This window comes from Leifsonia sp. YAF41 (genome assembly GCF_052113185.1).
Classification (GTDB): domain Bacteria; phylum Actinomycetota; class Actinomycetes; order Actinomycetales; family Microbacteriaceae; genus Cryobacterium.
Genome location: NZ_JBFRCS010000001.1, coordinates 1 through 113,834 on the forward strand (window position 1 = coordinate 1; position 113,834 = coordinate 113,834).

General features: G+C 64.3%; 110 protein-coding genes (1 of these 110 running past the window's edge). 27 read left to right on the top strand and 83 right to left on the bottom strand.

Annotated features, from left to right (window positions below; genetic code table 11):
* Positions 1-154, top strand: a 154-nt coding sequence (locus AB4Y63_RS00005; RefSeq protein WP_441789317.1) for an integrase core domain-containing protein, incomplete at its 5' end; no start/stop codon positions are given.
* A gap of 123 nt (positions 155-277) precedes the next feature.
* Here AB4Y63_RS00005 and AB4Y63_RS00010 read toward each other — a convergent pair.
* Positions 278-1,060 carry a lysophospholipid acyltransferase family protein gene (locus AB4Y63_RS00010; protein ID WP_441788976.1) on the bottom strand — a complete coding sequence of 261 codons (783 nt, stop codon included), beginning with the start codon at positions 1,058-1,060 and terminating at the stop codon, positions 278-280.
* Positions 1,061-1,177: 117 nt separating this feature from the next.
* Between AB4Y63_RS00010 and AB4Y63_RS00015 the strand changes: the two genes are divergently transcribed.
* Positions 1,178-1,672 (top strand): hypothetical protein, encoded by a 495-nt coding sequence (locus AB4Y63_RS00015; protein ID WP_441788977.1) that lies wholly within the window; start codon positions 1,178-1,180, stop codon positions 1,670-1,672.
* 53 nt (positions 1,673-1,725) lie between these two features.
* Here the strand turns inward: AB4Y63_RS00015 and dnaE are convergent, their stop codons facing one another.
* The 21 genes from dnaE to AB4Y63_RS00120 form a co-directional block, all read right to left on the bottom strand.
* Positions 1,726-5,250, bottom strand: a complete 3,525-nt coding sequence (gene dnaE / locus AB4Y63_RS00020; RefSeq protein ID WP_441788978.1) for a DNA polymerase III subunit alpha — start codon at positions 5,248-5,250, stop codon at positions 1,726-1,728.
* Between the two features lie 39 nt (positions 5,251-5,289).
* Positions 5,290-6,213: an RluA family pseudouridine synthase gene (locus tag AB4Y63_RS00025; protein WP_441788979.1), complete on the bottom strand. Its 924-nt coding sequence runs from the start codon at positions 6,211-6,213 to the stop codon at positions 5,290-5,292.
* Positions 6,214-6,221: 8 nt separating this feature from the next.
* Positions 6,222-6,872 carry a signal peptidase II gene (lspA, locus tag AB4Y63_RS00030; protein ID WP_441788980.1) on the bottom strand — a complete coding sequence of 217 codons (651 nt, stop codon included), beginning with the start codon at positions 6,870-6,872 and terminating at the stop codon, positions 6,222-6,224.
* Positions 6,862-7,503: a DivIVA domain-containing protein gene (locus tag AB4Y63_RS00035; protein WP_441788981.1), complete on the bottom strand. Its 642-nt coding sequence runs from the start codon at positions 7,501-7,503 to the stop codon at positions 6,862-6,864. Before AB4Y63_RS00035 ends, lspA begins: the two co-directional genes overlap by 11 nt.
* A 133-nt stretch (positions 7,504-7,636) precedes the next feature.
* Positions 7,637-7,942 carry a YggT family protein gene (locus tag AB4Y63_RS00040; protein ID WP_441788982.1) on the bottom strand — a complete coding sequence of 102 codons (306 nt, stop codon included), beginning with the start codon at positions 7,940-7,942 and terminating at the stop codon, positions 7,637-7,639.
* 9 nt (positions 7,943-7,951) lie between these two features.
* Complete coding sequence (locus AB4Y63_RS00045; RefSeq protein ID WP_441788983.1) at positions 7,952-8,455, bottom strand: cell division protein SepF; 504 nt, start codon at positions 8,453-8,455, stop codon at positions 7,952-7,954.
* A gap of 36 nt (positions 8,456-8,491) precedes the next feature.
* Positions 8,492-9,202 (bottom strand): YggS family pyridoxal phosphate-dependent enzyme, encoded by a 711-nt coding sequence (locus AB4Y63_RS00050; protein WP_441788984.1) that lies wholly within the window; start codon positions 9,200-9,202, stop codon positions 8,492-8,494.
* Between the two features lie 37 nt (positions 9,203-9,239).
* Positions 9,240-10,433 carry a cell division protein FtsZ gene (ftsZ, locus tag AB4Y63_RS00055; RefSeq protein WP_441788985.1) on the bottom strand — a complete coding sequence of 398 codons (1,194 nt, stop codon included), beginning with the start codon at positions 10,431-10,433 and terminating at the stop codon, positions 9,240-9,242.
* Between the two features lie 142 nt (positions 10,434-10,575).
* Positions 10,576-11,760, bottom strand: coding sequence for an FtsQ-type POTRA domain-containing protein (locus AB4Y63_RS00060; RefSeq protein WP_441788986.1), 1,185 nt, complete (start codon positions 11,758-11,760; stop codon positions 10,576-10,578).
* A 13-nt stretch (positions 11,761-11,773) separates the two neighbouring features.
* Entirely contained in the window at positions 11,774-13,171 is a 1,398-nt protein-coding gene (murC, locus tag AB4Y63_RS00065) for a UDP-N-acetylmuramate--L-alanine ligase (RefSeq protein WP_441788987.1), read from the bottom strand.
* Positions 13,172-13,294: 123 nt separating this feature from the next.
* The gene (locus AB4Y63_RS00070; protein ID WP_441788988.1) at positions 13,295-14,362 is read right to left on the bottom strand and encodes a UDP-N-acetylglucosamine--N-acetylmuramyl-(pentapeptide) pyrophosphoryl-undecaprenol N-acetylglucosamine transferase; all 1,068 of its coding nucleotides are present in this window, start codon (positions 14,360-14,362) and stop codon (positions 13,295-13,297) included.
* Complete coding sequence (gene ftsW / locus AB4Y63_RS00075) at positions 14,359-15,612, bottom strand: putative lipid II flippase FtsW (RefSeq protein WP_441788989.1); 1,254 nt, start codon at positions 15,610-15,612, stop codon at positions 14,359-14,361. Before ftsW ends, AB4Y63_RS00070 begins: the two co-directional genes overlap by 4 nt.
* On the bottom strand, positions 15,581-17,092 hold the full coding sequence (gene murD, locus AB4Y63_RS00080; protein ID WP_441788990.1) for a UDP-N-acetylmuramoyl-L-alanine--D-glutamate ligase: 1,512 nt from the start codon (positions 17,090-17,092) through the stop codon (positions 15,581-15,583). The genes ftsW and murD overlap by 32 nt, the downstream gene beginning before the upstream one ends.
* Positions 17,089-18,186, bottom strand: coding sequence for a phospho-N-acetylmuramoyl-pentapeptide-transferase (gene mraY, locus AB4Y63_RS00085; RefSeq protein ID WP_441788991.1), 1,098 nt, complete (start codon positions 18,184-18,186; stop codon positions 17,089-17,091). Before mraY ends, murD begins: the two co-directional genes overlap by 4 nt.
* Complete coding sequence (locus AB4Y63_RS00090) at positions 18,183-19,625, bottom strand: UDP-N-acetylmuramoyl-tripeptide--D-alanyl-D-alanine ligase (protein WP_441788992.1); 1,443 nt, start codon at positions 19,623-19,625, stop codon at positions 18,183-18,185. The genes mraY and AB4Y63_RS00090 overlap by 4 nt, the downstream gene beginning before the upstream one ends.
* Positions 19,626-21,170, bottom strand: coding sequence for a Mur ligase family protein (locus AB4Y63_RS00095; protein WP_441788993.1), 1,545 nt, complete (start codon positions 21,168-21,170; stop codon positions 19,626-19,628).
* Positions 21,171-21,182: 12 nt separating this feature from the next.
* Positions 21,183-22,991, bottom strand: coding sequence for a peptidoglycan D,D-transpeptidase FtsI family protein (locus AB4Y63_RS00100; RefSeq protein ID WP_441788994.1), 1,809 nt, complete (start codon positions 22,989-22,991; stop codon positions 21,183-21,185).
* 44 nt (positions 22,992-23,035) lie between these two features.
* Complete coding sequence (locus AB4Y63_RS00105; protein ID WP_441788995.1) at positions 23,036-23,608, bottom strand: hypothetical protein; 573 nt, start codon at positions 23,606-23,608, stop codon at positions 23,036-23,038.
* Positions 23,605-24,558 carry a 16S rRNA (cytosine(1402)-N(4))-methyltransferase RsmH gene (gene rsmH, locus AB4Y63_RS00110; protein ID WP_441789318.1) on the bottom strand — a complete coding sequence of 318 codons (954 nt, stop codon included), beginning with the start codon at positions 24,556-24,558 and terminating at the stop codon, positions 23,605-23,607. Before rsmH ends, AB4Y63_RS00105 begins: the two co-directional genes overlap by 4 nt.
* A gap of 101 nt (positions 24,559-24,659) precedes the next feature.
* On the bottom strand, positions 24,660-25,091 hold the full coding sequence (mraZ, locus tag AB4Y63_RS00115) for a division/cell wall cluster transcriptional repressor MraZ (RefSeq protein ID WP_441788996.1): 432 nt from the start codon (positions 25,089-25,091) through the stop codon (positions 24,660-24,662).
* Between the two features lie 333 nt (positions 25,092-25,424).
* Positions 25,425-25,814, bottom strand: coding sequence for a DUF3040 domain-containing protein (locus tag AB4Y63_RS00120; RefSeq protein ID WP_441788997.1), 390 nt, complete (start codon positions 25,812-25,814; stop codon positions 25,425-25,427).
* 76 nt (positions 25,815-25,890) lie between these two features.
* On the opposite strand from AB4Y63_RS00120, the gene AB4Y63_RS00125 reads away from it, so the two are divergent.
* Positions 25,891-26,976: a polyprenyl synthetase family protein gene (locus tag AB4Y63_RS00125; protein ID WP_441788998.1), complete on the top strand. Its 1,086-nt coding sequence runs from the start codon at positions 25,891-25,893 to the stop codon at positions 26,974-26,976.
* A gap of 216 nt (positions 26,977-27,192) precedes the next feature.
* Here AB4Y63_RS00125 and AB4Y63_RS00130 read toward each other — a convergent pair whose 3' ends face one another.
* On the bottom strand, positions 27,193-27,534 hold the full coding sequence (locus AB4Y63_RS00130; protein ID WP_441788999.1) for an Rv2175c family DNA-binding protein: 342 nt from the start codon (positions 27,532-27,534) through the stop codon (positions 27,193-27,195).
* A gap of 301 nt (positions 27,535-27,835) precedes the next feature.
* On the opposite strand from AB4Y63_RS00130, the gene AB4Y63_RS00135 reads away from it, so the two are divergent.
* Both AB4Y63_RS00135 and pknB read left to right on the top strand, forming a co-directional pair.
* Complete coding sequence (locus AB4Y63_RS00135; RefSeq protein ID WP_441789000.1) at positions 27,836-29,026, top strand: LysM peptidoglycan-binding domain-containing protein; 1,191 nt, start codon at positions 27,836-27,838, stop codon at positions 29,024-29,026.
* Between the two features lie 117 nt (positions 29,027-29,143).
* Positions 29,144-31,117: a Stk1 family PASTA domain-containing Ser/Thr kinase gene (pknB, locus tag AB4Y63_RS00140; protein ID WP_441789319.1), complete on the top strand. Its 1,974-nt coding sequence runs from the start codon at positions 29,144-29,146 to the stop codon at positions 31,115-31,117.
* A 230-nt stretch (positions 31,118-31,347) separates the two neighbouring features.
* Here the strand turns inward: pknB and AB4Y63_RS00145 are convergent, their stop codons facing one another.
* The 3 genes from AB4Y63_RS00145 to AB4Y63_RS00155 form a co-directional block, all read right to left on the bottom strand.
* Positions 31,348-32,718, bottom strand: a complete 1,371-nt coding sequence (locus AB4Y63_RS00145; protein ID WP_441789001.1) for a class II 3-deoxy-7-phosphoheptulonate synthase — start codon at positions 32,716-32,718, stop codon at positions 31,348-31,350.
* A gap of 94 nt (positions 32,719-32,812) precedes the next feature.
* On the bottom strand, positions 32,813-33,502 hold the full coding sequence (locus AB4Y63_RS00150) for a lysophospholipid acyltransferase family protein (RefSeq protein ID WP_441789002.1): 690 nt from the start codon (positions 33,500-33,502) through the stop codon (positions 32,813-32,815).
* A 28-nt stretch (positions 33,503-33,530) separates the two neighbouring features.
* Positions 33,531-34,478 carry an ROK family glucokinase gene (locus AB4Y63_RS00155; RefSeq protein ID WP_441789320.1) on the bottom strand — a complete coding sequence of 316 codons (948 nt, stop codon included), beginning with the start codon at positions 34,476-34,478 and terminating at the stop codon, positions 33,531-33,533.
* Positions 34,479-34,718: 240 nt separating this feature from the next.
* On the opposite strand from AB4Y63_RS00155, the gene AB4Y63_RS00160 reads away from it, so the two are divergent.
* Positions 34,719-36,554 carry an AMP-dependent synthetase/ligase gene (locus tag AB4Y63_RS00160; protein ID WP_441789003.1) on the top strand — a complete coding sequence of 612 codons (1,836 nt, stop codon included), beginning with the start codon at positions 34,719-34,721 and terminating at the stop codon, positions 36,552-36,554.
* 182 nt (positions 36,555-36,736) lie between these two features.
* On the opposite strand, the gene def is transcribed toward AB4Y63_RS00160, so the two are convergent.
* The 3 genes from def to AB4Y63_RS00175 all read right to left on the bottom strand — a co-directional run bounded on the left by def (position 36,737) and on the right by AB4Y63_RS00175 (position 42,139).
* Positions 36,737-37,228, bottom strand: coding sequence for a peptide deformylase (gene def / locus AB4Y63_RS00165; RefSeq protein ID WP_441789004.1), 492 nt, complete (start codon positions 37,226-37,228; stop codon positions 36,737-36,739).
* A gap of 73 nt (positions 37,229-37,301) precedes the next feature.
* Complete coding sequence (locus tag AB4Y63_RS00170; RefSeq protein WP_441789005.1) at positions 37,302-38,699, bottom strand: MinD/ParA family ATP-binding protein; 1,398 nt, start codon at positions 38,697-38,699, stop codon at positions 37,302-37,304.
* A gap of 35 nt (positions 38,700-38,734) precedes the next feature.
* Positions 38,735-42,139 carry a pyruvate carboxylase gene (locus tag AB4Y63_RS00175; protein WP_441789006.1) on the bottom strand — a complete coding sequence of 1,135 codons (3,405 nt, stop codon included), beginning with the start codon at positions 42,137-42,139 and terminating at the stop codon, positions 38,735-38,737.
* A gap of 77 nt (positions 42,140-42,216) precedes the next feature.
* On the opposite strand from AB4Y63_RS00175, the gene AB4Y63_RS00180 reads away from it, so the two are divergent.
* Positions 42,217-43,032, top strand: a complete 816-nt coding sequence (locus tag AB4Y63_RS00180; RefSeq protein ID WP_345061911.1) for a ParA family protein — start codon at positions 42,217-42,219, stop codon at positions 43,030-43,032.
* 171 nt (positions 43,033-43,203) lie between these two features.
* Here AB4Y63_RS00180 and AB4Y63_RS00185 read toward each other — a convergent pair whose 3' ends face one another.
* The 6 genes from AB4Y63_RS00185 to AB4Y63_RS00210 form a co-directional block, all read right to left on the bottom strand.
* The gene (locus AB4Y63_RS00185) at positions 43,204-43,755 is read right to left on the bottom strand and encodes a MerR family transcriptional regulator (RefSeq protein WP_441789007.1); all 552 of its coding nucleotides are present in this window, start codon (positions 43,753-43,755) and stop codon (positions 43,204-43,206) included.
* 160 nt (positions 43,756-43,915) lie between these two features.
* Positions 43,916-44,614, bottom strand: coding sequence for a transcriptional regulator FtsR (gene ftsR / locus AB4Y63_RS00190; RefSeq protein WP_441789008.1), 699 nt, complete (start codon positions 44,612-44,614; stop codon positions 43,916-43,918).
* Positions 44,614-45,066, bottom strand: a complete 453-nt coding sequence (locus tag AB4Y63_RS00195) for an FHA domain-containing protein (protein ID WP_441789321.1) — start codon at positions 45,064-45,066, stop codon at positions 44,614-44,616. The genes ftsR and AB4Y63_RS00195 overlap by 1 nt, the downstream gene beginning before the upstream one ends.
* A gap of 49 nt (positions 45,067-45,115) precedes the next feature.
* Positions 45,116-45,733, bottom strand: a complete 618-nt coding sequence (locus tag AB4Y63_RS00200; RefSeq protein ID WP_441789009.1) for a CDP-alcohol phosphatidyltransferase family protein — start codon at positions 45,731-45,733, stop codon at positions 45,116-45,118.
* A gap of 104 nt (positions 45,734-45,837) precedes the next feature.
* The gene (locus AB4Y63_RS00205; RefSeq protein ID WP_441789010.1) at positions 45,838-46,287 is read right to left on the bottom strand and encodes an NUDIX domain-containing protein; all 450 of its coding nucleotides are present in this window, start codon (positions 46,285-46,287) and stop codon (positions 45,838-45,840) included.
* A 36-nt stretch (positions 46,288-46,323) separates the two neighbouring features.
* Positions 46,324-46,887: an adenine phosphoribosyltransferase gene (locus AB4Y63_RS00210; RefSeq protein ID WP_441789011.1), complete on the bottom strand. Its 564-nt coding sequence runs from the start codon at positions 46,885-46,887 to the stop codon at positions 46,324-46,326.
* Between the two features lie 48 nt (positions 46,888-46,935).
* Between AB4Y63_RS00210 and AB4Y63_RS00215 the strand changes: the two genes are divergently transcribed.
* A complete protein-coding gene (locus AB4Y63_RS00215) occupies positions 46,936-47,307 on the top strand; it encodes an RNA-binding S4 domain-containing protein (protein WP_441789012.1) in 372 nt (123 codons plus the stop codon).
* A gap of 12 nt (positions 47,308-47,319) precedes the next feature.
* Here AB4Y63_RS00215 and AB4Y63_RS00220 read toward each other — a convergent pair whose 3' ends face one another.
* Together AB4Y63_RS00220 and AB4Y63_RS00225 are read right to left on the bottom strand one after the other, a co-directional pair.
* The gene (locus AB4Y63_RS00220) at positions 47,320-48,777 is read right to left on the bottom strand and encodes a lipase maturation factor family protein (RefSeq protein ID WP_441789013.1); all 1,458 of its coding nucleotides are present in this window, start codon (positions 48,775-48,777) and stop codon (positions 47,320-47,322) included.
* Positions 48,778-48,972: 195 nt separating this feature from the next.
* On the bottom strand, positions 48,973-50,433 hold the full coding sequence (locus AB4Y63_RS00225; protein WP_441789014.1) for a flotillin family protein: 1,461 nt from the start codon (positions 50,431-50,433) through the stop codon (positions 48,973-48,975).
* Positions 50,434-50,704: 271 nt separating this feature from the next.
* Between AB4Y63_RS00225 and clpS the strand changes: the two genes are divergently transcribed.
* Both clpS and AB4Y63_RS00235 read left to right on the top strand, forming a co-directional pair.
* Positions 50,705-51,013: an ATP-dependent Clp protease adapter ClpS gene (gene clpS / locus AB4Y63_RS00230; RefSeq protein WP_441789015.1), complete on the top strand. Its 309-nt coding sequence runs from the start codon at positions 50,705-50,707 to the stop codon at positions 51,011-51,013.
* Positions 51,014-51,044: 31 nt separating this feature from the next.
* Positions 51,045-51,590 (top strand): DUF2017 family protein, encoded by a 546-nt coding sequence (locus tag AB4Y63_RS00235; RefSeq protein WP_441789016.1) that lies wholly within the window; start codon positions 51,045-51,047, stop codon positions 51,588-51,590.
* A 26-nt stretch (positions 51,591-51,616) separates the two neighbouring features.
* Here AB4Y63_RS00235 and csrA read toward each other — a convergent pair whose 3' ends face one another.
* Positions 51,617-52,006: a carbon storage regulator CsrA gene (gene csrA, locus AB4Y63_RS00240; protein ID WP_441789017.1), complete on the bottom strand. Its 390-nt coding sequence runs from the start codon at positions 52,004-52,006 to the stop codon at positions 51,617-51,619.
* 46 nt (positions 52,007-52,052) lie between these two features.
* On the bottom strand, positions 52,053-52,880 hold the full coding sequence (locus AB4Y63_RS00245) for a sigma-70 family RNA polymerase sigma factor (RefSeq protein WP_441789018.1): 828 nt from the start codon (positions 52,878-52,880) through the stop codon (positions 52,053-52,055).
* A gap of 302 nt (positions 52,881-53,182) precedes the next feature.
* On the opposite strand from AB4Y63_RS00245, the gene AB4Y63_RS00250 reads away from it, so the two are divergent.
* The 4 genes from AB4Y63_RS00250 to AB4Y63_RS00265 are packed head-to-tail and all read left to right on the top strand — an operon-like array spanning position 53,183 to position 56,414.
* Positions 53,183-53,674 carry a flagellar protein FlgN gene (locus AB4Y63_RS00250; RefSeq protein ID WP_441789019.1) on the top strand — a complete coding sequence of 164 codons (492 nt, stop codon included), beginning with the start codon at positions 53,183-53,185 and terminating at the stop codon, positions 53,672-53,674.
* Positions 53,674-55,092 (top strand): flagellar hook-associated protein FlgK, encoded by a 1,419-nt coding sequence (gene flgK / locus AB4Y63_RS00255; RefSeq protein WP_441789020.1) that lies wholly within the window; start codon positions 53,674-53,676, stop codon positions 55,090-55,092. The genes AB4Y63_RS00250 and flgK overlap by 1 nt, the downstream gene beginning before the upstream one ends.
* Before the next feature lie 3 nt (positions 55,093-55,095).
* Positions 55,096-55,995, top strand: a complete 900-nt coding sequence (gene flgL / locus AB4Y63_RS00260; protein WP_441789021.1) for a flagellar hook-associated protein FlgL — start codon at positions 55,096-55,098, stop codon at positions 55,993-55,995.
* Positions 55,992-56,414, top strand: coding sequence for a flagellar assembly protein FliW (locus AB4Y63_RS00265; RefSeq protein ID WP_441789022.1), 423 nt, complete (start codon positions 55,992-55,994; stop codon positions 56,412-56,414). Before flgL ends, AB4Y63_RS00265 begins: the two co-directional genes overlap by 4 nt.
* 157 nt (positions 56,415-56,571) lie before the next feature.
* Here the strand turns inward: AB4Y63_RS00265 and AB4Y63_RS00270 are convergent, their stop codons facing one another.
* The 12 genes from AB4Y63_RS00270 to AB4Y63_RS00325 form a co-directional block, all read right to left on the bottom strand.
* Complete coding sequence (locus AB4Y63_RS00270) at positions 56,572-57,588, bottom strand: hypothetical protein (RefSeq protein WP_441789023.1); 1,017 nt, start codon at positions 57,586-57,588, stop codon at positions 56,572-56,574.
* On the bottom strand, positions 57,566-59,560 hold the full coding sequence (locus AB4Y63_RS00275; RefSeq protein WP_441789322.1) for a flagellar biosynthesis protein FlhA: 1,995 nt from the start codon (positions 59,558-59,560) through the stop codon (positions 57,566-57,568). The genes AB4Y63_RS00270 and AB4Y63_RS00275 overlap by 23 nt, the downstream gene beginning before the upstream one ends.
* Positions 59,561-59,616: 56 nt before the next feature.
* Positions 59,617-60,669 carry an EscU/YscU/HrcU family type III secretion system export apparatus switch protein gene (locus tag AB4Y63_RS00280; protein ID WP_441789024.1) on the bottom strand — a complete coding sequence of 351 codons (1,053 nt, stop codon included), beginning with the start codon at positions 60,667-60,669 and terminating at the stop codon, positions 59,617-59,619.
* A 44-nt stretch (positions 60,670-60,713) separates the two neighbouring features.
* On the bottom strand, positions 60,714-61,472 hold the full coding sequence (gene fliR / locus AB4Y63_RS00285) for a flagellar biosynthetic protein FliR (protein ID WP_441789025.1): 759 nt from the start codon (positions 61,470-61,472) through the stop codon (positions 60,714-60,716).
* 3 nt (positions 61,473-61,475) lie between these two features.
* Positions 61,476-61,748, bottom strand: a complete 273-nt coding sequence (gene fliQ, locus AB4Y63_RS00290; protein ID WP_441789026.1) for a flagellar biosynthesis protein FliQ — start codon at positions 61,746-61,748, stop codon at positions 61,476-61,478.
* Positions 61,748-62,530, bottom strand: coding sequence for a flagellar type III secretion system pore protein FliP (gene fliP / locus AB4Y63_RS00295; RefSeq protein WP_441789323.1), 783 nt, complete (start codon positions 62,528-62,530; stop codon positions 61,748-61,750). Before fliP ends, fliQ begins: the two co-directional genes overlap by 1 nt.
* Positions 62,531-62,637: 107 nt before the next feature.
* Positions 62,638-63,168 (bottom strand): flagellar biosynthetic protein FliO, encoded by a 531-nt coding sequence (gene fliO / locus AB4Y63_RS00300; RefSeq protein ID WP_441789027.1) that lies wholly within the window; start codon positions 63,166-63,168, stop codon positions 62,638-62,640.
* The gene (gene fliN / locus AB4Y63_RS00305) at positions 63,168-63,866 is read right to left on the bottom strand and encodes a flagellar motor switch protein FliN (RefSeq protein WP_441789028.1); all 699 of its coding nucleotides are present in this window, start codon (positions 63,864-63,866) and stop codon (positions 63,168-63,170) included. The genes fliO and fliN overlap by 1 nt, the downstream gene beginning before the upstream one ends.
* Positions 63,867-63,868: 2 nt before the next feature.
* Positions 63,869-64,741, bottom strand: coding sequence for a flagellar motor switch protein FliM (locus AB4Y63_RS00310; RefSeq protein ID WP_441789029.1), 873 nt, complete (start codon positions 64,739-64,741; stop codon positions 63,869-63,871).
* 115 nt (positions 64,742-64,856) lie between these two features.
* Positions 64,857-65,720: an OmpA/MotB family protein gene (locus AB4Y63_RS00315; RefSeq protein ID WP_441789030.1), complete on the bottom strand. Its 864-nt coding sequence runs from the start codon at positions 65,718-65,720 to the stop codon at positions 64,857-64,859.
* The gene (locus tag AB4Y63_RS00320) at positions 65,717-66,520 is read right to left on the bottom strand and encodes a motility protein A (protein ID WP_441789031.1); all 804 of its coding nucleotides are present in this window, start codon (positions 66,518-66,520) and stop codon (positions 65,717-65,719) included. Before AB4Y63_RS00320 ends, AB4Y63_RS00315 begins: the two co-directional genes overlap by 4 nt.
* Positions 66,520-66,792, bottom strand: coding sequence for a flagellar FlbD family protein (locus AB4Y63_RS00325; RefSeq protein ID WP_441789032.1), 273 nt, complete (start codon positions 66,790-66,792; stop codon positions 66,520-66,522). The genes AB4Y63_RS00320 and AB4Y63_RS00325 overlap by 1 nt, the downstream gene beginning before the upstream one ends.
* A 200-nt stretch (positions 66,793-66,992) precedes the next feature.
* Between AB4Y63_RS00325 and AB4Y63_RS00330 the strand changes: the two genes are divergently transcribed.
* The 4 genes from AB4Y63_RS00330 (at position 66,993) to AB4Y63_RS00345 (ending at position 71,762) form a co-directional block, all read left to right on the top strand.
* A complete protein-coding gene (locus AB4Y63_RS00330) occupies positions 66,993-68,297 on the top strand; it encodes an APC family permease (protein WP_441789033.1) in 1,305 nt (434 codons plus the stop codon).
* A 163-nt stretch (positions 68,298-68,460) separates the two neighbouring features.
* On the top strand, positions 68,461-69,945 hold the full coding sequence (locus AB4Y63_RS00335; protein ID WP_441789034.1) for an APC family permease: 1,485 nt from the start codon (positions 68,461-68,463) through the stop codon (positions 69,943-69,945).
* Entirely contained in the window at positions 69,942-70,388 is a 447-nt protein-coding gene (locus tag AB4Y63_RS00340; RefSeq protein ID WP_441789035.1) for a hypothetical protein, read from the top strand. The genes AB4Y63_RS00335 and AB4Y63_RS00340 overlap by 4 nt, the downstream gene beginning before the upstream one ends.
* Before the next feature lie 3 nt (positions 70,389-70,391).
* On the top strand, positions 70,392-71,762 hold the full coding sequence (locus AB4Y63_RS00345) for a dipeptidase (RefSeq protein WP_441789036.1): 1,371 nt from the start codon (positions 70,392-70,394) through the stop codon (positions 71,760-71,762).
* 69 nt (positions 71,763-71,831) lie between these two features.
* Here the strand turns inward: AB4Y63_RS00345 and flgF are convergent, their stop codons facing one another.
* The 17 genes from flgF to AB4Y63_RS00430 all read right to left on the bottom strand — a co-directional run bounded on the left by flgF (position 71,832) and on the right by AB4Y63_RS00430 (position 87,235).
* Positions 71,832-73,010, bottom strand: a complete 1,179-nt coding sequence (gene flgF, locus AB4Y63_RS00350; protein ID WP_441789037.1) for a flagellar basal-body rod protein FlgF — start codon at positions 73,008-73,010, stop codon at positions 71,832-71,834.
* 2 nt (positions 73,011-73,012) lie between these two features.
* On the bottom strand, positions 73,013-73,480 hold the full coding sequence (locus tag AB4Y63_RS00355; RefSeq protein ID WP_441789038.1) for a flagellar hook capping FlgD N-terminal domain-containing protein: 468 nt from the start codon (positions 73,478-73,480) through the stop codon (positions 73,013-73,015).
* Between the two features lie 45 nt (positions 73,481-73,525).
* A complete protein-coding gene (locus AB4Y63_RS00360; protein WP_441789039.1) occupies positions 73,526-74,884 on the bottom strand; it encodes a flagellar hook-length control protein FliK in 1,359 nt (452 codons plus the stop codon).
* Positions 74,881-75,627 carry a C40 family peptidase gene (locus AB4Y63_RS00365; protein WP_441789040.1) on the bottom strand — a complete coding sequence of 249 codons (747 nt, stop codon included), beginning with the start codon at positions 75,625-75,627 and terminating at the stop codon, positions 74,881-74,883. Before AB4Y63_RS00365 ends, AB4Y63_RS00360 begins: the two co-directional genes overlap by 4 nt.
* A complete protein-coding gene (locus AB4Y63_RS00370; protein ID WP_441789041.1) occupies positions 75,627-76,052 on the bottom strand; it encodes a flagellar FliJ family protein in 426 nt (141 codons plus the stop codon). The genes AB4Y63_RS00365 and AB4Y63_RS00370 overlap by 1 nt, the downstream gene beginning before the upstream one ends.
* On the bottom strand, positions 76,052-77,380 hold the full coding sequence (locus AB4Y63_RS00375; RefSeq protein ID WP_441789042.1) for a FliI/YscN family ATPase: 1,329 nt from the start codon (positions 77,378-77,380) through the stop codon (positions 76,052-76,054). The genes AB4Y63_RS00370 and AB4Y63_RS00375 overlap by 1 nt, the downstream gene beginning before the upstream one ends.
* Positions 77,377-78,003, bottom strand: coding sequence for a FliH/SctL family protein (locus AB4Y63_RS00380; RefSeq protein WP_441789324.1), 627 nt, complete (start codon positions 78,001-78,003; stop codon positions 77,377-77,379). The genes AB4Y63_RS00375 and AB4Y63_RS00380 overlap by 4 nt, the downstream gene beginning before the upstream one ends.
* A complete protein-coding gene (gene fliG, locus AB4Y63_RS00385) occupies positions 77,987-79,003 on the bottom strand; it encodes a flagellar motor switch protein FliG (RefSeq protein WP_441789043.1) in 1,017 nt (338 codons plus the stop codon). Before fliG ends, AB4Y63_RS00380 begins: the two co-directional genes overlap by 17 nt.
* Positions 79,000-80,583, bottom strand: coding sequence for a flagellar basal-body MS-ring/collar protein FliF (gene fliF / locus AB4Y63_RS00390; RefSeq protein ID WP_441789044.1), 1,584 nt, complete (start codon positions 80,581-80,583; stop codon positions 79,000-79,002). The genes fliG and fliF overlap by 4 nt, the downstream gene beginning before the upstream one ends.
* Positions 80,583-80,888 (bottom strand): flagellar hook-basal body complex protein FliE, encoded by a 306-nt coding sequence (gene fliE / locus AB4Y63_RS00395; protein WP_441789045.1) that lies wholly within the window; start codon positions 80,886-80,888, stop codon positions 80,583-80,585. The genes fliF and fliE overlap by 1 nt, the downstream gene beginning before the upstream one ends.
* Positions 80,888-81,280: a flagellar basal body rod protein FlgC gene (locus AB4Y63_RS00400; RefSeq protein WP_441789046.1), complete on the bottom strand. Its 393-nt coding sequence runs from the start codon at positions 81,278-81,280 to the stop codon at positions 80,888-80,890. The genes fliE and AB4Y63_RS00400 overlap by 1 nt, the downstream gene beginning before the upstream one ends.
* Entirely contained in the window at positions 81,280-81,621 is a 342-nt protein-coding gene (gene flgB, locus AB4Y63_RS00405; RefSeq protein ID WP_441789047.1) for a flagellar basal body rod protein FlgB, read from the bottom strand. The genes AB4Y63_RS00400 and flgB overlap by 1 nt, the downstream gene beginning before the upstream one ends.
* A 129-nt stretch (positions 81,622-81,750) precedes the next feature.
* Complete coding sequence (locus AB4Y63_RS00410; RefSeq protein ID WP_441789048.1) at positions 81,751-82,074, bottom strand: hypothetical protein; 324 nt, start codon at positions 82,072-82,074, stop codon at positions 81,751-81,753.
* A complete protein-coding gene (gene fliS, locus AB4Y63_RS00415) occupies positions 82,067-82,513 on the bottom strand; it encodes a flagellar export chaperone FliS (protein ID WP_441789049.1) in 447 nt (148 codons plus the stop codon). The genes AB4Y63_RS00410 and fliS overlap by 8 nt, the downstream gene beginning before the upstream one ends.
* Positions 82,514-82,521: 8 nt before the next feature.
* A complete protein-coding gene (gene fliD / locus AB4Y63_RS00420) occupies positions 82,522-83,853 on the bottom strand; it encodes a flagellar filament capping protein FliD (RefSeq protein WP_441789050.1) in 1,332 nt (443 codons plus the stop codon).
* A gap of 181 nt (positions 83,854-84,034) precedes the next feature.
* Positions 84,035-84,877, bottom strand: a complete 843-nt coding sequence (locus AB4Y63_RS00425) for a flagellin N-terminal helical domain-containing protein (RefSeq protein ID WP_441789051.1) — start codon at positions 84,875-84,877, stop codon at positions 84,035-84,037.
* Positions 84,878-85,033: 156 nt separating this feature from the next.
* The gene (locus AB4Y63_RS00430) at positions 85,034-87,235 is read right to left on the bottom strand and encodes a transglycosylase domain-containing protein (RefSeq protein ID WP_441789052.1); all 2,202 of its coding nucleotides are present in this window, start codon (positions 87,233-87,235) and stop codon (positions 85,034-85,036) included.
* A gap of 234 nt (positions 87,236-87,469) precedes the next feature.
* Between AB4Y63_RS00430 and AB4Y63_RS00435 the strand changes: the two genes are divergently transcribed.
* Entirely contained in the window at positions 87,470-88,957 is a 1,488-nt protein-coding gene (locus AB4Y63_RS00435; RefSeq protein ID WP_441789053.1) for an MDR family MFS transporter, read from the top strand.
* 23 nt (positions 88,958-88,980) lie between these two features.
* Positions 88,981-89,727 carry a DNA alkylation repair protein gene (locus tag AB4Y63_RS00440; protein ID WP_441789054.1) on the top strand — a complete coding sequence of 249 codons (747 nt, stop codon included), beginning with the start codon at positions 88,981-88,983 and terminating at the stop codon, positions 89,725-89,727.
* A gap of 58 nt (positions 89,728-89,785) precedes the next feature.
* On the opposite strand, the gene AB4Y63_RS00445 is transcribed toward AB4Y63_RS00440, so the two are convergent.
* The gene (locus AB4Y63_RS00445; protein ID WP_441789055.1) at positions 89,786-90,811 is read right to left on the bottom strand and encodes an NADP-dependent oxidoreductase; all 1,026 of its coding nucleotides are present in this window, start codon (positions 90,809-90,811) and stop codon (positions 89,786-89,788) included.
* A gap of 182 nt (positions 90,812-90,993) precedes the next feature.
* Between AB4Y63_RS00445 and AB4Y63_RS00450 the strand changes: the two genes are divergently transcribed.
* On the top strand, positions 90,994-91,605 hold the full coding sequence (locus tag AB4Y63_RS00450) for a TetR/AcrR family transcriptional regulator (protein ID WP_441789056.1): 612 nt from the start codon (positions 90,994-90,996) through the stop codon (positions 91,603-91,605).
* A gap of 30 nt (positions 91,606-91,635) precedes the next feature.
* On the opposite strand, the gene AB4Y63_RS00455 is transcribed toward AB4Y63_RS00450, so the two are convergent.
* Positions 91,636-92,109, bottom strand: coding sequence for a VOC family protein (locus AB4Y63_RS00455; RefSeq protein WP_441789057.1), 474 nt, complete (start codon positions 92,107-92,109; stop codon positions 91,636-91,638).
* 194 nt (positions 92,110-92,303) lie between these two features.
* Between AB4Y63_RS00455 and AB4Y63_RS00460 the strand changes: the two genes are divergently transcribed.
* A complete protein-coding gene (locus AB4Y63_RS00460) occupies positions 92,304-93,743 on the top strand; it encodes an MDR family MFS transporter (RefSeq protein ID WP_441789058.1) in 1,440 nt (479 codons plus the stop codon).
* A 4-nt stretch (positions 93,744-93,747) separates the two neighbouring features.
* Here AB4Y63_RS00460 and AB4Y63_RS00465 read toward each other — a convergent pair whose 3' ends face one another.
* The 5 genes from AB4Y63_RS00465 to AB4Y63_RS00485 form a co-directional block, all read right to left on the bottom strand.
* Positions 93,748-94,614 (bottom strand): ABC transporter permease, encoded by an 867-nt coding sequence (locus tag AB4Y63_RS00465; protein WP_441789325.1) that lies wholly within the window; start codon positions 94,612-94,614, stop codon positions 93,748-93,750.
* A gap of 25 nt (positions 94,615-94,639) precedes the next feature.
* A complete protein-coding gene (locus AB4Y63_RS00470; protein ID WP_441789326.1) occupies positions 94,640-95,686 on the bottom strand; it encodes an ATP-binding cassette domain-containing protein in 1,047 nt (348 codons plus the stop codon).
* A 44-nt stretch (positions 95,687-95,730) separates the two neighbouring features.
* Positions 95,731-96,819: a LolA family protein gene (locus tag AB4Y63_RS00475; RefSeq protein WP_441789059.1), complete on the bottom strand. Its 1,089-nt coding sequence runs from the start codon at positions 96,817-96,819 to the stop codon at positions 95,731-95,733.
* Positions 96,820-96,934: 115 nt separating this feature from the next.
* Positions 96,935-97,570 carry a hypothetical protein gene (locus tag AB4Y63_RS00480; protein WP_441789060.1) on the bottom strand — a complete coding sequence of 212 codons (636 nt, stop codon included), beginning with the start codon at positions 97,568-97,570 and terminating at the stop codon, positions 96,935-96,937.
* Positions 97,571-97,601: 31 nt separating this feature from the next.
* Positions 97,602-98,222 (bottom strand): NAD(P)H-dependent oxidoreductase, encoded by a 621-nt coding sequence (locus tag AB4Y63_RS00485; protein WP_441789061.1) that lies wholly within the window; start codon positions 98,220-98,222, stop codon positions 97,602-97,604.
* Positions 98,223-98,288: 66 nt separating this feature from the next.
* Between AB4Y63_RS00485 and AB4Y63_RS00490 the strand changes: the two genes are divergently transcribed.
* Positions 98,289-98,723, top strand: a complete 435-nt coding sequence (locus tag AB4Y63_RS00490; RefSeq protein WP_441789062.1) for a MarR family winged helix-turn-helix transcriptional regulator — start codon at positions 98,289-98,291, stop codon at positions 98,721-98,723.
* 11 nt (positions 98,724-98,734) lie between these two features.
* Here the strand turns inward: AB4Y63_RS00490 and AB4Y63_RS00495 are convergent, their stop codons facing one another.
* Complete coding sequence (locus tag AB4Y63_RS00495) at positions 98,735-99,610, bottom strand: GTP pyrophosphokinase (RefSeq protein ID WP_441789063.1); 876 nt, start codon at positions 99,608-99,610, stop codon at positions 98,735-98,737.
* Positions 99,611-99,685: 75 nt separating this feature from the next.
* On the opposite strand from AB4Y63_RS00495, the gene AB4Y63_RS00500 reads away from it, so the two are divergent.
* Genes AB4Y63_RS00500 through crcB form a run of 3 tightly spaced genes read left to right on the top strand, consistent with a single transcriptional unit; the run spans position 99,686 to position 101,024 of the window.
* On the top strand, positions 99,686-100,198 hold the full coding sequence (locus AB4Y63_RS00500; protein WP_441789064.1) for a universal stress protein: 513 nt from the start codon (positions 99,686-99,688) through the stop codon (positions 100,196-100,198).
* Complete coding sequence (locus AB4Y63_RS00505) at positions 100,195-100,650, top strand: fluoride efflux transporter FluC (protein WP_441789065.1); 456 nt, start codon at positions 100,195-100,197, stop codon at positions 100,648-100,650. Before AB4Y63_RS00500 ends, AB4Y63_RS00505 begins: the two co-directional genes overlap by 4 nt.
* Positions 100,647-101,024: a fluoride efflux transporter CrcB gene (crcB, locus tag AB4Y63_RS00510; protein ID WP_441789066.1), complete on the top strand. Its 378-nt coding sequence runs from the start codon at positions 100,647-100,649 to the stop codon at positions 101,022-101,024. Before AB4Y63_RS00505 ends, crcB begins: the two co-directional genes overlap by 4 nt.
* On the opposite strand, the gene AB4Y63_RS00515 is transcribed toward crcB, so the two are convergent.
* From AB4Y63_RS00515 to AB4Y63_RS00545, 7 genes are all read right to left on the bottom strand, one after another.
* Positions 101,013-102,098: a HoxN/HupN/NixA family nickel/cobalt transporter gene (locus tag AB4Y63_RS00515; RefSeq protein ID WP_441789067.1), complete on the bottom strand. Its 1,086-nt coding sequence runs from the start codon at positions 102,096-102,098 to the stop codon at positions 101,013-101,015. The two genes, crcB and AB4Y63_RS00515, sit on opposite strands and share 12 nt — an antisense overlap.
* A gap of 223 nt (positions 102,099-102,321) precedes the next feature.
* Positions 102,322-103,800 (bottom strand): DHA2 family efflux MFS transporter permease subunit, encoded by a 1,479-nt coding sequence (locus AB4Y63_RS00520; protein ID WP_441789068.1) that lies wholly within the window; start codon positions 103,798-103,800, stop codon positions 102,322-102,324.
* Entirely contained in the window at positions 103,793-104,314 is a 522-nt protein-coding gene (locus AB4Y63_RS00525) for a mycothiol transferase (protein ID WP_441789069.1), read from the bottom strand. The genes AB4Y63_RS00520 and AB4Y63_RS00525 overlap by 8 nt, the downstream gene beginning before the upstream one ends.
* A gap of 38 nt (positions 104,315-104,352) precedes the next feature.
* Entirely contained in the window at positions 104,353-105,543 is a 1,191-nt protein-coding gene (locus tag AB4Y63_RS00530; protein ID WP_441789070.1) for a cation:proton antiporter, read from the bottom strand.
* Positions 105,544-105,680: 137 nt separating this feature from the next.
* On the bottom strand, positions 105,681-107,804 hold the full coding sequence (locus AB4Y63_RS00535) for an ABC transporter ATP-binding protein (protein ID WP_441789071.1): 2,124 nt from the start codon (positions 107,802-107,804) through the stop codon (positions 105,681-105,683).
* A 2-nt stretch (positions 107,805-107,806) separates the two neighbouring features.
* Positions 107,807-109,540: an ABC transporter ATP-binding protein gene (locus tag AB4Y63_RS00540; protein WP_441789072.1), complete on the bottom strand. Its 1,734-nt coding sequence runs from the start codon at positions 109,538-109,540 to the stop codon at positions 107,807-107,809.
* Between the two features lie 451 nt (positions 109,541-109,991).
* On the bottom strand, positions 109,992-110,258 hold the full coding sequence (locus AB4Y63_RS00545; protein ID WP_441789073.1) for a GlsB/YeaQ/YmgE family stress response membrane protein: 267 nt from the start codon (positions 110,256-110,258) through the stop codon (positions 109,992-109,994).
* A 159-nt stretch (positions 110,259-110,417) separates the two neighbouring features.
* Between AB4Y63_RS00545 and AB4Y63_RS00550 the strand changes: the two genes are divergently transcribed.
* Positions 110,418-113,834, top strand: partial view of an SCO7613 C-terminal domain-containing membrane protein gene (locus AB4Y63_RS00550; RefSeq protein WP_441789074.1) — the 5' portion only. Its footprint extends 378 nt past the window's final position; 3,417 of the gene's 3,795 nt are visible here — the first part of the coding sequence; its start codon is at positions 110,418-110,420; its stop codon lies beyond the right edge, outside the window.

Sequence of the window (113,834 nt, forward strand, 5' to 3'; positions counted from 1 at the left end):
GTGGGCGTTCAAGCGCTTCTACGCCAGCGAATCAGCCCGCCGCAACGCACTGCCGGCCTGGCTCCACGAATACAATCACCACAGGCCCCACACCGCAATCGGAGGCCAACCACCCATCAGCCGGTTAACTAACCTTGCTGGGCAGTACATCTAGCCAGCGGGCTCCCCCTGCGTCTCCTTCGCCGAGCTTGACACGTGCGGTCGAGTTGCCCTGGTCTACCGCTCAAACTCGACCGGAACGGGCAAGCTCGGCGCGAGTGCGCGAGTGACGCGCGCGTCACTTCCGCGCGTTGGCCGCCTTCGCCTCGGCGCGACGGCGGCGGCGTTCGGCCTCGGCCACGGCGGCTTGCTCAGGTGTCGGCGCGGTTCCGCCGAGGTGTGCCGGCTGCCACCAGGCGCCGGTCCCGTCTTCGGGGTAGTCCCGCTGGAGCCCGTCGACCAAGTTCTGCAGCGTCGCATGCAGTTCTGCGGTGAGCTGGTGAGCGTCGGCGTCTGGCGCAACGCTGATCGGCTTTCCCACCGAAAAAGCGACGGGAACGGTGAAACGCTCGCTGAAGGCCGGCTTGTGATTCTTCGTCATCAGGCGGTGACCACCCCAGACGGCGATCGGAATGACCGGCACACCGGACTCGGCCGCCATCCGGATCGCGCCGCTCTTCAGTTCGCGCACCGTGAATGAGGCGTTCACTCCCCCCTCGGGAAACACGCCGAGCAGTTCGCCGGCACGCAGGGCCGCAACGGCCTGTACATAGGCCTCGGCACCATGCTCCATGTTGACCGAGATGTGTCCCATGCCGCGCAACAGCTTCCCGACGATGGGCTGCTTGAACGCTCCTTCCTTGGCCATGAAACGGATGCGCCGACGGTTGCGATGCCACACCATCCATTCGGTGAGCGCGAAGTCGAGGTAGCCGAAATGAGTGATCGCAAGAACTGCGCCGCCGGTGTCCGGGAGGTTCTGCAGACCGCGGGGCAGGGGTTTCACCCGCAGGAGCCCGAACAACGCGCGACCGACCCCGATCGCAAGGGTATAGACCGGCTCGCTCCGTCGCTTCGTCATGCTGCAAGGGTAGCCCCGGTCGCTGAAATTCGGCGGCGAGCCTCCGCACCCAGTTCTCGAGTCATGGTTCCCGCTCGCACCCTTCGCAACGGCACGTCGCAGCAGTAGCCTGGCCGCATGTCTGATGCGCTCACCGCCGGGTGGCACGAGTTCTACGTGGCGCTGGCCGGAGCCGCTGCGGCACTAGCCGGTCTGGTCATGGTGGCGATTTCGGTCAACATCAAAGAAATCATCGCCGGTCCAACGTTGCCGGCGCGCGCAGGAGCTGCCGTCGGGTCACTCGTTCTCATCGTCGTGATTGCCGCCGTCGGACTGATCCCGGGACAGACCTCGACGGCACTCGGCATCGAGATCCTGCTGGGCACACTCGTCGCTTCCGCCCTGCATCTGATGTCGTTGCGGCATGTGGTCAGGGTCGGCGCGAGCTCGCGAGCAAATCGGATCGCACGCATTCCGCTGACGCTCGCGCAACTGCTGCCGTTGCTGATTGGCTCCGCGCTGCTGATCGCCGGGGCTCCCGTCGGCCTCGGCTGGATCGCGGCCGGCATGCTGCTCACGATCATCGGATCGATGCTCGATGCCTGGGTGCTGATGGTCGAGATTCGGCGCTGACCACGTCGGTTCACCGCGTCGATAGCTCGCGTCGACAGCTCGGTTCGATCAGATCACGTCAGGCAGTACGGACCGAGCAAACTCTTCAGCTCACCGAACAGGTCAGGACTCACCTTCACCCGATACGGCAACTCGAACACACGAGCCACATCACCCTTCACCAGCTTCAACCGCAACTCAGCCGAGCCGGTGTGCCTCTGCAGCACCTCAGCCAATGCCCGCACCGTCACCTCGGTCGCCCGGTTTTCAAATAAGGTGATCGAGAGCTGCCCGGCCTCGTCGACCTGACCGAGTTCCGGCGCAAAAACGCTGTAAGCGTGCAGGTTCATTCCGTCATCGCGCATGCTCACCCGACCACGCACGACGACAATGGTGTCGCTGACCAGGTCAGGAGCGAACTCTTGATACGCCTTGCCCATGAACATCGCGGTGATCTCACCGCTGAAGTCTTCGACATCGATCATGCCGTACTGGTTGCCCGACTTCTTGGCCACCCGGTGCTGCACCCCGGTGATCAGTCCGGCAACGGTGACCGTGTCGCCGTCCTGCGTCGCCTCAGAAGCCATCAAATCGGCGATCGTCGTGCTGGCGTGCTTGGCGAGCGGAATCTCGAGTCCGGCCAGCGGATGGTCGGAGACATAGAGCCCGAGCATGTCACGTTCGAACGCGAGCTTTTCTTTCTTGCTCCACTCCGGACGGTCGGGCACCTTCTCGGTGGCCTGCGTCTCGTCGTCGAACAGGCTGTCAAAGTCGAACCCGACGTTGCCATGCGCTTCGTCACGTTTGATCTTGACGGCCGACTCGACGGCCGACTCGTGAATCTCGACCATCGCACGCCGCGTCGCCCCGAGCGAGTCGAACGCACCGGCCTTCACCAGCGATTCAATCGTTCGTTTGTTGGCAACCTGAATCGGAACCTTGGCCAGGAAGTCGTGGAACGACTCGAACCTGCCCTTTTCCTTACGCGCCTCGCGGATCGCATCCACCACGTTGAATCCGACGTTTCGCACGGCGCCGAGGCCGAAACGGATGTCGGTGCCGACGGCGGCGAAGTAGCCGATTGACTCGTTGACATCGGGCGCCATCACCTGGATGCCCATGCGACGACACTCATTGAGGTAGAGCGCGAGCTTGTCGCGGGAGTCGCCGACACTGGTCAGCAGCGCGGCCATGAACTCGGCCGGGTAGTGCGCCTTGAGGTACGCGGTCCAGTAGGAGAGCACCCCGTAGGCCGCCGAGTGCGCCTTGTTGAAGGCGTAGTCGGAGAAGGGCAGCAGGATGTCCCAAATGGTCTTGATCGCCTCGGGACCGTAGCCGTTGGAGACCATGCCGGCGGAGAAGCCCTCGAACTGCTTGTCCAGCTCTGACTTCTTCTTCTTGCCCATCGCGCGGCGCAACAGGTCGGCTTGACCGAGCGAGAAGCCGGCGAGCTTCTGCGCGATCGACATGACCTGCTCCTGATAGACGATCAGGCCGTAGGTACCGCCGATGATGTCTTTCAGCGGCTCTTCAAGCTCGGGATGGATCGGAATGATCTCCTGCAGCCCGGTCTTTCGCAGCGCATAGTTGGTGTGCGAGTTCGCGCCCATGGGGCCCGGACGATAGAGCGCAATGACGGCGGAGATGTCTTCGAAGTTGTCAGGCTTCATCGAGCGCAGCAATGCGCGCATCGGCCCGCCGTCGAGCTGGAAGACGCCGAGCGTGTCGCCGCGGGCGAGCAGCTCGTAGGCCAACGGGTCGTCGAGCAGGAGGTCTTCGAGAATCGGGCGGTGCCCGCGGTTCTCTTCGATGTTGTCGAGGGCGTCGTCGAGGATGGTGAGGTTGCGGAGCCCGAGGAAGTCCATCTTGATCAGCCCGAGCGACTCACAGGCCGGGTAGTCGAACTGGGTGACGATCTGGCCGTCGGCCTCGCGCTTCATGATCGGGATGATGTCGATCAACGGATCGCTCGACATGATCACGCCGGCGGCGTGCACACCCCATTGGCGCTTGAGGTTTTCGAGTCCGAGGGCCGTATCGAAGACGGTTCGGGCCTCGGGGTCCGATTCGATCACCCCGCGGAAGTCGACTGCCTCCTTGTAGCGCGGGTGGTCTTTGTCGAACATGCCGGTCAGCGGCACGTCTTTACCCATGATGGCGGGCGGCATCGCCTTGGTGAGCTTGTCACCCATTCCGAACGGGAAGCCGAGCACCCGCGAGGAGTCCTTGAGCGCCTGCTTGGCCTTGATCGTGCCGTAGGTGACGATCTGGGCCACTCGCTCATCGCCGTACTTCTCGGTGACGTAGCGGATGACCTCGCCGCGACGACGCTCGTCGAAGTCGATATCGAAGTCGGGCATGGAGACGCGGTCGGGGTTCAGGAACCGCTCGAAGATCAGTCCGTGAACCAGCGGATCGAGGCCGGTGATACCCATGGCGTATGCCGCCATGGAGCCGGCGCCAGAACCACGGCCGGGGCCGACCCGGATGCCCTGCTGATTCGACCAGGCAATGAAGTCGGCAACCACCAGGAAGTAGCCGGGGAAGCCCATCTGGGTGATGACCCCGACCTCATAGTCGGCTTGCTTTCGCACGTCGTCGGGAATGCCGTTCGGGTAGCGCTTCAGGAGGCCGACCTCGACCTCTTTGATGAACCAGCTCTCCTCGTTCTCCCCCTCAGGCGTCGGAAAGCGCGGCATGTAGTTGGCTTTGGTGTTGAACTCAACTTCACACCGCTCCGCGATGAGCAGGGTGTTGTCGCAGGCGTCCGGGTTGTCGCGGAAGATGTGCCGCATCTGCGCGGCGGTCTTCAGGTAGAACTCGTCGGAGTCGAACTTGAACCGGTTCGGGTCGTCGAGCGTCGACGCAGACTGCACGCAGAGCAGAGCGGCGTGGGCGGTGGCGTCGTGGGCGTGCGTGTAGTGCAGGTCGTTGGTGGCAACGAGCGGCAAGTTGAGCTCTTTGGCCAGACGCAGCAGATCGCTCATCGTGCGGCGTTCGACATCGATGCCGTGGTCCATGACTTCGCAGAAATAGTTCTCTGCACCGAAGATGTCGCGCAGCTCGCCGGCGGCCTTCTTCGCCTCGTCGTACTGCCCGAGACGCAGGCGGGTCTGCACCTCGCCACCGGCGCATCCGGTCGTGCCGATCAGACCCTTCGAGTACTGGCTGAGCAGCTCACGGTCCATGCGCGGTTTGAAGTAGTAGCCCTCGAGCGACGCCCGTGACGACAGCCGAAACAGGTTGTGCATGCCCTCTGTGGTTTCCGAGAGCAGGGTCATGTGCGTGTACGAGCCAGCGCCACCGACGTCGTCGCGGCCCTGAGCGTTCGAGCCCCACTTCACGCGGGTCTTGTCGCTGCGGTGCGTACCGGGCGTGATGTACGCCTCGGTACCGATGATCGGTTTGATGCCCGCCTCGGTGGCGGTACGCCAGAAGTCGAATGCTCCGAACATGTTGCCATGGTCAGTCACCGCGACAGCGGGCATCCCTTGCTCGACGGCCGCGCTGATCAGGGGCTTTACCCGGGCGGCACCGTCAAGCATCGAGTACTCGCTGTGCACGTGGAGGTGAACGAACGAATCACTCTGAGATGACAAGGACTGCTCCGAAATGCTGAGGATGGGTGATGAACTAGCTTAACCTTCATCGCGCAAGACGCGGAGGGCGTGGGCCAAATCCGAAGGGTAATCGGAGGTGAAGGTGACCCACTCCCCCGTCTCCGGGTGGTTGAACGCCAACTGCTTGGCGTGCAGCCACTGGCGGGTCAGGCCGAGTCTGGCCGAGATTGACGGGTCGGCGCCATACATGGCGTCACCGACACACGGATGCCGCTGAGCGGCCATGTGCACACGGATCTGGTGGGTGCGCCCGGTTTCCAGGTGCACTTCGAGAAGTGAAGCGAACGGAAATGCCTCGAGCGTCTCGTAGTGGGTGATGGCGTGCTTGCCGTCGGCGATGACTGCGAACTTCCAGTCGGACCGCGGATGACGGCCGACCGGTGCGTCGATGGTGCCCGAGAGAGGATCGGGGTGGCCTTGCACGACCGTGTGGTAGATCTTCTCCACCTCACGGTCGTGGAACGCACGCTTCAGCGCCGTGTAGGCCGCCTCCGATTTCGCCACGACCATCAGTCCGCTGGTTCCGGCGTCGAGTCGGTGCACGACACCGGCTCGCTCGGCGGCCCCCGAGGTGGAAATACGGTATCCAGCGGCGGCGAGGGCGCCGACCACAGTGGGTCCGGTCCAGCCGACGCTCGGGTGAGCCGCGACTCCGGCCGGCTTGTTCACCACGACCATGCTGTCGTCGTCGTAAACGATCGTGAGATCGGGAACCGCCATCGGAACGATGGAGATCTCTTCCTTCGGCTTCCAATTCACTTCGAGCCAACCGCCGGCACGCAGACGGTCAGACTTGCCGACGACGGTGCCGTCGAGCAGCACGCCGCCGGCTTCGGCGACATCTGCCGCGAAGTTTCGGGAGAACCCGAGGAGTTTCGCCATGCCGGCGTCAACCCGCACGCCTTCGAAACTGTCAGGAAGGAAGAGGGAACGAGATTCCATGCCGGCGATCAAGACTCAGTTCTGGGTTGGGGGTCTGCGGGGCTTTCGGTGCCGCCGTCCACAGACGCATCGGCATCCGCTTCACCGTCGGGAGCGGCGGAATCAGTCTCGACTGCAGCCGCCGAACCCGTGTCAGCGCCCGGCTTGGGCAGTCGTTCGCCGTCGAGCCCGATGCCACGAATCGTGAGGATCATGAAGATCGTCATGCTCGTGACGATGCACATGTCTGCCACGTTGTAGATGGCGGGAATCAGCCATGGGGTGGAGAGAAAATCGATCACATGGCCGACGCCGAAACCCGGGGGGCGCAGCAGCCGGTCGGTGAGATTGCCGAGCACACCGCCGAGCAGCAGGCCGAAGACCAGTGCCCAGGCGATCGAGCGGATGCGTCCCGCGAACCAGATGATGAAGACGACGACAGCGGCGGCGAGGATCGAGAAAATCCAGGTCATCCCACTGGCGAGAGAGAATGCCGCGCCGGGGTTCCGGACGAAGTGCAATTGAAGCACTCCGCCCAGAACCGGCACAACCGAACCCTCGGTCATGTTGGCGACAACAACGGCCTTGCTGATTTGATCCAGCGCATATGCGCCCAGCGCTACACCGACGAGAACGAAGAGAGCGCTGAAGCTGACCTTCGTGCGAGTGTTAGGCGCCAAAGCCCGAGAAGCTTGACTTCGGGGCGTTGGAGTCCGCGCCGGCGCCAACCGGTGATGCGGAGTCAAGCTCCTGGAGCTGACCCTCGATGTAGCTCTTCAGCTTCTGGCGGTACTCGCGCTCGAACGTGCGCAGTTCATCGATCTTGTTTTCGAGAACCGAACGCTCCTGGTCGAGAGCAGCAATCTGAGCACGCTGACGGGCTTCTGCCTCGGCTACGACGCGAGCCGCAGTGGCGTGACCCTCGGCGATCAAGGCGTCGCGCTTCTCAGCGCCTTCCTTGACGTGCTCTTCGTGCAGGCGACGTGCCAGCTGAAGCAGGTTGGTGGTACCGGCGGTCTCGTCGGCAGCTTCGGCGACGACAGGGGCCTTGACGGGCTCCGGAACAGCGACGGGCTCGGGGGCGGCAACGACCACGGGAGCGGCAACGGTGGCTGCGGCACGAACCGGCTCGGCTACCTGGCCGCCGCCTGCGGCGACCTGAGCCTTCAGCTCTTCGTTTTCCGCGGTCAGGCGGCGCAGTTCGACAACGACCTCGTCGAGGAAGTCATCAACCTCGTCCTGGTCGTATCCCTCACGGAACTTTGTGGACTGGAACCGCTTGTTGACTACATCTTCCGGAGTTAGCGCCATGGCTTTCCACCCTTAGAACTTGAGTTGCGAACAAAAGAGAACAATTACCGGTCAAGAATACATGGATAGACCATGTGACTTGGCTGAGCCGGCCCCGGTGAGTCGGCAGACCGTCAACTCCGTGTGATTCAGATCAGGCCAGTCGCGTGAGCAACGGCACGACGTACATGGCGACGATGCAGCAGAGCATGGTGAGACTCCAGCCGAAGTCGAACGAGATTTGACCGACCGACAACGCCGGCATGATCCGGCGAAAAAACTTGATCGGCGGGTCAGTGACGGCGTAGACCACTTCAATAACCACGAGTCCGAAGCCGTGCGGGCGCCAGGAGTGGTTGATTCCGCGCACCAGGTCGACGATGAATCGACCCCAGAGCACGAAGAAATAGATCAGGAGGAGGAAATAGAGAAGATTTCCTAGAAGAACGACGAAGAACACGAACTAATGCTACGACTGCGCGAAGAACGACGCCTCGGCGTCTGCGTCTTCATCGGAGTTTTCGCCCGAAACGACCACGTGCGACGGCGACAGCAGGAACACCTTCGAGGTCACGCGCTCGATCTTGCCGTAGAGGCCCTGCGAGAGGCCACTGGCGAAGTCGATGAGGCGACGAGCATCCGCATCGCTCATCTGCGAGAGGTTGATGATGACGGGGATGCCGTCGCGGAAGGACTCGGCGATGGCCTGGGCGTCGCGGTACTGGCGCGGGTGCACAGTCAGGATCTCGTTCATCTCTGACGCGGCAACGCTGCGCGGCGCTGCAGTCTTGTGCAACGGCGTGACGGGGGCGCGACCCGGAGTCGCTGCGGCGCTCGGCGCCTGCACGGCGACAGGGGCGTGACCGACAGGAGTGCCCGCTGCGGCGACCTGAGAGTTGGCCGGCGCCTCATACTCCAGCTCTTCGTCTGCAAGACCCAGGTAGACCATGGTTTTCTTGAGCGGGTTGGACATCAAAACCTCCGTGTTGGTAATGCTTGTGGTTCGAGATTAACGCTCGCTCGGGCGATTGCCCGTGATTGCCGATCCAATTCTCAGGTGTGTCGCACCTTCGGCGATGGCATCGGCGTAGTCCGCCGACATCCCCATCGACAACTTCGTGGCGTCGGGTGCCAGCTGCTGCACCCTCTCGCCGAGCTGCCGCACCTGAGCAAACGCTGCACGTGGCGCGGCGTCGAGCGGAGCAACGGCCATCAGGCCGAGCAAACGCAACCCGGGAGTCTCGAGAACCCGCTCGACCAGGGGCAGCAACGCGTCGGGCGACACGCCGCCACGGGCCGGGTCGTCGGTGAGGTTGACCTGCACGAAGGCATCGACGACCGATTCGGTGGAGGCCAAGGCCGTCACCAACGACTCCCGGTCGACCGCATGAATGACGTCGGCATAGGCGCGCACCTGGCGCGCCTTCTTGCCTTGCACCTGGCCGATGAAATGCCAGCGCAGATCGAGCGCCGCGAGCTCCTGGGCTTTCGCCTGTGCCTCTTGGTGCCGGTTCTCACCGATGTCGTGAATGCCGAGTTCGGCCAGCGCCCGAATGAGGCCGACCGGATGAAACTTGGTCACGACGATCGTGGTGACCTCGCCGGGCGAGCGCCCGGCCTGGCGAACGGCATCCGCCACGCTGTCCTGCACCACAGCGAGTCGCTCTGCCAGCCCGGGAAAGGATGACAGAGCCGATTCGCCCTGAGGTGTTGTCGTCACGTGATGTACCTGATGTCTTCGACGAAGAGAGCCGGCTCTACTTGAGGAAGTCGGGGATGTCGATGTCGTCTGACTCTTCTTCGAAGGCAGGGTCGGCAACGGGAGCGCCGGCCTGCGAGTCGGTGGACATCCAGGCGGGAGACACGGTGTCGAACTGGCTGGAGTCGGTGGCGCTGGCCGGGGCGGCCAGCGCATCAGCGACAGCGGCACCGGTTGCGGCCGACGACGAGACACCGGCGGCGACGAGGTCGGCGCGGCGCACCTCGACAGCCTTGGCGCCGGGCTCTCCGCCGTCGAATCCGGCGGCGATGACCGTGACGCGCACCTCGTCGCCGAGGGTGTCGTCAATGACCGCACCGAAGATGATGTTCGCCTCGGGGTGGACTGCTTCCTGCACGAGGCGAGCAGCGTCGTTGATCTCGAAGATTCCGAGGTTCGAGCCGCCCTGGATCGAGAGGAGCACGCCGTGCGCGCCGTCGATCGAGGCTTCAAGCAGCGGGGAGGCGACGGCGAGTTCCGCAGCCTTGATGGCGCGGTCGGCACCGCGCGAGGAACCGATGCCCATCAGGGCCGAACCGGCGCCCTGCATGACCGACTTGACGTCTGCGAAGTCGAGGTTGATCAGACCGGGGGTCGTGATCAGGTCGGTGATGCCCTGCACACCGGCGAGCAAAACCTGGTCGGCGGTGGAGAACGCCTCGAGCATGCTGATTCCGCGGTCGCTGATCTCGAGCAGGCGGTCGTTGGGCACGACGATGAGGGTGTCGACCTCGTTCTTGAGGGTGGCGACACCGGTCTCGGCCTGAGCCTGGCGACGCTTGCCCTCGAAGCCGAACGGCTTGGTGACGACACCGATGGTGAGCGCGCCGATCGATTTGGCGATGCGGGCGACAACCGGTGCTCCACCGGTTCCCGTTCCGCCACCTTCGCCGGCGGTCACGAAGACCATGTCGGCTCCGGCGAGAGCTTCTTCGATCTCTTCCGCGTGGTCTTCTGCAGCGCGGCGACCGACCTCGGGGTCAGCGCCGGCACCGAGACCGCGGGTGAGATCGCGACCGACGTCAAGCTTGACGTCGGCGTCGCTCATCAGCAGCGCCTGGGCATCCGTATTAATTGCAATGAACTCGACACCGCGAAGACCGAGCTCGATCATGCGGTTGACGGCGTTGACGCCGCCGCCGCCGATTCCGACAACCTTGATGACAGCGAGGTAGTTCTGGTTTGTTGACACGTGTCCGGTCCTCCGGTGAAACCTTAAACCTTTACTCGAAGTTTAAAGTTATGCTGAGTATGCAATTGCTGATTTCGAAGCTATTCGGGTGAGTGCCCACAATGGGGAGGCGCGCCCGCGTGTCGCGAAGTGTGGTCGAAACTCAACGCAGCACTGCGCTATCGGGTGAGGTGACGTCGTATTCTCCGACCGATCCGGGCGGATACGACACCATCAACGACGCGAGCACTGCCGCTTTGTCTTCAGAACGCTCCGCGCTCCCCCAGACGACGCGAGCACCACCGGCCAGGGTGAGCGTCACATCGTCGGTCGTCGCAGCGGTGACGGAATCGAGTTGGGTGCGGATGCCCTCCGGCAGCACGCGAATGACCGCGGCCGCGGCCGTGAAACCGGGGTGGCCGACACCGTTTGTCGCGGTGATCACCGGGTACCCCGGAACCCGCTCGGCGCCGGACTGCAGCACGACGCCCGCCGCATCGACCAGGTCAAATCCGGTCGGGGTGGCCAGGAGGCCGACGGGCACGCGTTCGACGACACGCACCACCAGGGTGTTCGGCGGCCGGCTCTCGGTGGAATAGCTCTGGATCAGGGTGAACGTCGACAGCTCGCGCTTGATCTGATCACCATCGACAATGGGCAGCGGCACCCCCACCTGGGAGGAAAGCGCGGCCTGGATGTCTGCGGCCGGAATGCGGTTGGTTCCGACGACCTCGATGGTCTTCAGCGCCATCAACGGGGAGTACGTGCCGACGACGACGAACGCCGCGAGGGCCAGAACGACTCCCCCGACGACCAGCCAAGTTCGGCGGCGTCGCCGGGACCGCCAGGTGAACCGGCGAACCTCGCCACGCTCGTAATGCTTGCGTGCCTTCGTCGCCGCCCGGAGCTGCTTGCGAGCGGCCGCCGGGGTGAGTGCAGCCGCATCGTCGGTCTGGGGCTCTGACCCGGTGTGTGTGACGTCGCCTGTCGTGCCCGCTGTGCCCGCTGTGGCGCGCGAACGCTTGGTCTTCGGCCAGGACAGCGTCGGCTTCTGCTTCGGCTTCTGATTTGGCTTCTCGTCGGGGAGCTGCACGGTGACGACCGGTGCCACAACCGGTGCCACGGTGACGACGGCCGGGGTTGCCGCCGACGGAAGCACCGGCAACGTGATGGGTTCGGTTGTCGCGGTGCTGAGGTCGCTCGCCGTCGGCGTCGGGGCCGCCGGGACTACAGACGCCGCAGCATCCGTCGTCTTCCGCGTTCGACGTGGCTTCGGCACCGATGTGGCGACGCGCGGGGCCTCCGGTTCCGGAGTTGCCGGCCGCTCCAGGCTCGGTGGCCGCTTCATACGGCTCGGCGCATCATCCGCGCGTCCGGGTCAGGGATTCGAGAAGCTGGGGAACGATGCGGTTGACGTCGCCGCAGCCGAGGGTCACGACGAAGTCGCCATCCTGGGCGATGCTGGCGAGGTAATCGGCGGCATCCTGCCAGTCAGAGACGAAGGCGACCTTGGAGGGGTCGGCGAACTTCTCCGAGACGAGGGCTCCGGTCACGCCGGGTTCCGGGTCCTCGCGGGCGCCGTAGACGTCAAGCACGATGGTGTGGTCGGCGTTCTGCTCGAGCACGTCGGCGAACTCTTTCGCAAACAGGCGGGTGCGGCTGTAGAGGTGCGGCTGGTGCACGGCGATGATGCGGCCGGTGCCGACGACGGTGCGGGCCGCGGACAGAGCGGCGGCCACCTCGGTCGGGTGGTGCGCGTAGTCGTCGTAGACGCTGACGCCGCCGACGGTACCGTGCAGTTCGAACCGACGGCCGGTGCCTCCGAAGGCGGAGATCGCTGCCAATGAGGCGGCGGGCTCGAAGCCGAGTCCGACGAGCACAGCGAAGGCTCCTGCCGCATTGATGGCATTGTGGCGACCCGGAACACGCAGGGTGGCCGAATAGTCGGCGCCGTTCCAGGCGACGCTGAACTGCACCGGGCCCTCGGTCACGATGCTGTGCACGCGCACATCGGCTGCGGCATCCTCGCCGAAGGTGATCACGCGCTTGTCGACGAGCTTCTTCGTGACGGCCACGGCGCCGGAGTCGTCAGACGACACGACGACGAACTCGGAGGCCGACTGAGCGAACGAGACGAACGCGGCTTCGAACGCTTCCACCGAGCCGTAGTGATCGAGGTGGTCGGGGTCGACGTTGGTGATCAGTGCGACAGCCGTGTTGTAGAGCAAGAAGGAACCGTCTGATTCGTCGGCCTCGACGACGAAGAGGTCGTCGCTGCCGCTCGCCGAACTGACGCCGAGAGTCTCGATCACGCCACCGTTGACGAAGCTCGGGTCTTGGCCGAGGCCGAGCAGGCCCGTCACGATCATCCCCGTCGACGTCGTCTTGCCGTGCGCTCCGGCCACGGACACGAGGCGCTGCTGCTTGACCAGCCAGGCCAGCGCCTGCGCGCGGTGCAGCACCGGAATGCCACGCTCCAGCGCGAGAACATACTCGGGGTTGTCCTGCCAGAGGGCACCGGTCACCACGAGGGTGTCGGCGTCACCGACGTTCTTCGCGTCATGTCCGATGGCGATCGAGGCACCGAGAGCGCGAAGCGCCTCCACGTTCTCTGAGTCCTTCTGGTCGGAGCCGGTGACGGTGTGACCGGCGGCGAGGAACAAGCGGGCGATGCCACTCATGCCGGCTCCGCCAATGCCGACGAAGTGCACAGCGCCCAGGTTCTCGGGAATCGTGAGGGTGAGGTCTGGCTTAATCACGGGTGCGGTGCTCTTCTCTGCTTTTCGAAAACTGGCAATTCACAGTCGGGTGGATCTGAAAACGTGCAGCTCAATCCTGCCGCAATCCACGTTACGCGCCGACGGCTGGGAAGTCGGGATTGGTTACAGCGCGCGGTGAATCAGGGCGAGCATACGTTCCGCCCCATCACGCACTCCCACGGATGCCGCCGCAGCGGCCATCGCGCTGATCTTCTGACGATCGGCCAGCAGCGGCACGAGTTCTGCGCGAACCCAGTCCGGCACGAAGGCTGCGTCGTCGACCAGAATTCCACCGCCGGCTTCGACGACGTCTGCCGCGTTGAACCGCTGCTCGCCGTTGCCGACCGGGTACGGAATGTACACGGCGGGAATGCCGAGCGCGGCAAGCTCGCAGACCGTCCCGGCGCCGGCGCGCGACACGGCCGCATCCGCGGCCGAGAGCGCGAGGTCCATCCGATCGCAATACGCGATCATCCGGTAGTGCGCCAGCTCGGGGTCGGACACCTCTGACTTCTCACCGGTGATGTGCAGCACCTGCCAGCCGGCGGCGATGATCGCTTCGGCCGACGACACGAGTGTCTGATTCAGCCGACGGGCGCCGAGCGAACCGCCGGTCACCACGAGGGTCGGTCGATCGGCGGCAAGTCCGAAGAACGCGAGCGCCTCCGGGCGAGCTGCGGCCCGGTCGAGATTCTCGATCTCGGGCCGCAACGGCATGCCGACGAACTCCGCGTGCCGCAGGGGGGTGCCATGAAATGCAACGCCCACGTGGGTGCTGTACCGCGCGCCCAACTTGTTGGCCATTCCTGGTTTGGCGTTCGCCTCGTGAATCACGATCGGCACACCGGCCCGGCGCGCCCCGAGATAGGCAGGCGTCGAAACGTACCCGCCGAAGCCGACGACGACATCCACCGATCTGGTGCGGATCACGTCGGCGACCTGCTTGATGGCGCTGTTGAACCGTGCGGGAAACCGAAGCGCCGCGCGATTCGGCCGGCGCGGAAACGGCACTTTCGGGATGACGATCAGTTCATAGCCGCGAGCAGGCACCAGTCGGGCCTCGAGGCCTTCGGCTGTGCCCAGCACGAGCACCGTCGAGGTGGGTTCTGCGGCGAGGATGGCGTCGGCCACGGCGAGCAAGGGATTCACGTGACCCGCAGTCCCCCCGCCGGCGAGAAGATACGTGGTCATGGGTGGAGCTCCTTCAGCGAAGTGTCGGTGCGGGCGAACGACAGCGCGATGCCGATCGCGAGCAGAGTCGTGAGCAGGGCTGTGCCGCCCGAGGAGATCAGCGGCAACGGAACGCCGAGAACTGGGAGGAGGCCGAGCACGACCGCAATGTTCACCATTGCCTGGCCGATGATCCAGACCAGGACGGTGGCAACGGTGATCCGCCCCTGAGCCGAGGTGCTTGCACGCATGATCCGAATCAGCGAGATCGCCAGGAGCACGAACATGAGTAGTACGACGATCGCACCGATCAGCCCGAGCTCTTCGCCGATGATGGCGAAAATGTAGTCGTTGTCTGCGGCCGGCAGCCACGACCATTTCGCCTTTGAATTGCCGAGGCCGACACCGGTCACTCCCCCGTTGGCCAACGCCCAGGTGCCGTGGAGCGGCTGCCAGCAGGCATCGGAGATCGAGCCGTTCACTTCGTCGCAGCCCTTGCCGATGAAGCTCATAATGCGGGTGAACCGGTTGGAACTGGAGAACGCGACGATCAACGCGAGGATGATCCCGGCGACGAGCGGGATAGCCAGCAATTTCAGTCTGACGCCGGCAAAGAAGAGTGCGCCGAACAGCAGGCCGGCCATGATGATGACGGTTCCGAGGTCTCCACCGATCAGCACGAGACCGACGGCGGCGCCACCGACTCCGAAGACCGGGATGAAGACATGGCGCCAGTCGTCGAGTTTGTCCTGTTTCTGCGCGAGGATCATGCCCAGCCAGATGACCAGGGCCACCTTGATGCCTTCAGAGGGCTGGAACTGCACGCTGCCGATGGTCAGCCAGTTGGTGTTGCCGGCGACGGTGTGACCGAGCGGGGTGAACACCACCAGTGCTTGGAGGAAACAGGCGACCAGAAGGGTCGGCCAGGCGATGCGCGCCCAGAACTTCGCCGGCATCCGACTGGCGATGAGCATGATCGGAATACCGAGAAGGGCGAAACCTCCCTGACGCAAGAGCCCGCCGAAAAACCCGGTGTCATCGAGGTAGGACAGCACCGAGGACGACGACCACACCATGATCAGCCCGAAGGCGACGAGGAACAGCGTGGTGCCGAGAAGCAGAAAATAGTTGGCCGACTCAGCCCGAAAAACGCGGCCGAGTGAGATCCGGGCCGACGAGGCGGATGCCCGCACGGCGGCCTCGGCGTTCTCCAGCCCGGCGTCCCCTGCGTCCCCCGGCCTAGTCGCGCGCGTCCGAGGCGGATTCTTCACCCGCCTCACCTCCGAGATACTCGTGAACGGCCTCGGCGAAACGGGTGCCACGTTCGCTGTAGGAGGCGAACTGGTCCATCGAGGCGGCGGCGGGTGCCAGCAGCACGACGTCGCCGGCGCGGGCGAGAGATCCGGCGGCGTCGACGGCGGCCGGCATGACCTCGTCGAACACCTCGGTGTCGATTTCGATGACGGGCAGCAGCGGAGCATGCCGGGCGAATGCCTCACGCAGGGCAACCCGGTCGACGCCGATGATGATCGCTGCGCGCAACCGGGAGACATGGCTGGCGACGAGGTCGTCGATGTCAACGCCCTTGAGCAGCCCGCCGACCAGCCAGACCACCGAGTCGAAGGCACGAAGCGAGGCATCCGCCGCGTGCGGGTTGGTCGCCTTCGAATCGTCGACCCAGCGGATGTCGCGAACGACGCTCACCACCTCGATGCGATGCGCATCGAGCCGGAAGGTTTCAAGAGCAAGGCGAATCTGTGCCGGGGTGACACCGAACGATCGGGCCAGCGCACTTGCGGCGAGGATGTTCGACACGATGTGGGCGGCCGACAGCCCGGCCGCGGCCAGGTCGTCGACCGTCGTCAACTCGAGTGCCTCGTTGAATCGTTCGGGGAGGAATGCACGGTCGCAGAGGATGCCGTCGACGATTCCGAAATCGCTGGGGCCGGGAGCGCCGAGGCCGAACCCGATCGCCCGGGCGCCTTCTTGCACGTCAGCTTCTTCGACCATCTCGCGGGTCGCCTCATCGGCCTTGTTGTAGACGCAGGCGGTGATCGTGTTCGCGTAGACGGTCGCCTTCGCCGCCCGGTAGGCGGCGGCGGAGCCATGCCAGTCGATGTGGTCGTCGGCGATGTTGAGGCACACGCTCGCCCACGGCACGAGGGCACCGGGACCGCTCGTCGGCAGATAGTGAAGCTGGTAGCTCGAGAGCTCGACGACGAGCACATCCCAACCCTGGGGGTCGCGAATCGCGTCGAGCACGGGAATGCCGATGTTGCCGCAGGGTGCGACACGGTGCCCGGCGGCGGCCAGCATGGTGGCCGCCATCTGCACGGTCGTCGTCTTGCCGTTGGTTCCAGTGACCAGAATCCATTCGGCTGGCGTCCCGACCTTGTCGCGCAGACGCCAGGCGAGTTCGATGTCGCCCCAGACCGGAACCGCGTTCGCCTGTGCCCATTCGAGCAGGGTGTGATCGGGGTGGTAGCCGGGCGAGACGACGATGACATCCGGACGGAGATCAATCAGCTCGGTCGGGATCTCATCGGAGTCGGCTTGCACCAGGCGCGCACCGATCACCGGGATCAGCTGTGCGCGTTCGGTGCTGGTGTCGGAGGCCACGACGAGAACATCGGCGCCGAGTTCGGCCAGGGTGTCGGCCGCGGCGAAGCCCGTCACACCGAGCCCGAGCACTGCGACCTTCAGATCGGTCCAGTCTGAGTGCCAGCTGGTCAGAGTATCGAGACGGGTCATGGGGTGCGCGACAGCCATTCGAGATAGAAGGTTCCGACTCCGGCGGCGACGAGCAGACCACCGATGATCCAGAATCTCACGACGACGGTGACTTCCGCCCAGCCCTTGAGCTCGAAGTGATGGTGGATCGGGCTCATCAAGAAGATCCGCTTGCCATGGGTGACCTTGAAGTATGCACGTTGCACGATGACCGAGCCGGTCTCGATGACGAAGAGACCACCGATCAGGATGAGCAACAGCTCGGTGCGGCTGAGAATCGCGAGAGCGGCCAAGGCGCCACCGATGGCGAGCGAACCGGTGTCACCGAGAAAGATCTTTGCGGGCGAGGTGTTCCACCAGAGAAACCCGATCAGACCGCCGACGATGGCCGCCGAGACAATGGCCAGGTCGAGCGGGTCGCGCACGTCGTAGGCACGGTAGAGGTCGCTGATGTCCGCTCCCCCGAACCGTGCCTGATTCGACTGCCAGAATCCGATGATGATGAACGAGCCGATCGAGAGGATCGACGCGCCGGTTGCGAGACCGTCGAGACCGTCGGTCACATTAACGGCGTTCGAGGTGCCGGCGGTGATCAGGCAGACCCAGATGACGAACAGGATGGTGCCGGCGATCGCGCCGAGCGCCATGAAGTCGATCGGCAGGTCGCGCAGAAACGAGATATGTGTGGAGGCCGGAGTTACCCCGTGCTTGTTCGGGAATTGCAACGACAACCAGGCGAAGGTTCCGGCGACAATGACCTGGCCGATGATCTTCTGCCAGCCGCCCAGCCCGAGGCTGCGCTGCTTTCTGGTCTTCAAGAAATCGTCGACGAACCCGACGAGGCCGAGGCCGACCATCATGAACAGCACGAGGAGGGGGGAGGCGGGGATGTGCGATCCGGTCACCCACATCGCCGTGAAATAGCTGATGACGGCGCCCAGGATGATGATGATTCCACCCATGGTCGCGGTTCCCCGCTTGGCGTGATGGCTCTGCGGGCCATCGTCGCGAATGAACTGTCCCCAGCCGATCTTGTGGAACAGCCGGATGAACAGCGGGGTCAGGAAGAGCGTGAAGGCGAGCGACAGGGCTCCGGCAATCAGTAGGGCTCTCACGAGAACAATTCTCCCAGTCGGTCGCCCAGGAAGCGTAAGCCTGCGGAGTTCGATGATTTAACCAACACCAGATCCCCCGGCTTTACTGTGTTGCGCAGTAATTCGAAGGCACTCTCCGGCGTGTCGGCGAAGAGTGATTCGCCATCCCAGGAGCCTTGGTTGATGGTGCTGATGTGCATGCGGCGGGCTGCGGAGCCCACGACGATGATCTGCGAAATGTTCAACCGCACGGCGAGCAGACCGATCAGGTCGTGCTCCTCCCCGGCCAATTCGCCCAGTTCACTCATCTCGCCGAGAACAGCGATCGTGCGCTGCCCGGGAGCCTTGATCTGCGCCAGGGTCTTCAGCGCTGCGGCCATCGAGTCGGGGCTGGCGTTGTAGGCGTCGTTGATGATCGTCACGCCGTCTTTACCGCCCATGACCTCCATGCGCCAGCGCTCTGCGGTCTGCACCGACTCGAGCGCCGACACGATGTCATCGATCGGCACACCGAGCAGCTCGGTCGCCGCGGCGGCGGCCAACGCGTTCATCACGTGGTGTTCACCGAGAACCTTGAAGGCGACCTGGCGCGATTCGCCGTTGGACAGATGCAGCGTGAAGCGGGTGCCCTGCGCCGACGCGTGAACGTCGGTTGCGCGCACGGCCGGGGCCGCATTCTCGTCTGATGCGGTGAGCAGCGGGCTGTCGAGACCGAACCAGGTGATCCGGGCGGCGGTGTGCTCAGCCATCGGTGCCACGCGGGGGTCGTCGGCGTTCAGCACCGCGACATCCGTCGGAAGCAGGTCGGTGACCATCTCCGTCTTGGCGCGCACGGTCGCTTCGATACCGCCGAATTCTCCGGCGTGCGCCAGTCCCACCTTCAGCACGATGCCGATGTCAGGCCGGGCCATGCGCACCAGGCGTGCGATTTCGCCGACGCCGCTGGCGCCCATCTCGGCGACGAGAAACTGGGTCTCTTCGGTCAGCTCGAGCATGGTCAGCGGTGCGCCGACCTCGTTGTTGAAGGATGCCCGCGCCGCGATGGTCGGGCCGACACGTTCGAGCACGGCCCGAATCAAGTTCTTGGTGGTGGTTTTACCGTTGGAACCGGTGACTCCCACGATCTTCAGGCGGCCGAGTGCGCGCACGCGGGTGACGACCTCGGTGGCCAGGTCGCCGAGAGCCGTGACGGCGTCGGGAACCACGAGCTGCGCAACGGGAAGGTCGAGCACGCGCTCGACGATGAGGAGCACGGCTCCCTTCTCGACCGCGATCGGGGCGAAGAGGTGTCCGTCGGTGACTTCGCCGGGCTTGGCCACAAAGATTGCCCCTGCAACGATTTCACGGGAGTCGGTGTGCACGGAGCCGTCGACGACGGTCTCAGATGTGGCGTCGCATCCATCGAGGTGCAGTGCGCCGTTCGTGGCCGCAGCAATCTCAGCAAGTGTCAGGGCGATCATTTACAACCACCCGGCTTCACGGAGTGCGGTTCGAGCGTCTTCACGGGCAGAATAAGGGATTTTCACTCCGGCAACTTCGTGGTAGTCCTCATGGCCGGGGCCGGCGTAGAGGATGGAATCTCCGTCTTTGGCCAGCGACAGCGCGGTGCGGAATGCCGCACGCGGGTCGGGCACTTCGTAGAATTCTCCGTCAGGCACAGCGGACCGGGCGCCTTCGAGAAGCGCGGCCCTGATCGCCGCGGGGTCTTCGAACCGGGGATGAAAGTCGGTGATGACCACCGCGTCGGCGCCGCGAGCGGCGATCGCACCCATCTCGGCGCGCTTGGTGGTGTCGCGGTCGCCGTCGGCGCCGAAGACCATGATCACGCGGCCGGGCGTGAACTTGCGAATGGCGTCAAGCGTGTTGAGGAAGGCGTCGGGGCTGTGGCCGTAGTCGATGTAGACGAGGGGGCCCTGCTCCCCCGACACGCGCTCGGCGCGGCCCGGGATATAGGCGTCGATGCCGCCGTCACGACCGAGCGTGTGCTCGATCGCCTCGAGGTCGAACCCTGATTCGACGAGCATGACGATGGCCAGGGCGGCATTGGCCGCCATGTACCAGCCGAGCAGCGGCACGCGGGTGGTGAGCGTGCGACCCTCTGGCCCTTCGAGCACGAACTCGGTGAACAAGGCGCTCTCGGCCGTGACCCGCATGCGCCAGTCGGCGTCGATGTCGGGGCGCGTCGTGAGAGTCGTCACGGGAATGCGGCATTCGTCGACCAGGCGACGGCCCCACTCGGAGTCGACGGTGACGACGCCGCGGCGTGAGCGGTCGGGCTGGAACAGCTCGAGCTTGGCCTGAAAATAGTCTTCCATCGCGTCGTAGTCGTCGAGGTGGTCGTGGCTGAGGTTGGTGAAGCCGGCGACGTCGAAGACGAGACCGTCGACGCGGTGGCGCGTGAGCGCCTGGGCGCTGACCTCGATGCCAACGGCGCGCACTTCGGCCTCGCGCATCCGGGCGAGCAGAGCGTGAAGTTCGCTCGCTTCCGGGGTGGTCAGTGAGCTGGTCACCGCGATGTCACCGATGCGGCGCTCGGCCGTCGAGGTGAGCCCCGAGACGATCCCGAGCTGGTTCAAGATGGCGGAGAGCAGGTAGACGACGCTGGTCTTGCCGTTCGTGCCGGTCACCGCGAAAAGCGTTGCCGGGTTCTCGTCGGTGCGGTAGATCCACGCGGCGACGGCGCCGAGTGCCGCACGGGCATCCGGGGTCACCAGAACCGGCAGGCCGCTGCCTGCAGCGAACCCGGCACCGACCTCGTCGGTCAGGATTGCGACAGCGCCGGCCTCGGCCGCTTGAGCGGCGTACTGGGCGCCGTGGCTGTTGCGGCCCGGAACACCGACGTAGAGGTCTCCGGGTTGGACGGTGTGTGAGCCGAGGCTCACACCGGTCACTTCGAGTCCATCGATGTCATCGCGGAGATCGAGGTTGAATTCTTCGACAAGTCCTGACAACGACCGGGGTACGGGATGCTGTGGACGAAGAGCCGAGGGCGCCGAGTTGGTCACAGGCTCGCTTTCTTACCAGGTGGCAGGGAGTGCAGGTGCAGGGGTACCTGAGGGAACTGCCCGATACTTCTTCAGCACCTGGCTCATGACCTCCTGAAAGATCGGAGCCGGTGCGGCAGACGTATTCATGTTAACAGGATCTGCCAGAGTCACCGAAACGACAAACTGCGGATCGTCGGCCGGGGCGAAGCCCTCCACCGACACGATGTACCCCTTGGAGTACCCGCCATTGCCGTCCGCCGCCTGGGCAGTTCCGGTCTTCGACGCGACTCGGTAGCCCGGAATGTTCCAGACATCTTTGAGCCACGCCTGCTGGTAAACCATCTCGAGCATCTCCGAGGTTTCCTTGGCCGCGGCTGCTGACACGACCTGTCGCCCCTCGGCCGCCGGCACCTCGGTGACGGTTCCGTCGGCCTGACGGCATCCTGCAACCAGTTGCACGGGCATCCGCACCCCGCCGTTGGCGAGGGTCTGGTAGATGCTGGCGTTCTGCACGGCCGTGGTGGTGAGCCCCTGCCCGAACATGGTGGCGTAGTCGGTCTGGTTGTCCCAGTCTTCCCACGGGTGCAAAATGCCCGAGTCCTCGGCGAGGAAGCCGGCCTCGGTCTCGGTGCCGACACCGAACTTCGTCATGTAGTCGTAGCGCTGCTCTGAGCTCATGCGTTCGCCGAACTTCGACATTCCGGTGTTCGATGATTCGATCAGAACGCCGGTCAAGGTCAAGTTCAGGTCGCCATGGATCGAACTGTCGTTGATGTCCGCGCCGTTGGCCGGGATGTACCGGTAGGGGGCGACGACCTTGTCGCCCGGCGTTGCAACGCCCGCGTCGATCGCTGAGGCTGCGGTGAGGGCCTTGAAGGTCGAGCCGGGCTCGAACGAGGCAGTGAAGGCGCGGGAACCGCGGTCATCGGGGTTGGGCGTGCCGTTGACGTTGTTCGGGTCGACGGACGGGTAATCGGCGACGGCGAGCAACTTGCCGGTCTTCGCTTCCTGCACGACGACATTGCCCCAGGCCGCTCCGGTCTTCTGCGCTTGTGCGGCCAGCGCCTGGGCGACGAACCACTGCAGATCAGAGTCGATGGTCGTGACGACGCTTCCGCCGTTCTTCGCTTTGCTCACCTCAACGGTGCTGCCAGGCAGCGGAACGCCTTTGCCGCTTTTCTCGTAGGTCTCAATGCCGTCCTGGCTGGCCAGGCAGGAGTCCTGGGCGAGCTCGAGACCGGCCTGTGCCTCGCCCTCCGACGAGACGAACCCGACGAGGTTTCCGGCGACGGCGCCGTTCGGGTAAACCCGTCCTGGGTGCTTCTTGAAGGTCAACCACGGGATGTCCAGCTTGTCCAACGCCTGAAAGGCATCCACGTCGACCTGCTTCGCCACCAGTGCGTAGTCGGACTTCGGGTTGTCCGCCAGGGCCGCAGAGATCATGGTGAGGATGGTGTCACCGCTTTGCCCGGTGAGCGCTCCGATCTCGGCCGCCGTCTGCGCGAGCGGGATCGTCGTGTCCTTGCCGTCGACCTCCCGATCGACCGGACCGGCATTCTTCGGCGACAGTGCGACGTCATAGCGCATGACGGTTCCGGCGAGCACGACCCCGTCGGCCGAGAGGATGTCTCCCCGCGAGCCGTAGACGACGTCTTCGACCGAGCGGTTGCCGAGCGAGTCGGAATTGAGCGTGTCGGCCCTCACGACTTGGATGTCGACGAGCTTGACGACGAAGACGGCAACGATCACGAACAGCAGGATGATCGTGCAGACGATGCGCCGTTTCGTCGATCGACTGGTGACGGTTCCGGTGTTCGTCGGTCCTGTACTGGTCGACACTGTTAATTCCTTACTGCCGTTGTGGTGCTACCGGTCTGCTGCGGTTAGTGCGTCATCGGGGTCGGGATCCCACCGTCGGCGGGAATGGTCACGGGTGCGCCGACCGGCGGGGCAATCTCTGCGCCGGCGACGGGGAGCTGAGTGACCAGGGGAATCCCCGTCAGCAGTGCATTCGGCACCAGCGCCGCCGCATTGACCGTGGTTCCGGCCGCGGGGCTGGGCACACCGCTCACCGCGTTGTTGGAAAGTCGCAGGAAAACCGGGTTCGAATTGCTCACCATGCCCAGGGCCTCGGCGTTCGCGGCGAGAGCCTGCGGTGCCGACACCCGCACGAGGTTCTCGCGCACGCTGTCGGCGGTGCGGCCGAGCTCAACCTGGCTTTTCTGCAGCGTCGAGATCTCGAATGCTCCTTGGGAGATACCGACGCTCACCAAGAGCTGGGCGAAGATGATGACCACGATGCCGGTCACTGCGGTGAACGCATAGATGATGCGCGGGCGGGCCTTGCGCTGGGTGCGCGTGGTGACGATCTGGAGCGGCCGGCGCGCCGGAGTCTGCTCGCGTTCGGGTTCCGGAAGCTGGCTCGGGCGCAGAACCCGTGCGAGGTTGTCGCTCATTCGGCTCTCCTGATGCGTTCGGCTGCACGCAGACGAACCGGCGTTGCACGCGGGTTCTCTGCTTTTTCTTCATCGGTGGCGAGTTCTGCGCCCCGCACGAGCAGGGTGAACAGGGGCTTGTGCTCCGGCAGTTCCACCGGCAGGCCGGCGGGAGCGCTGGAACTTGTCGCCTTGGCCAGAGCCCGCTTCACGATGCGGTCTTCCAGCGATTGGTACGACATGACGACGATGCGACCGCCCACGGCGACAGCTTCGAGAGCGGCAGGTATCGTGCGTTCGAGAACGGCAAGTTCCTGGTTGACCTCGATGCGCAGGGCCTGGAAGACCCGCTTGGCCGGGTGCCCTTGACGCTGCACCACGACGGGGGTCACCGCGGTGATCACCGAAACAAGTTGCGCTGAACGCACGAACGGCGTGTGTTCCCTGGCTTCGACGATGGCCTTGGCATACCGTGCAGCAAGCTTCTCCTCGCCGTACTCCTGGAAGATACGGCGCAGGTCCTGTTCGCTGTAGTCGGCGAGGATGCGTTCGGCGGTCAGCTCCGAGGTGTTGTCCATGCGCATGTCGAGCGGCGCATCCTTGGAATAGGAGAAACCACGGTCGACCTGGTCGAGCTGCAACGACGACACACCGAGGTCGAAGAGGATGCCGTCGACCTCGGGAATGCCGAGTGAGTCGAGGGCATCGCCGATGCCGTCGTACACGGTGTGAACCAGGTGAATGCGGTCGTGAAACGGCTTCAATCGTTCTTCGGCGATCGCAAGTGCCTCGAGGTCGCGATCGAGCCCGACCAGGGTCAGCTCGGGAAACCGGGTGAGGAAGGCCTCGGCGTGGCCGGCCATTCCGAGAGTGCCGTCAACGAGAACGGCTCCTGGCTTCTGAAGCGCGGGCGCGAGAAGCTCAATGCAGCGTTCGAGCAGTACCGGGGTGTGGATGTCGTTGATGGCCATAGATAGTGCCGGGAACGACCCTGATTCCGGATCCCCATCCATTCGACCTGGCACCGGGGAAGTGTGTCAGGGGTGAACGGCTGGGAGTCAGGCACCAGGGGCTAGAAGAGTCCCGGAATCACCTCCTCCGTAGTGTTGGCGAACGCGGTTTCTTGTTCGGTGAGGTAGCTGTCCCAAGCCGCGCTGTCCCAGATCTCGACGCGGCTGCCCGCGCCGATCACCGTGAGTTCACGGTCAAGGCCGGCGTAGCTGCGCAGATTGGCCGGGATCATGACCCGGTTCTGCTTGTCCGGGGTGTCGGCTGCGGCTCCAGAAAGAAAAACCCGCAAGTAATCGCGGGCTTGTTTGCTGGTGACGGGGGCTTGTTTGATCTTCTCGTGCAGCTGCTCGAACTCGTCGGTGCTGAACACGTAGATGCAGTTTTCCTGGCCCCGCGTCATGACCACGCCGGTGGCCAGCTCATCGCGGAACTTGGCCGGGAGAATGATGCGCCCTTTCTCATCGAGCTTCGGGGCATAGGTCCCAAGGAACATTCATCACCTCTTCTCTTCCGGCCAGGATCAGGAGTTGCTCCACTTTACTCCACAACCCACCACTTTCGAGGGAAATTGAGCGATATTCGACCAGAAGTCGCCCGCGGATGCCCGAAATCTCAGGGGACACCGTGGTGGAGGGAAAGGGAGAGGCCGATCAAGCACCGCGATTCCTGGCGCGTGTGAGCGCACAAAAAAGGGCCGATCAGAAGATCGGCCCGTGAATTGCGACTCTGCCTATTACTACTCAGCCTGGTGACGCGACCTCTCGGCGCGCGACGGCGAACGTCGTCAGTGCGACTGCGTCAGAGCAACTGCGTCAGTGCGACTGCGTCAGTGATTGCCGTCTTGGCGGCGATCCCAACGGTCGTTCATCTTGTCCATGAAGCCCTGGTCGGACTTCCGTGAGGGGGCGTGGCTTCGACCGTGCCCGGTGGACCCGCCGGGCGAGAAGCCGCGACTGGCGCGCCCGGGCGTGATGGCCAGAAGCACCCCGCCGAACATGACAATGAACCCGATGATCCCGAGCCACAGCAGATGCAGGGCGACGCCCGCAATCAGCAGTGCGATTCCGGCAACGACGAGGAGCACCCCCAGAGCTATCGAACGATAGCTAGGTCGAAGTCGCGTTGCTCCAACCGTCGCCACAAAATCAGCGTCGTTGTGATAGAGGCTGCGCTCCATCTCTTCGAGGAGTCGCTGCTCCTGTTCTGATAGCGGCATCTCATTCCCTCCAATTACGGGATCGAGCGGGTTTAGCTCTTAATTCTAGCGCCGCAGGGTTGGCTAGGCTAGACACGTGGTTGAAAGCACTCGTCTAGTCGGTTTAGTTCACTCTCGCATCGAGAATTTCGTGGCGAGCCGTGAGTCCATTGTGACCTCGATCAGCCCTGACCTTACCGCGCTCGTTGATTTCTCACGGCAATTTCTCAGCGGTGGCAAGCGATTCAGGGCCCTTTTCTGTTACTGGGGGTGGAGGAGCGTCTCTGCGCCAGATTCTCCGCTCTCCCCCATCGTCGGGGCGGCATCCGCACTTGAGATCTTTCACGCCGCCGCGCTGGTGCACGATGACATCATCGACAACTCAGATACCCGCCGCGGCGCCGCGTCTGCGCACAAGTTGTTCGATGGTCTGCACCGCGCGTCGGGGTGGGCCGGAGACGATGCCGAGTTCGGCCGGGCATCCGCGATTCTGCTCGGCGATCTCATACTCGGCTGGAGCGACGAACTTCTCGATGACGCCCTGCTTGAGGTGACCGACGCGGCCAGCGCCCGTCGGGCACGGATCGAGTTCAACCGGATGCGCACCGAGGTCACCGCCGGCCAGTACCTCGACATCCTCGAAGAGCGCGCTTGGGTCACCCAGCCCGATGCCGAGTTGCTTGACCGTGCTCACCGGGTGATCGTCTACAAGTCGGCCAAGTACAGCGTGCAGGCGCCGCTCGTGATCGGTGCGGCCCTCGCCGGCGCCAGCACGGAGCAACTGGGCGCGCTGCGGGAGTTCGGACTGCCGCTCGGAATCGCTTTTCAGCTGCGCGACGACCTGCTCGGCGTGTTCGGCGATTCCGCGGTCACCGGCAAACCGAGCGGTGACGACCTCCGGGAGGGCAAGCGCACCGTGCTGATCGCCCTCGCCCGCGACCACGGCACCCGCGAAACGCGCAGCCTGATCGACGAATTGCTCGGCAATCCGGAGCTTGACGAGTCACAGATCGTGGCATTGCAGAACGCGATTCATGACAGCGGAGCCGTCGACCGCGTCGAAGCGCTCATCGCCGAGAACGTCGCCGCGGCGCGCGAGGTGCTTGCCTCCGCTCCGTTGCGCGCCGACGCGATCCTCGAACTCGGCGCGCTCACCGACACGGTGACGCGCCGCACGTTCTAAGAGTTCGGCTCGAAACCACTTCGGTGATTAGAGGAGGAGCGAGCGCTAGCGACGGCCTCGACAGGGTCGAACACCGTCGACAAGGCGCGCGCGTTGAAAACCGCGGCGCTGGTTGAACTCAGCACGCGCAGCGGTTTTCAACCCGCGCAGCGACCTGTCGAGGATCGCCGGGCGCGGTCAAGCAACTCAGGCAGGAGCCTCAGCGAGAAGTGTGAGTTACGCGAGCGCCTGAGCGACGCGACGCACCTCGGCCTTGCGGCCGGCACGGAGCGCCTCGATTGGCGGAACGCCCAAGCTGTCGTCGACATTGAGCAGCCAGTCCATGGCCTGCTCGTCGGTGAAGCCGTCGTCGCCGAGCACGTAGATGGTGCCGCGCAATTCGCCGAGCGGCGCTCCTTCTTTCAAGAAGGCGGCGGGAACCTGAAGTTTGCCGTCACGGCGCACAGCAAGAAGGTATTTGTCTTCGATGAGCTGCCGCACGCGGCTCTGGCTCAATCCAAGCATTTCAACGAGGTCAGGAATGGTCAGCCACTGCTGATCAGAGTACGTGTCTGTCACAGTCCAACCTTCCCACGATTCAGGGCAGTTGGGAAACATCTCGCACCCCAGCATCCGAAATTGCGCCGAAATCGTCGATTCGACGCTATTCCTTCAACGAACTCTCGTCACACCGGCACGGCTGATTGACTCGCCTATGCATCTATGTCAGCGTGGAGAACGCACCACGAACCAAGGGGACACCATGCCGGCGCAGGAAGCTCATCACAATCCGGCGGATTCTGCACCGCAGAATCACGGCACAGCGAAACCCCGCGGCGCTCGGCGCTCGCGCAGAATTCTCGCCAGCATCCCCGTTGTCATGGTCAGCGCCATCGCGATGACATTGCACATGGTCTCTCCCGCGGATGCTGCGACTCACGCGAAGAAGCCACTCAAGTTCAAGACGACGCCGCCTACTCTCACGGCCGCGACTGTCGCCGCTTCGTCGGCTCCGGCGACGGTCACCGCAGCCCCGCAGGACTACGTGGTGCAGGCGGGCGATACCGTCAGTGGGATCGCCGGCAAGTTCGGTCTGTCCACGGCGTCAGTGCTCGCCCTGAACGGCCTGGGTTGGCAAGCCGTCATCTTCCCGGGTCAGAAACTGACCTTGAGCGTGCAGAACACCGGTACCCAGAGCATCCAGCAACCGGCGAGTCCGGCCAGTGAAATCTCCCGCTACACGATCAAGAGCGGCGACACCATCAGTGGCGTGGCTTCGGCTCACGGACTGACCACGACCGCTGTGCTTCGCGCCAATGGGCTCTCGACCAGCAGCGTGATCTTTCCCGGCCAGGTCATCGTGCTCCCCGAGAGCGGTGCCGGAGCCAGCTCCACGGTCGAGGCCGTCAGCTCGGTGCAGCCGGCAGCGTCAGGATCGGGATCGACCTACACGATCGTCAGCGGCGACACCATCAGTGGCGTGGCGTCAACCCTGGGCGTCTCGGTGCAGGCGATCCTCGATGCCAACGGCCTGAGCTGGGAGAGCATGATCTACCCGGGCCAGAACCTGGCGGTCCCGAGCGGACACGCCGTGGAATCGGCGGTGTGGGTGACTCCTCAGGAAACTCCCGCTGCGCCGTCCGCTCACGCCGACCCGAGCGTCGTCGCGCTGACTGATGAGATGCGCCGCAACGCCGACACGATCATCTCGATCGGCCGTTCGATGGGCGTCAGCGACTTCGGAATCGTGGTCGCTCTCGCCGCCGCCGCCCAGGAATCGGGACTGCGCAACATTGAGTTCGGCGATCGCGATTCGCTGGGGCTGTTCCAGCAGCGCCCGAGCGCCGGTTGGGGCACTCCGGAGCAGGTCACGGATCCTGAACGCGCCACCCGCGCTTTCTTCGGCGGTCCCGGCAACCCGAACGACGAAGTCCGTGGCCTTCTCGACATTTCAGGCTGGGAATCGATGTCGGTCACCGACGCTGCACAGGCCGTTCAAATTTCGGGTCACCCCGACCTTTACGCCAAGTGGGAGAGTTCAGCCCGAGCGTGGCTAGCCGAACTCGGTTGATCTGACACCCATTCGGTAACGACTTCGCGACCAAACGGATCGTTCACGGTGTTTTATCGGGGCTAACCCCGCGCCGTTCTCTAGAATCGACGAGTGAGCGATACCCCGAGTGACCCGATGCTCGGCCGTCTGATTGACGGCCGCTATCAGGTGCGCTCCCGAATCGCACGTGGCGGCATGGCCACCGTCTACCTCGCCACTGACCTGCGCCTCGAGCGCCGTGTGGCCATCAAGATCATGCACGGTCATCTGGCCGACGACAACACGTTCAAGAGCCGCTTCGTGCAGGAGGCTCGCTCTGCGGCCCGCCTGGCGCATCCGAATGTCGTGAACGTCTTCGACCAGGGTCAAGACGCCGACATGGCCTACCTGGTGATGGAGTATCTGCCGGGAATCACCCTGCGCGACCTGATCAAGGACTACGGTCGGCTCACCCCTGAGCAGACGATGGACATCCTGGTCGCTGTGCTCAGCGGCCTCGCTGCGGCGCACAAGGCCGGCATCGTTCACCGCGATGTCAAACCCGAAAACGTTCTGCTGGCCGACGACGGCCGCATCAAGCTCGGCGACTTCGGTCTTGCCCGGGCAGCAAGCAACAACACAGCGACCGGTCAGGCTCTACTCGGCACGATCGCCTACCTCTCCCCCGAGCTCGTCACCCGTGGTGTGGCGGATGCCCGCAGCGACATTTACGCGCTCGGCATTCTGACCTACGAGATGCTCACCGGTGAGCAGCCGTACCAGGGCGAAGCGCCGATGCGGATCGCCTACCAGCACGCCAACGACACCGTGCCGGTGCCGAGCAGCAAGGTTCCCGGCATTCCGGCGACCTTCGACGAAGTCGTCGCGTGGACGACGGCCCGCGACCCGGAAGACCGCCCGCGTGACGCGCGCGTTCTGCTCGACTATCTGCAGGCCGGTGGCGCAGTCGTCGGCCCGCCGGAAGCCGGCGCTCCGCTCGCCGCCGACCCCTCGATGGCGGCCACCACGGTATTGACCGGGACCGCGCTTGCCGCTGGAGCCGGCACCGTGGCGGCCCATGCCGCCTCGACCATGGTGATGCCCGGCCGTTTCGATGAGATCGCCGACGCCGACACTCAGATCTTCGGCTCGACCCCGCTGGTCGCCGAGGATGACACACCGGATGAGCCCGGTGCCGAGCTAGCCGAGAAGGCACACAAGCGCAAACGCCGCGGCTACTGGCTGTTCGCTGCGATCATTCTGCTTGCTGCGATCGCCGGGGGCACCGGGTGGTACTTCGGTGCGGGCCCCGGTTCACAGGTCGCCGTTCCGAAACTCATCTCATTGTCGCCCGACGACGCGACTGCCCAGTTGAAAGAGCTCGGGCTGACCGTCAAGCTCGGCACTGAGTACAGCGGAACCATCCCCGCAGGACTCGTCGCGAGCACCCTGCCGGGCACGGGCATCCGTGTGGACAAGGGCAGCGCTGTGACGCTCAACGTGTCGCAGGGCCCGCAGCCGATCACGATTCCCGTTCTTGCAGGGTTGAGCGAAGACGCGGCGAGGAAGGCCATCACGGATCTCAAAGCGAATGTCGGGTCGATCGACCCGCAGTTCAACGACTCCATTCCGGCCGGAATCGTGCTCGCCGCGGGCAGCGAGGGTGACGGCGCCGACCTCTCGCAGGGCGGGCCGTCGTTCGAAGGCAAGACCATCAACCTGGCCGTCTCTCTCGGTGCTGTGCCGGATGTCTCCGGCCAGTCGGTTGAGGATGCGACGGCGACTCTCGGCGACAAGAATTTGAAGGCCGAAGCCGGCGAGGAACAATACAGCGAATCGGTACAGAAGGGCCTCGTGATTTCGGCTGCCCCGACCACCGATGGCCCCGTTCGCGAGGGAACCACGTTCTCGCTGACCGTGTCGCGCGGCCCCGAGCCCGTCGAGGTGCCGGATGTCATCGGCAAGACCTGGGCCGACGCCAAGTCGATTCTCGAGAACGCCGGCCTGAAACTTGATTACAACGCGTTTGCCGACACGTTCCCCGCGCTGGTCACCGTGACCACTGTCACGCCCGGCGTCGGCGAATCAGTTCCGCGCGGTTCAACCGTCAAGGTGACATTCTCCCTCTAGCGCGGTCGGCCAGCGCATGCATCTGTCGCCTGCACGGGTCGCGTTGTCCTTTCGCCGAGCTTGACACTTTCGGTCGAGCTTGACCGGCGGAGCGGGGCAACTCGACCGGAACAGTCAAACTCGGCGCGGCACGGCGTCAAGCCCCGGTACCCCAGACACATGCCCCACTTGGCATACAAACAGCTCTGGCCCGCCGACGTGAGTCAACGGGCCAGAGTACGCACGTGCGGTTAGCGCTGAGCAAGTTCCTCAGCGACAAGGAACGCCAGTTCCAGCGACTGCATGTGGTTCAGACGCGGGTCGCAGAGCGACTCGTAGCGGGTGGCCAGCGCAGCCTCGTCGAGGTGCTCCGAACCGCCGAGGCACTCGGTGACGTCGTCGCCGGTGAGTTCGACATGGATGCCACCCGGGTGGGTTCCGACGGCGCGGTGCGCCTCGAAGAAGCCCTTGACCTCGTCGACGACGTCGTCGAACCGACGGGTCTTGTAGCCGAGCGGGGTCGTCATGCCGTTGCCGTGCATCGGGTCGGTGACCCAGAGCGGCTGGGCGTCGCTCGCCTTGATCGCTTCGAGAAGCGGGGGCAGGGCATCCCGGATCTTGCCGGCACCCATGCGCGTGATGAACGTGAGGCGTCCGGGTTCACGGTTCGGGTCGAGCAGGTCGACGAGGCGCATCATGTCATCGGCGGTCGTGGTCGGGCCGAGCTTCACACCGATCGGGTTGCGCACGCGCGACAGGAAGTCGACGTGTGCGCCGTCGAGTTCACGGGTGCGCTCTCCGATCCAGATGAAGTGCGCCGAGGTGTTGTACGGAGTGCCGGTGCGCGAATCGATCCGCGTCATCGGGCGCTCGTAGTCCATCAGCAGACCCTCGTGGCTGGTGTAGAACTCGGTGCGCTTGAGCGCCTCGAAGTCGGCACCGCACGCGATCATGAACTTGATGGCGCGGTCGATCTCCTTCGCCATCTTTTCGTAGCGCTGGTTGGCCGGGTTCTTGGCGAAACCCTGGTTCCAGCTGTGCACCTGGCGCAGGTCGGCGAAGCCACCCTGTGTGAACGCACGGATCAGGTTCAAGGTTGAGGCGGCCGTGTGGTAGCCCTTGATCAGGCGGGCCGGGTCGGCTTCACGCGATTCGGGGGTGAAGTCGTAGCCATTCACGATGTCGCCACGGTAGGCCGGCAGGGTCACGTCGCCGCGAGTTTCGAAGTCACTCGAGCGCGGCTTGGCGAACTGCCCGGCCATGCGGCCCATTTTGACGACCGGCATCGACGCGCCGTAGGTGAGCACGACGGCCATCTGAAGCACGGTCTTCACCCGGTTGCGGATCTGGTCGGCGTTCGCGCCGCTGAAGGTCTCGGCGCAGTCGCCGCCCTGCAAGAGGAAGGCTTCTCCGCGAGCAGCCTCGGCCAGGCGGTCGCGCAGAATGTCGACCTCACCGGCAAACACCAGCGGCGGCTGGGTGGCGAGTTCGGCGGATGCCGCAGCGACAGCGTCGGCGTTCGGCCACGACGGCTGCTGCTTGATCGGAAGGGTGCGCCAATAGTCGAGGCCCGCGATCACAGATTCGTCTGCCAATACGACTGGTTCGGTGGGGTCTACCACTGACTATCCCTATTTTCTCTTCGGTGGCACGCGTAAACACGCGGGCCGGGGTGATGGAAGGTACGCGTCGCCAGGCGAGCGCGCTGGTCGAAGCTTATCGCGAAAGGCTGGCACGCTTCTCTTTGACGCTGCTCGCATACACGTCGTCATACTCCTGCTTGCTGAGGTGCTGCAGCTCGTACATGAGCTCGTCGGTCACAGAGCGCAACACGAATCGGTCACCCTCCATTCCCTCGAACCGGCTGAAGTCGAGCGGCTTGCCGATGACGATGCCGATGCGGCGAATCTTCGGGATGCGGGTTCCGGTCGGCATCGCCTTCTCGGTGTCGATCATTGCCACGGGCACGATGGGAACGCCGGACTCGAGCACCATCCGGGCCACCCCGGTGCGCCCCCGGTACAGCTTCGCATCGGGGCTGCGGGTGCCTTCGGGATAGATGCCGAGCACGTCGCCGGAGCCGAGCACGCGGAGGCCGGTGTTGAGGGAATCCTCAGAGGCCTTGCCCCCGGACCGGTCGATCGGCAGCTGCCCGGACGCGGTCATGAACAGGCGGGTCGCCCAGCCCTTCAGACCCTTCCCGGTGAAGTATTCGCTCTTGGCGAGAAACGCGACACGACGCGGCACCACCAGCGGCAGAAACACCGAGTCGATGAACGAGAGATGGTTGCTGGCCAGGATGACGCCACCCTGTTTCGGGATGTTTTCCAGGCCGATCACCCACGGCCGAAACAGGCCGAGAAGGATCGGTCCGACGACAATGTTCTTCATGATCCAGTAGAACATCGTTGACTCTCCTCCGCCGCTCTTCAGCCTACTGCGACAGGGCGTGCAGGCGGGCGAGATCCGCCGCACCGACAACGCCGGCGTCGTTGACGAGTTCTGCCGTCTTGAACTCGGGTTCGGGGTGGTAGCCCCTGGCCGGCAGGTGGTCGAGGTACGAGGTGCGGATCGGCTCGAGCAGCAACTCGCCGGCTGCGGCGACTCCCCCGCCGAAGACGAAGACCTGCGGGTCAAGCACGGCCCCGAGGCTCGCGCAGGCTTGCCCGAGTGCGGCGCCGAGCTGGCGCAGGGCGGCCAGGGCGCCGCCATCGCCGTCGATGATCAGCCGGCCCACATCGTCACCGGTGAGCCCGCCGTTCTGCTCCCGCACCGAGGCGAGACCGAGGCCGACGCCGCCGGCATCCGCAAATTCGTTGGCGATGCGCAGCAGCGCCCGACCCGAGCCGTACTGTTCGATGCAGCCGTGGGCGCCGCAGCCGCAGGGAAGTCCATCGGGAATCAGGCGCAGGTGGCCGAGCTCGGCGCCGGCTCCGAAGCCACCGCGGAACAAGCGATCGTTGGCGACGATGGCGCCGCCGACGCCGGTGCCGATGGTGAGCGTGACCATGTCGCTGTACAGCCGGCCGGCACCGTAGCGAAACTCGGCCCATCCTGCGGCGTTGGCGTCGTTCTCGATGATGACCGGCAGGTCGAGTCGCGCTTCGAGCTTGTCGCGGAACGGTTCGTTGCGCCAGTTGATGTTGGGGGCGTAGTACACGGTTGACTGCGCGGCGTCGATGAATCCGGCAGCGGCGACACCGGCGCCGATGATCTTCTCCCCCTCCGACAGGCTCTCGATCATGGCAACGACGGCGTCTTCGATCTCGCGCGGGTCGCCGGCCGGGCTCGGCACCCGTCGGCTGCGAAGAATTGCGCCGTCCTCGTCGACGAGGGCGCCGGCAATCTTGGTTCCGCCGATATCAATGCCGATCGCGTGCACGTATTGCACCTTTCCTCGTGGGAGTCGTGGGGAGTCTGCTCACAGAGCAAGTGGGTGAACTGCGGTGTCGTGCGGGTGGGAGACAGGTGTTCTGGCGGGAGAACGCGCCAGCGAACTGTCAGAGCACCGGGAGCAGCACCCCCTAGAGTGTAGTAAACCAGCTAGCCGCAGGGCGAAAGAGACATCGACGCCGTGTGGCCACCCGGTATTCACCGCCCGCCCGGTACCAAAGGAGTTGCCGTGAAACAGATTGACATGCCAGCAGTGGTCCCCGCCGACCCCGATGCCAACTGCACTGATCTGCTGATCGGCCGGTTGGCTGCCACCCCAGACTCCGTGTTGTTCTCATTGCCGAGCAACAATGGCTGGCTGCCGGTGACGACCAGGGAGTTCCACGCCCAGGTCATCGCCCTGGCCAAGGGCTTCGTCGCCGCAGGTATTGAGCCCGGCGACAAGATCGGCCTGATCTGCAAGACCCGCTACGAGTGGACCTTGATCGACTTCGCCGTCTGGTTCGCCGGCGCCGTGCTCGTCCCGATCTACGAGACCAGCTCCCCCAGCCAAATCCAGTGGAGCATGAGCGATTCGGGCGCCACCTCGATCCTGATCGAGACCCCCGACCACTTCGCCAAGTTCGATGAGGTGCACGCCGACCTGCCGTTGATCGGCGCGGTCTGGCAGATCGACCTCGGCGACCTCGACAAGCTCGTCGCCGGCGGCGTGAACGTGACGGATGCCGAGATCGAGCGCCGTCGCAACCTCGCGGTGAGCTCAGATATCGCCACCCTCATTTACACTTCCGGCTCGACCGGCAAGCCCAAGGGCTGCGTGCTCACCCACGCAAACTTTGTCGAGACCAGCCGCAACGCGGGCGTCGCCCTGCACGAGGTGCTCTCAGACGAGAACGGTGCATCGACGCTGCTGTTCATCACCACCGCCCACGTCTTCGCCCGCTTCATCGCGGTGCTCTGCGTCGACAACGGCGTGCGGGTCGGACACCAAGCGGACACCAAGCAGCTTCTTTCGTCGCTCGGGAGCTTCAAGCCGACCTTCCTCCTTGCTGTCCCCCGGGTCTTCGAGAAGGTCTACAACTCGGCTGAGCAGAAGGCTGAAGCCGGCGGCAAGGGCAAGATCTTCCGCGCTGCGGCCGCGGTTGCCGTCGAGCACTCTGAGGCGTTGGAAGCCGGCCAGAGCATCCCGATGATGACCAAGATCAAGTTCGCCTTGTTCGACAAGCTGGTCTACAGCAAGTTGCGCGCGGCGATGGGTGGCAACGTCAAGTACGCCGTGTCGGGATCGGCACCGCTCGGTGCTCACCTCGGCCACTTCTTCCACAGCCTCGGCATTGTGATCCTCGAGGGCTACGGCCTGACCGAGAGCACCGCTCCGGCCACGGTGAACCTCGCCACGAAGTCGAAGATTGGCACGGTCGGCCCTCCGCTGCCCGGAGTGTCAGTGCGCCTCGACGACGACGGTGAAATCTCGCTCAAGGGCATCAACATCTTCAAGGAGTACTGGAACAACCCAGAGGCGACCGCCGAGGTGTTCAACGACGGATGGTTCAAGACCGGCGACATCGGCGCGATCGACGATGACGGTTTCCTCACGATCACCGGACGCAAGAAGGAGATCATTGTGACGGCCGGTGGCAAGAATGTCGCCCCCGCCGCGCTCGAAGACCCGATTCGCGCCAACCTGCTGGTCGGCCAGGTCGTTGTCGTCGGCGACAAGAAGCCCTTCATCAGCGCGTTGATCACCCTCGACCCGGAAATGCTCCCCGTCTGGCTCAACAACAACGGGGAAGACGCTGGGATGACCATCGCCGAGGCCTCCACCAACGCGATCGTGCTGGCCGAAGTGCAGCGCGCGGTCGACCATGCCAACGACCGAGTGTCGCGGGCTGAGTCGATTCGCAAGTTCGTGGTTCTGCCCGGCGAACTGACTGAAGCCGACGGCTACCTGACGCCGAAACTCAGCATCAAGCGCAACATCATCCTGCGCGACTTCGCCGAGACGATTGAGAGCCTGTACGCGGACTCAGTCGTGACCGAGAGTCAGCCGGTCATTCGCGAGTAGCTCGCATCAGACGCTGAGGCGGGTTCGATCACTTCGGTGGTCGGGCCCGCCTCTTCTCGTTGACCCGACCTCCACGTTGGGCGTCGACATCCGCTCGACGACGCGGCGCGGGTTGAACACCGCCACGCGCGCTGAATTCAACGCGCGCGGCGGCATTCGACCCGCGTCATGCCAAACGACGGCTAGAACCAGGTCGACTCGCGCACTTCCTTCATCGCGGCCTTGCGGCTCGGGCGATCGAGGCGGTCGAGGTAGAGCATCCCGTCGAGGTGATCGGTCTCGTGCTGCAGCGCCTGCGCCATCAGCCCGGTTCCGGAGAGTTCGATCGGCTTCGATTCGAGGTCGATGCCGGTGACCCGCGCGAACGGGTAGCGCATCGTCGGGTACCAGAGTCCCGGAACCGACAGGCAGCCCTCGTCGACGAGTTCCGGCTCCCCCGTCAACTCGACGATGACCGGGTTCAGGATGTACCCGATCTCACCATCGACGTTGTAGCTGAAGGCCCGCAGGTTCACGCCGATCTGCGCGGCGGCGACGCCGGCCCGGCCCGGAAGGCGCACACTGTCGATCAGATCGGCGACGAGACCGCGAACGCGCTCATCAATGACGGTGATCGGGTCGGAAACGGTCTTCAGTACCGGGTCTCCGAAGAGACGGATCGGGCGCTCGGCCACGGGTGGACTCCCTGTCGTGATGGGGGCGCGCACCGCGGGTGTCCGAGCCGCGCCGAAAGTGAAGTGGGCTGAGTTAGACGGCGCGCGTGGCCGGAAGTCCCTCGACCACGAGTGCGGCCAGCGTGCGTGACGCGAGCTTCGTGATCGGCTGCAGGTCTTTGTAGGACACCACACTTCCCGCAGCCAGCTGCGGGTCATAGGGAATGCGCACGATCTCGCGCACGCGCGAGCGGAAGTGGGACTCGATCTCCTCGAGCTTCACCAGGTTGGTGCCCTGGGTCGCCGTATTGAGCGCAACGATGGAGTTGCGCACCAACTCGCCGTAGCCGTTGGCTTCCAGCCAGGTCAACGTTTCAGAAGCCAGTCGGGCCTCGTCGACGCTGCCGCCGGAGACGATGACGATGGAATCGGCACGCTGCAGCGTGGCTCGCATCACCGAGTGAACGATGCCGGTGCCGCAGTCGGTGAGCACGATTGAGTAGAACCGTGCGGCGAGGTCGGCGACGACGTTGTAGTCGTTCTCATCGAAAGCCTCGGAGAGCAGCGGGTCGGTGTCTGACGCCAGAATGTCGAGACGGGTCTCGTCGCGGGAGACCAGAGCCGAGAAGTCGGTGAAGCCGCCGATCGAGGCGGCTTTCGTGACGACATCGCGCACCGTCGACCGGGTCTGCTTGCTGACCCGCTCCGACAGCGTGCCCCGGTCGGGGTTGGCGTCGATCGCAATGATGCGGTCTTCGCGGGCGTCGGCCAGGGCCATCCCGAGCAATGCGGTGACCGTGGTCTTACCGACACCGCCCTTGCGGGTGAGGATCGGCACGAAGCGTGCGCCACCCTCGAAGTGCTTGCGGATGCGGGCGTCGAGTTCATCGGCAGCGCGCACCTTGGCCGAGTCACCCAGGTTCACCAGGTGCAGCGTCACGTTGTAAACGAATCGGTTCCAGCCACCGCGCGGGGCCTTACGGGTGCGACGGTTGACCGTGAGCAGACGGTCGGAGGTGAGCATCGACGCAGATTCCGGGGCATCAATCGCGCCTGTGCCCGTACGTCGCGCCGGAGAAATCGCGGTTTCGGTGTGGGCACCGCTGTAGCCGTCGGAATATCCGGCGCCAAGCGACACCGAGCGGTCAGAGCGGTCGGCACGGGCGACCGCCGGGGTACTGATCTCAATCGTGTGAGTCGACGGCTGCGCGGATGCCGTGGCAGTGCTGCGGCTGGTCACCGACGAGCGCGGGCTGCTGTCGAACGCGCGGGACCGCGAACGCGAGTCGTCGAGCGCACGCGCCCTGGCAGACACCGGCTCGGTGGGCAGCGCGACGCTGAGGCTGTCGGGCAGGGCAGCCGCCATGTTCTTGATCGTGTGCGGGGGCAGCTCACTGTGATACTCGTCGCCAGGCTCAGTGATCAGGGTGACGTCGGGTTCCGTCGAAGCAAGTTCAACGGAACCCTCATCGTCGATGCGTTTTTCAGACAAAAGTCAATCTTTCCCTCGGTGGACCGAGGCCAAGCCTACCGTGGTCGAACGACGACCAGCAGATCTCCCGCATCGACCTGCTGTGTCTTCGGGATTGCCACCCGTTCGATGGTGCCGGCGATCGGCGAGGTGATCGCCGCTTCCATCTTCATTGCTTCGATGGATGCGACGGTCTGACCGGCCTCCACGCTGGCTCCGTCTTCGATCTGCAGGGTGACGACGCCCGAGAACGGGGCAGCCACCTGACCCGGCTGGTTGGCGTCGGCCTTCTCCGCAACCTTGGTCTCGACGGTGATGCTGCGGTCCCGCACGAAGACGGGGCGCATCTGGCCGTTGAGGATCGTCATGACGGTGCGCATGCCCTTATCGTCGGCTTCACCGATCGCTTCAAGGCCCGCGTAGAGACGCACGCCCTTCTCGATCTCGATGATGCTTTCGCGACCCTGGTTGAGGCCGTAGAGGTAGTCGACGGTGTCGACGGCCGACAGATCGCCGAACAGCTCACGGATCTGCTCGAACTGACGCGTCGGTGCCGGGAACAGCAACTGGTTGAGCATCTGACGGCGTGACGTGCTGTCGGCGTTCAACGCCGTGCGCTCGGACTCCGTGATCTCCGTGACGCCGATCTTGATGTTGCGTCCGGCGAGCACCTTCGTGCGGAAGGGCTCCGGCCAGCCGCCCGGCAGGTCGCCGAGCTCTCCGGCCATGAATCCGACAACCGAGTCAGGCACGTCGTAGTTGCCGGGGTTCTCGGCGAAGTCGGCCGGGTCGGCTTTGACGGCTGCGAGGTAGAGGGCGAGGTCGCCGACGACCTTCGACGAGGGGGTGACCTTGGGCACCCGGCCGAGGATCGCATCCGCGGCCGCGTACATGTCTTCGATCAGCTCGAAGTGGTCGGCCAGACCCAGCGCGACTGCCTGCGTGCGCAGGTTTGACAGCTGACCGCCCGGGATCTCGTGCTTGTAGACACGGCCGGTCGGGCCGGCGAGGCCGGATTCGAACGGTCGGTAGACCATGCGCACGGCTTCCCAGTACGGCTCCAGGTCGAGCACGTTCTGCAGCGGGATGCCGGTGTCGCGCTCGGTGTGAGCCAGGGCGGCGACGAGCGAGGAGGCCGACGGCTGGCTGGTGGTGCCGGCCATCGAAGCGGATGCGACGTCGACGGCGTCGGCACCGGCCGCGCTGGCGGCCAGTAGGGTCGCCAGCTGCCCACCCGGGGTGTCGTGCGTGTGCACGTGCACCGGCAGGTCGAAACGCTCACGGAAGGCCGTGACGAGCTTGGCCGCCGCGGCGGGACGCAGGAGCCCGGCCATGTCCTTGATGGCGAGGATGTGCGCGCCGGAGTCGACGATCTGCTCGGCCAGACGCAGGTAGTAGTCGAGCGTGTAGAGCTTCTCGTCTGGGTTCATCAGGTCGCCGGTGTAGCAGACGGCCACCTCGGCCACGCTGGTGCCGGTTGCCAGAACGGCGTCGATGGCCGGACGCATCTGCGAGACATCGTTCAGCGCATCGAAGATACGGAAGATGTCGACACCGGTGGCCGCGGCCTCCTTGACGAAGGCATCGGTCACCTCGGTTGGGTACGGCGTGTAACCAACGGTGTTGCGGCCGCGGAGCAGCATCTGGATGTTGATGTTCGGCAGCGCCTCGCGGAGCGCGGCGAGACGTTCCCACGGGTCTTCGCCGAGGAAGCGCAGCGCCACGTCATAGGTGGCACCGCCCCAGGCCTCGACAGAGAGCAGCTGCGGGGTGAGGCGAGCCACGTACGGTGCGGCGGCGACGAGGTCGCGGGTACGCACCCGGGTGGCCAGCAGCGACTGGTGAGCGTCACGGAACGTCGTGTCCGTCACCGCCAGTGCGGTCTGCGCCCGCAGCGCCTGAGCGAAGCCGCGCGGGCCGAGCTCCTGCAGCCGCTGACGCGAGCCGGCCGGGGCCGGAACCGAGAGGTCGAGCGTCGGAAGCTTCTCGGCCGGGTGCAGGGTGGTCGCCGGCACGCCGTTCGGGTGGTTGACCGTGACGTCGGCCAGCCAGTTCAGGATCTTGGTGCCGCGGTCCTTCGACGCACGTCCCTTCAGCAACTCGGGACGCTCGTCGATGAAGGAGGTGCTCAGGTTGCCAGCTGCGAAGTCGGCGTCGTCGAGCACAGCCTGCAGGAACGGGATGTTGGTGGAGACGCCACGGATGCGGAACTCGGCCAGCGCACGCTTCGAGCGCGTGACCGCGGCCGCGTAGTCGCGCCCACGGCAGGTGAGCTTGGCCAGCATCGAGTCGAAGTACGGGCTGATCTGAGCACCCGGGTTGATGGTTCCACCGTCGAGTCGGATGCCGGCGCCACCGGGCGAACGGTACGTAGTGATCTTGCCGGTATCGGGTCGGAACCCGGCCGTGGGGTCTTCCGTGGTGATGCGGCACTGCAGGGCGGCGCCGCGCAGCTTGATGTCCTTCTGCAGCAGGCCGAGATCGGCGAGCGACTCCCCTGCGGCGATGCGGATCTGCGAGACGACGAGGTCGACATCCGTGACTTCCTCGGTCACCGTGTGCTCAACCTGGATGCGCGGGTTCATCTCGATGAACACGTGCTGTCCGGCACGCTCCCCCTCGGTGTCGAGCAGGAACTCGACGGTGCCGGCGTTGACGTAGCCGATCGAGCGGGCAAACGCGATGGCGTCTTTGTACATGCTCTGGCGCACGTCTTCGTCAAGATTCGGGGCCGGAGCGATCTCGATGACCTTCTGGTGGCGGCGCTGAACCGAGCAGTCACGCTCGAACAGGTGGACCGTCTCGCCCGTGGCGTCGGCGAGGATCTGAACCTCGATGTGACGGGGGCGGAGCACGGCCTGCTCAAGGAACATCGTCGAGTCGCCGAATGCGCTCTTCGCCTCGCGCATCGCCTCTTCGAGGGAGCCACGCAGTTCGGCCTTCGTGTTCACGCGGCGCATGCCACGGCCACCGCCGCCGGCGACGGCCTTGGCGAAGATCGGGAAGCCGATCTCGTCGGCCTGGCTGATCAGGAGGTCGACGTCTTCAGACGGCGGGGTCGACTTGAGCACCGGAACGCCGGCGGCAATCGCGTGCTCCTTCGCGGTGACCTTGTTGCCGGCCATTTCGAGCACACTCTTGCCCGGGCCGATGAAGGTGATGCCCGCTGCGGCGGCAGCCTCGGCCAGTTCGGGGTTCTCAGAGAGAAAGCCGTAGCCGGGGTAAATGGCGTCGGCGCCGGACTCCTGAGCGACACGGATGATTTCACTCACCGTGAGGTAGGCGCGCACCGGGTGGCCCGGTTCACCGATCTCATACGCCTCATCGGCCTTCAGCCGGTGCAGCGAGTTTCGGTCTTCGTGTGGGAACACCGCAACGGTCTTCGCGCCGAGTTCATAGGCCGCTCGAAACGCTCGAATCGCGATTTCACCACGGTTGGCAACAAGAATCTTGGTAAACATTCAGACCTTTCGAGCGTGGTGCGGCACACAGCTAACGGTTAGGTTCTGTAAGCCTACTGAAGGTAACGTAGCTACTTGTGCACGTACTTAGCGTCAGCTCCCTCAAAGGAGGCGTAGGAAAGACCACGGTGACCCTTGGTCTTGCTTCTGCTGCCTTCGCCCGCGGTGTGCGCACCTTGGTCGTTGATCTCGACCCCCAATCGGATGTGTCCACCGGTATGGACATTCAGGTGGCCGGCCATCTGAACGTGGCCGATGTGCTCGCTTCTCCCAAGGAGAAGACAGTGCGCGCCGCTATCGCCCCGAGTGGCTGGACCAAGGGGCGTTCCGGAACGATCGATGTGCTGATCGGAAGCCCGTCGGCCATCAATTTCGACGGACCGCACCCCAGCATCCGCGACATTTGGAAACTTGAAGAAGCATTGTCGACGGTTGAGCACGAGTACGATCTCGTGCTCATCGACTGTGCGCCGTCGCTCAACGCGCTCACTCGCACCGCCTGGGCCGCCAGCGACCGCGTGGCCGTTGTCACCGAGCCCGGCCTGTTCTCGGTGGCCGCGGCCGACCGTGCGTTGCGCGCCATCGAAGAGATTCGCCGTGGGCTCAGCCCGCGTCTGCAGCCGCTCGGCATCATCGTCAACCGTGCCCGCACGGCGTCGCTGGAGCACCAGTTCCGCATCAAGGAACTGCGGGACATGTTCGGCCCGCTCGTGCTCAGCCCGCAGCTGCCCGAACGTACCTCGCTGCAGCAGGCGCAGGGTGCCGCAAAGCCGTTGCACATCTGGCCAGGCGACAGCGCGCAGGAAATGGCGCGCTACTTCGACCAGCTGCTCGACCGGGTTCTGCGCACCGCGCGAATCGGCGACTATGCGGAGAAGCCGCGCGACGCGTAGTCCGCTAGCAACCTCGGTGGTCGAGGGCGAGCGAGCGAAGCGAGCCCGTGTCTCGAGACCGCGTGAGCCGACCCTCAAACGCAACCAACGTCCAAGGATCCGCTCGCGAGATCTCGAGATGCGGCCGACTCCGTCGGCTGCTCCTCGATCAACGATCGGAAGAGCCGCTGACTAAGAGATTTTGCGCGACGTCCGACGCTGAGCGAGTTCGTCAGCCTGGTCGACAGCCTGCACGTCGAGCTCGACGAGGCTTGATTCCACCTCACGCAGCACCTTGCCGACGGCGATGCCGAAGACACCTTGGCCGCGGCTGACGAGGTCAATGACTTCGTCGTTCGACGTGCACAGGTAAACGCTGGCGCCATCGCTCATCAGGGTTGTCTGAGCGAGATCGCTCACGCCGGACTCACGCAGCTGATTGACGGCGGTTCGAATCTGCTGAAGCGAGATTCCGGTGTCGAGAAGACGCTTAACGAGCTTCAGAACGAGGATGTCGCGGAATCCGTAGAGGCGCTGCGAGCCGGATCCGGCTGCACCGCGAACGGTCGGCTGCACGAGTTCGGTGCGTGCCCAATAGTCGAGCTGGCGGTAGCTGATTCCCGCAGCGCGGGCTGCGACGGCTCCCCGGTAACCAGTGTGCTCGTCGAGCTCCGGAAGTCCGTCGGTGAACAGCAGGTCCAAACCGTAGCGGGAAGCTTCGCTCTGGGAATTGAGTTCACTCATACGCTTGCCTCTCGGGGTTTGTCTGCGACGCTGACGGCTCGCAGTAACCACGCTATCGAGGCAAAGGACGTTCGGCCTTCACATCCGTTAGACGGATTCGGCGTGTCGAGCCAACTATTTGTGGCCAAGCCGATCGGTGGCGCTTTTCCAGTGTACGTCTTTAGGTGACAAGTCGCCCGAGAGCAGACCGAATCAGGCTGCCGCGCACGACTTCGAGCTGCCCGGCGATCTCCACCGCCATCTCGCTGGCCTTCGCCCGACTCGACGCATCTTTGCGCCGGGACAGCGGCACAAGGGCGCTTTCGATCAATCCCAGCTCGCGTTCTGCCGCTCCGCGGAAGCCGCGCAAATGTCGTGGCTCGATGCCACTGCGCTGCAACTCGACCAGGGCTTTGAGCACGCTCAAGGCCTCTTCGCCGTAGTGATCGGCCGGCAAGATGATCGATGCGGAGATCGCGTCGTGAAGCAGCGTCGTTGACGCAGCGGCCTCGCGCAGCAATTCCTCACGGCTGAACCGCCGCGTGGTGGTCAACATTGTCGGTCCGAGAGTTGCCCCGCCCGGAAGCGTCGGCGACAGTCCCGCATCCAACTCTTCGAGGTAGGTGCGAATGACCTTGAGCGGAAGGTAGTGGTCGCGCTGCGTCGACAGAATCAACCGGAGGCGCTCGACGTCGCTCGCGCCGAACTTGCGGTAACCCGATTCGGTGCGCGCGGGGAAGACCAGCCGCTGCTCCTCGAGAAATCGCAGCTTCGACGGTGTCAGGTCAGGAAACTCGGGGGTCAACCGAGCGAGAACCTGCCCAATACTCAGCAATGGCGCGGCGTGTGAAGACTTTGCCGCGGCGGAGACAGGGCTCACTAGTCGCTCTTCGCACGCGCGCGGTCGTGCCTCGATGCGTAGAAGGTGAGTCGGAACTTTCCGACCTGCACCTCTGCGCCGTCAGTGAGCACGGCCGATTCGATGCGTTCGCCGTCGAAATAGGTGCCGTTCAAGGAACCCAGGTCCTTGACCTCAAACTTGGTTCCGTGTCGCAGGAACTCGGCGTGACGGCGAGACACCGTGACGTCGTCAAGAAAAATGTCAGCCTCGGGATGACGACCAACGGTCGTCACATCGGCGTCGAGGAGGAAACGCGCACCCGTGTTCGGGCCACGCCGCACGACAAGCAGCGCAGACCCCGAAGGGAGCGCAGCGATCGCTTCCTGCTCTTCGGCACTGACATCCGCGTCGATGCCGGCCATCGCGGCAGCGAACTCTTGGCTGAAGTTCAGAGTCGTATCAGTGCTCCCCGACGAGCTGTCGGGCGCCACCTGGCGCTCTGTGTCGTGCTTCTCGTCGGAATTTCCCACCGTAGACCTCCTAGTGTTCCAGCGTATCGGATTGAACGGGCGCCGTGCCGCGCGGCAGGCGAATCACCCGTACGGTTTCAATGGCGTAAATGATGCCGGCCCACCAATAGAGGAAGGCACCCCAGAGGCCGAAAGCCCAGCCGACGGGTTGTGACCACCACGCAACAGAGGGGAACGCCTCACCGAGCATGATCATCGGCAGGGCATAAAACAGGCAGAACGTGGCGACTTTGCCCAATTGATGTACCGGCAGTGGGCCAAAGCCATAGTTGGCCAAGACGACACCGAGACCGAGCAGAAAAACGTCGCGCCCGACGACGACGAGAACGATCCACCACGGCACGAGGTCTCGCCAGGCCAGACCGATCAGCGCGGCGAAAATGTACAACCGGTCGGCGGCCGGGTCGAGAAGCTGGCCGAGTCGGGTGATCTGGTTCATCCGGCGGGCCAGGTAGCCGTCGAGAAAGTCTGTCGCACTGGACACGATGAGCACCAGCAGCGCGGCGACGTCCTCGCCTTCGACGATCAGCCAGAGGAAGACCGGAACCAAGGCCAGCCGAACGAACGACAGAATGTTTGGAAGTGTCCACACTCGTGAGCCGGCGTCCTTGTCCCCTACAGCTCTCACACCACCTGATTCTAGCGAGAGAGGCCGACGCTGCCCGGGAGGCCACGGCACCAATCAGCAGACAAGGGACCATTCGATCTCGACGCGGCCGGTTTCGGTCGAGCTCAGCCGAGCCGAGTGCGGAGCGCCGACCAACTTGCCTCAAACCCAGGATGCAGCGGGAGCAGCTCGACCTCGCGCGGCAGAACCCAGCGCAGTTCGATGCTCTCCGGGTCACTGATCACCGGTTCGAAGCGGTCGGTGGCCACGGCCACAACCGTCGTGTACGACCAGTAGCCGAGGTCGAACACGGAGGTGAAACTCACCCGCACGAGTTCGGCGGGAACGCCGGCTTCCTCGTTGGCTTCACGGAGGGCGGCCTCGACCGCCGTCTCATGCTCGTGACGGGCTCCGCCCGGAAGCCCCCAGGTGTCACCGTGGTGGCTCCAGAGCGCGCGGTGCTGCAACAGCACACCGAGCTCCCGGTGATACACGAGCAATCCTGCCGCTCCGAAGCGACCCCAGTACTTGTGGCCGTCCGGTCCGTAGACCCATGCCTCATCGCTGCCGCTCATAGATCAAGCATGCCGCATCCGTTGCGTGGGAATGACTCAGACCGAAACGATGGTGTGAACGTCGGCAGCGCCGAGTCGGCTGCGCCCGTTGAGATCGGCCAGCTCGAGAACGACGCCGACGCCGGTCAGCGAGTAACCGGCGCGTTCGACCAGGCGGGCGGTGGCCGCGATGGTTCCACCGGTGGCGAGCACGTCGTCGACGATCAGCACGCGAGAGCCGGCCGGAAGCTGACCGACCTCAAGCTCCAAACGGGCCGAACCGTATTCGAGGTCGTACTCCTCGGTCAGCACTGTGCCCGGAAGCTTGCCGCCCTTGCGCACGGCCAGAACCGCGGCATCCGCCGCATAGCCGATCGCCGCTGCCAGCAGAAAGCCGCGTGCTTCGATACCGGCAACGGCATCGAACTGACCCTGGAATCGCGAGACGAGCGCATCGATGATCGACCGGAAAGCGGCAGCGTTGGCGAAGACCGGGTTGAGATCCTGGAACAGGATGCCGTCTTTGGGGAAGTCGGGGTAGCTGGCGAGGTGCGCGTTGACTTCGTCGGCGGCGGTGCGGGCGACAATGGAGGGAACAGTGGAGGTCTCGGGTGAATTCACTACTTAACTGTAGGCGCTCACAGATGAGAAGACCCGTAGAGTCGAAGCATGGACCCACTCTCGACCGTGCGCGTCGACAGCTGGACCTGGGCGGTCCGGCTGTTCAAGACGCGTTCACTGGCCACGGCCGCATGCCGGGCCGGACACGTGCGTGTCAACGGCGACCGGGCGAAGGCTGCACAGTCGGTGAAGGTCGGCGATGAAGTGCGGGTGCGCTCGGCGGGATTCGACACCATCGTGATTGTCACGCGCGTGGTGGCCAAACGGGTCGGCGCCGCGGTGGCGGTCGAGTGCTACACCGATCTGACCCCGCCGCCTCCCCCGCGCGAGGAAGTCGCGCTGCTGCCCATTCGCGATCGCGGAACCGGGCGTCCGACGAAGCGTGAGCGCCGGGAACTCGAGGAGTTGCGCGGGCACTGAGCGGATGCGCGGTCAGCCGGCCCGGCGTGCGATGTTCTCCAGAGAGACCGGCTCGACGAGTTCCCCGAACTCCACCCGACTCCACCAGATTCCCTCTGCCCGCCGCTCGGCACGGGTCGAGAATCGGTAGAGATACACGCGTGCCCGAATCCAGCGGGGCGGTTCGTCGGGGAACGGGTTGACCCGCAGCATCCGCAGCAGGGTGCGGTCCCCCGCCAGAAGCTGCATCACCAACATCTCGAACCAGCGAGTGTCGGGAGTGCCGAGGGCTAAGAACCACATCAGCCAGTCCAGACGCAGGTGATAGGGCGCGAACTGTCTGGGCATCCGTTTCGGGTCACCCGGCTTGCCCCGAAACTCGTACTCCCGCCATCCGTCGGGGCTCGGCCGTGCGTCGGCATTTCCCTCCACGACAACTTCGAACCGGTGCCGGGTCACCGTGCCGAACGCGCCGTAGGCGTTGACCAGGTGATAGCGATTGAAGCTTGCGTTCATCAGCTGACGGTGCGCGAACAGATTGCGCAGGGGGCGATAGCTGAGCACGACGAGCCACACCGTCACGGCGGAGACGAGAAGCACGAACCAGAGCGGCGAGACGGATGCCGCCGGCCCGGTGGACAGACCGGGAAGGATCGTCTGAAACGTGCGGTCATCGACGGCCGAGCACGCGAGCACGATGGTGATCCAGTTCAGCCAGGCGAAGTTGCCGGTGAACACGAGCCAGAGCTGGGTGAGGATCATGACGCCGGCCGCGACCGAGGCGACCGGTTGCGGCGCGAACAGAAAGAACGGCACGACCAGCTGGGCAAAGTGGTTGCCGAGCACCTCGCCGCGATGCATCCATTTCGGAAGATGATGCACGTACCAGCTGACCGGGTTGGGCATCGGCTGGGTCTCATGGTGAAAGTACAGCGCCGTCAGGTCGCGCCATTCCGGCCCGCCGCGCATCTTGATCATGCCCGCGCCGAACTCGAGCCGGAAGACCAGCCATCTGAGGAACAGGATCACGACCAGCGGCGGCGCCACCTCGTTCGAGCCGAGGAAGGCGACTACGAAGCCGGCCTCCAGCAGCAGACTTTCCCAACCAAAGGAGTAGAAGGTCTGGCCGACGTTGACGATCGACAGGTCGATCGCCCAGAGCAGCAGGAAGATCAGCAGCGGCAGCCACGGCGGCCCGAGCTGCGGAAGCCCGACGATGAGTGTCGCCGCACCGACTGCCCCCGCAACGGCCAATGTTCGCAGCATCCGGTCGGAATAGCGCCAGTGGAACAGACTCGGGAAATCGCGAAATCTGATGCGGCTGACAAACCGGGCGACGGGCAACAGACCGTGATCGCCGAGCAGCGCCGGAAACTGGTTGAAGGCGGAGATGAAGGCGATCAGAAAGCAGGCTGCTACGCCGCGCTGCAGAATCTCCCGCGCGATGAGGTAGTCCCCGGCATTCCACCAGGGGGTGTTCCACCAGTCCATGGTGTTGCCCAGGTTAGGCTCCGCGGGGTGCGGTCTCTACCGGGTCCGAACCTCTCGACACCGAAATACCGGTGGTCGAGCCTGTCGAGCGATGCACTGAGCTTGTCGAAGTGACCCCCGCCGGCCGACCTCTGCACGCGACCCGCGTTCAGAGGTCGACTCGCCGGATCTCGACAAGCTCGATCACCGAGCGTATTACTCGGTCAGCACCGGTTCTGCGGCATGCTCCGGCAGTTCGTGGCCGGGCAGCGCCTGACCGGCGCGCATCTCGCCCTGCATCGCTGCGGCCGCTGCAGAACCTGCCGCGTGACCGGACAGCGATCCGCCGACGAGCCCGCTGAGCAGATCCTTGATGCCCATGCCCATGGTCGAGGTGAGAACCGAGTCAACCTCGGTGAAGCCCGACGCGACGTTCTTGGTCAACTGGCTGGCGCCATCCGTGGAGATCACGGTCAGCTGATCGATGTTGCCCATCGGCGCGGCAAGTTCGTGCGCGATCTGCGGAAGCATCTCGACCATGCGCAACTGCAAGAACGCCTCTGACTGCTGCGCCAGTGCCTCGGCGCTCAACCGAGTGGCTTCGGCTTCAGCGGTTCCCTTGGCCAGAATGGCGTCTGCCTCTGCCTGACCTTCGGCACGGATGGCCTCCGCGGTGGCGACACGGCTGTCACGGTCGGCGTTGGCCGCGGTCACGGCTGCCTCTGCCGCGGCGGCAGCGGCAACCCTCACCCGGTAGGCATCGGCGTCGGCGACCGCGTTGACCTCGGAATCGAGCTCGGCCTTGCGCAGATTGGCCCGGCGCTGGGCGGTCAGTTCCTGCTCCTGCACGATGGCCTGCTGAGCCTTCGCCTCGGCGAGCGGCTTGGCCGCCGCAGCCTCGGCTGCTGCCTTGTCGGTGTCGAGCTGCAGGGCGGCCTTGCGAAGCGCCAGCGTGTTCTGCGCCTCGGCGACGGCCTGCTCCGCGCTGATCGCTGCTTCCTGGGCTTCACGGTTCGCCTGGTGCTCGGCGACCTCTGCCTGACGACGTACCTTGGCCTGTTCGGCACGACCGATGTCGCGGATGTAGTCGTTCTCGTCGGTGATGCCCTTGATCTCGAAGGAGTCGACATCGAGGCCCTGGTTGGCCAGAGACTCGCGAGCGGTCGCGAGTACCGAGGAACCCAACTCGTCACGCTTCTGGATGATCGTCATCACGTCGGTGGCGCCGATCGACGAACGGAGCGACCCCGACAACACTTCCTGGGCGAAGTTGTCGATGTTCTTGTCCTGCCCCAAGAAGCGCTGCGCCGCTGCCCGGATCGCCAACGGATCGTCGCCCACCTTGACGATCGCAACGGCTTCAACGGTCAGAGTGATTCCGTTCTTGTCCTGCGCAACGGCAGTGATCTCAATTGCCCGGCTTCGGAGGCTGATCTTGAAGGCCTTCTGGAAGAACGGGGTGATGAACACGCCCTGCCCGTGCACGACGCGCTGACCCGAGTGCTCGGTGGTCGTGCCGTCGACGACGGTCTTGCGGGACTTCTTGCCGGTGATGACCAGCGCCTCGTCGGGTCCGGCGTTCTTGTAAACGCTCTTCGCGTAGATCAGCGCAATCAGAAAGACAAAGAGGGACGCCCCGATAATGCCGGCGACTGGGCCAAACAGAAAGTCGAACATGTGTGGTCCTTTCGGTCCGCAGAGACACGGACTGTGGTGACACGCTGGGTCGATTCCGACCGCGTCGCACGATGAAAGCACCCCTGCCCCCACCCCGCTCCCCCAAACTACAGGGCCGGGCACGTGTCGTGACGGATGCTGCGGCATCCGCGTCAGGGTTGGACGCCCCGCCGTCGACCTGTCAGGCTGAGAAGATGACCGTGACGAGTGCGCATCCTGATGTGCGCGAAGACGGTTGGACGCCCCGCCGTCGACCTGTCAGGCTGAGAAGATGACGGTGACGAGTGCGCATCCTGATGTGCGCGAAGATCTGGGCGTCGACCTGCGTGAAGCGGTCGGCTTGCAGAGTCCCTGGGTGACGATCGTCTGGAATGATCCGGTCAACCTGATGTCGTACGTTTCGTATGTCTTTCGCAGCTACTTCGGCTTCACTCCTGCGGAATCCGAACGTCTCATGCTGCAGGTGCACAACGATGGCCGGGCCGTCGTCGCCACGGGCAACCGTGAGGAAATGGAACGCCATGTCGAGGCCCTGCACGGCTTCGGGCTGTGGGCAACACTGGCCAGGGCGGAACAGTAATGTCACAGAGCAGTGCCAGAGCGGAGCGATCATGAATGTCGAGCGGAGCACCGACGGTGGCCTCACCGCCTGGTTCGCGCCGGTCGAGGTGGAGCTGCTGCGCCTGGCAACAAGCCAGCTGGTCGAGCTTCTTTCGGGGGCCGACGACGACGGCGCACTGGACTCCGACCCGGCAATCCAGCGGATGCTGCCCGATGCGTACAGCGACGACCCTGAAGCGGCCGAGGAGTTTCGCCGCTTCACGGCAAGCGGGTTGCTCGATCAGAAAATCGAGAACGCCACCCTGGTGCGTGACACGCTCGCGAACGTGCAGGGGGTCGACGATCTGCTGCCCGACCACACCGAGTCGACCCGCACCGAGAACATCGAGTCACACGAGTTGGTCGTCATCGAGGGGCCGGCCGTGTTGAGCTGGCTGCGTGCCTTGACGGATCTGCGTCTCACGCTGGCCGAACGGCTGAAGATGTCACCCGATGGTGAGATCCACCTCGATGGTGAGGAGGCCGAGTTCTTGAACGATCTCTACGACTGGCTCGGCATGGTGCAGGAGTCGTTCATCTACGCGATCGACGTCTGAGCGTTCGACGTCTGAGCAGGCGGCACTTACGCGGTCGGCGCCTGAGCCACTGCCAACGACGGCACGGATGCCGAGGGACGAGGTCGCGGACGAACCGCGACCGGAACAGCGACCTCGACGGTCGCGTCATCCGCAGTCGCTTCGGTTGCGCTCGTCGGCGCGGAACCGGCCGGCGTTGCAGTGCCCAGAATGCCCCCCAGGCTTGCCTTAATGCGTTCTTCGGCGGAGTCGTCGGTGTGGCTCGCGGCAACGTTCGCCTCGGCGACGGCGCGCACAACCTCATCGCGCTGAATTCGCACTCCACGCGGAGCGTCGACCCCCAGCCGGATGCTGTCGCCGCGCACGTCGAGCACGGTGACGACGATGTCGTCACCGATGAGGATTTTCTCCCCCAGTTTGCGTGTCAAAACCAGCATGAGTTCAGCCTAACGCTCCGTCTCGAGCTCAATTGGAGCGGGCACCTCAGGACACGGCCTGACCGGGAGCGCTGAGGCTCGCCTGGGCGATGCGGTTGATTCCGTAGAGCGCGTGGTCGGCCAAGCGAGCGAGGTAGGCGCTGCGATTGGCTGGAGCGATCCGTGACTGCAGCACGTAGCTGTTCTCTTCCGCTTCAGAGTCTGCGTAGTGAGTGGCGAGGCCGTCACGAAGCAGTCGGATGGCCTCGGCGCGTTGCTGGGACACCGCCGAGTGCGTCGTGCCCAATTCGGCAGCGACATCCTTGACCGAGCGGTCACCGAAGTAGACCTGCTCGACAATGAAACGCATCTTTTCGGGAAGGGAATCGACCGCGGCACGGAGGTAGGCGAGGCGCTCGGCAGCAAGAAGTGTGTCTTCGGGCATCGCGGAATCAGCGACGAGAAACTCAGCGGTGACATCGTCAAGAGCCGACAGCGTGCGTGAGGCATCGGCCAAGCCGACGGCCGCGACGCTGCGGTCTACACCCAGTGCCGAAGCGATCTCGTCGACGTTCGGGGTGCGTCCGAGGTGGGCAGCGAGTGTTTCCTGAACGGCAAGGGTCTCTTTAATGCGGCGCCGTGCCGATCGCGTTGCCCAGTCTGCCGAGCGCATCTCGTCGGCGAACGCCCCAATGATTCGGCGCCGGGCGAATGCGCCGAACGGAATTCCGAGTTCGGGGTTGAATGCATCGGCCGAGGTGATCAGAGCGAGCGCGCCTGCCGAGGCGAGGTCATCCCTCGAGAGATGACGGGCTTTCGCCCAGACCTCAGAAACGAGGTAACCGACGAGCGGAAGGTTGTCCACGACCATCTTGTTGCGACGTTCCTGATTCAATTCCTTGACCCCTGTTTGCTCGCGGGCACGACCGTATGAACCGAGCCGATACGCTCGGTTTCTCCCTCATCGTGCACCTGAAAAAAAGCTGTGTACTGCCTTCCTCAAACCTACAAGCCAGGGTTTTTAAAACTTGAGATTTTGACCCCCATTACGGGGCAGACAGCGTCCTATCTTAGGGGGACACGATTATCCTGAATTTGCCGCTTACATCGACCATTCACCGGCCGATAGTGCCTGTTACGGGAAGCAAGTGACGTGGTACTGCCCCACCACCGAGGCCCCGATCAACCCCCGAGGAGGTGCCCTTGAGCATTCACGAACTCTCCGCAGTGCTGTGGAAAGAACGCGAGCTGTTGGAGCTCCTGGTCTTCAAGCTTGAGGTCGAACGACTTCTGCTCACCAGCGGAAAGACCCGCTGGATTCAACGTGCATCTGACGAAATCGAACAGGTCACCGGCCGCCTTCGCACCCTGGGTCTTGCCCGATCGGTCGAGGTCGCCGCCGTTGCTGTGGAGTGGGGCACCGCTGAAGATGCCACCCTGCGTGAACTGATTGCCGTTGCCCCCGACGGTGTCTGGTCCGAGATTCTCGAGTCACACCTTGACGGCCTGCTCGATCTCACCAACCAGATCCGTGATGTGCGCGACGCCAACGAACAGCTTCTGCGCGCGGCTTCACGCTCCACACAGGAGACACTCGCGGGCACCGTCATCTCGGCCAACACGTACGACGCCCGGGGGAACGCATCTTCTCGCCCCGAATCTTCCCGCCTCGTGGATAAGGACATCTAGTGAGCACTTTCAGCGGCCTCAACACGGCCTATTCCGGCCTTGTCGCATCCCGGACCGGAATCGAAGTCACCGGACAGAACATCGCCAACGCGAAGACAGCCGGCTACACCCGCCAGCGCGTCACCCAGGATGCGATGAATCCCCTCGCGGCGACCGGCCGCATCTCCACCCGGCTGGCCGCGGCCGGCCAGGGCGTCACCGTCACGGGTATCGATCGAATCGGGGATGTCTTCCTCGATGCGCGCGTGCGCACGACGTTTGGCTCCTCCGGCTACGCGAACGTTCGCGCCAACTCGCTGAGCAACCTCGAGAAGTCGCTCAATGAACCGGGCACGAACGGCATTTCCGCCCAGCTCGGTGACTTTTGGTCGTCCTGGCAGGACCTCGCAAACAATGCGAGCAAAGCGGCGGCCGGTGCCGTTGTGATCGAAGAAGCCAACGTGCTCGTCTCGCAGATCGCCGCCGGCTACAACGCGGTGGCCACCGAATGGAACGCGGTCCGCGGCAGTGCCGACGCCCAGACCAAAGAGCTCAACTTCGCTGCAAACCAGGTCGCAGAACTGAATGTGATCATTCGTGACACGCTCAGCCGCGGTGGTTCCGTGAATGAACTTCTCGATCAGCGCAGCCAGTACACCACCGCGATCGCTTCCCTGGCGGGCGGAACGGTCAACGAACGCCCGGACGGCACCGTCGACGTGGTGATCGGTGGCAACGTGCTCGTGTCAGGCGACACCGCCAACGCGGTCGTGTTCGGCGGCTCGTCGTCGATCGAGGGCACCGGAGTGACGCTTGAATGGGCGGATCACCCCGGGCGCCCGGTAGCGCTCAGCAGCGGCGAACTCGCCGGTTCGCTCTCGGTTCTCGCGCCCGCCGTTGCCGGCGGCAAGGGTGGACCGCTGGCCGAGGCGGCTGCGGAGTACAACAACCTGGCGACGAAACTGGCTGCACAGGTCAACAGCGTTCACAGCACCGGGTATAACGCCGCCGGCGTGACGGGGTTGAACTTCTTCACCTTCACGCCGGGAACGTCGGCTGCGCTCGGCCTGAAGGTTGTTCCCACACAAGGCGATGAGATCGCGCTGTCGGGTGTCAACGGGCCGTCAGTCGACGGGTCAAACGCCGACAAGATCGCTCAGCTCCGACTGGGTTCCGGCTCCCCCGACGCCATCTGGTCGACATTCGTCACCACCGTCGCCGTCTCAACGAAGAACTCTTTGCAGCAATCGAAGCTGGCAGACCTGGCAGCAAGCGCCGCGTCGTCTGCACAGCTCTCGAACGCGTCGGTGGATATTGACGAAGAGAACGTCAATCTGGTGATGAACCAGACCGCGTACCAGGCTTCGGCCCGAGTCTTCACAGCCGTCGATGAAATGCTCGATACCTTGATCAACCGCACTGGACTGGTAGGACGCTAACCGATGATCACTCGAGTCACGACGCAGACGATGATGAATTCGTCGCTGCGCAACCTGCAAACTTCGTCATCGGAACTTGCTCGTCTGCAAGATCAGGCCGGCAGCCGCAAAGCGATCACGCGCCCGTCTGACGATCCGTCGGCAACCGCAAACGCACTGGCCGTGCGGGCGGCAATCAATTCGAACAAGCAGTACGAGCGCAACATCAACGATGGCAACGGATGGCTGACCACGGCGGACTCTACGCTCGCGTCGGTCACCGAACTGATGAAGAAGGCGAAAGACTTGACCCTGCAAGGAGCCAACGACGGCGCCCTCTCACCGCTCGCCAAGGAAGCAATTGCCGTGCAGCTCGAATCGATCAGGGATGAACTGCTCGCCAAGGCGAATTCCACCTACCTCGGTCGGAGTGTTTTCGCCGGTACGTCGGATGCTGCCCAGGCCTTCGGGCCCGGGCCTGGCTACGCCTATACCGGCGGACAAGGCACCGTCGAGCGACGAATTTCCGACGGATCGACCGTTCGGGTCGATGTCGACGGAGCCCAGGTCTTCGGACCCGGAGCCGGAGCCGGAGCGGCTTCAATGTTCGGCGAAATTGATGCGATCGTCAGCGATCTGCGGAGTGGTGTCAACGTCGGCGCCCGCATCGCGACACTCGACACTCGTCTCGACACGGTTTTGACCGCTACGTCCACTGTCGGATCCCGCCAAGCAACGATTCTCGATGCGAAGTCCTCGAACCTGGACGGCAAAGTCGACCTCGAAGCGACACGCGCCGGCCTGGAGGATGTCGACATCAACAAGATCATCCTGGAGCTGAAAATGCAGGAAGTCAGCTACCAGTCGGCTTTGGCCGTGACCGCCCGCACCCTGCAGCCGACGTTGATGGACTTCCTCCGATGAGCACGGCTGAACTGAGCGCAGCTGATGCCGGTGCGACCACCGTTCTGAAGTTCGTCGCTCCGCCGTTCGGGCTTGAACCGCTTCGCGATTTCACCCTGGATGCGGTCGAAGGCAGCATCGGTCTCTACTCACTGCGTCCTGACGGCTTTCCGGACACACGACTCTTTCTGCTCGATGCAGCGGTTCATCTCACTGATTACCAGCCCCTGCTGTCTGATGAGCAATGCGCGTCAATCGACCTCACCGCCGTCGAAGACGTGGCTGTCTTTGTGGTGGTGAACCCGAGCGACGAAGAGTCAACGGTGAATCTGATGGCGCCGATCGTGGTGAACCAGAACACCGGTGTCGCCGCGCAGCTGATTCTTGACGATCCGACTTGGCCGCTCAAGGCTCCTCTGGCGTCGCTCGTCACCCGCTAGCGCACCGTCGCCGTCTCGGCGGTCGTGTCTGTCGAGCCCGCACGAAAGCAACTGGGCGTGCGCAATCCCGCTGGGCGTGCGCAAACTCCCACGCCAGGCGGGATTCCCCACGCCAGCTTCGTCCACCGACCGATCTCGCGGCCCGGGACTCGGTCGACTAACCGCCGAGCAGAAGCCCGTCTGCCCATCCCACCGGGACTCCCAGATCCTTCACCGACTCCGGCGTCAGAGTGGTTGCCAGTCCGAAGGCCGCGACGGCATGGATATGCACCATCGACGCGAGGTTCTGCACCCACAGACGGGTGTCCTCATGCTTTCGCCCTGCATCGACAACCACCCAGATCTGGTCGGCCCCAATACTGCGAACTGCGGCTGCCACGTCTGTGCCCGGTTCGACCCCGTAGGCGACGAAGACGCTGCATCCGTTCTGCACTCCGTCGGCACGCGCGTGTGCTGCCGACCTCGGGTCAGACACCGTCAAGGCGCTCTTCAGAGTGATCGTCCCGCCGACGCAGACGGCGGAGAGACCGAAACGGCCTGAGAGTGAGTGGGCGACGCGCAGCGCGTCGGTGCGCAGGCCGACGAGCAGCACGAGATCGCCTGCCGCCCGCGACGGGAGCGGAGGGGTCTGGGCCTGATCCGGTGCCGGAATCGGTGTGAATTGAAGGGCCGGCGGCGGAAACTGAACTGACGCCGGCGACGACGAAGTCTCGGGATGCAGAGCGGGCGACGGGAGCGCGGTCAGACTGAGCTGTTGCCCCGGCAGGTCCGGCTCATCGCCGGGGGCGACCCTCGCCGACAGCTCGTCGAAGAGTTGGTCGAATCGTGCGGAACTCGTCGAGAGCGTCATCGGCTCCGCCAGACGGTCTTCCGCCTCATCGGCGTCCGCCAAGAGAGCGGCGATCCCCGACCGACTCGGCAGCACCATTCCGTGAACAGTGTTGGGCGTCGCCGCACCCGAAGCGGCTTGGGCCGACTCCCCCGGTACTCGGATGACCTGTGGCGTCGGAACTTCGACGGTCACTTCGAAGTAGCGCTTGGCCAGAAACCCACCGATTCCGCCTTGGACCACGCTCTCGGCTTTGATGATGCGGGCCGCAGATCCGTGCTCGGCGATCACCTGGGCCCTCAAGGCCTCCAGGCTCTCGCCTTTAAGCAGTAAGTGCGTCGTCACGGCGCACCACCCCCACAGTTTCGATCTGGATATTGGACACTGTCGCCTCCTGATAGGAGAGAACCGGGATCCCGTTCACCTGGGCGGAGACGAGCCGGCGCAAGGCCGGGCGCAGCGTCGGGGCGCAGACCAGAACAGCCGAGAATCCTTGCGGCTCGATTGCGGCCAGTGCCGCCTTGAGTGAGCCGACCACCGTCTCGATCCGGTCCGCGTCGATCAGAATCTGGCTGCCGAACTCCGTGGGCCGAAGCCCTTCGACGAGCGACTGTTCAAGCACCGGGTCGATCATGATGACACGCAGCACACCGTCGTCGAGGTACTGCGCCGAAAGTGCCGGGCCGAGTGCCTGACGTGCGGCTTCGATCAGCCCCTCCGGGTCCACCGACACCTTGGCCCGCAACGACAGCGCTTCGTAGATGCGTGCCAGGTCGTTGATCGGCACCTTTTCGGTGAGCAAGCCCTGCAGCACCCGCTGCAGTTCGGACAGGCTGAGGGGCGACGGTGTCAGTTCGTCGACGGCCGACGGGTTCACCGCCTTGACGCTGTCGGTGAGCACCCGCACATCCTCACGCGAAAGCAACCGCGCAGCGTTGTCAGTGATGACCGCAGACAGGTGGGTGACGACGACCGACACCCGGTCAATGACGATCGCTCCGGTCATTTCGGCAGCGTGACGCATCTCACTCGGCACCCATTTGCCGGCCAGCCCGAAGACCGGCTCAACGGTCACCTCACCCGGGAGACCGTCGAGAAAGTCGCCGAGGGCGAGAATTTTGCCGGGCGGGGCGATTCCGCGACCGACCTCCACCCCCGCGATGCGCAGAGAGTAGGTCGAGAGCGGAAGCTCCAGATTGTCGCGGGTGCGCACCGGGGGCACCACGAAACCCATATCCATCGCGATCTTCTTGCGCAGCGCCTTCACCCGGGCCAGCAGGTCGTCACTCGCCCCCGACACAAGATCGACCAGGTCGGGCGCGAGAAGAATTTCGAGCGCGTGCACCCGCATCCCGTCGATGATGTCCTCGGTCGTCTCGGGCCGTGGCGCGCTCTCCAACCGGGCGGTGGCGTCGGCATCCCGGCCGGCCTTGGCTTCAGCAGACCTGATTCGCTGAGCCATGATGATCAGAAAGGTGCCGACCAGGATGAACGGGATGATCGGCATGCCAGGGATGAAGCCCATCACGATGGCCGCGCCGCCCGCGATCAGCAGCGCTGTGCGCGACTGGCCGAGCTGTTTCGACGCCGTCGAACCCATGTCTTCCTCGGCGTTCGACCGGGTGACGATCATGCCGGTCGAGACGGCCATCAGCAACGCGGGGATCTGGGTGACCAGGCCGTCGCCGATGGTCAGCAACGTGTAGGTGTTCACCGCATCGCCGATCTCCATGCCACGCTGCAGCATGCCGATGGCGATACCGCCGATCACGTTGATGATGATGATGATGATTCCGGCAATCGCGTCACCCTTGACGAACTTCGAGGCGCCGTCCATGGCACCGTAGAAGTCGGCCTCGGCCGAGACGTCGGCGCGACGCTTGCGCGCCTCGACGTCGGTGATCAGACCGGCGTTGAGGTCGGCGTCGATCGCCATCTGCTTGCCGGGCATCGCGTCGAGGGTGAAGCGCGCGCCGACCTCGGCCACTCGCTCGGCACCCTTGGTAACGACGACGAACTGGATCACAACGAGGATCAGGAAGACGACGGACCCGATGATGATCGAGCCGCCGACGGCGACATGACCGAATGCTTGAATCACCTGGCCGGCATAGCCGTCACCGAGCACGAGCCGGGTCGAGGCGACGTTCAGGCCCAGCCGGAAGAGTGTCGCGACGAGCAGCAGCGAAGGAAAGACCGAGAAGTCGAGCGGCTTCTTCACGAACATCGTCGTCAGCAGGATCACCAGCGCGAGCACGATGTTCACGATGATCAGCACGTCGAGAATCGGCGCCGGTGTCGGAACAATGAGCAGCATCAGAATGCCGACCACACCGATCGGAACGGCGATCTTTGACAGGTTGCGGTTGTTCACTATTTTCCTCCGGAACTGAGGGTGGGGACAGTCATGCTGTGCACGCCGGAAGCGGCGCCACGACGTTTCAGTGCTGCGACGAAAGTGAGAACTCGAGCGACAGCGTTGTAGAACTCGACGGGTATCTCGTGCCCGACCTCGCAGGCGGCGTGGAGCGCCCGGGCGAGCGGGATGTCGGAAACCATGGGCACGTTCTCGGCCGCCGCTTCTTCACGGATGCGGGTGGCATTGTGCCCTGAACCTTTGGCCACCAGGCGCGGCGCCGACTTGCCGGGCTCGTATTTGAGAGCCACGGCGACGTGGGTGGGGTTCACGATCACCACATCGGCGGTGGCGACGGATGCGATCATCCGGTTGCGGCTCATCTCGAGCTGACGCGAACGCCGCTGCGACTTCACCAAGGGGTCGCCGTCGGAGTTCTTGTTCTCGTCTTTGACCTCCTTCTTCGTCATCCGGGTCTGCTTGCGGTTGCGCTTCATCACGACGAAGACGTCGGCTGCGGCAAGCAGGAGCCCGGCGGCCACAGCCGAGATCATCAGGGAGGAGGCGCCCGCGGACGCTGCGGCGACGATGGCTTGAACGCTCAACCCACCCGACGTCATCAAGACGGGCATCAGCCCCTGGATGACGGCGTACAGAACGAGGCCGACCACGGCGGTCTTCAGCAGGGTTTTCAGTCCCTGCCACAGTGCCTGGGTGCCAAAAACCCGGGCGATGCCCTTCACCACATCGAACTGTTCGTACTTGCCCGTGAACTTCTTCACGTGCACGCCGCCCTGGGCGACGGATCCCACGAGAACCGCCACCACGACCGCGGCGAGCATCAGGGCAATGGTGGGCATGATCGACGACAGCCCGTCGTTCAAAGCGGTGAGCACACCGGCGATCTCCGGCTCCTTGGCCACGGCGCCGACGGTGAACATTTGGTGGGTGGCTGCTGTCGCTCCCGCGGCAATGGTGGCGGGCAGCATGATCACCGCGGCACCGACACCGAGCCATGCCGTCACGTCCTGAGACTTCTGAAGTTTGCCCTTCTCGCGGACTTCCTTCATCCGCTTCTCAGTGGCGTCCTCTGTTCTTTCCGAAGCGTCAGACACTATTTCACCCCCGACATCATGCGTAGGGCATCGTCGGTGAGCGAACCGACGACGTCGGGGAGGGCGGCAATAACGAGGCCGCCCAGGGAAAGGGTCAACAGCACCTTGAGCGGGAAGCCCATGGCGAAGGCGTTCAGGGCCGGAGCAACCCGGGTCAGCAATCCGAGACCCGCGTCGGCGAGAAACAGAACAACAATGAGCGGGCCGGCAATCTGCACCGCTGAGAGGAACATTTGAGAGAGGCCGGTCACCATCAGTTGAGCCGGGTCGGCGAGGTTCATGCCCCCACCGAGCGGAAGCGCGTCGTAGCTGCGCACAAGTCCACCGATGATGAGCTGGTAGCCGCCCGAGGTGAACAACAGGGCGAGGGCGATCATGTGAAAGAGACGGCTGAATTGAGCGCCGTTGATCTGGCTGCCCGGATCGAAACCCTGCGCCATTTGAAAGCCGCCGAACATGTCGATCAGGTTTCCGGCGGACTGCACGGCGCTGAAGACGAGAAAGACCAAGAAACCGAGTGTCGCCCCGACCAGAAGTTCGAGCACAAGCGCGCCGAAGAATCCGGCGGTGTCGAGCGACTGGTAGCCGGGGACCACCCGCGGCGCCACGGCAACGCCGAGGCCGAGGCCGAGCATCGCTTTGATGCGCGCGGGGATCGCCCGGTACGAGAACGGTGGCGCAATCACGATGAATGCGGTCATGCGCACACTAGCGAGCATGACGGCTTCGATCCACGACAGGTCGAGGGGGATGTTCATGCATCAGCCACCAAGCAAGGCGGGGATCTTGTCGAACATGGCGTGGGTGAACGACACGATTTCGGCGATCATCCAGTGCCCGGTGATGACCAGGGCAATGGAAACGGCGATCGCCTTCGGCACGAAGGAGAGCGTCACCTCCTGAATCTGGGTGATCGACTGGAAGAGCGAGATTGCGAAGCCCACCACGAGTGCGGTGATGAGCATCGGAGCGGCCAGCTTGCCGGCAACGATGAGTGCCTGCAAGCCGATGTCGAGAACGGCGCTGCTGTCCATTATTGATAGCTCTCAATCAACGACGTGAGGATGAGCGCCCAGCCGTCGACCAGGATGAACAGCAAGATCTTGAACGGCAATGAGATCATCACGGGCGGGAGCATCATCATGCCCATCGACATCAGCGCCGCGGAGACGACGAGGTCGATGACGAGGAACGGGATGAAGATCACGAACCCGATGATGAACGCGGCGCGGAGCTCCGAGATCATGAAGGCGGGCACCAAGGTGATCAGGTCGACATTCGCGACGCTGTCCGGGTTCTCCGCACCGGCTGCGCGCAACATCAGCGCCAGGTCTTCCTCACGGGTGAAGTGCAGCATCCACTCGCGGAGCGGTGCTGAACCGGCGGCGATGGCGTCGGCGAAATCCAAGGTGCCGGCGAGATACGGCTGAACCCCCAGGGTGTTCACCTCGGTCAGGACCGGCCACATGATGAACAGCGTGAGAAACATCGCCAGTCCGGCGAGAACCTGGTTCGGGGGGATCGACGGCAGGGCCAGGGCGTTTCGTGCCATCGCCAAGACCACGAAGACCTTGGTGAAGGATGTCATCATCAGCAGCAATGCCGGCGCGACGGAGAGCAGCGTGATCCCGATCAAGGTCACGATCGCCGACGATGGAGTGCCGTCCGGCCCGTTGATCTCGAGCGAAACGCCTCCGGCACCGCCGGGCGTGGTCGGACCGATCGGCTCGCCCGGATCGCCAGGGGCAGCAAAGCTCGGCCCCGCATTCAGCATGACGATCGCTGAGACGGCAATCAGCACAATCGCCGCATACATTGCCCAGCGCAGCACGCGGTCACTCCGCAGCGCACGGTCGGCAGGCAGCATGGTGTCTGTCCGAAGCACAGTGTTCGACCTGGGCGCCAGCGCCCTGGTGAATGGCACTATTTCAGTCCTTGCCTCAGGGCGGCGAAGGAGAGCTTCCATGTCTCTGCCGAAAGAATTGACCCGCGGAGCATTCCTTGCGTTGCGGGTGTACGAATAAGGTCGCGGCGACGGCCGGGTTGCCCGTCAGCACCGAGCAGGTCAGCGCCCGATGGAGGGGAATCCAGTGGTGCGGCGTCGAGCGGTGCTGCGCCCAGTGGTGCTGCGCCCAGTGGTTCTTTGTCGCTGGCCGAAGCCAGAGCCAGCGCGAAGTTCTCGGCAGGCTGCAGGGTGACCATCGGGTCGCTGTCACGTTCGTAGAGCACGTTGACGCTTTGCTCGGTGACGCCGAGCACGAACCGCTTGCCCTCAGCCTCGATGATCACGACTGAGCTTTTCGGCGACAGACCTTGCCGGGAGACGACTCTGATCGGGTTGGCCACCTGTGCGGCGCGCGACGATTTCGTCAACCGTTTGTGCGCGTACCAGATGACGCCGAGAACAGCGGCGAGCGAGACGATGACCCGCAGCGCCAGGAAGACGGTGTCCACTAACTGAGGCTGTCCGGTACGTCCATGATCTTCGTCACGCGCACGGCGTAGTCCTGGTCGACGACGACAACCTCGCCGTGGGCGATCAGTCGGCCGTTCAGCAGGATGTCTGCCGGTGCTCCCGCAGACCGGTCGAGTTCGACGACGGCACCGGGCTCGAGAGCGAGCACATCGCGTACCGACATCCGGGTGCGCCCGATTTCGACCGTCAAGGTCATCTCAACGTTGTTGATGCGTCCGAGCTTTCCCGAGATGGGCTCGGTCGACACGACCCGGCTGGCCGTCAGGTTCTCGCGCACGCGGATTGCGAACCAACCGACGGTTTCGTCGCCGTCCTGCAGGGTGAAGACGGTCGTGTCGGTGTCATTGAACAGGTCTGCGGCGTCGTCGACGCGGGCGGCACCGAGCACGCCGTGCCCGAGTGTCGCTGCAGCCGCCTCGAGTGACGGGCGCAGGATGTCGCTGATGGCGACACTTGTCGCCCCCTCGCTTGTCGCCAGGCCAAGCGGCTCAATGTCGACCAATGCCACGGCCAGGTCTGCCGACAGCGAGCCGACAACGGTCGCCTGCACGGCCCCGGAGACCTCGGAACCGAAGCGAATGTTCGTCTTCCGCGGCGCTGCACGCAACTCGGCGCCGTTCGGGATGAGTGCGGCCAGCGCGGCGGCGGCGTCGGCATGCAGGGTGGTGCTCGGCATAATTAGTTCTTCTCCTGGATATCAGTGATGACGCATGCGAGTCGGGTGCCCGTGGCTCCGACAGCGGCCCGCGCGAGTGAGTGTCCGTCGACGGCGATGTCGAGCGGCTTGTGGCTGGCATGACCGAGACTGATCAGATCGCCGACCGCGAGGGCCAGGATGTCTGCCGGGCGAATGCTCTTTTCCGGAAACTGCAGCGATACCTCGACGGGAACGTGAGAGACCTGGGCGAGCAGCAGTTCCGACGCATCGACGAGGGCAACGACCGGGTTCGCCGCGCCCAGCTGCCCCAGCAGAATATCGGCGGGAATGGCGAGCGTCGTCTTCGCCGCGCGTTCCCCGACCTGCACGGTAAAGCTGGCAACGATCATCAGTTCGGATGTCGCCGCAGCCTGAGCGAACTGGGAGTTGTGGTGGATGCTGTCAACGACGATGTCATTGGCGAGCAGCGGGCCGAATGAGTAGCGCAGATCGTCGATGGCGTCGGCCATGAGCTTCCGCAGCAGCGACTGCTCGATCTGGGTGAACTTACGTTCTGACTCGTCGTGCGCGCCGGTGCCGCCCAACATGTGACTGAACCAGGACAGCGCCGCCGTGGTGGGAAGCTGAAGCACTGCTTTCGACTCGTGGCCGTCAACGGCCAGCAGCACCATCGCGGTGGTCGCCGGAAGCGACGCGGCGTACTCGTCATAGGTGTGCATGAGCACGTACTCGAACGTGACCTGCGATCGCACGCGCACCTTGGCAGTGAGCTGGGTTCCCCACTGACGGGCAAAAGTCTCCAGCGCGAGTTCGAGAACCCGGGAGTGCTCTCTGGCGAGCGTGGTCGGACGCCGGAAGTCATAGACCTCCGCGGCCTTAGCCGTCGACGGCATTGGTGTCTTCACTTCGCTCCGGGTGGTCATCAGCGTTCACAATCGGCACGGATCGGAATTCGGTTAGAAAATCGCTGACCGATTGCCCAATCGTTTTTGGCTCGCTTCGCCGACGCTATTTCGTGGGCGCAGCAGCAGCAACTCCGGCGCCCGCCGCCGCTCCGATCGCCGCAGAGTCTTCCGCAGCGAGCAGACCAGGAATCAGTGCGCGCACGGCGTCGGGTTGTTTGGATAGCACGACCACATCGACGCGGCGATTGTGTGAGCTTTCTCCCTCGGCGCTCGGGCGAGCCGAGCCGAACCCGACGGCTGCTGCCCGACCCTGGGCGACCCCGCCCCGCTCGACGAAGTAGCGCACCACCTGAGTGGCACGTCCGCTGGAGAGTTCCCAGTCGGTGGGGTACACGCCGGAACTGCCGACCGGGTCGGCGTGGCCTTCGACCGAGACTTCGTTCGGGATTCCCGCCAGAACCGGGGCGATGGTGCCGAGAATCGCGAGCGCCTTGTCGGTCATCTCCACGCTGTTACCCGAGAAGAAGGTCTCAGCACCGATGAGTCCGACCGTCAATCCGCGCTCGGTGATCTGGAATTGCACGGCATCGGCCAGACCCTGGGCCTGCAAGCCGTTGTACATGCTGTCGCGAATCGCTTTGAGATCGGTGATCTCTTTCTTGGCCAGGTCGACATTGTTGTTTTGAATCGCCGCTTTGTACAGGTCGCCCTGTTTCCCGATGTCCTCGGGTTTCACGACAACGCCGGAAGCGGTGTCGACTGTCTCGCCGGCCTCCGTGCCGAATCCTGTTGCCAGCGAGGCCTGAAGCTTGTCGAACTTCTCAGAATCCACGGTGGAGATCGCATACAAGACGATGAACATGCACAGAAGTACGGTCACCATGTCCATGTAAGACGCCATCCAGCGCTCATCATTGTGAACTTCTTCGTGCCCGGTATCGCGGCGACGGCGACGGGAGGAACTCACGCTGCCTCGCTACGGGGCATGTCAACTTTCGCGGCCTTCTGCTTCGATTTGGAGGCCGGCTTCGGCACCATCGCGGCCAGACGTTCGCCGAGCAGTCGGGGCTGGCTGCCCGATTGAATTGCGAGCACGCCTTCCATGATCAATGTCATGCGTTCGGTCTCGAGCTCGGCGAGCCGTCCGAGCCGGTCCCCGATCGGGAGCCAGATGAAGTTGGCCGAGAGCAGACCCCACAGCGTCGCGACGAATGCCGCTGCGATCGACGGGCCGAGGGTGGCCGGCTTGTCGAGGTTTTCCAGAACGTGGGTCAGTGACACAACGGTACCGATGATGCCGACGGTGGGAGCGTATCCGCCGAGAGCCTTGAAGAACTTGGCCGACTGGCGATTCGACTTAGAAGTGGTGATCACTTCGTCTTCGAGCAGGAGCCGCAGCTCTTCGCCGTCGGTTCCGTCCGCGATGTTCTGAAGGGCATTCCGGAGGAACGGATCTTTGACGCCTGCCGCCTCTTGTTCCAGGGCAAGCAGACCGTTTTTGCGCGCGGTGTCGGCAAGGCCGACCATCTGGTCGATGACCTGCTTGGGCTTCTCCACTTTGCCTCGAAAGGCGTGCGGCAGCGCCTTCAACGCTGCCATGGTGTCCGCAAAGGTTGAACCGGCCAGACCGACGGCGATTGTGGCGCCGAAGACGAGCACCATCGGTGCGGGAAGAAGCAGCGACGAGACGTGCGCTCCCTCAATGGTGATCATGGCGTAGAGAGAGCCGAAGGCCACAAGGAGGCCGATAATTGTTGCGGGATCCATTAGCTTCTCCTCGGTTCCCTGGGCTCGTCGGCGGGAACCGCCTCGAGATGACGGATGCCCGTGTTCGACGGTTCAGGGGCCTGGCTGGCGAGGGCGATCACTCTGGCCCGGTAGCGGGCAATCTTGTCGATGACCTCTGACATAGATTCAGTCACGATGTAGGTCGACCCGTCGACGAGCACGAGCGTCGTATCGGGATTCTCGTGAATCCGCTCGATGAGGTCAGGATTGACCGCGAAGTGACTGTTGTTCAGCCGGGTGACTACGATCATTCTGTCCTCGAGTTAGCTAGCGATGTGATGACTTCGGATTCACTGTCGGCTGCTCGGCCCGATTCGTCAGGTGTGAGCGGCGAGAATGCCGACATCCGCTGGGTCGCCCCTCGTGAAGCCCCCATCGGCCCGTCGCTCGGCCGGTGATACTCTCACCGCAAGTCCGAGTGCGCGGGCGCACTGACCGTAGGGAGGTTGCAATGTCGACCGCGGTTCCGAAGCGGATGACTGTGCTTCAGTCAACGTTCATCGGCGTGGGCTCGATGGTCGGGGCGGGAATCTTTGCCTTGCTCGGAGCGGCCGGTGCCGTCGCCGGCTCGGCCGTCTGGCTGTCGTTCCTCATCGCCGGCGCCATCGCCGCCTTGCAGGGCTACTCATTCGCAAAGCTCGGTGCCACGTATCCCTCCGGCGGCGGCATGCTCGCGTATCTCGCCCGCGGGTTCGGTGAGGGGCACATCACGGGAATCGTCTCCTGGCTGTTCTACGTGACAGGGGCAATCGTTGCGGCGATGGTGGCATCGTCATTCGGCGGTTACGCCAGCGCCGTCGTCGCCGACGACAACCCGACTGTGGCCACTCTGTTCGCGGTCGCGCTCGTCGTCGTCATGACCGTGCTCAACGTGGTTGGTTCGACGGCGGTCGCCCGGGTACAGTCGGCGATTGTGAAGGTGGTTCTCGCCATCCTCGGCGTCTTCGCGATCGTCACCATCGCGAATTGGGACCCCACTCTCCTTGACCCGGCCGGCTACCCCGGCATCCGCGAGATCATCGCGAGCGTGGCGTTGACGTTCTTCGCCTTTCTCGGCTTCGGTGTCATCACTTTCACGGCGAAGGATCTCCCTGATCCGGCACGACAGTTGCCGCGCGCCATGTACCTGGCATTGTTGATCGCGACAACGGTGTACGTCGCGGTGTCGTTGGGCGTGTTCGGAACACTCACCGCCGACCAGGTCGTCGCCTATGGCGCCACGGCACTGGCCGAGGCGGCCAAGCCAACGCTGGGCCAGCTCGGCTATGTGCTGATGGTGATCACCGCATTGTTCTCCACGGCTGGCGCCGTCAACGCCAGCCTCTACCCGTCAACGGGGATGACCCAGCACCTCGCCCAGGTCGGTCAGTTCCCGCCGGTGTTCGGCACATCCGTCGGCCGGTGGAAGGCGCCGGTCGGCCTGCTGGTGATGGCCGGACTCACGGTGGTGATGGTGCTCGCGCTCGACCTGAACAGTATTGCGTCGCTCGGAAGCGCGGTCGCTCTGCTCATTTTCTCCGCCGTGACGACCGCGCATTTCAGAGTGCATCGAGAGACGGGGGCGAACCTTTTTGTGCTCATCATCGCCCTCGGGGCGACGCTCGGCACGTTCGTCGTGTTCTGCACCACCACGCTCGTGAACGAGCCCAAAACCACCGTCACCTTGCTCGTAATCCTTCTGCTGGCGCTGGGTGCCGACCTTTTCTGGAAGCGCACCCGAACCCATCGCGAGCGCGAGAGCCCGGCCTCCCGATGAGGTATCCGCGGCGACTGCTTCGATGCATAATCCTTGTATCAAGTGCAGTGATGCGGTTGGAGGCGGTCAACGTGATACACATCGTCGAGTCTCAGGCCAGGCAGTATCGCGTTCGAGATGCGATGATGTCGGCGCTCAACACACACTGCAAGGTGTGGCTGCCGTGAGCGGCATCGATCGGGCTCTGGCCAAGCCGAAAGCTCCCCCCGCCGTTCTGATCTCCTGGGTGGCCCTGGCCCTGATGACCACCAGCTCGGTGGCGAGCCTGCGGCCCGCCCCGACGATGGCTGTCTATGGACTGGCCGCGATCTTCCTCTATCTCGTTCCGGCGATCATCTTCCTCCTCCCGACCTCACTTGTCGCGGCAGAGTTGGCCTCCGGCTGGGAGGGTGGGGTGTACAAGTGGGTGGCGGCCGGCATCTCCAAGCCGATGGGCTTTCTGGCGGTGTGGTGCCAGTTCGCGATGACGATCTTCTACTACCCCACACTTCTGGGGTTCGTGGCGAGCACCCTGGCCTATGTCTTCAACCCGGCGCTGGCCAGCAGCGGCGTCTGGACCGCTCTCGTGATCGTGGTGTTCTACTGGTCCGGCGTCTACGTCTCGTCGCGGGGCACGAAGGGCGTGGCCGGCCTGGCCAGCGGCGGCCTCATCATCGGGACGCTGATCCCGGGCGCCTTGCTCGTCTTCCTCGGATCGGTGTTCCTGGCACAGGGAAACCCGTCGGCCGCGCCGATGACCGCCTCGAACCTGATCCCCCAGTGGGCGGGACTGGCGAGCCTCGTGCTGATCGTGAACAACTTCCTGTCCTACAGCGGCATGGAAATGAACGCGGTGCACGTGTCCTCGCTGAAGAACCCGGCAAAGGAATACCCCAAGTCGATGTTCCTGGCGATGGGGCTCGTGCTGCTCATCTTCATCCTTCCGGCACTGGCCATCTCGTGGATCGTCCCCGCCGAGGAGCTGTCCTTGACCGCCGGGGTCATGCAGGCGTTCGATGAGGTGCTCGCGCAATTCAACCTGCAGGCTCTGACGCCGATCATCGGGATCATGCTCGTCGCTGCCTCACTCGGCGGCATGCTGACCTGGCTGGCCGGCCCCTCTAAGGGTCTGCTCCTCATCTCGCGTGAGGAAGGCTACCTGCCCCCGTTCCTGCAGAAGCTCAACAAGAACGGGGTGCAACAGAACCTTCTCGTGATCCAGGGCCTTGTCACGACGGTGATTGCACTCGGATACGCCTTGATCCCGGATGTCTCGAGCGCGTATTGGATTTTCTCCGTGATCACCACACAGGTCTACCTGATCATGTACCTGCTGATGTTCGTGGCTGCGATCCGGTTGCGCCGAAACGACCCTGACCACCCGCGCGGCTACCGGGCACCGATGCTCATCGGTCTGGCCGGTGTGGGTTTCGCCGCTTCCCTGGCCGCCATCCTCGTCGGATTCATTCCGCCGTCGCAGTTCGGTGGCCAAAATCCCATCGTCTACTTCATCATCGTGGCGGGCGGGGCTCTCGGGCTCGGCCTCCTCGTGCCATTTATCTTCTACCGGCTTCGCAAGCCCTCCTGGAAGCAGCCAGAGCAACCCGAGCAGCCAGATCAGCCCGACCAGCCGGAGCAGCCCACCCAGCCGGAGGTGACCCAGCCATGAGCACCGTGCAGGAGTCGTCAACCAAACGGGGGCGATCGATCACCTACATCATCTCCGCGGTCCTGCTCATCGTTCTCGCGACGATCGGACTGTTCACCTTCCGTGCGGCGAATGAGACGGCACGGGCCGCAGAGAAGGCCGACCAGTTAATCGCAAACATCGAGGCGACCGGTGCAACGGCTCCGTCGCGAGACCAGATCATCCGGGTTTTCGGCGACGATGGCGGCGCGATGTGTGCCGACCCGAACAGCTCGTTGAGCCAGGCGTTGGCCCTCGGCCAGCTCACCAACGGGTCAGGGGGGCCAGGAACCCGCCCTGTGATCGCCGAGAGCCTCGCGGTGCAGGGGCAGCTGATGGTCATCGAGGTGTACTGCCCGGAGGAGCTCGCTGGTTTCCAGGAATTCGTCGATAGCCTGACGACCACCGATACCGGGGATCAGTAGCTCGTGGACTTGCGCTCCCGAATCGCCGAGTTGCTTCCGGCCGCGAAGGATGAACTCGCCGAGTTCGTTGCCATCAGGTCGGTTGCCGACCCGCGCCAGTTTCCGCCGGAAGAGTGCACACGAGCGGCGCAGTGGGTCATTGACAAGTTCACCGCTCTCGGTTTCGCCGACGCTCACCTCGAGCCGACACCGGACGGAAGCAGTGCCGTGGTCGCATCTCGGCCCGGCCCCGACCCGAAGGCCCCCACCGTTCTGCTCTATGCGCATTACGACGTGCAGCCGCCCCTCGACGACTCGGCGTGGCGCACGCCGCCCTTCACGCTGACCGAGGTGGACGGTCGCTGGTACGGACGGGGCGCAGCGGACTGCAAGGGAAACATCCTCGCGCACCTGCTCGCGCTGCGGGTGCTCGGTGACGAGGCTCTGCCGGTGAACCTCAAGCTCGTCGTCGAAGGGTCGGAGGAACAGGGCACCGGGGGGCTGGAGGCGTTCGTGGAGCAGCACTCCGAGCTGTTGCGGGCCGACACCATCCTGGTCTGCGACACCGGAAACGCCGCGGTCGGACATCCTGCCGCGACCGTCACGCTGCGCGGCCTGGTTAACGTGGTGGTGACCGTCGAAACGATGGCGTCCGAACTGCATTCCGGCATGTTCGGTGGCGCCGCACCAGATGCCCTCGCCGCGTTGGTTACCATGCTCGCGACCCTGCGCGACAGCCGGGGAAACACAACGATCGCAGGTTTGGACAACACCGAGACATGGACCGGCGAACCGTATCCGGCCGAGCAATTCCGGGCGGACGCGGGGGTCTTCGACGGGGTCGAGTTGCTCGGCGACGGCGCGGTTGCCGACATGCTCTGGGCCAGGCCGGCCATTACCATCCTCGGTATCGATTGCCCGTCGGTGGTGGGTTCGACGGCCGCGATCGTGCACCGTGCCGCCGCACGCCTGAACTTGAGGATCCCGCCCGGTATCGCCATCGCCGACGCCGAATCGGCGTTGACCGATCATCTGCATGCGGCGGCGCCGTGGGGCGCGCGCGTCACGGTCGAGACTGAGGGCACCGGCTCACCGTTCGAGGCGCCGACCGGAGGGCCGGCCTATCACGCACTGGCCGACGCGATGCGCGAGGCCTACGGACGACCGATGACGACTCTGGGTCAGGGCGGATCGATCCCGCTCTGCACGGTGTTCGCCGACACCTACCCCGACGCGGAGATCGTGCTGCTCGGGGTCGAGGAACCCCTCGCACTTATTCATGCGCCCAACGAGAGCGTTCATCCGAGCGAGATTCAGGCGCTGGCGCTCAGCCTCGCTTTGTTCCTCCAGCGTTACCCCGCCTCGGGCACCGACTCGGATTCGCCTGCCGCCTGAGAAACGTCGGGAACAGCTGTGGCCCCGGCGAATCGCCGGGGCCACAGCTGTTCGGAAGGACTCCCCCGCTTAGCGCTTGAGGTTCGTCAGCTCCTGCAGCACCTCGTCGGACGTGGTGATGATGCGGGCATTGGCCTGGAACCCACGCTGGGCGACGATCAGGTTCGTGAACTCCTGCGAGAGGTCGACGTTCGACATCTCGAGGTAGCCGCTGGCCAGCTTGCCGAAGCCGGGGCCGCCGGCGGCGCCGAGCACCGCATCGCCCGAGTTCGCGCTGGTGCGGTACGTCGAGCCGCCGGCTTTCTCCAGTCCGCCGGGGTTCGCGAAGGTGGCCATCGCGATCTGTGCGATGGAACGGGTTTCGCCGTTGCTGAACGTACCGAGCACGGTTCCGTCGCCGGAGATCGTGTATGCGGTCAGCGTGCCGGGCTTCTTGCCGTCTTGGCTATTGACCGCGATCGTGGTCAGTTTCGCAAAACCGGTGACCTTCGTGAGGTCCAATTGGACTCCGCCGAGGGTGATGAGACCGCCGACCGGCGCACTGAGGTTACCGGCGGCATCGAACGTGATCGGTGTCTTAGCGCCGGCGGCCGTGCCATCGCTGACATCCCAGCCAGCGGCGGTCTTGGTGAACGTCACATCCAGCTTCGTTTCGTTTCCGACGGCGTCGTAAACCGTGATCTCACGGCTCAAGACGGTTCCGGCGGCAACCTCGGCCGGAAGGTTTCCACCCAGTTCTGCCGTGGTCGTCGCCTTGCCGGGGATCGTGGTCTGCAACGGAAGGCTGATGTTACCGACGGCACCACCGACCGGGATCTTGCCATTGGCATCCGCCGTGCGACCCTGCACGAACGACCCATCGGCGGTGACGAGACGGCCCAGCTTGTCGAAATCGAAGGCGCCGTTGCGGGTATACAGCGTTTCGGTGCCCGATTGAACAAGGAAGAAGCCGTCGCCCGAGATCATCAGGTCGGTGCCCTTGCCGGTCGCCTGCGCAGAACCCTGCGCGAAGTTGGTCGAGATCGCGGCAACCTGCACACCGAGTCCGACCTGGGCGGGGTTGGTGCCACCGGCCTCAACCTGTGCGCCGGTGCCGTTCTTCACGACCTGCGAGAGGGTGTCCTGAAACTGCACGGCCGATGACTTGAAGCCGACAGTGTTGACGTTGGCGATGTTGTTGCCGGTGACGTCGAGCATGGTCTGGTGCGAGCGAAGTCCGGAAATGCCGGAGTAGAGCGAACGAAGCATGATTACCTTTCGGTTTCGACTTGCGTCGGTTGAGGGGTCGGAGGAGGCGTGGGGGTCGGAGTGGTGATGCCGGAAATCTTGTCGAGCGCCACGTCGACTCCACCGACTGTGACCTTCGGAACGCTGCCGAGGTAGGAGACCGCGGTGGCCGTGCCGGTGATCGTCTTGCCGTCGGCATCCGTGTAGCTCACCTCTTTGCCGATCAGATTCGCGGCGGCCGTGCGCATCTGCAACCCGAAATTCTCATCGGTGGTCTTGGTCATCAACGTCATCTGCTCCATCATCGCCAGCTGGGTGGTCTGGGCGATCATGGCGTTGGTGTCCATCGGCGAACTCGGGTCCTGGTTGCGCAGCTGGGTGACGAGCAGCTGCATGAAGACATCGCCATCGAGGGTCTGCTTCGGCGCGGCCGGCATGTTTCCGGCGTACATGCTCGAGCGTTGGGTGTTGTCGATTGCTTCTACAGGCATCTGGTTTCCTCTGCGTTGTGCACGCTCGTGCGCGGCGGGTATCGGTTAGGCGAGGACATCGAGCATCGATGTGGGGCCGCCGACCGGTCGGCGCGCGTGTTGCTCCGCCTCAAACTGTCGGCCGCGCGACGCTGGTTCGTTAGGCAACTGGCGCCCCGTCCCCCTATCACTGCCGGAGTCCGGCTGGTTCTTACCCGACAGGTCGAGCTGCGCGCCGAACCCGTTCGATGCCAGGTCCCGTCTCAGATCCGTGAGGATCTGTTTCAGCGCGTCGCGACTTTCGGCGCTCGGCGCGAACAGCTCGATTCGGATATGTTCGCCGGCAACATGCGCCCGCACCGTGACCGGCCCTAGATTGTCGGGCGTCACGGTGATCGTGAGCGTGTGCTCGCCGTCGGCGGCACCGACCAGGGCGAGCAACGGTTTGGCCACCTGTTCGGTCAGCGGAACCGGAGCGGCGTGAGCCGCGACAGGCACCGCGGAGACTGCGGGCGCCGAGGCGGTCGGAGCGCTTCCCGTCGGCGCCGCGATGGGCTGCACCGTCGAATCTGCAGATGTCGGTGGTGTCGATTCGACCCGGGGTGCGACGACCGCCCCGTCAGGGGTTCCCGCACCGGCGCCTGCACCGGAAGAGTCGGGGTTCGTCCCCGGCGCCGTCGTCGTGTCTGAGCCGCCCGCAGGAGCCTGACCGACCGGTGCTGTCGCAGACGGAGTGCCGACTGTACCGCCGACAGGGGCGGGCGACGCGATGGTGGTTGACCCGGTCAGATCGGCCGGCGCTTCGCCCGTACCGTCCGAGGATCCGATGGTCAGGAGTGAGTTCGCGGCAGAGGCGGAAGCAGAAGCTGCAGCCTGCGCTTTCGGTGCCGTCCGAACGCCGGCGGCACCGGCATCCGCGCTGACCGCCTGGGCCAGGCCTGCCTCAACTGCGCCCGCTGGGGTTGTCGCCAGGGCCGCGGTACCCGCCCCCACACCGGTTGGTCCGCCGGCAGCCACATCGGCGAGTGCCTGTGCGGCAGAACTCGTGGGCGCGGCGGCACCCGAAACTGCGGTGGAGGCCGGAGCGGGATCACCCGTCAACGACCCGCCCCCGAGAATGCCCTCGAGCAGCGCGGAAACGACCGAGCCGGAGACGGCCGACGCTCCCTGAAGCGGCAGGTCGCCACCCTGCGTTGTGTCGTCTGCCGTGCCGCCGCCCTGCGCACTGTCGTCGCCGTCGCGGGCTGTGGGATCCTGCGCCTGCGTGGGCTCCGGCGCACCACCGAGTGAATCGTTGATCGCGGTGTCGCGAAGCGCTGCAGCGAAGCCGTCGGCACCGGCGGCTGACCCCGACGACGCCGACGAGCTGGTGCGACCAGCCGGAGAGGGCGCAGGGGCAAGCGTCGTTGGAAGCGTCATTGTCATGCCTTGCTCCCCGCGAACATCGACATCTGTGCGGCTGCGATGAGGTCGGCGATGGAAGGCGAGGCGCTGGCCGTGCCGCCCATCGAGGTGATCAGGCTGTTCATCGTCTCCGGTGAGAGAGAAGACCGGGAGTCGCTCCCTGCGATCGACCGGCTGCCGGCCGAGGCTGTGCTCGGCGCAGCCGCGGGGGCGGCGGGAGCGGCCACTCGTCGAATCGTCTGAATGTCAGCGTCGGTCAGGTAGTTCTTCTGCAGTGACACCGTGCGGCCCTCGTAGGGGGCGTGAATAATCATTCCGTTGCCGGCATAGATCACGATGTGGTCGGCGTTGTGAGTGACGATCAGGTCACCGGGCTGCGCGTCGGCGAGCGAGCCGACCTCCGTGCCCATCGACTGCTGGGTGCTCACGACACGGGGGGCATCGATGCCGAGGTCGGCGAGCACGCGCTGCACGAGGCCGGAGCAATCCATTCCAGAGGCGTCCTCGCCTCCGAAGACATACGGAACACCGAGGTACTTCTTGGCCGCCTCGACGATCGCATCGCCGCTGACCCCCGTTCCGGTGCCCGTCGCGGTGGGGTTCGTGCCGGCACCGGTCGTTCGCTTCGTTCCGCCCGCGGCGCCCAACGCGGCATCGAAGGATGCGGCGTTGACGGCCCGGTCAGCCGATATCGATCGGCCGGTCAGCTCGAGCACACGATTCTCGATCTCCGCGATTCGAGATACAGCCTCAATCATCGCCATTAGGACGCTCCTTCTCTGCTTCGTGCCCTCGCGCCGGAGGCGATTTCATCGAGCGCGTTCTGTTCAGTGCGCAATTCGCCCACGGCAACGGCCAGGTTGTGCTTCTCTTCGAGACGTTCCAGGCCCTTCGATCTGGTGCGGGCAGCAGCGAAAGCCGCGCGCGCTTCGTCGGCTTCCTGACGCTGCACCCGGGCGACCGCTTCAAGCTCGGCCAGCATCGACCGGGACGACGCCCGCGCGGCGGCAACGGCGCGCAAGACCTCGACGCTTGCGGCTTCGTCATCGCCACCACCGAGCTTGCGGCGAATCTGAGCCTCACGCGCTGAGTTCTCTTCCAGACGCGAATTGGCCCGGGCAAGGGTCTGACCTGCCTCATCCTCTTCGAGGTGGCGCAGACGCAGAAGCCCGGCCAGTGAAAACGCCATCAGGAACCTCCCCAGTTCGACACAAGTCCGGCCAGACGACGCCAGGCTTCGTCGGCGGGTGTGAAATCGTTCATGGTTTGCCGAAGAAATGCCTCAATGGCGTCTTGGTGAGTCAGCGCCGCATCGACCAGTGGGTTGGTGCCCGGTCGGTACGCTCCGATATCGATCAGGTCCTGAGCGTTCTTTCGGGCGGCCATCACCGTGCGCAGCGCATTGGCGAGACTGGTCTGTTCCGATGCGATGACCTTGGATGCGACGCGCGACACCGAGCCCAGCGCGTCGACCGCCGGGTAGTGTCCGATCACCGCCAGCGCTCGGTCGAGAATGACGTGCCCGTCGAGGATCGAGCGTGCGGCATCCGCGATCGGCTCATTGTGATCGTCACCCTCGACCAGCACCGTGTAGATGCCGGTGATCGAGCCGTTTTCTGAGGTGCCGGCGCGTTCGAGAAGCTGGGCGAGTACCGAAAACGTCGACGGCGGATAGCCGCGCGTCGCTGGGGGCTCGCCGACCGAGAGTCCGATTTCTCGTTGTGCCATGGCCACGCGAGTAACCGAGTCCATCATCAACATGACGTCGGCGCCGTCGTCACGAAAGGATTCGGCGATGCGGGTTGCCACAAAGGCCGCTCGGAGGCGCATCAACGCGGGTTCGTCGGAGGTCGCGACAACCACGACGGACCGGGCAAGACCGTCCGGGCCGAGGTCGTCTTCGAGGAACTCCCGTACCTCGCGCCCACGCTCCCCCACCAAAGCGATCACTGACACTTCGGCGTCGGTGCCACGGGCAATCATCGAGAGCAGCGAGGACTTTCCGACCCCCGAGCCGGCGAAAAGCCCCATCCGCTGGCCGCGCCCGACCGTCGTGAGCGTGTCGAGCACACGCACGCCCAACTGCACCGGCGTGTCGATTCGACGCCGCAGCATAACCGACGGAGACTCGTTGCCGAGCGAGACGAAGCCGGCGACATCGAGGGGGCCGAGTCCATCGATCGGACGCCCGAGCCCGTCGAGCACCCGGCCGAAGAGCCCGGCTCCGGTAGGCACGAGGACCGGTTTTCCGGTCGATCGTACGGCGCAACCGGCGTAGATTCCATCGAGGCGTCCGAGCGGCATGCAGCGCACACCGTCCGCCGTCGTGGCGACGACCTCGGCGTCGACACGCGTCTCGTCACCGATCGTGACCAGATCACCGACGGCAGAGCGAAGACCCGCAACGTCCACACTCAATCCGAGCACGGCGGTGACGATTCCCACCCGCTCCGGTGCGGCGGCACGCACTGCATCACCGAACCGGACGGGATGCGGGCGGAATGCAGTCGTTGTCATCGGGCGCCCAGTTCCTGGCGGACCCGGGCGAGAGCGGTCGAGATGCGCGCATCGAGAAAGCCGACGGGGAGATCGACGATCGCATCGCCCTGAGCGAGGCTCGGGTCGGCACGGAATCGAGCGTCGCCGGCCAGGAGCCCGGCATCGTGGAGGAGGCCGGCGTCGTCGAGGAGCTCGTGGTCGCTCGGGTGAAGTCGAATGACGGTGGCTTCGGCGACGTCCGGGTGTTCGAGAGCGCGACGAAGCGCGGCTCGCGCCGAGGCCTCCCCCGACTGCAGTTCGGCGCCGAGGATAGCCTCGGCCAAGTCCAGTCCAGCCGCGGCGAGTGAATCCTCAACCGAGGTGATGACCGGTGCAAGTCGAGTGTTCAGTGCCTGGGTCGCCGCCGCCAGCACGCCCATCGCCTTCTGCAGACGCTCGGCCTGCTGCTCGCGTTCGGCCGCGACTCTGGCCTCGTGCTCCGCGACAGTCACGGCGAACGCGCGTTCCGCTGCGCGCAGGCCCTCCGCGTACCCGGCGGCGTGCCCCTGGTGGCGGGCCGCCGCTTGTTCTCGCTCCGCATCCGCATTGTGGATGGTCGGAAAGCGCACGGCGGTGAAGCCGGAACTACTCAACGAAGGCATCTTCGTCACTGCGGTGAATCGTAATCGTGCCGCTCTGCTCCAGCTCGCGGATGGAGCGCACGACATCGGCCCTGGCTTCCTCGATCTGGGAACGACGTGCCGGGCCCATGGCCTCGAGTTCATCGGCCAACAGCTCGCGGTTGCGCTCAGACAGGTTCTCCCTGATCTTCTGCTGCACCGCTTCGGCCGATCCCTTCATCGCGATGGCGAGCACGGCCATGTCGAAGCCGCGCAACACGTTCTGAACGTCGCGGGCCTCAAGCTTGACGATGTCGGCGAAGGTGAGCAGCCGCGAGCGAATCTCCTCGGCCAGCGCGGGATCGCGCGCGTCGAGGCCCTCGAGGAGGGCGCGTTCGGTGGCCACATCGGCGCGGTTGATGATGTCGACGAGCGGTTGGACACCGCCGACGACCTCCAGCGAGTTCTGGGGCGCAACGACTGCTGCTGCTCGCGACTTCAGGCTCGTGGCAACGATCGCCACGGCCTCTGGCGTTGCGCTGGTCATGGTGGCGATGCACTGCGCCACATCGGTGCGCAACTCGTCGGGCAAACCGGCCAGCACCGCAGACGCCTGCGCCGGGCGCAGGTGGGCGACCACGAGTGCAATGGTCTGCGCCATTTCACCGTCGAGCAGACTCCCGATCTGGCCGGGCTCCGCGCTGTCGAGAAATTCGAAAGCCTTGCCGGCCATGTTCGACGCTACCCGGCTCATCACGCCGGCGGCTCGCTCCGCACCGAACGAAAGCTCGAGCAGACCGGTGGCGAAATCGGTGCCTCCACGTGCGGCAAGGCGTCCATGGGACACGATGTCGTTGAACTCGGCGAGGGTGCTCTCGGCGACGTCGGGGTCGACCCGACGCAGGCGAACGATCTCGGCCGTGATGTCGGTTGCCTCAGCCTCGGTGAACTGGGCCATCACTGAGGCGGCAACGCTGCCTTCGAGGTTCATCAGGACGACGGCGACCTTCTGCGTGCCGGTCAGCACGGTGGACTCACTCATGCGCCGTGCCTCTCATCCATCAGACCGCGCAGGAGCGCAGCGGTCTTCTCAGGGTTCTGGCTGGCCATCTGCGAAATTGAGCGCCGGTTCAAGTCCATGCTGTTCGGCTCTGGCTCCGGCAACAGGATGGGAGGCGGCGTGGTCTCGATGGCGCGGTGTGGAATCTCGGGAAGAACTTCGGTCGCCGTGCCGAGACCGTCGAACTCGGCCAGCTCGATCGGCTTGCGCTGCTGCTTTGATCGGCGCATGAAGAGAATGAGCGCGATGATGACCGGGATGGCGATGGCCAGGGCAATGATTCCGGTGCGGATCAGCTCGGCGGTGCGATCGGCCGCGGCCGACTCTTCCGCCGCGACGAGGGCCTCCTTGGCCCCGGTCGCTGCTTCCGTGTTGAAGCCGACGGTCTGCACCGTGACGGCATCCCCCCGAGCCGGGTCGATTCCGGCCGCAGCAGTGACGAGGGCAATGACGTCGGCGTTGTTGACGCCCTTCGCCGCGGCTTCGTTGAGCGCCACTGACACGGTCTGGCGGGCGACGGCGCCGGCCGGAACCGTGCGCGTCTCCGACACCTTGTTCACCGCGTTGTCCCGCACAGTCTTCTCAGAGTTGTAGGTACCATCGCCGCCGGCACCACCGGGAACAGCAATGTTGTCGGGACCGAGCACGCCGGCAGTGGGGCCAGCACCGCCGGTGTACGTCTCGGTGTCGCGCTTCTCACTGAGCGGGGCGACATCCGGGGTCTGCGTGAACGTCTCGGTCAACACCTCAGCAGTTTCAGAACTGATCGTCGCCGACACGGCAACGGTTGAGTTCCCGGCCCCGACGATGCGATCGAGCATGGTCTGCACGGCCGATTGCACGCGACCCTCATACGCCGCGGTCTGCTTGTCTGACGACCCGGTTGCTCCGGTGCCGACGGCAGAAAGCACCGTGCCATTCGCGTCGATGACCGCGACATCGGTCGCTTTCATACCCTCGATCGACGCGCTCGTCAGGTGCACGATCGCAGTGACCTGATCGGTCGAGAGCGTCACCCCGTTCTGCGTCTCGACGAAAACGGATGCCGTCGGGTCTTGCTTGGTCGAGACAAAAACGGTTTCTTCGGGAATCGCCAGTTTGACCGAGGCGAGCTTCACGCCTTTCATCGCCCCGATCGTCGCGGCAAGCTCTCCTTCGAGCGCGCGCTTGTAGGTGACCGACTGCTGGAATTCGCTGGTGGTGACACCCATCTCATCGAGCAGCGCGTAGCCGCCCGTCGACGATGAGGGCATTCCGGCTGCCGCCGCAGTCAACCGTTGCGTGTAGACATCCGCTTCGGGAACCAGAATCGTCGAACCACCGTTGGTGAGTTCGAACTGCACCTTTTCGCTGCGCAACTGCTCGACGATGGTGTTGGCGTCAGCGGCGCTCAGCCCTGAAAAGAGTGGTGTGAGTTGCGGCTTCGTCGCCCAGGTTCCGAGCGCGATCGCGCCCAAGACCAAGACAGCGATTCCGATGATTGTCACGGTGCGCTGCGCTGCAGTGAACCCGCCGACGACCCCCTGTGCGCGCGAGAAAGCCGCGGAGAGTTTCTGTTGCACTAGGCCTGCATCCTCATGATCTCGTTGAAGGCGTCAACGCCCTTATTGCGCACGGCGGCGACCAGCTCAAGCGTCACCTGAGCCCGCGACGAGGCGAGGGTGGCGTTGTGAATGTCATCGAGGTTTCCGGTGACGGCCTGAATGGCCAACGTCTTCGACTCGGCCTGCAGCGCCTGTGCGCCGTCGATCGCGCCGGCGAGGGAGTTGGCAAAGCCGGAACCGTCGGTGGCACGCGGTTCGTTCACGAACGAGAGCGATCCGGTTCCGCTCACACCGCTCACGGCGGAGATGGCATCGATGGTCATTAGGAACGTCCGATCTGAAGTGCTGCTTCGTAGCTGGCTTTGGCCCGGTCGACCACTGCCGCATTGGCTTGGTAACCGCGCTGGGCAAGAATGAGCTGGCTCATCTGCGATCCCATGTCGATGTCGGGATAGCGCACGTACCCCTTGGCGTCGGCGAGGGGGTTCGTCGGCTCATACGCCAGACGCCCCTCCGGGTCGCCGTAGGCGGCGCCCTTCACGTAGACGCCGCTTGTTCCTTCGCCGGCCTGCACCGCGATGTAACGGGCCTGGAAGGCGGCGCCATCGGTTGAGGTTCCGGTGTTGATGTTGGCCAGATTGTCGGAAACCGCGTCGAGCCATTTGCGGTGCACGCTCAAGGCGCTTCCAGCGATCCCGATCGCATCAAAAGTCATCAGTTGCTCCGCATCGCCGTGCGCATTGACGTGAATTGCCCGTTGATCGCCTGTGAGGCGAACTGAAACCGCAGCACCGTGTCGACGTTGGAGAGCGTCTCGGTATCGAGGTTGACGTTGTTGCCGTTCAACTGCGTCGGTTCCAGCGACCGTGCGGTCGTGGCGGTGACGTGGCCGTCTCCCCGGCTCACCGACTGCGCGAGCGCATCTTCGAACTGCACTCGCTGAGCGTGGTAGTTCGGCGTATTGACGTTCGCGATGTTGTTGGCAATCGCGCGCTGACGCGCCGACAAACCGTCAAGAGCGCTGCCCAAAGCAACTGCGGTCACGGAATCGAACAATGTATACCCGTCTCAGGTAAGAAGTAACGCGGCCGATCCGTGGCCAAGAAGTGAGCGATCCGTGCTCACAGTTTGCTATCGGTTGATTTCGAGGATGCGTTAGGAAGACTTCCGAAAAGATCCAGCGAGTTACCCGGTGATGTCGAGGTAGACGGCCTGTGACTGGGGCGCGGGAACCTGGCGCAACGCGGCGAGCTGCTCTCCGACCGCTCGGCGTTCGCCCAGAAGTTCAGAGATCAGTTCACGCTGGCCGCCCAGGATGTCCCTGGCTCGGTCGACGAGGTCTCCCGGAATCGGACCGAGTCCCTGCGGCGGCGTCCACGCCGACGAAGTAGATTCAGCCGCCGCGCCTGACGCACCGAGTGCCGCTTCCCCCAAACTGGCTTCCAGCTCGTCGAGCAGGGCTACCCAGGCACCGTGGTCCGACTGCGAGTTCTGGGGGAATTCAGCCAACGCCGAGGTTTCCGGTGGCGAATTCTGGATGGGCCGAGACGGCAGGTGCAGTCGCCGGTGCCGGCAGCTGCATCGCGGCTTCATGCCAGGCAGTCCGCAGCGGCTCGAGTAGGGCGATGCTCTCGCGCGTCCGCTCGACATCGCGATCGACGTTGGCGCTGATCAGTGCGTTCGAGACGTAGTTGTAGACGGCCAGCAGCCCGTCGGCGCCATCCCAGGCGTCGACATCCAGCGACGAACTGAGTTCGGCGACGATGTCCTGAGCGTGAAGCAGGTTCTCGGTGGAGGCGGCCCAGTTCGACGCGAGTTGCGCGGCCTCGGCACGACCGAGGTCAAGCAGCAGCCGGTCATAGAGCATGGTGAGCAACCGCGCCGGTGAGGCCGTGAGAATCACGTCGCGGTTGTACTGGGAACGCTGCGCGTTGACCGTGTTGTTCATCCGCAGCATTAGTTGTTCAGGCTTGCGAGCTGCGACGAGATGTAGTTCTGCTGCGAGTTCAGCCGGCTCAGCTGTACCTCAAGCGAAGAATAGATTCGTTCCAGGCTTGACCGCCGCGAGGTCAGCCGCCGATCCCAGCTGTCGACCTGATTGCCCAGGATCTTGACCTCTGATTCCTGGCCGGTGATCTTGGTGCTCAGGGTGCCGTCGTACTTATCAGAGACGATCTTTCCCGCTGCGGCAACGCGCGCCGCAATTTCCTGCGCCGCGGCTTGAGTTGCCACGGGGTCCTTCAGCATCGCCGCTTTGAACTTGTCGGCGTCGAATTCGACGGTGCCCTTCTTCGTGATCACGATACCGAATTCCGAGGGCGACTTGCCGTTGACGGGCGCCGTGGCCGCCGAAATGATCTTCTGTTTCGCGTCACGCACCGTGCTGTCACCCGTGAACGGGCCCCCGGTGGTCGTTGTGCTTCCCGACGCATCGGTCTTCGTCGTGATCGCTGCCTTGGCGGCGATTTCAGCGAAGATTTCGCTCAGGGCTGCAACCAGCGCACCTGCGGCTTTGCTATTCGCCTCATCGTCACGGGTGATGCTGATTGTGACGGGATCGACGCTGACCCCAGACACGGTGACCGAGACGCCGGGCAGCACATCGGCGAACGTGTTCGTCTTCGACGTGATGATCTGGGCGGCGGGAGTTCCGGCCCAGATGGTGATCGACGCGTCGCTCGCCTTCTGAATCTCGGTCAGTGCCAGCTCGGGCGCCACGCTGGCTGTCGACACGCTGAACGCGCCGTCCTCGCCGACGGTCTTCGACGTGAACTGGATGCGGAAGCTTCCGCCACCCACCGAGACCTTCGTCGCGGTGACTCCGGAATCAGACTTGTTGACCGCCGAGACGACGTCATCGAGCGACGCTGAGTTGGCAGTGATCGTGTGCGCGACTCCGTCTTTGCCGGTGATCGTCAGAACGGGCGGCGTCTCCGGCCATTGCTGCATGATGCCGGTTACCGACTTCTGAGCCTGGGCGAGAGCGTTGACGGTGAGGTCGAGTTGGCCGGCGGCAACGCCGGGCGCCGCAGTCACTGACACCTTGGTCGAGCTGCTTGTCGCCGAGTTGAGGGAGAGCGAGTCAGGCTTCGCCATCTTCCCCGCAAGTTCGGAGAGCGACGCGACCTTGGCATTCAACGACTGCAACGCAGTGATGTAGGCCTGCGAGGTCGCAACCTTGTTCTTGAGGAGAGTCTGTGGAATCTGCTCGACCGCCATCAGCGAATTGATCAGCTCCGTGGTCTTCAGGCCGCTGATCAGTCCATCTACCGCAAGTGACGACGCCATCCGGGATTCTCCTCAGTTTCGTTCCGTGAGATCTGTCTTGTTCTGTGAACCATTGCCGCTCGAAGCACTCCGCGTCGATGCGAATGGCTGGTGGCGGTCGCGGCTGAAATCGAATTCATCCGCGGCCACCACCAGCCGTTGTCTTCCGCGCTCTCACACGGTCATGCGTGCTGCCTCAGATTTAGCGGAGGAGCTGCAGAACGCCCTGGTTGGACTGGTTCGCCTGCGCGAGCATGGCGGTACCGGCCTGTGACAGAACGTTCGCACGGGTGTACTTGACCATTTCTTCGGCCATGTCCGTGTCGCGGATGCGTGACTCAGCAGCCGACAGGTTCTCCTTGGAGACGTTGAGGCTCTTGATCGTCGACTCGAATCGGTTCTGGCTTGCACCAAGCTCCGAGCGAGCGGTCGAGACCGACTTGATCTGGGCGTCGAGCGTCTCGATTGTTCCACCGACACCGACGACAGCTGCCGCGCTCGCGAACCCGGTAGCCGTGAGGCCGGAAACCGTGGTGCCGATTGCAGCGACATCCGCCGTGGTTACGGCGACCTGGTCAGCAGTTGCGGAGGCGCCGGCGCCAACCTGGAACGTCAGCGTCTTCGCTGCGTCGAGCAGCTTGATGCCGTTGAAGTTCGTCGACTCGCTGATGCGGGTGAGTTCCTTGCCCAGGGCAGTGACCTCGGTTGCAATGGCGGCGCGCGAGTCAGCGTTGTTCGAGTCGCTACCGGCCTGAACAGCCAGGTCACGAACGCGCTGCAGGATGGAGTGAACCTCGGTCAGGGCGCCTTCAGCGGTCTGGATGACCGAGATGCCGTCCTGGGCGTTGCGAGCGGCGACCGTCAGGCCACCGACCTGCGAACGCAGACCTTCGGAGATTGCCAGACCTGCTGCGTCATCCGCTGCGCGGTTGATGCGGAAACCGCTGGACAGCTTCTCCAGCGACTTGCCCAGGTCGTTCTGCGTGTTTGACAGGTTGCGGTATGAGTTGTTCGCCGCAATGTTGGTGTTGATCTGCATGCCCATTGTAAATTCCTCCGTGAGTGGGTCAATGTGAAAACCGGCCCATCCATGGGCCTTCACATGCAACGATCGGCACCCCGGCGACATTCGTTAGTGGTGAGAGAAGAATTCTTTCGGTGAGCGACTTCCCCCCGATCTCGATCACTCGCGGAGGCGAATCTACCCGCCGTCCTTTTTCTCGGACGTGTCGGGGGCGCTCTGCGAGCTAACCGGAAAACTCTCGCCGCCATACTTTGCGTTTGCGACAGACATCACCATCGGCCACATACGGTGCCGGGCTGTCGCAGCTTGCCCGCTGTCGAAATAGGTTCGCCTTTGGTTCGCATCCCCTGACACACTGACAACGGCCGCGACCGTGGCGACCTTCGTGCTTGCGCCGCTCATCCAGGTGTCTTTGTTGCCGTCGGTCGTTCCGGTCTTGCCGATCAGCGGAACGCGCGGAGTGGTGTTCTGCCAGGACTGCTGGGCAGTACCGCTCGACATGACCGCCTGCAGTGCGTAGTCCATGTCGGCGACGACCGTCGGTGACACCGACTGGGTGCAGGTCGATTTCGGCACCGGTACATCTTCGCCGGTGGGTCCGACGATCTTGTCGATCGCGATCGGCGAGCAGGTGATGCCGTTGTTCGCGATGCCGGCGAACGCGACGGCGATGCTGAGTGGCGCGATCTCGTTGGTGCCGATCACCGCCGAGGCGTTCTGGTCGAGTGCTGCCCCGTCGGCTCGGTGCACATCGAACGACTCCGCCGTCTTGCGGATGCCGCAGAGGTCGAGCTTCTTCGCCATCCCGATGTACCCAGTGTTAATTGACTTGATCGTTGACTGCAGCGCCGTGTAGTTGGAGCCGGTCTCCGATGAGTCGTCGTTCTTCGGAGACCAGTGTTCGCTGTCATAGTTTTGCGGCCCCAGGCAACTGTCCTGGAACGTGCCCCAGTTGGCCTTCACGCGGGAGTCGACGCGTTCATTCAGCGAGTGACCCTCTTTCAGCCACTCCCCCAGGGTGAAGATTTTGTAGGTCGACCCCGGCTGGAATCCACTGGATCCGCCGTAGTCGAAGTCGGTGTTGTAGTTGATGCTGGTGTAGTCAGCCCCGGTCGAGAGCACCGCAGGGTCTTGGCTGTAGATCTTGTTCTGCGCCATGTCGAGCACACGCCCGGTTCCCACTTGAACGCTGGTCACGACGCCGCCGACGTCCCAACCCGGATAGGTCATCGGAACGTTGGCCCGCAGCGCGGCGACGGCCGCGCCCTGCAGGTCGAGGTCGAGAGTCGTGTAGACGTTGTAGCCGCCCCGCCGGAAATTCATCATGCGGGTGTCGGCGTCCTCGCCGAATGTCGGATCGTTCTGCAGAACATGTGCCACGTAGTCGCAGAAATACGCCTGGTCCCCGGCCGTCTGGCATCCGGTACTCGGCTCGTGAATTGACGGTTCGACCGGGGCGGCGACCGCCGCGGCGTACTCGGCGGGGGTGATCTTCGTGTACTTGAGCATCTGGCCGAGAATGTAGTTGCGTCGGGCGGCATTGGCGGCATAGCCGTTGGCTGCGCCATTGCTGGCGCTGTCGGGTTCGTCGAGTTGGAACTTGACCGGGTTGTTCACGATCGCGACCAGGCTTGCCGCTTGCGGCAACGTCAGGGCTGCGGCGCTCACACCGAAGTAGTAGTTGGCCGCTGCCTCAATGCCGTAGACAGTGCCGCCGAAGCCCGTGATGTTCAGATAGCCCTGCAAGATTTCGTCTTTGCTGAACTTCTTCTCCACCCCGATCGCCAGGCGCATCTCTTTGAGCTTGCGATCGGCGCTCGTCTCTGTGGCCGCGTTGTAGCAGTTGTCTCGCTGCTTCTCGTCGGACAGTGTCTCGCATTTCTGCACGAGCACATTCTTGACATACTGCTGAGTGATTGACGACCCGCCCTGGGTTTCGCCGCCGGACACGGTGCTCGCGATCGCCCGGAGCGTTCCCTGCATATCGATTCCGCCATGTTCGTAGAATCGGGGATCTTCTCCGGCAATTGCCGCATCCTTCGCGTACTGACTGATCTGAGCCGTCGTCACTTCAACCCTGTTCTGGTCGTAGAACGAGGCAAGGAGAACCGGAGTGCCGTCGTTCTGAGTGGCGTAGATGTTGCTCTTTTGTGAGAGCTGGCCGATCGCCAGGTAGTCGGGGAGGTTCTCAAAGTCATTGATGGTGTTTGCCGCCGCCACCCCGGTCAGCGCGAGCGGTGGTGCCACAGCGACAGCAACGAGAAGCGCGATGACCGCACTGAGCGCAAGCCCGCCCAGCAGCGCGCCGATGACCCCGAAAAAGCTGCGGCGCGGGGTGACCGCCGATGCGCGCGAGGGGCTGTCGACGATGGCGATCACCCCCAGGTTCAGGTTGAGCGGCGCGGCCGGCGGAGTCAGGGTTGCGGGCTCCGACCGCGTGGTTTCAATGCAACATCAGGTCGAACGAGATGTCCAGCGGATTGACGAGCGAATTCTCACAAAACCGACGCCACTTTCGGCGTCGTGGAATAGTGAACTCTTCCTGACCGTTAGCTTGGAATGTCGCCACCGCGGCCACTACTTTCAGTTTGACCGTTTTGACAGGACTCTTGCGTGACCGAAGCCACCCTGCCCGCCCCTCCCCGCCCCATCGCGGATCTCCCCGAAGACCCGCAGACGGCCCGCCGCAACAGCCGCGTGATTTCGCTGCTTCTCGTCTCAGCATTCGTGGTCATTCTCAATGAGACGATCATGGGCGTCGCGTTGCCCAAGTTGATGACCGATCTGCAGATCCCTGCCACCGCGGCGCAGTGGCTCACCACTGCATTCATGTTGACGATGGCGGTCGTGATTCCGATCACCGGTTACCTCCTGCAGCGTTTCAACACCCGCCCCATCTTCATCGCAGCCATGACGCTGTTCAGCCTCGGCACTCTGATCTCGGCGATGGCCCCTGGCTTCGAAGTTCTTCTGCTCGGACGCATCGTGCAGGCCGGCGGAACCGCGATCATGATGCCGCTGCTGATGACGACGGTGATGACACTGGTGCCGGCCGCCTCCCGCGGTCGCACCATGGGAAACATCGCTATCGTCATGTCGGTCGCGCCGGCGATCGGTCCGACCATCTCCGGATTGATCCTCAGCGTGTTGGACTGGCGCTGGATGTTCTGGCTCGTTCTTCCGATCGCAATCGGCGCCCTCATTCTCGGAGCCGCCCGCATTGAGAACGTGACGACCCCGCGCAAGGTGCCCGTCGACGTATTCTCCGTGATTCTCTCCGTGTTTGCCTTCGGTGGACTGATCTACGGCCTGAGCACCCTGGGTGCCCCGGCAGGAGACGGCGCCGTACCCGGCTGGATCCCTCTCGTTGTCGGCATCCTCGGATTGATCGCCTTCGTTTTACGTCAGCTTTCTCTGCAGAAAACCGACCGTGCCCTGCTCGACCTGCGCACGTTCACGTCGACCACGTTCACCGTGTCGATCGTGATGATGTTCGTGAGCATGATGGCGCTCTTCGGCATCCTGATCATGCTGCCGATCTACCTGCAGACCGTGTTGGGCCTCGAGCCTGTTGTCACGGGCTTGCTCATGCTGCCGGGTGGCCTGGTCATGGGTCTGCTCGGCCCGATCGTTGGCCGCCTGTATGACCGGGTGGGACCGCGGATGCTGTTGATTCCGGGTTCCATCATCGTCAGCGGAGTGATTTGGTCGATGACCCTGATGACTGAGCACACTCCCTTCGCTCTGGTTCTGGTCGCGCACATCACTCTGAGCATTGGTCTCGCTTTGATGTTCACCCCGTTGTTCACTGCGGGCCTCGGCTCGGTGCGTCCGTCACTGTATTCGCACGGCAGCGCGATCGTCGGCACAGTTCAGCAGCTTGCCGGCGCCGTCGGAACCGCACTGTTCGTGGCGGTCATGTCCACTCAGATGCTGGCATTGCAGGGCGAAGGTCTCTCCGTGACGAGCGCGACTGCCGGCGGCATTCAGTCGGCATTCCTGTGCGGGGCGATCATCTCGCTCTTTGCCGTCGTCGCATCGTTCTTCATCACCAAGCCGGTCGTCGACCCGGCACACGAGATGGTTCCTTCCGGGCACTAGCTTTCAGCGGCAGAATGCAGCACATGGGTGACGAACGCGTCGAACCCGGGCCGCATCTCACCGCTTCGGCCTTCGTCGCGGCGCTCTGGCGCGAGCAGTCCGACGCCGAACTCGTGAAGTACAGCAGGTACTTCACACTCGGCGTCGGAGAGGACGCAGAGGGCGACCGTTTCATCGGCGTGCGGATGGGCAGAGTGTTCGCCCTCGCCGTTGATTTTGCGGCGCTGCCCATCGATGAGATTGAGGCACTGCTCGAGGAGGACATCCACGAGGCACGGGCCGGCGCGCTCCGCATCATGGCGAACCGGGCCAGGAAGGCCGACGAAGAGACGCGGCGGAAGCTCTATGAGCTCTACCTGCAGCGACACGACCGCATCAACAACTGGGATCTCGTCGACCTCGGAGCGTGGGACGTTGTCGGCGGCTGGCTGCGCGATCACCCCCGCGCAGTGCTCTATCGTCTGGCCGAGTCGGAGTCGATCTGGCAGCGTCGAACGGCAATGCTCGCGACGCTTGCCTTCGTGCGCCGCGGCGAACTCGACGACGCCTACGCCATCGCCGAACGGCTCCTCGACGACCCCGAAGACTTGGTGCGGAAGCCCATCGGCGCGGTGCTGCGTTCGGCGGGCGATAAGGACCGTGACCGACTGCTCGCATTTCTCGACCGCAAGGCCCCGGCCATGACCCGTGTCTCGCTTCGCTTCGCGATCGAGCACCTCGACGAGCCGACCCGCAGACACTACCTCGCCCTGACTGCCGAGACCAACTGACACAGCCCCGATACGCGATCTGCGTATCGGGGCTGTCTCACTGTGCTGGAGGGCTGTATTAGGAAAGTGGCGCCATCTTGACGACCATCTTGCCGGTGTTCGCCCCGCGCATGAGCGCCAGGAAAGCGTCTACTGAGTTCTCGATCCCGTCGACGACCGTCTCGTCGTAGACGATCTCGCCTGCTCCGAGCCAGCCGGCCATGTCGGCTGCGAATGCCGGGAAGCGGTGGACGTATCCGCCGACGGTGAAGCCGGTCAGGGTGAGACCGCGCGCGATCATGTTCACCATGTTGCGGGGCCCGACCGCCGGTTCGGTGCTGTTGTACTGGGAGATGGCGCCGCACAGAGCGGCCCGTCCGCCATCATTGAATGTCGCGAGGGCGGCTTCCAAGTGCTCTCCCCCGACGTTGTCGAAGTAGACATCAATGCCGTCGGGTGCCGCGGCCTGGAGCTGCTCCAGCACGGGACCGTCGTTGTAGTTGAACGCCGCGTCATAGCCGTACTTCGAAGTGAGCAGCGCGACCTTCTCGGCCGAGCCGGCTGAACCGATGACGCGCTTCGCGCCGGCGAGACGGGCGATCTGGCCGACCATGGTTCCGACTGCGCCGGCCGCGCCGGAAACGAACACGGTGTCGCCCGCCTTGATCTGTGCCACGTCGTGCAGACCGACGTATGCGGTGAACCCGGTCAGTCCGAGCACACCGAGCGAGGCCGAAAGGGGAACTCCGGGGATTTCAGGAACGACGCGGAAACCGGCGGCGTCCTCCTGCACCAGGTCGCGCCATCCGTGATCGTGAACGACGACATCGCCGACCTTCACTGACGCGGAGGCACTGGCGACGACCCGGCCGACAGCACCACCCTTCATCGTGTCGCCGAGTGCGTACGGCGGCGTGTACGACTTGACGTCGTTCATCCGGCCACGCATGTAGGGGTCGACGGAGAGGAACTCATTGGCAACCCGCACCTGACCGTCTTCCAGGGGTGGCAGATCGATGCTCACGGTGCGGAAGTCGGTGTGTTCCGGCCATCCGACCGGGCGATTGACGAGCTGAATCTGAGTACTGAGGGAAGGAATCGACATGACGGGATGAACCTTTCGAGTGGGGTGAGATCACATGATGACTGCCTCACTCGACGGTGAATGACGGCGCTGAGATCGGTGCTCCATTCGGGTAGCCGTGCCAGGCGGCGCGGATGGAGTATTCTGAACCGATCGTTCCACTATAATAGTGAAACGATCAGTACACAAAACGAAGGAACACCATGGGTCGCAGCCAGGCATTCGACACAACGACCGTCGTTCAGGCCGCACGCGATCTGTTTTGGGACAAGGGCTACGACAGCGTCTCGCTCAGTGATCTCGAACGCGCCACCGGACTCAACCGGTCGAGCATGTACAACGCCTTCGAAAGTAAACGAGGGCTCTTCGATGCGGCGGTGCAGGACTACCTGGAGACGGTCATCCGCCCGCGCTTGCAGGTTCTCGATGCGGAACCAGATGGCCGCACCGCCCTCATCACCTATTTCTCGGGTCTCGGTGCCGCCGTGGTGGCGCTGAAGGACGGCGCGACACAACGCGGATGCCTCCTGGTGAACAGTGCGGCGGGGCTCGCCGGCCGCGATGACGCGCTCCGTGCCGTCGTCGAGCAGTACCGGTTGGAACTCAGCGCGGCGCTCGCACGCGCGCTCAGTCGCCCGTCCATTGCGCTCACACTCCCAGCGGTCGACATCCAGGCTCGCCTGCTCACCTCACTGTCAACCAGTGCATTGCTCCTGGCCCGCATCAACCCCACCGAGGCCGTCGCAATTCTCGACTCGGCGATCGAACAGATCGAGTCGCTGGGCACCGTCGAGCTCGCGGCTCAGTCGGCGTAGCGGCTCAGGCGGCGTAGCGGTTCAGGCGGGCTAGCCGGCGGCTGCAGCCTGCAACCCGGCAATGTCGAGCTTTCCCATGCCCAGCATCGCCTGCATCACCCGGCCGGCGATCTCGGGATTCGGGTCGCTCAGCAGCTGCGGCAACACCGGGGGCACAATCTGCCACGACAGACCGTACCTGTCTTTCAACCAGCCGCACTGGCTCGGCTCGCCGCCATCGGCGGTGAGCTTCTCCCACAATTCGTCGATCTCCGGCTGCGTCTCGGCGTTGACATAGAGCGAAATCGCCTCGTTGAACGTGAACATCGGCCCGCCGTTGAAGGCGTTGAGTTCCAGGCCGTCGAGCACGAAACTCACACCCATCGCGGTTCCGGCCGGAACCGGCGCACCCTCGCCGTAGCGCGACACGGTGACGATCTTCGAGTTCTTGAAGACCGACACGTAGAAGTTCGCCGCTTCTTCAGCCTGCGTGTCGAACCAGAGATAGGGGGTGATCGTTTGCATCAGGATCTCCTTTGAGTTGCGTCGCGCACCGGGCGGATGTCCAGCCCAGAGTAACCGCGCATGACCAGACAGAACAGACCTGGCCGCAGGGAGATTTCTCGTTCGGACCTGTCGTCGGGAATGATTCTGATGCGCCAGAGTTGAACTCAGAGTCGGTGCGCGCAGGATGGTGCGCGTGTCAGAAACGGGGATCGATGTCTGTCGCGACGGGAGTCGGGTTTCGGTCAGAGCGCGGACCCATTCTGATCTCGCTCATGGTCACGACCGGTCTCGTCGCGATCGATTCGACGATTCTGGCCACGGCCGTGCCGTCGATCGTGGCCGATCTGGGCGGATTCGCCGCATTCCCGTGGCTCTTCTCCGTCTATCTTCTCGCCCAGGCCGTCACCGTGCCGGTCTACGCCAAGCTGTCCGACGTCGTCGGCCGCAAACCGATCATTCTGATCGGAGTCGGACTCTTCCTTCTGGGCTCAATCCTCTGTGGATTCGCCTGGAGCATGCCGGCGCTCATCGCCTTTCGCGCCCTCCAGGGCCTCGGCGCCGGCGCGGTGCAACCGATGGCGATCACCATTGCCGGAGACATCTACACCGTCGCCGAGCGCGCCAAGGTCCAGGGCTACCTCGCCAGCGTCTGGGCGGTGTCGTCCGTGGTCGGACCGACACTCGGTGGCGTTTTCTCCGAGTTTCTCTCCTGGCGGTGGATCTTCTTCGTCAATGTTCCGCTCTGCCTGCTCGCCGGGTGGATGCTCACCCGCTTCTTCCACGAGACCATCGAGCGGCGGACGCACCGCGTCGACTACGCCGGGGCAGCGCTCCTCACTCTCGGCCTCACCGCGCTCATCCTGGCCGTGCTCGAAGGCGGGCAGGCGTGGGAGTGGGACTCGATTCAAAGCATCGTCGCCTTCTCACTCGGAGCAGTTCTGCTCACCGCTTTCATTGTCGTCGAGCGTCATGCCGCAGAGCCGATCCTGCCGCTCTGGGTCTTCTCCCGCCGACTCCTGTTGACCACGACGCTCGTCGGTCTCGGCGTCGGCGCCGTGCTGATCGGTCTCACCTCCTACGTGCCGACCTATCTGGAAGGCGCTCTCGGAGTGACTCCCCTGGTCTCCGGGCTGGCCCTCGCCGCTCTGACGATCGGCTGGCCGATCTCGGCCACGCTGTCAGGCCGCTTCTACCTCCGCATCGGTTTTCGCACCACCGCGCTCCTCGGAATGAGCATCACGATCGTCGGCGCCCTCACGCTCGCCGTGTTCGGCCGGCATCCGTCGCTTTTCATCGTCGCCGTGAGCTGTTTCGTGGTCGGGCTGGGTCTCGGCCTCGTCGCCACTCCCGCCTTGATCGCCGCTCAATCGAGCGTGAGGTGGAACGAGCGTGGCGTGGTCACCGGCACCAACATGTTCGCCAGATCGATCGGCAGCGCACTGGGTGTCGCCATTTTCGGTGCGATCGCCAACTCCATCTTCTCCGCGGTACCCGACGGGCATCACGATCCCGATGTCGTCACCCAGGCCGGCACCGCAGTCTTTCTCGCGGTGCTGATCTGCACTCTCTTCACACTCTTCGCCGTGCTCGCGATGCCGCGCGCCCGGGTCGAAGACATCGAGTTGAAAGCTCACGCGCCAAGCGTCGAGTAGCACGCTACGAGAGGATGTCCTTCGTCACGAACCGAGCGATCGCCGCCGTTCCAAAGACCGCCAGGTAGCCGAGCTGCAGCAATGCGTTGTCGCCGAAGGAAACCCAGCTGATCGGGTCGCGGAGCAGATCGGCGAACCCGAGCCAGTAGTGACTGAACAGCCAGGGGTGCAACCAGTCGAGTTGCGGCAATGCGTCAAGCACTTGGGACGTGACCGAGAGCACGATCGTCGCAGCCATCGCGCCCACCGGAACATCGGTCAGCGTCGAAATGAACAAGCCGATGGCGGAGAGCCCGAGCAACGACACAGTGACGAAACCGGCAATCAGTGCGAGCCGGAGCAGCGACTCCCCCACCCCGACCGTCGTGCCGGAGAGCAGCGTCACCGGTCCGACCGGAAACAGCACGGTTCCGATCAGCGTGCCCACCACGACAACGGTCAGAGTTGCGACGAGGCAAAAGGCCGCGGCGCCGAGATACTTCACGACGAGCAGCCGGATGCGCCCGGCCGGGCTGATCAGTAGGTAGCGCAGGGTCCCGAGGCTGGCCTCTCCGGCGATGGTGTCGCCCGCGACGACACCGATCGTCAACGGCAGAAAGAGCGGAATCGACACGATGAGCGCCGTCACCCCGACGAAAAGTCCGTTCTGGGTGATCTGGTCGAGAAAAGCGGGACCGCGACCGCTCGGTCGGGAGTCGGAGGTCGCCCTCACGGCGACAGCGATGAGAATGGGGATCGCCGCGAGTGCGGCGAGCATCGCCCAGGTGCGCCAACGACGAAATAAGACGCTGAGCTCCGAGGCGAGCAGGGCGCCTCCCCAGGTCGGGCGGCTGCGCCTGTCGCGGTCCCGGTCGACGGGTGAGCCGGGCAGAGTCGACGGGGGAAGGAGAGATTCGTCAGTTGACAATGTCGAATCCTTCCCCCGTGAGTTCAACGAAACGGTCTTCGAGGCTGGCGCCGTCGATGCTGAAACCGCGCACCCGCACCCCGCCGATCACGAGGGCGGCGACGATGGCCTCGGGAAGCAGCGCGTTGCCGTCATCCAGGATTGCGCTGACCATCGCACCGGTCGAGGCGCCGGCTGCGGTCGAATCGGGGACCGGCGCTGCAGACTTCATCGCAACACTGCCCGCAGAGCTGGCCGCTGGAGCGACCGGGTCGGTGGTGAGCCCGAGTCCGGCCAACACCCCCAGCGCCGCGGCGACATCCGGAGTGTTCACCCGCACCCGGCTCTGCCCACCCTGACGCAGTTGCGAGAGCGTGCCTTGTGCAACAAGACGACCGGCGCTCATCACGGCGGCGTGGGTGCAGATCTGCTCGATCTCGGCCAGGAGATGACTCGAAACGAAGACTGTTGTTCCGTCGGCGGCAAGGGAACGAATGAGGCTCCGCACCTCGCGCGTTCCCTGCGGGTCGAGCCCGTTTGTCGGCTCATCGAGCACGAGCAGGTCGCGCGGGCCGAGCAACGCATTGGCGATACCGAGGCGTTGCTTCATCCCGAGCGAGTAGGCCCGCACTTTCTTACCGGCGGCGTGGGTCAGTCCCACCCGCTCCAGGGCGTGCTCAACGCGCGCGGTTCTGCTGCGCGGGCGGGCGTGCCGGTCGGCTGAATCGAGACGGCGTAGGTTCGCCGCCCCGGAGAGAAACGGATAGAAGGCCGGTCCCTCGACGAGGGCGCCCACCCGTGGAAAAACCGCATGCACCGAGTCCGGCATGGTCTGCCCGAGTACGGAGATCTCCCCGCTCGTCGCGGCCGCCAATCCAAGCATCATGCGGATGGTCGTCGTCTTGCCCGACCCGTTGGGTCCGAGAAAACCGAACACCGCCCCTCGGGGGACGGCGAGATCGATCTGGTCGACTGCGGCGTGGGAGCCGAACCGTTTGGTGAGGGAGTGAGTCTCGATTGCCAGGTCGGTCGATGCCAGAGGCCCGATCGACTGCAGAGGCCCGATCGACGGTAGAGCCCCGGTCGACGACAGAGGCCCGCTCACTGAGCGGCGGCTGCGGCTTGCAGCTGGCTCAGCGGAACTGCGCCGACGAACAGCCGGCCGTCGTCGGTCAGCAGGGCGGTGACCAATGAGGTCGACACGCTGCGTCCGCCGGATACCGATTGAGTCGTCAGGCCAAAGAGCGGCGACGAGGTCACCGACGCCGGCAGTGCGCCAACGGGCATCTCAAGAATTGACTCCCAGCCGCTGCCGATGACGGTGTGTGCGGGACCGGCCTCCCCCTCTGACGAGGAATTCGTGGGGCGGGTGGGAAGTGTCACGTTCTTCACGGTCACTCCAGGTGGCGGGGTGAAGGTGAACAACTCGGCCGGTGGCGTCGCCAACGTCAACTCGGTGAAGGCGATCTCGAAGGCCGGCTGAGCCTGCCCGCGCGCCAGGACATCCACTTTCAGCGGCAACCCGGTGGCCGAATCGACGGCCACAGAGACCGAATCGACCAGGGTCGCCGAGCTGTGCGGGGTGAGCACCAGAGTATAGGCAGAGCGACCGGCGACCGAGACTGGTGCGCCGACCGTGACCGTCGTGCTGGGCTCGACGGCGTTGAGCAGCTTCTGGGCGACCTGGGCCGGAGTCAGAGCGTCACCCGGTGCCGGAGCGGCACTGGACTCCTGTTCGGTTGCTGACGCGGCCGGAAGTGCCAGATGTGTCGCGGTCTGCTGGGCCGAATCGTAGATCCAGACGTCACCGCCGTTGTGGATCGCATCGCGTTCGGCGAGTTCGTCGAGAACCTGAACTCGGGCCTTCGTCGGGCCGTCCAGGTACACCCGGGCGGTGTGTGAGCCGGTCAGCAGTTCGATCAGGGATGCCGCGCTCGCATCGCCTGCGTCCCCTGAGATCCCGGATGCCATCCCTTTCGGCAGTTCGGGAAGCCCCAGCTGTGAGCTCTGCTCGACCGTTCCGGAGAGCGCGGTCACCGAACTCTCGCCGACCATCTCCAGCACCTCGGCCGGGGTCTTGTCCGGAAGCGACACCGCCGCATTGGCCATCAGCGGTACGACGACGATCCCGGCGCCGATCACCGCCGGCACGACGAGTGCCGGTAACCAGCGCAGCCACTTCCGGGTCATGACACTTACCTCCGAAGCACGTGCGTGTCGGAGCACGTTTCCGCTTTCGACATTACGCTTGTCGGCCGGGATCGGCATCCATCAATTCGACGGCAGTGACGGTACGCGGGCGAGGCTACTCGACCTCGTCGGCCAGCTTCGTGATGGTGGTGGGAACCGGGTGCGGGTGGCTTCCGGCCGGTGCCACGATCTCGATCTGGCGCAGGCGGGACGCGGGCGCCTGGTTGATGCCGAGAATCCACTCCCCGACGAGGTACATGGTTCCCACCCGGGAGAACACGGCCACCCCGGTCACGGTGAAGTTTCCGTAGGCGGGGTCGTCAAATACCGCACGGACGAGGTCACCGTGGCCGAGTTCGGCGACGGCGCTCAAATCGCCGACCGGCAGTTCCGGATCGACGGCACCTGCATCATCGACGCCTGAATCACTGACGTCTGAATCATCGACGCCCGAATCATCGACGCCTGAATCGACGTCGCCGACATCGTCGGCTCCCGATGCCGACTGGACGATCGCCAGGGTCTGCAGTGCCTTGTCTGGTTTCAAGCTCTGCTCGATGGCCCGGCCGGCAATGGTGAAGGTGCCGATCGCGGGTGACAAGCGCGCCTCGCCGTTCAGGTTGAAAGCGCCGAATCGCTCGGTGAAAAACGTCGCGCTGATCTGATCGCCCGATTCGAGGGCAGCAATGCTGACGGTGAGGTCTTTGACGTTGCGCTTGCGCGGCACCGTCAGCTCAGTAAGTTCAGTCACGCTTCTCCTTGGTTACCAGTGTCGGTCCGGCTCAGCGCAGTGCGGCGAATTGCCGGGTGATGCGGGCCAGCGCCCGTTCACGACGCGCGGGCCCGCGCTGTGTGGAACGGTCGATCGCGATCCATCGTATCCGGCGGATCCCGATCAGACGGAATGTGCCCTGCGCCAGAATGCGCTCTGCCGGTCGTCCAAACCAGACGCCGTACAGGGTGGCGGGAGTCGTCATCGCCGTCATCACCGTCACTCCGCGCAGACGGTGCAAGGTGCGCACGAGGGCTCCGCCCGGTCGTGGCTCTTCGAAAGCGAATCCGCGCGTGAGCACGCGGTCGAGAAACCCTTTTGTCGCCGCCGGCATGGACATCCACCAGGTGGGAAAAACGAAGACGATGTGGTCGGCGGCAGCCAGGCGATCCTGGAGGCCGAGGACGTCGGCCCGGGCAGGAGAACCGGTTCGCCAGGCGCGGAGATCCTCCGCCGAAAGCACCGGGTCAAAGCCTTCGGCAGCAAGGTCAATCGTGTCGTGGGAATGACCGGCGGCGTCCAGGCCGGCCTGCGCAGCGGCCAGCATTGCGGCCGACAGACTCCGGCGATTCGGCACATTGTCGAACGCCGCGGCCCCGTACGGGTGGTCGAAGACCATGAGTACATGCATTGATCACTCCATTGGTTGCGTAAGCAACAGTTGCTTACGCAACTCATGTTAGTGGATACTTGACGCATGACGGACCCCCAGGATGCCAGCGCTCAGCTTCTCGAGTTGTGGCTCGCTGCGCGCACCACAGTCGCCACCCTCGAACGCGCCATCGGCGAGCGCATTCAAGCTGACTGCCAGGCCTCACTCGCCAGCTACACCCTGCTGTGCACACTGTCGTCCCCGAACGACCCGCTCAATCAACAAGCGATCGCGGCGGTACTCGGGCTCAACAAGAGCAGCGTCAGCCGTCAGGTCGAAGCGGCAGTGAAGGATGGCTACGCCACCGTTGAGGTCTCGCCCCTGTCACGCCGGGAGAAGACGGTGGTGGTCACCCCGCGCGGCAGTGCGGTGGTCGATGCCGGCAATCGCGTGCTTGCCGAGTTCGCCTCTGATCTCGATCCCGACGACGCGGAACAGGCGATCCGGCTTCTCACTGCGCTATCGGCCCGGAACAGCTGACTCGTTCACGATCAGTGCGCCGCCGGGCCCGAACCCGAAGACCCGAAGAGCGAACGCAGCGACTGAAGCTGCACCACCAGGGTGTCATCGAGCGGCCCATTGCCGCCGGGGACCGTGGTGGCCGCCCCTCGATCGAGGGCTATCTGGCCGTCGAGCGGATCAGAGTTCAACGCGAGAACCTCGTGATGCAGGCGTTCCATCCGCAGATCAAGGTCGGCCGCGATGTCGGCTGTCTCGGTCAGGCTCCCGAGAAGTGCCGCAGGAACCTGGCCGTCGTACTTGTAATAGATCTTGTGCTCGAGGCTCGCCCAAAAATCCATTGCAATGGTGCGAATCTGCAGTTCGACGGTGACCGGTACCACCCGGTCCGACATGAACACCGGAATCTCGATGATCGCGTGCAGGCTGCGGTAGCCATTCGGCTTGGGATTCTTGATGTAGTCCTTGACCTCAATCACCCGGATGTCGCTTTGCTGGGTCAGCAGGTCGAAGACTCTGTACGCATCGGTAATGAAACTACAGGTGATCCGCACGCCGGCGATATCGGTGATGGCCTCGCGGATTGAATCGAACGAGGGGTCGAGCCCCTTCCTCCCGATCTTCCCGATGATGCTTTCCGGAGACTTGAGCCGGGAGTTCACATGCTCGATCGGGTTGTGCTCGTGCAGGTGCAGAAACTCTTCCTGCAGAATCGTGATCTTCGTCAGCACTTCGTCGATGCCGAATTTGTATTGCATCAAGAAGCGGGAAAGCTCCTCGCGCAGCTTGGCGACTTCAGATAGAAGGGGAAGATTCGCGTCGTGTGCGACGGTACTGCTTTCAGACGATCTCGGAGCATTCACAGTGCTTGACCTTAGGGCTTCGAGTTGTGGTTCTGATGAGAGCATCACTTCACATCCCTCTCAGTCGCAGCACGCCGCACTCGCTTCCGCGGTCGACGCGAACGCCGATAGGCTCCAACCATGACAGCGAACGAGCACTCGGGTCACCCGGTCATCGTCGGAGTCTCCCCCGGTCAACCGCCACACGTCGTTCTGCACGCCGCCCAATTCGCCCGGCGGTTCGATGCTGAGCTCATTTGCGCGCATGTCAACCCGGGCCGCTATGCGGTGTCGGAGGCGGCCGACGGCGCCGTCAGCTCGGCCCCCATCGATCCCGATTTTGCCGATCTTCGCGAAGAGATCTTCGACGAGAAGTTAGCCTCCGGCCTCTCCGCCTTGCTCGCGGAGTCCGGCGTCACCTGGCGAACGCTTGTGCTCGCCGGTGACGTGTCCAGCGCCCTCGGTCATCTTGCTCACACCGTCGATGCGGCGATGATAGTGGTCGGTGCCCATCAGAGCTCGGTGAGCGGGACCATCCAGGAGTTCTTCAACCGGTCGATCGGTGTGCAGCTTGCGCATCACCAGGACCGCCCCGTGGTGGTCATTCCAGTCCGGACCCCCGGTATTGAGTCACCGATGCTGTGGAAGCAATGAGTGCTGCGACGCGCCCGAGCCACCTGCGGTGGGGTCCGCTCGGCCTGGTGGCGCTGGGCGGTGCAGTCGGGGCATCAGCCCGGGAAGTCGTCTCGCTGCTCGTCCCCGACCTCGGCGCTCTGCCGATCGCGATCCCGATCGTCAACATCGTCGGCGCGTTTCTGCTCGGCTACCTCTACGAGGCGGTGACCAGGCTCGGCCACGGCGACAGCAGGGCGAAGAACCTCAAGCTTCTGCTCGGCACCGGCTTTTGTGGCGGCTTCACCACCTACAGTTCGCTGGCCACGGACACCGCGGTACTGAACGCCAACGGCCATCTCGGTCTCGCGTTCGTCTACGCCCTCGGCACAGTCATTCTCGGCGCATTCGCCACCTGGGCCGGCATCGTTCTTGCAGCTCAGATGAATTCCCGCCGCACCGCCACTGACTCGGTTGGAACGGTGGCCCGATGACACCCCTGATTTTTCTCCTCCTGGCCATCGCGGGCGGCCTCGGCGCAGCGACACGGTTTCTCTTCGACGGATTGCTGCGCGCAAAAATGAAGACGGCGTATCCGTGGGCGACCACAATCATCAACGTGTCAGGTTCCCTCGTGCTCGGCTTCATCACCGGGCTGACGCTGACGCATCTGCTTCCGACCGACGTGAACGTGGTCATCGGCACCGGATTCCTCGGCGGTTACACGACGTTCAGCACGGCGAGTTACGAGACCGTGCAACTGATCAAGCAAGGCAGATACGGCTGGTCGCTGGCGAGTGGCGTCGGGATGCTGGTGCTCGCGGTCAGCGCAGCAGGTCTCGGGCTCTGGCTGGCCTCATTGATCTGACGCCGCAGTCGACTTCGCAGCGGTCGGATGACCGGCCCACCGTTCTTCAACCTTGCCCAGCTTCCAATACGCGGTCGAGGCCAGCCAGGCGACGATCAGAGCTCCCACGATGATGTAGCCCACGTTTTCGAGGTCGATGCTTGCAATCCATCCGGTCAGCGGGTCGCTGAGGCCCAGCTTCTCGTTGAGCAGGCCGATGAGCTCGATCCCCCCGATGAGCACCGCCACCATCACTGAAATGCCCGTCACGGTGAGGCTGTAGTAGACCTTGCGAATGGGGTTGAACGTGGCCCACGAGTAGGCCTTCACCATGACTGCCGAGTCGAGGGTGTCGAACAGGCTCATCCCGGCGGCGAAGATCAGCGGCAGGCAGAGCACCGCATACCAGGGCAGCCCGGTTGCCGCGCCGGTGCCGGCCAAGACCAACAGCGCGATCTCGCTGGCCGTGTCGAAGCCGAGGCCGAAGAGAAACCCGACAAGATACATCTTTCCCGGCCGGTCGACCGATTTGATCAGCGGACGGATGAGTCTGCTGACGAAGCCGCGCCCGTCGAGCTGGCGCTCCAGCTCTTTCTCGTTGAGCACCCCGTCTTTCGAGCGTCGCCAGACCCGCATGATCCCGACGAACGAGATCGCGTTGATCAGGCCGATGAGCAGCAGGAATACTCCGGACACCATGGTGCCGAAGATCCCGAGCATGTCGCGGATGCCGTTGCCATCGGACGCGAGGTCGACAGCCCAGCTGACGCTGAGCGCCAACAACGCCGCCATCAGGAATACCACGGTCGAGTGACCGAGGGAGAAGTACAGTCCGACACCGGCCGCCGGTTTCTTGAGGTCGACGAGTTTGCGGGTGGTGTTGTCGATCGCGGCGATGTGGTCGGCGTCGAAGGCGTGTTTGACGCCGAGGATGTAGGCCGTGATGGCGATCCCCACCCCGAACACCGACGAACCCAACTTCAAGTGCTGCGGCTCGATCAGCACAAAGAACACACCGAATCCGATGACATGCATCACAACGACCGGAACGAAGACCCGAATCAGTTGGGTGACGTACGACGGTTGGGATTTCATGGTGTCAGTTCTTCCTCGACGCGGGTGCGGGGTTTCCAGTGAGCAGCTCGCGCACGACGCCGACGGCGGCGCGCTTGCACCTGCAACGAGAATCGTGTGGTTTCACAGCATCCGCAACCGACAAAGGCGGGATTGCGTCCAAACGACTTTTCGAGGCAGGCCGGGCAGCCGCTCGCCGGCTCGGTCGCAGCTGCACTGCGCCTGTCTGTCCGCGCCCCCCCGGTTAGCGGCCCTGCTGAGTGACTCTCTTTGGCAAGGCGAAGACGAGCAGGAATGCCACGACGCTGAGCCCGGCGCTGACGGCCAGGGCCGATGCGGCACTTGAGGCAAAGGCGTCGGCGACCGCCGTCGGCGTCGTGCCGGTGAAGGTCAACGTTCCGAACAGCACGCTGCCGATGACGGCGATTCCGATGGCGCTGCCGACGCGCTGCATCACGCCGATCACCCCACTCGCGGCGCCCGCTTCTGAACGGTCGACAGTGGCCACAATGAACTGGGCATTGGGCGCGATGAAGCAGCCGTTGCCGAGCCCGCCCAGGAACAGGGGCACGAGGAACGCCCACGCGGTGAGGTCGCTCGCCGGGGTGAGCTGCAACACCAGCCACACCCAGATCAGGCCGATCGCGAGCAGGCCGGTTCCGATCACCAGCACTCGGCGACCGAGCAAGCGCGACAGCCTGTCGCTGAATGCCGCACCGATGATGCTGCCGATCGCGAATGGCACGGACACCAGACCCGATTCGAGAGCAGTATGACCGAGGCCGGCCTGCCACAGAATCGAAATGGTGAAGAAGATACTCGTAAAGGCGGCGAAATAGACCAGGGCCAGAATGACGCCGCCGGTGAACGCCGGATGAGTGAAGAGATGCGGGGGCACCAGTGGCACGCCGTCAGCTTTCGCCACGCGCAGCTCCCAGAAGGCGAACGCCACGATCAGCAGAGCACCGGCGACAAGTGTGATGTATGTCCAGGCCGGCCAGCCCGCATCCTGACCCTCGATCAGAGGAACGAGTAGCGCGATCAGCCCGGCAGACAGTAAGAGCAACCCGAACCAGTCGTTGCCCGTCTTGCTCAAGCCCTCCGAACCCGACGGCAACAGGATGGCCGCGGCGATCAGAGCGATAACGCCGATCGGGAGGTTGACCCAGAAGACGAGTCGCCAGCCGTTCTCGACGCCGAACGCCTCGATGATCAGACCACCGAGGATGGGGCCGATGGCGGTGGAGACGCCGATCACGGCGCCCATGATCGCGAATGCTTTGCCCCGCACCTTGAACGGGAACATCAGCTGAATCATGGCCGTCACTCCGGGCACGAAGATTCCGCCGGCGAGACCTTGGATGACACGCCACACCACGAGTTGCGTGTCGTTCTGGGCGAGACCGCAGAAGAAGCTCGCGGTGGTGAAGAGTGCGAGACCGGTGAAGAACACCCATTTGTGTCCGATTCGATCGCCAATGCGACCAGCCGGGATGAGTGCGAGACCGAAGGCGAGGGCATAACCGGAGATGATCCACGATAGCGTTGCTTCCGACGCATCCAGGCTCGTGCGAATAGTGGGAAGCGCGACGTTCACGATCGTGGTGTCGAGCAGCGCCATGAACATGCCGAGCATCAACACGATCAATGCGGTCCAGGCGCGACGTGGCGCTATGGATGCCGCCGCCGTCTTTCCGTCAGTTGGTCGAAACGATTCAGCCACGGCGACGACGCTCCAGCATTCCCGCGATGAACGCAGCCTGCCCGGCGTGCTGCAGATCGTCGGCGAGCACACTCACCAGCCGTACTCCAAGCGTGACGGCGGGAGTCCACCGCTTGTCGACGATGCGGTCCAGGTCGGAATCGGTCTGCCGATTCACGAATTCGATCGTGCGGGTGGAGACCGCGTCGTGGTATCCCCAGAGTAGGTCGGCCGAGACCCCCGTCACCCGGCCGACATCATCGGACGAGTGCGCATAACCCGTCGCCCGACGCGGGAAAGGCAAGCCGAATCGGACGTTCCAGCCTTCGGCCAGCCAAATCTGATCGGTGTCGGCCACGTCGGCCACATGGTCGTCCTGCACACGGGTGAGATGCCAGACGAGCCAGGCGATCGAGTTGGCGTCTGGATCGACTCGCTCGGCAAGATCTTCCGGGCTGAGCGAGGTGACCACGCCCTGCACCACATCACGGATGCGGCCGAATCCGTCGACCAGGATGTCTGCCGATGAGGTCATTGTTTCTCCTTCAGACGATTGACCTCATTCTGCGCCATTCACTCCGGGAGCGCAGCGGCAAAATGCGCGTGCTTGCTTGAGCCGACCAGCGCAAGCAGCGGGAACAGGAGGACGGCGAGCATTCCCGCCCCGACCAATGCCGCAGCGGTTCCCGCCTCCATGGCGTGTTGGTCGAGCGCGATGTTCGTCACGGCGACGATGATCGGCAAGCCGGTCGCAGCGAACAGGGCGAGTGAGCGGCGCTCGGCAAACGGTGCGCCGGGCGGCGCGGCGAATGAGCCGGGAATGCCCCGCACGACCAGCAGAAGCACCAGGAAGATCGGGAGCAACACCACTGCCTGCGGGTCAGAGATCAGCGAGTCGAGGTCGAACGTGATCCCCGTCGTAATGAAGAAGATCGGCACCAGGAACCCGAACGAGATGGCTTCCAGCTTGCGTTCGATGGTTACCTTGTCGGCCTCACCGACATCCTTCAGCAAGGCCCGGGACAGGATACCGGCGGCGAAAGCGCCCAGCAGCATGTCGAGCCCGAGCGCGATGCTGAGTGCAACGAGGGCGATCACCACGAGCAGCACGAGACGTACCGCGAATTGCCCGCTGGTGTGCAGGGACGCTCTGACGAGCTCGCTCAGCCGCTGATGAGGCCGACGGAGTGCGAACCAGATCGCGAGGCCGGAGATCAGCACGAAGGCGAGCAGGATAAGTGTTGCGACGCCCGGCTGGCGCCCACTGAGAAAGATCGAGATGGCCAGCAGCGGGCCGAACTCCCCCACTGCGCCGACGGCGGTCACGGACCGGCCGAATGGCGTGGTGAGGTTTCCGGTGTCGCGCAGAATCGGCATGATCGTGCCGAGGGCCGTCGAGGTCAGTGCGATGCCGATGTACACCCCGTCGAGTGAACCGCCGGCGAGTGCGATCCCGATGACGACGCCGAGCACCAAGGAGATCAGCCAACCGAACGATGCTCTTTTCACCAGCTGCCCGCTGAACAGCGAGAAATTGATCTCGTTTCCGGCCATGAAGAACAGCATCACGAGTCCGAAGTTCGACAGCGCGGTCAAGAAGCCGTCGGGGTGCACCCAGCCCAGAATGCTCGGGCCCACCAACATCCCGAGCACGATCTCGAAGACGACGAGGGGAATCTTGATCACCCGGCCGATGAGCGCCGCGGCGATGGGGGCGAGCACTGCTATGAGGGCGACGATCGCGATGGACCCCACATCAGGCATATTCTCTCCCCTCGTCGGCGGTCAGCCGGGTGTGGTCAGCCTACGACGTTCAGCGCTCCGAACGACGAAACCCCACCGACCGAGCAACTCGAAAGGTGGGGTTTCGCGCTCGAGCTGGCTCGGCCAGCTCGTCGGAACTAGCTCGTCGGAACGGGCTCGCTCTCGAGGGTGGGATCTCCATCCATGGTGCTGTCAACCGCTGCGCTGTCGACTGCGGCCGCCTCAGCGACGTAGCCGGCGCCATCCGTTGACGTCGCCTGCTCCGGTTCGCCGCCCATGAACTGTGCCATGTAGAGCGAGTAGTACGCGCCGCGCTTCTTGAGAAGCTGCTCGTGGTTGCCCTGCTCGGCGATCCGGCCGTCTTCCATCACCAGGATGGTGTGCGCGTCGCGAATCGTCGACAGACGGTGCGCGATCACGAACGACGTGCGGTCGGTGCGCAGTGCCGCCATTGCCTGCTGCACGAGCACCTCGGTGCGCGTGTCGACCGATGAGGTCGCCTCGTCGAGAATCAGCAGCGACGGGTTGGCGATGAATGCCCGCGCGATCGTGATGAGCTGGCGCTCACCCGACGACACGCTTCCGCCGTCGCCGTCGAGCACTGTGTCATAGCCGTCGGGCAGCTGGCGCACGAAGCGGTCGACCATTGTCGCCTGGGCCGCCGCCACGACTTCTTCATCTGTCGCATCGAGTCGGCCGTAACGGATGTTCTCGCGAATGGTGCCCTCGAACAGCCAGGCGTCTTGCAACACCATGCCGACCTGCGAACGCAGTTCGGCCCGTGACAGGGAGGTCACGTCGACACCGTCGAGCAGAATGCGCCCGCCGGTCAGTTCGTAGAAACGCATCACCAGGTTCACCAGGGTGGTCTTGCCGGCACCGGTCGGGCCGACGATCGCCACGGTGTGCCCGGGCTCCGCCGAGAACGAGAGGCTGTCGATCAGCGGCTTCTCCGGGCTGTAGCTGAACGAGACGTTCTCGAACTCGACGTGACCGTCGGTGCGCTCGGGCAGGTGAGCGGTGACCTGTTCGGCCTCCTGCTCGTCGGCGTCGAGCAGTTCGAAGGTGCGCTCGGCCGATGCGACGCCCGACTGCAGCATGTTCGCCATGCCCGCCATCTGACCGATCGGCTGCGAGAACTCGCGCGAATACTGAATGAATGCGGTTGCATCACCCAGCGTCATCTGGCCAGAGGCCACCTTCAGGCCACCGGCCACGGCGATCATCACATAAGAGAGGTAGGAGACGAACGTCATCGCCGGCATGATCATGCCGGAGACGAACTGTGCACCGAACGAGGCATCGAACAGCTTGTCGTTGCGTTTGTCGAACTCCTCGAGCATCTCGCGGTCACGACCGAAGGCACGCACGATCTCCTGGCCAGAGAAGGTCTCTTCGATGTGGCCGTTCAACGCGCCGGTGTTCTTCCACTGGGCGGCGAACAGCTTCTGGGAACGCACACCGATCACGCCGGCGATGATGCCGGAGAGCGGCAGAGCGATCAAAGCGATCAAGGCGAGCTGCCACGACACGATGAACATCATGACGCCGATACCGATCACGGTCAGCAACGACTGCACCAACTGCGAGAACGCCTGCTGCAACGCCTGTTGGATGTTGTCGACGTCGTTCGTGACGCGGGACATCACGTCACCCCGCTGGCGCGTGTCGAAGTACGACAGTGGCAGGCGGTTGAGCTTTTCTTCGATGTTCTGGCGGAGTCGGTAGATCACTCGCATGACCAGGCCGTTGAGAATGTAACCCTGAGCCCACATGAGGAACGAGGCAACGACGTAGAGCGCTAGGACGATCGTGATCAGGCGCGCCAACTCATCGAACTGGATGCCCTGTCCGGGAACCACATTGGTGCCCTGCAGCATGTCGGCGAACTGGTCGTTGCCGGCGGCACGCAGACCCGCGATGGTCTCCTGCAGAGTCGAACCAGGCTTCAGTTGCGCGCCGATCACGCCGTTGAAGATGACGTCCATCGCCTGACCGAGAATCTTCGGTGCGACAACAGTCAGCACGACCGACACCGTCACCAAGGCGACAACGACAATCATCTTTGCGCGTTCCGGACGGAGCAGACCGATCAGACGCTTGGCCGACGGCCAAAAATGCTGAGCCTTCTTCGCCGGGGCTCCGCCGAACATGTCGCCGTCGGCCTCACTGGGCGTGTAATCGAAATCGGCCTCGAGCGCGTCGATCTCGGCGACGACTGCCGCGGCATCCTGTGACTTCTTGCTTGGGCGTTTCGCCATGGCTACGCCACCTCCTGGACGCTGAGCTGGGATTCGACGATCTGGCGATACGTCTCATTACTGTCGACGAGTTCGTCGTGAGTTCCGCGGGCCACGATCACTCCGTCGTCGACGACCAGAATCTGATCGGCGTCGGTGATCGAGGAAACGCGCTGGGCGACGATGATGACGGTGGCGTCACCGGTCACGTCACCGAGTGCGTCACGCAACCGGGCATCGGTCGACACGTCAAGCGCCGAGAACGAGTCGTCGAAGAGATAGACACGAGGCTTGGCGACGAGCGCTCGTGCGATGCACAAACGCTGACGCTGGCCGCCCGACACGTTGGTGCCGCCCTGCGAGATCGGGTCGTCGAGTCCCTTCGCCTTATCGCGCACGAAGTCTTCGCCCTGGGCGACTTTCAGCGCCTCCCAGAGGTCGTCGTCTGTCGCGCTGGACCGGCCGAAGCGGAGGTTGGAGGCGATCGTTCCGGAGAAGAGGTAGGGCTTCTGGGAGACGAGGCCGACGACGCTCGACACCTGGTCGCGGGTGAGCGATGAGACGGGAACGCCGTCGATCAGCACCTCACCCTGCTGCGGGTCGTAGAGACGCGGGATCAAGTTGATCAGGGATGTCTTTCCGGCACCCGTCGATCCGACGATCGCGGTGGTCTTGCCGGGTTCCGCAGTGAAACTGATGTTGTCAAGAACCGGACGCTCAGCGCCCGGGTAGCCGAACGTCACGTTGCGGAACTCGACCTTGCCCACGGTCGGGGTGTCCACCGACGCGTCGGGAATCAGCTGGCTTGACGTGGTGCCGAGCACCTCCTGGATGCGTTCGGCGCAGACCACGGCGCGCGGAATCATCATCACCATGAAGACGCCCATCATCACGGCCATCAGAATCTGCAAAAGGTACTGCAGGAACGCGGTGAGTGAACCGATCTGCATCTCACCGGCATCCACCCGGTGACCGCCGAACCAGAGCACGGCGGCGGTGGCGAGGTGCAACACCATCATGATGACGGGGAACATCAGCACAAAGATGTTTCCGACGCGCACCGACACGCGGGTGAGGTTTTCGTTGGCGGTGCGGTAGCGCTCCGACTCGAACGGTTCACGCACGAAGGCACGCACAACGCGGATGCCGACGATCTGCTCGCGCAACACGCTGTTAATGCCGTCGATGCGGTCTTGCATCAGGCGGAACAACGGCATGAGCAGGAAGACCAGGAAGCCGACGATCAGGAAGAGCAGAGGCACGGAGACCCAGACCAGCCACGACAGCCCGGCGTCTTCACGCAGTGCCATCACGATGCCGCCGATGCACATGATCGGGGTGGAGACCATGAAGTTCAGCGTCATCAGCACGAGCATCTGCACCTGCTGCACATCGTTGGTGCCGCGGGTGATCAGGGTGGCAGTGCCGAATCGGCCGAGTTCGAGCGCGCTCAGGGAGTCAACCTTGCGGTAGACATCGCGACGCAGATCACGGCCGATCGCCATGGCGGTGCGAGCACCGTAGTAGATGCCGCCGATGGCTGTGACAACCTGCACCAGGCAGACCACCAGCATGGTCATACCGGTCGACCAGATGAACTCGGTGTCGCCCGTCGAGATGCCCTGGTCGATGATCTGAGCGTTCAGGCTCGGAAGATAGAGGGCGGCGATCGTGGAGATGAGTTGCAGCACGAAGACTGCCGCAATCCAGGCCTTATAGGGCTTGGCGTGTTTGAGAACGAGTGAAACAAGAACCAAAAGGAATCCTCACGGTTTTGAAAAGGCTGTGAAACGGAAGGGACGCTGTCAGACACAACAACGCTAGGGGGTACCACCGACACGGGTGCGCAGCCCGGCAGCCTGAGGCAATCAGCCCCGTGATTGGCCGGTGAGACCGGGCACACCCCACGCCGGGCGTTCACCGCTCTGGCGCGGAGCTGTGGTGCAGGTTGTGGCCGACACGGAGGCTCCGGGTGAGAAGCATTCGGCTGGCCACGTCGAGGATCAGACAGAGTTCAACAACAGACGGTGTCGAGGAACAGACAAAGAGGAGCGCGCGTCAGATTCGCTGACAACGGGACTAGGAGACAAGCATGAGAAAACTATGCCACAGTCGCGGCGAATGCCGCAATAAACCGGGGTCAGACGTGAAATCGGCGAATGCGACAGTCACGTCGCCTGCCAGGCCGATCGAATGCTCCGGGTTCGATCAGGCCGAATTCTTGCGCCCGAAGAGCAGGCCCCACAGCAACAGAACAACAATCGAGCCGCCGATTGCGAGCAGCCACGACTGAATCGACCAGAACTCGTCAAGGTTGGCGTTGAACAGGATGCCGCCCAGCCAGCCGCCGAGCATCGCGCCGACGACTCCAAGAAGAAGGGTGATGAACCATCCGCCGCCTTGTTTACCGGGCAGGAGCAACTTGGCGATTGTTCCGGCGATCAACCCGAGGATCAGAAACGCGAAGAACCCCATGGTCTTGTTCCTTTCGTGAGGCGACCCGTCCAGTGAAGATGGGCGGGTGCCCAACTTGGCACGTCCGTTGCTCGCAGGCAAGGTTTCCGGTTTCATTCCCCGATGTCAGGTGTTCCTACAATCACCGGAAATCCGAATGCTCACACCTAGACTGCGCCCATGGGGAAAAGCTGGAACGACGACGCCGTCCGTTACCTGGTTGATTGGCTTGCCTGCCCGCGCTGCGACGGAGACCTCGACGCGGCTCAATGGTGCTCAACCTGCGGAGCCGACTTCAGCGGCCCGGTTGGCGCCGAATTGGTGGCGGCATCAACACGGGCAGCAGACGCCTTGCAGGCTCGGGGCAGCATCCTCGACCGTGTGCCGACGGTCTGGCCGAGTCCCGGAGCCGCCCCAGCGGTGAGCCACGCTGCTGTTCCTTCCGCGGCTGCAGATTCGGTCGGCGTCGGTTCGCCCCACCCTGCCTCGACGGCAAGGCCCATTTCTCTGAGTTCCGCCTCGGCCACGACGCGCACGGCGCAGACTGCGGGCCGGCAGATCAGCGTGCAATCAGTGCTGGCCGTGGCCGGCGCCGGCTTGCTCGCCGTTGCCGCACTCGTCTTCACCTTTCTGAACCCCGACCTCACCAGCTTCGCGATGCGTACCGCGATCATCTCGACGATGTCCGTGCTGTTTCTGGGCGGCGCCTGGCTCTTCGCGAAGAAGGGACTGCAGTTCTCCGCCGAGGCGGTGGGCGCGCTCGGAGCGGTGTTCGTGATTCTCGACATCTGGGCGTTCACGCAAACAGCACCAGCCGGGGTGAGCGAGTTCCTGTACGCCGGAATCGGCACTCTGATCGCTTCAGCGGTTCTGCTCTTTCTCGGCGTCCGCGCTCGCGTGCGCAGCTGGGTCTGGGTGTCGATCGTCGGAGCCGCGATCACCCCCGGATTCTGGGGCATCGCCGGCAACACCGCATGGTCGGCGCTCGTCGGAAGCCTCGCGGTCGCTGCATCGGTGCTCGCCCTGCAGGTCGTCATCCGTCGTCTCGCACCCCGATTCGGCACGATGCTCACCGGCGAGCGCACCACCGCGACCATTCTTCAGCTCGCGGCAGTCGCCATCGCTCTGATTCAGCTGATCGCACTGGGACTGCCGCTCGGCTCCTCGGGAGTGTTCGGTGCCGCCGGAATCCTCGCCTGCCTGAGCGTCGTGGCTGCGATCGGCAGCCGCAACGGGCTCCCCGCGCTCTGGAGCGCGGCGGCGGGGGTGTTCGGTGTCACGGCGATCGCGATCGTGCCGCTTGGCATCCTGATCTCCGACCAGGAGTGGTACACCGCCTTGGTGCCGATCGCTGCCGGCCTCGCCCTCGTCAGCGCTGGGACGATGCGTTCTACACTTCCCGCCCGGCGCACCGCGTTCTTGATCGGTTCCTGGACGATCGCCCTTGTCGCGGCGATCCCGGTGATCATGATGGCCGTGCAGCAAACGCTGTCGACGTTGTACCCCCTCGCCGCCCGGACCCTCGGCTACGACCTCTCCCGCTACGACGGGCTTTCGCGAGGCTTCACCCCGCCCGTTGCCCTCGTTCTGATCTTCGGCGTCGCCGGCGTCGCGGCGACTCAATGGTGGACGTCCCGCGCCGTTGAGACAACCATGTCCGCCCGACTGGCTCGCGGTCTCGCCCTCTGGCTGAGCGTGCTCACCGCCCTCACCGTCACCGTCTGGCCCGGCTTCGCTCCGTCGATGCAGGCCGTCATCGGCTTGGCTCTGGCGACCTCGCTCGCGCTCCTGCTCAGCCGGGTCGGCCACGCCTCCCTGACCGCGCCATCCCATCGCCGTCCCCTTCTCGTCGGCGCGCACCTTCTGCTGGCACTTGCTGCGGCCATCGGCTGGCTGCAGGATTCAACCATCGTCTGGGTCGGCGCCGCTGCGGTCATCGTGCTCGCCGTCGTCGCGCAGGCCATGCCAACGCGGTGGAGAGCACTCTACTTCGGCATCGGCTACGCCTACGCGCTCATCATCTTCGGCACGGCGCTCACCCAGGCAAACGTGGAAGCCATCGCGGTGCTCTGCCTGACCACGACCCTGGCCGCTCTCTTCGCGCTCGGTGTGACCCTCACAACCTGGCTCTCGCCGCGCAGCTGGTATGCCACCCTGATCGTGACGGCCGTGCCCTTTCTGATCGGCATCGTGGCCGTCTTGCTCGTGCGGAGCGGGTGGACTGCACTGTCGACCGGAGTCACCTTCGCCCTTGCCCTGACGTTGGTGACCACGCGGCGGGTGGGGATGACGCCGTTGCTGCGATCGGCGGCGGCGGCTCTCCTGGTTCCGGCACTTGCCGTGGTCGTGGTCTGCCTGGGCGCACAGCTCCTGCCGATGAGCGGCTCCCCCATTGTGCTACCCGTCATCGCAGCGATCGTCGCCTGCACCCTTCCCGCCGCCGCAGTGATCGCCGCGGCATTGAAGCGCCGCGGCATTCCTGCCGCCGAAGCGGATGCCGCCCGCCGCTGGATCGAGATCTCGGTACTGGTCACCGCCGTCTTGAGCGTTGTTCTCGCCCTGGTGCGCACGGCGGCCGGCTTGGACACCACGTTCCTGGTGCTGGTCATCCTAGGAGCAGGTGCCGCTGCCACCGCCTTCACCACGCGCCCGCGATATGCCTGGTGGGCGGCCGGGGCGAGCTGGACCGGGGCGCTCTGGTGCGTCTGGGCGATTCAGGGTGTCGACATCGTTGAGCCGTATCTGCTGCCCCCGGCCCTCGCCGCTCTGATCGTCGGCGCGACCTTCGTTGCCCGCGGGCGCGACGGCGTCACCTTGTTCGCCACTGGACTGGCCGTCGCCGTGCTGCCGAGCCTGGCCGTGCTGGCGGTCTCGCCTCCCTCCTTCACACCGACGCTGCCGTGGCGCACCTCCTGCCTATTGGCCGCTTCGGCTCTTCTGATCGTTCTCGGCCTGCTTCTGCGGCGCGGAGTACTGTCGCCGCGATTCACCGTGTTGCGGATGCCGACCCTGGTCATCGCCACCTGTGCCGCCGGCGCCGGGGCGGTGCAGGCGGTGCGGTGGGGGCTGGACATCGATCAGCTGGCGTTCACTCAGCCCGCCCTCGTCATGGTTCCGGTGCTCGCGCTGAGCGGACTCGCGGCGGTCCTTGCCGCAGTCGCCGCCGTTGTGCTCGGCAACACCGGCGGGGCGCCCACGCGTGTTCCCTCGCGCTGGACCTTCGCCCCGGCCCTGGCCTTTTTGGTAGTCGGGCCGATCACCGCCATCCGGTTTCACCCGCTGTCGATTCTGACGCTCATGCTGCTCACCCTTCTGCTCCTTGGGTTCATGCTCTGGATTGCGGCGCGCGCCCGCACGCGCCCGGCATCGCTGCCCCCAGTCTGGTTCGTCTTCGCATTAGCCTGGTGCACCGCCGTCGCGGGCTGGAGTCAGCGTGAGCTCCGCGTCGAGGCGTTCTCGTTGCCGCTCGGGCTTGCACTGCTGGGCGTCGGCATCATCGCGCTGCGGCCGGTGACCGGTGCGGTCCCGACTGCGACTCGCACCCGGAACAACTCGTTGACTGGGTCGTCAGATGTGGCGGCCGGGTTTGCCGCTCTG

Excerpts from the sequence above, each read along its gene's own strand:
- AB4Y63_RS00545 (WP_441789073.1), bottom strand. The coding sequence starts at position 110,258 with ATGGGGTTCTTCGCGTTTCTGATCCTCGGGTTGATCGCCGGAACAATC.
- fliS (WP_441789049.1), bottom strand. The coding sequence starts at position 82,513 with ATGAACAACACGGTCAACGCGCAGCGTTCCCAGTACAACCGCGACGTG.
- fliE (WP_441789045.1), bottom strand. The coding sequence starts at position 80,888 with ATGACCATCGATGCCATCTCCGCCGTGAGCGGTGTGAGCGGAACCGGA.
- crcB (WP_441789066.1), top strand. The coding sequence starts at position 100,647 with ATGACACCCCTGATTTTTCTCCTCCTGGCCATCGCGGGCGGCCTCGGC.
- AB4Y63_RS00280 (WP_441789024.1), bottom strand. The coding sequence starts at position 60,669 with ATGAAGGAAGTCCGCGAGAAGGGCAAACTTCAGAAGTCTCAGGACGTG.
- AB4Y63_RS00370 (WP_441789041.1), bottom strand. The coding sequence starts at position 76,052 with ATGGCGTTTTCACTGGCCGGGCTTCTGCGTCTGCGCCACCTCGAAGAG.
- pknB (WP_441789319.1), top strand. The coding sequence starts at position 29,144 with ATGCTCGGCCGTCTGATTGACGGCCGCTATCAGGTGCGCTCCCGAATC.
- AB4Y63_RS00455 (WP_441789057.1), bottom strand. The coding sequence starts at position 92,109 with ATGCAAACGATCACCCCCTATCTCTGGTTCGACACGCAGGCTGAAGAA.
- AB4Y63_RS00135 (WP_441789000.1), top strand. The coding sequence starts at position 27,836 with ATGGTCAGCGCCATCGCGATGACATTGCACATGGTCTCTCCCGCGGAT.
- csrA (WP_441789017.1), bottom strand. The coding sequence starts at position 52,006 with ATGCTGGTTTTGACACGCAAACTGGGGGAGAAAATCCTCATCGGTGAC.
- fliN (WP_441789028.1), bottom strand. The coding sequence starts at position 63,866 with ATGCCGAGCACCACCCTGCATGCCGACGCCGCCGCCGCGCTGGCCGCA.
- AB4Y63_RS00490 (WP_441789062.1), top strand. The coding sequence starts at position 98,289 with ATGACGGACCCCCAGGATGCCAGCGCTCAGCTTCTCGAGTTGTGGCTC.
- AB4Y63_RS00010 (WP_441788976.1), bottom strand. The coding sequence starts at position 1,060 with ATGACGAAGCGACGGAGCGAGCCGGTCTATACCCTTGCGATCGGGGTC.
- AB4Y63_RS00325 (WP_441789032.1), bottom strand. The coding sequence starts at position 66,792 with ATGATCGTAGTCACCCGGCTGAACAACAGTCACTTCGCGGTCAATCCT.
- fliP (WP_441789323.1), bottom strand. The coding sequence starts at position 62,530 with ATGTATGCGGCGATTGTGCTGATTGCCGTCTCAGCGATCGTCATGCTG.
- AB4Y63_RS00215 (WP_441789012.1), top strand. The coding sequence starts at position 46,936 with ATGGACCCACTCTCGACCGTGCGCGTCGACAGCTGGACCTGGGCGGTC.
- AB4Y63_RS00090 (WP_441788992.1), bottom strand. The coding sequence starts at position 19,625 with ATGATCGCCCTGACACTTGCTGAGATTGCTGCGGCCACGAACGGCGCA.
- AB4Y63_RS00185 (WP_441789007.1), bottom strand. The coding sequence starts at position 43,755 with ATGAGTGAACTCAATTCCCAGAGCGAAGCTTCCCGCTACGGTTTGGAC.
- AB4Y63_RS00105 (WP_441788995.1), bottom strand. The coding sequence starts at position 23,608 with ATGAGCGACAACCTCGCACGGGTTCTGCGCCCGAGCCAGCTTCCGGAA.
- AB4Y63_RS00025 (WP_441788979.1), bottom strand. The coding sequence starts at position 6,213 with ATGGAATCTCGTTCCCTCTTCCTTCCTGACAGTTTCGAAGGCGTGCGG.
- AB4Y63_RS00380 (WP_441789324.1), bottom strand. The coding sequence starts at position 78,003 with ATGCCTTCGTTGAGTAGTTCCGGCTTCACCGCCGTGCGCTTTCCGACC.
- AB4Y63_RS00460 (WP_441789058.1), top strand. The coding sequence starts at position 92,304 with ATGTCTGTCGCGACGGGAGTCGGGTTTCGGTCAGAGCGCGGACCCATT.
- AB4Y63_RS00495 (WP_441789063.1), bottom strand. The coding sequence starts at position 99,610 with ATGCTCTCATCAGAACCACAACTCGAAGCCCTAAGGTCAAGCACTGTG.
- AB4Y63_RS00205 (WP_441789010.1), bottom strand. The coding sequence starts at position 46,287 with ATGAGCGGCAGCGATGAGGCATGGGTCTACGGACCGGACGGCCACAAG.
- AB4Y63_RS00265 (WP_441789022.1), top strand. The coding sequence starts at position 55,992 with ATGAGCACGGCTGAACTGAGCGCAGCTGATGCCGGTGCGACCACCGTT.
- AB4Y63_RS00035 (WP_441788981.1), bottom strand. The coding sequence starts at position 7,503 with ATGGCGCTAACTCCGGAAGATGTAGTCAACAAGCGGTTCCAGTCCACA.
- AB4Y63_RS00120 (WP_441788997.1), bottom strand. The coding sequence starts at position 25,814 with ATGCCGCTATCAGAACAGGAGCAGCGACTCCTCGAAGAGATGGAGCGC.
- AB4Y63_RS00425 (WP_441789051.1), bottom strand. The coding sequence starts at position 84,877 with ATGGGCATGCAGATCAACACCAACATTGCGGCGAACAACTCATACCGC.
- rsmH (WP_441789318.1), bottom strand. The coding sequence starts at position 24,558 with ATGGCCATCAACGACATCCACACCCCGGTACTGCTCGAACGCTGCATT.
- AB4Y63_RS00515 (WP_441789067.1), bottom strand. The coding sequence starts at position 102,098 with ATGAAATCCCAACCGTCGTACGTCACCCAACTGATTCGGGTCTTCGTT.
- AB4Y63_RS00360 (WP_441789039.1), bottom strand. The coding sequence starts at position 74,884 with ATGACAATGACGCTTCCAACGACGCTTGCCCCTGCGCCCTCTCCGGCT.
- flgL (WP_441789021.1), top strand. The coding sequence starts at position 55,096 with ATGATCACTCGAGTCACGACGCAGACGATGATGAATTCGTCGCTGCGC.
- AB4Y63_RS00450 (WP_441789056.1), top strand. The coding sequence starts at position 90,994 with ATGGGTCGCAGCCAGGCATTCGACACAACGACCGTCGTTCAGGCCGCA.
- AB4Y63_RS00320 (WP_441789031.1), bottom strand. The coding sequence starts at position 66,520 with ATGGATCCCGCAACAATTATCGGCCTCCTTGTGGCCTTCGGCTCTCTC.
- AB4Y63_RS00355 (WP_441789038.1), bottom strand. The coding sequence starts at position 73,480 with ATGCCTGTAGAAGCAATCGACAACACCCAACGCTCGAGCATGTACGCC.
- AB4Y63_RS00225 (WP_441789014.1), bottom strand. The coding sequence starts at position 50,433 with ATGTTCGACTTTCTGTTTGGCCCAGTCGCCGGCATTATCGGGGCGTCC.
- AB4Y63_RS00150 (WP_441789002.1), bottom strand. The coding sequence starts at position 33,502 with ATGTTCTACTGGATCATGAAGAACATTGTCGTCGGACCGATCCTTCTC.
- AB4Y63_RS00505 (WP_441789065.1), top strand. The coding sequence starts at position 100,195 with ATGAGTGCTGCGACGCGCCCGAGCCACCTGCGGTGGGGTCCGCTCGGC.
- fliR (WP_441789025.1), bottom strand. The coding sequence starts at position 61,472 with ATGAACATCCCCCTCGACCTGTCGTGGATCGAAGCCGTCATGCTCGCT.
- AB4Y63_RS00530 (WP_441789070.1), bottom strand. The coding sequence starts at position 105,543 with ATGCCTGATGTGGGGTCCATCGCGATCGTCGCCCTCATAGCAGTGCTC.
- murD (WP_441788990.1), bottom strand. The coding sequence starts at position 17,092 with ATGACCCGTCTCGATACTCTGACCAGCTGGCACTCAGACTGGACCGAT.
- AB4Y63_RS00535 (WP_441789071.1), bottom strand. The coding sequence starts at position 107,804 with ATGGCGAAACGCCCAAGCAAGAAGTCACAGGATGCCGCGGCAGTCGTC.
- clpS (WP_441789015.1), top strand. The coding sequence starts at position 50,705 with ATGACGGTGACGAGTGCGCATCCTGATGTGCGCGAAGATCTGGGCGTC.
- mraZ (WP_441788996.1), bottom strand. The coding sequence starts at position 25,091 with ATGTTCCTTGGGACCTATGCCCCGAAGCTCGATGAGAAAGGGCGCATC.
- fliQ (WP_441789026.1), bottom strand. The coding sequence starts at position 61,748 with ATGGACAGCAGCGCCGTTCTCGACATCGGCTTGCAGGCACTCATCGTT.
- AB4Y63_RS00310 (WP_441789029.1), bottom strand. The coding sequence starts at position 64,741 with ATGCCGTCGACGGCTAAGGCCGCGGAGGTCTATGACTTCCGGCGTCCG.
- flgF (WP_441789037.1), bottom strand. The coding sequence starts at position 73,010 with ATGCTTCGTTCGCTCTACTCCGGCATTTCCGGACTTCGCTCGCACCAG.
- AB4Y63_RS00060 (WP_441788986.1), bottom strand. The coding sequence starts at position 11,760 with ATGAAGCGGCCACCGAGCCTGGAGCGGCCGGCAACTCCGGAACCGGAG.
- AB4Y63_RS00500 (WP_441789064.1), top strand. The coding sequence starts at position 99,686 with ATGACAGCGAACGAGCACTCGGGTCACCCGGTCATCGTCGGAGTCTCC.
- AB4Y63_RS00365 (WP_441789040.1), bottom strand. The coding sequence starts at position 75,627 with ATGGCGATGATTGAGGCTGTATCTCGAATCGCGGAGATCGAGAATCGT.
- AB4Y63_RS00475 (WP_441789059.1), bottom strand. The coding sequence starts at position 96,819 with ATGACCCGGAAGTGGCTGCGCTGGTTACCGGCACTCGTCGTGCCGGCG.
- AB4Y63_RS00275 (WP_441789322.1), bottom strand. The coding sequence starts at position 59,560 with ATGCTGCTCATTGTTCCGACACCGGCGCCGATTCTCGACGTGCTGATC.
- AB4Y63_RS00400 (WP_441789046.1), bottom strand. The coding sequence starts at position 81,280 with ATGACTTTTGATGCGATCGGGATCGCTGGAAGCGCCTTGAGCGTGCAC.
- AB4Y63_RS00070 (WP_441788988.1), bottom strand. The coding sequence starts at position 14,362 with ATGACCACGTATCTTCTCGCCGGCGGGGGGACTGCGGGTCACGTGAAT.
- AB4Y63_RS00340 (WP_441789035.1), top strand. The coding sequence starts at position 69,942 with ATGAGCACCGTGCAGGAGTCGTCAACCAAACGGGGGCGATCGATCACC.
- fliG (WP_441789043.1), bottom strand. The coding sequence starts at position 79,003 with ATGAGTGAGTCCACCGTGCTGACCGGCACGCAGAAGGTCGCCGTCGTC.
- AB4Y63_RS00485 (WP_441789061.1), bottom strand. The coding sequence starts at position 98,222 with ATGCATGTACTCATGGTCTTCGACCACCCGTACGGGGCCGCGGCGTTC.
- AB4Y63_RS00015 (WP_441788977.1), top strand. The coding sequence starts at position 1,178 with ATGTCTGATGCGCTCACCGCCGGGTGGCACGAGTTCTACGTGGCGCTG.
- AB4Y63_RS00440 (WP_441789054.1), top strand. The coding sequence starts at position 88,981 with ATGGGTGACGAACGCGTCGAACCCGGGCCGCATCTCACCGCTTCGGCC.
- AB4Y63_RS00220 (WP_441789013.1), bottom strand. The coding sequence starts at position 48,777 with ATGGACTGGTGGAACACCCCCTGGTGGAATGCCGGGGACTACCTCATC.
- AB4Y63_RS00235 (WP_441789016.1), top strand. The coding sequence starts at position 51,045 with ATGAATGTCGAGCGGAGCACCGACGGTGGCCTCACCGCCTGGTTCGCG.
- AB4Y63_RS00445 (WP_441789055.1), bottom strand. The coding sequence starts at position 90,811 with ATGTCGATTCCTTCCCTCAGTACTCAGATTCAGCTCGTCAATCGCCCG.
- fliD (WP_441789050.1), bottom strand. The coding sequence starts at position 83,853 with ATGGCGTCGTCACTTGCGGTAGATGGACTGATCAGCGGCCTGAAGACC.
- AB4Y63_RS00525 (WP_441789069.1), bottom strand. The coding sequence starts at position 104,314 with ATGACCTCATCGGCAGACATCCTGGTCGACGGATTCGGCCGCATCCGT.
- AB4Y63_RS00375 (WP_441789042.1), bottom strand. The coding sequence starts at position 77,380 with ATGACAACGACTGCATTCCGCCCGCATCCCGTCCGGTTCGGTGATGCA.
- AB4Y63_RS00330 (WP_441789033.1), top strand. The coding sequence starts at position 66,993 with ATGTCGACCGCGGTTCCGAAGCGGATGACTGTGCTTCAGTCAACGTTC.
- AB4Y63_RS00045 (WP_441788983.1), bottom strand. The coding sequence starts at position 8,455 with ATGTCCAACCCGCTCAAGAAAACCATGGTCTACCTGGGTCTTGCAGAC.
- AB4Y63_RS00175 (WP_441789006.1), bottom strand. The coding sequence starts at position 42,139 with ATGTTTACCAAGATTCTTGTTGCCAACCGTGGTGAAATCGCGATTCGA.